The organism is Devosia sp. 2618, from assembly GCF_040546815.1.
Classification (GTDB): domain Bacteria; phylum Pseudomonadota; class Alphaproteobacteria; order Rhizobiales; family Devosiaceae; genus Devosia.
In genome coordinates, this window is record NZ_JBEPOO010000001.1 from 1 (window position 1) to 113,699 (window position 113,699).

Annotated in this window: 104 protein-coding genes, 3 tRNA genes and 4 pseudogenes (1 of these 111 running past the window's edge); 55 read left to right on the forward strand and 56 right to left on the reverse strand. The window is 60.1% G+C overall.

The window, feature by feature from the left end; all coding sequences use genetic code 11:
* The first annotated feature begins 402 nt into the window (after positions 1-402).
* The 3 genes from ABIE28_RS00005 (at position 403) to ABIE28_RS00015 (ending at position 5,165) form a co-directional block, all read left to right on the forward strand.
* Positions 403-2,547, forward strand: a complete 2,145-nt coding sequence (locus ABIE28_RS00005; protein WP_354058964.1) for a mechanosensitive ion channel domain-containing protein — start codon at positions 403-405, stop codon at positions 2,545-2,547.
* Positions 2,548-2,709: 162 nt separating this feature from the next.
* On the forward strand, positions 2,710-3,927 hold the full coding sequence (locus tag ABIE28_RS00010; RefSeq protein ID WP_354058966.1) for a lytic murein transglycosylase: 1,218 nt from the start codon (positions 2,710-2,712) through the stop codon (positions 3,925-3,927).
* A 239-nt stretch (positions 3,928-4,166) separates the two neighbouring features.
* Positions 4,167-5,165: an alpha/beta hydrolase gene (locus ABIE28_RS00015; RefSeq protein ID WP_354058968.1), complete on the forward strand. Its 999-nt coding sequence runs from the start codon at positions 4,167-4,169 to the stop codon at positions 5,163-5,165.
* Positions 5,166-5,230: 65 nt separating this feature from the next.
* On the opposite strand, the gene bfr is transcribed toward ABIE28_RS00015, so the two are convergent.
* The 3 genes from bfr to ABIE28_RS00030 all read right to left on the reverse strand — a co-directional run bounded on the left by bfr (position 5,231) and on the right by ABIE28_RS00030 (position 7,477).
* Entirely contained in the window at positions 5,231-5,716 is a 486-nt protein-coding gene (gene bfr, locus ABIE28_RS00020) for a bacterioferritin (protein WP_354058970.1), read from the reverse strand.
* Complete coding sequence (locus tag ABIE28_RS00025; protein WP_354058972.1) at positions 5,682-5,993, reverse strand: (2Fe-2S)-binding protein; 312 nt, start codon at positions 5,991-5,993, stop codon at positions 5,682-5,684. Before ABIE28_RS00025 ends, bfr begins: the two co-directional genes overlap by 35 nt.
* A 98-nt stretch (positions 5,994-6,091) precedes the next feature.
* A complete protein-coding gene (locus tag ABIE28_RS00030) occupies positions 6,092-7,477 on the reverse strand; it encodes a putative bifunctional diguanylate cyclase/phosphodiesterase (RefSeq protein ID WP_354058974.1) in 1,386 nt (461 codons plus the stop codon).
* 147 nt (positions 7,478-7,624) lie between these two features.
* Here ABIE28_RS00030 and ABIE28_RS00035 point away from each other — a divergent pair, with 147 nt between their 5' ends.
* A complete protein-coding gene (locus ABIE28_RS00035; protein ID WP_354058976.1) occupies positions 7,625-8,479 on the forward strand; it encodes an alpha/beta hydrolase in 855 nt (284 codons plus the stop codon).
* A gap of 54 nt (positions 8,480-8,533) precedes the next feature.
* On the opposite strand, the gene ABIE28_RS00040 is transcribed toward ABIE28_RS00035, so the two are convergent.
* The 3 genes from ABIE28_RS00040 to ABIE28_RS00050 form a co-directional block, all read right to left on the reverse strand.
* Positions 8,534-10,141: a CAP domain-containing protein gene (locus ABIE28_RS00040; protein WP_354058978.1), complete on the reverse strand. Its 1,608-nt coding sequence runs from the start codon at positions 10,139-10,141 to the stop codon at positions 8,534-8,536.
* 109 nt (positions 10,142-10,250) lie between these two features.
* Positions 10,251-10,958, reverse strand: coding sequence for a DUF599 domain-containing protein (locus ABIE28_RS00045; RefSeq protein ID WP_354058980.1), 708 nt, complete (start codon positions 10,956-10,958; stop codon positions 10,251-10,253).
* 62 nt (positions 10,959-11,020) lie between these two features.
* Positions 11,021-12,058 (reverse strand): aldo/keto reductase, encoded by a 1,038-nt coding sequence (locus tag ABIE28_RS00050; protein ID WP_354058982.1) that lies wholly within the window; start codon positions 12,056-12,058, stop codon positions 11,021-11,023.
* Between the two features lie 213 nt (positions 12,059-12,271).
* On the opposite strand from ABIE28_RS00050, the gene ABIE28_RS00055 reads away from it, so the two are divergent.
* Together ABIE28_RS00055 and ABIE28_RS00060 are read left to right on the forward strand one after the other, a co-directional pair.
* A tRNA-Met gene (locus ABIE28_RS00055) sits at positions 12,272-12,348 on the forward strand.
* Positions 12,349-12,418: 70 nt separating this feature from the next.
* Positions 12,419-12,673 carry a hypothetical protein gene (locus tag ABIE28_RS00060; RefSeq protein ID WP_354058984.1) on the forward strand — a complete coding sequence of 85 codons (255 nt, stop codon included), beginning with the start codon at positions 12,419-12,421 and terminating at the stop codon, positions 12,671-12,673.
* Between the two features lie 255 nt (positions 12,674-12,928).
* Here ABIE28_RS00060 and ABIE28_RS00065 read toward each other — a convergent pair.
* The 5 genes and pseudogenes from ABIE28_RS00065 to ABIE28_RS00085 all read right to left on the reverse strand — a co-directional run.
* Positions 12,929-13,000, reverse strand: a pseudogene (locus tag ABIE28_RS00065) (hypothetical protein); the annotation flags it as partial.
* Positions 12,973-13,506 carry a recombinase family protein gene (locus tag ABIE28_RS00070; protein WP_354058986.1) on the reverse strand — a complete coding sequence of 178 codons (534 nt, stop codon included), beginning with the start codon at positions 13,504-13,506 and terminating at the stop codon, positions 12,973-12,975. The gene ABIE28_RS00070 and the pseudogene ABIE28_RS00065, both read right to left, overlap by 28 nt.
* 27 nt (positions 13,507-13,533) lie before the next feature.
* Positions 13,534-13,926 (reverse strand): recombinase family protein, encoded by a 393-nt coding sequence (locus ABIE28_RS00075; protein WP_354058988.1) that lies wholly within the window; start codon positions 13,924-13,926, stop codon positions 13,534-13,536.
* A gap of 1,019 nt (positions 13,927-14,945) precedes the next feature.
* Positions 14,946-15,305, reverse strand: coding sequence for an NUDIX hydrolase (locus ABIE28_RS00080; protein ID WP_354058990.1), 360 nt, complete (start codon positions 15,303-15,305; stop codon positions 14,946-14,948).
* A 49-nt stretch (positions 15,306-15,354) separates the two neighbouring features.
* On the reverse strand, positions 15,355-16,554 hold the full coding sequence (locus ABIE28_RS00085; RefSeq protein WP_354058992.1) for a Bug family tripartite tricarboxylate transporter substrate binding protein: 1,200 nt from the start codon (positions 16,552-16,554) through the stop codon (positions 15,355-15,357).
* An 84-nt stretch (positions 16,555-16,638) separates the two neighbouring features.
* On the opposite strand from ABIE28_RS00085, the gene ABIE28_RS00090 reads away from it, so the two are divergent.
* From ABIE28_RS00090 to ABIE28_RS00125, 8 genes are all read left to right on the forward strand, one after another.
* The gene (locus tag ABIE28_RS00090; RefSeq protein ID WP_354058993.1) at positions 16,639-17,313 is read left to right on the forward strand and encodes a response regulator transcription factor; all 675 of its coding nucleotides are present in this window, start codon (positions 16,639-16,641) and stop codon (positions 17,311-17,313) included.
* The gene (locus tag ABIE28_RS00095; protein WP_354058995.1) at positions 17,310-18,746 is read left to right on the forward strand and encodes a sensor histidine kinase; all 1,437 of its coding nucleotides are present in this window, start codon (positions 17,310-17,312) and stop codon (positions 18,744-18,746) included. Before ABIE28_RS00090 ends, ABIE28_RS00095 begins: the two co-directional genes overlap by 4 nt.
* Positions 18,747-18,933: 187 nt before the next feature.
* Positions 18,934-20,034 carry a tripartite tricarboxylate transporter substrate-binding protein gene (locus ABIE28_RS00100; RefSeq protein ID WP_354058997.1) on the forward strand — a complete coding sequence of 367 codons (1,101 nt, stop codon included), beginning with the start codon at positions 18,934-18,936 and terminating at the stop codon, positions 20,032-20,034.
* Positions 20,035-20,215: 181 nt separating this feature from the next.
* Positions 20,216-22,213, forward strand: a complete 1,998-nt coding sequence (locus tag ABIE28_RS00105; RefSeq protein ID WP_354058999.1) for a tripartite tricarboxylate transporter permease — start codon at positions 20,216-20,218, stop codon at positions 22,211-22,213.
* Between the two features lie 82 nt (positions 22,214-22,295).
* Positions 22,296-23,384, forward strand: a complete 1,089-nt coding sequence (locus ABIE28_RS00110) for a 4-oxalomesaconate tautomerase (RefSeq protein WP_354059001.1) — start codon at positions 22,296-22,298, stop codon at positions 23,382-23,384.
* A 12-nt stretch (positions 23,385-23,396) separates the two neighbouring features.
* On the forward strand, positions 23,397-24,458 hold the full coding sequence (locus tag ABIE28_RS00115; protein ID WP_354059003.1) for an isocitrate/isopropylmalate dehydrogenase family protein: 1,062 nt from the start codon (positions 23,397-23,399) through the stop codon (positions 24,456-24,458).
* A gap of 104 nt (positions 24,459-24,562) precedes the next feature.
* Positions 24,563-25,693: a 2-methylaconitate cis-trans isomerase PrpF family protein gene (locus ABIE28_RS00120; protein ID WP_354059005.1), complete on the forward strand. Its 1,131-nt coding sequence runs from the start codon at positions 24,563-24,565 to the stop codon at positions 25,691-25,693.
* Positions 25,690-27,081, forward strand: coding sequence for a CoA transferase (locus tag ABIE28_RS00125; RefSeq protein WP_354059007.1), 1,392 nt, complete (start codon positions 25,690-25,692; stop codon positions 27,079-27,081). Before ABIE28_RS00120 ends, ABIE28_RS00125 begins: the two co-directional genes overlap by 4 nt.
* Positions 27,082-27,117: 36 nt before the next feature.
* On the opposite strand, the gene rraA is transcribed toward ABIE28_RS00125, so the two are convergent.
* The 4 genes from rraA to ABIE28_RS00145 all read right to left on the reverse strand — a co-directional run bounded on the left by rraA (position 27,118) and on the right by ABIE28_RS00145 (position 30,773).
* Positions 27,118-27,603: a ribonuclease E activity regulator RraA gene (gene rraA, locus ABIE28_RS00130; RefSeq protein WP_354059009.1), complete on the reverse strand. Its 486-nt coding sequence runs from the start codon at positions 27,601-27,603 to the stop codon at positions 27,118-27,120.
* A 10-nt stretch (positions 27,604-27,613) separates the two neighbouring features.
* A complete protein-coding gene (locus ABIE28_RS00135) occupies positions 27,614-28,591 on the reverse strand; it encodes a D-2-hydroxyacid dehydrogenase family protein (RefSeq protein ID WP_354059011.1) in 978 nt (325 codons plus the stop codon).
* On the reverse strand, positions 28,588-29,658 hold the full coding sequence (locus tag ABIE28_RS00140; RefSeq protein ID WP_354059013.1) for an Ldh family oxidoreductase: 1,071 nt from the start codon (positions 29,656-29,658) through the stop codon (positions 28,588-28,590). Before ABIE28_RS00140 ends, ABIE28_RS00135 begins: the two co-directional genes overlap by 4 nt.
* Positions 29,659-29,750: 92 nt before the next feature.
* Positions 29,751-30,773 carry an AbrB family transcriptional regulator gene (locus tag ABIE28_RS00145; protein ID WP_354059015.1) on the reverse strand — a complete coding sequence of 341 codons (1,023 nt, stop codon included), beginning with the start codon at positions 30,771-30,773 and terminating at the stop codon, positions 29,751-29,753.
* A gap of 261 nt (positions 30,774-31,034) precedes the next feature.
* Here ABIE28_RS00145 and ABIE28_RS00150 point away from each other — a divergent pair, with 261 nt between their 5' ends.
* The 7 genes from ABIE28_RS00150 to ABIE28_RS00180 all read left to right on the forward strand — a co-directional run bounded on the left by ABIE28_RS00150 (position 31,035) and on the right by ABIE28_RS00180 (position 38,240).
* Positions 31,035-31,691, forward strand: a complete 657-nt coding sequence (locus ABIE28_RS00150; RefSeq protein ID WP_354059016.1) for a GntR family transcriptional regulator — start codon at positions 31,035-31,037, stop codon at positions 31,689-31,691.
* A gap of 133 nt (positions 31,692-31,824) precedes the next feature.
* Complete coding sequence (gene tcuA, locus ABIE28_RS00155; protein ID WP_354059018.1) at positions 31,825-33,321, forward strand: FAD-dependent tricarballylate dehydrogenase TcuA; 1,497 nt, start codon at positions 31,825-31,827, stop codon at positions 33,319-33,321.
* A 223-nt stretch (positions 33,322-33,544) separates the two neighbouring features.
* The gene (locus ABIE28_RS00160; RefSeq protein ID WP_354059020.1) at positions 33,545-34,624 is read left to right on the forward strand and encodes an Ldh family oxidoreductase; all 1,080 of its coding nucleotides are present in this window, start codon (positions 33,545-33,547) and stop codon (positions 34,622-34,624) included.
* Positions 34,621-35,445: a hydroxypyruvate isomerase family protein gene (locus ABIE28_RS00165; RefSeq protein ID WP_354059022.1), complete on the forward strand. Its 825-nt coding sequence runs from the start codon at positions 34,621-34,623 to the stop codon at positions 35,443-35,445. Before ABIE28_RS00160 ends, ABIE28_RS00165 begins: the two co-directional genes overlap by 4 nt.
* Before the next feature lie 17 nt (positions 35,446-35,462).
* The gene (locus ABIE28_RS00170) at positions 35,463-36,848 is read left to right on the forward strand and encodes an NAD-dependent succinate-semialdehyde dehydrogenase (RefSeq protein ID WP_354059024.1); all 1,386 of its coding nucleotides are present in this window, start codon (positions 35,463-35,465) and stop codon (positions 36,846-36,848) included.
* A gap of 4 nt (positions 36,849-36,852) precedes the next feature.
* Positions 36,853-37,257, forward strand: coding sequence for a cupin domain-containing protein (locus tag ABIE28_RS00175; RefSeq protein ID WP_354059026.1), 405 nt, complete (start codon positions 36,853-36,855; stop codon positions 37,255-37,257).
* A 101-nt stretch (positions 37,258-37,358) separates the two neighbouring features.
* A complete protein-coding gene (locus ABIE28_RS00180; protein WP_354059028.1) occupies positions 37,359-38,240 on the forward strand; it encodes a GntR family transcriptional regulator in 882 nt (293 codons plus the stop codon).
* A 193-nt stretch (positions 38,241-38,433) separates the two neighbouring features.
* On the opposite strand, the pseudogene ABIE28_RS00185 reads toward ABIE28_RS00180, so the two are convergent.
* Both ABIE28_RS00185 and ABIE28_RS00190 read right to left on the reverse strand, forming a co-directional pair.
* Positions 38,434-38,823 (reverse strand): annotated as a pseudogene (locus ABIE28_RS00185) (TraM recognition domain-containing protein); the annotation flags it as partial.
* 72 nt (positions 38,824-38,895) lie between these two features.
* Positions 38,896-39,402: a hypothetical protein gene (locus ABIE28_RS00190; protein ID WP_354059030.1), complete on the reverse strand. Its 507-nt coding sequence runs from the start codon at positions 39,400-39,402 to the stop codon at positions 38,896-38,898.
* A 312-nt stretch (positions 39,403-39,714) separates the two neighbouring features.
* Here ABIE28_RS00190 and ABIE28_RS21110 point away from each other — a divergent pair, with 312 nt between their 5' ends.
* From ABIE28_RS21110 to ABIE28_RS21120, 3 genes are all read left to right on the forward strand, one after another.
* Positions 39,715-40,083, forward strand: a complete 369-nt coding sequence (locus ABIE28_RS21110) for a hypothetical protein (RefSeq protein ID WP_502913342.1) — start codon at positions 39,715-39,717, stop codon at positions 40,081-40,083.
* 481 nt (positions 40,084-40,564) lie between these two features.
* Positions 40,565-40,969, forward strand: coding sequence for a hypothetical protein (locus tag ABIE28_RS21115; RefSeq protein WP_502913343.1), 405 nt, complete (start codon positions 40,565-40,567; stop codon positions 40,967-40,969).
* A gap of 5 nt (positions 40,970-40,974) precedes the next feature.
* Positions 40,975-41,265: a pseudomurein-binding repeat-containing protein gene (locus ABIE28_RS21120; protein WP_502913344.1), complete on the forward strand. Its 291-nt coding sequence runs from the start codon at positions 40,975-40,977 to the stop codon at positions 41,263-41,265.
* Positions 41,266-41,288: 23 nt separating this feature from the next.
* Here ABIE28_RS21120 and ABIE28_RS00200 read toward each other — a convergent pair whose 3' ends face one another.
* Together ABIE28_RS00200 and ABIE28_RS00210 are read right to left on the reverse strand one after the other, a co-directional pair.
* On the reverse strand, positions 41,289-41,516 hold the full coding sequence (locus ABIE28_RS00200) for a hypothetical protein (protein ID WP_354059031.1): 228 nt from the start codon (positions 41,514-41,516) through the stop codon (positions 41,289-41,291).
* A gap of 449 nt (positions 41,517-41,965) precedes the next feature.
* Positions 41,966-42,225, reverse strand: a pseudogene (locus ABIE28_RS00210) (transposase); the annotation flags it as partial.
* A gap of 322 nt (positions 42,226-42,547) precedes the next feature.
* Here ABIE28_RS00210 and ABIE28_RS00215 point away from each other — a divergent pair.
* Both ABIE28_RS00215 and ABIE28_RS00220 read left to right on the forward strand, forming a co-directional pair.
* Complete coding sequence (locus ABIE28_RS00215; protein ID WP_354066363.1) at positions 42,548-42,835, forward strand: MBL fold metallo-hydrolase; 288 nt, start codon at positions 42,548-42,550, stop codon at positions 42,833-42,835.
* Positions 42,748-42,948, forward strand: a pseudogene (locus ABIE28_RS00220) (IS3 family transposase); the annotation flags it as partial. The gene ABIE28_RS00215 and the pseudogene ABIE28_RS00220, both read left to right, overlap by 88 nt.
* A 155-nt stretch (positions 42,949-43,103) precedes the next feature.
* Here the strand turns inward: ABIE28_RS00220 and ABIE28_RS00225 are convergent.
* From ABIE28_RS00225 to ABIE28_RS00265, 9 genes are all read right to left on the reverse strand, one after another.
* Positions 43,104-44,150: an Ldh family oxidoreductase gene (locus ABIE28_RS00225; protein ID WP_354059033.1), complete on the reverse strand. Its 1,047-nt coding sequence runs from the start codon at positions 44,148-44,150 to the stop codon at positions 43,104-43,106.
* 87 nt (positions 44,151-44,237) lie between these two features.
* Positions 44,238-45,650 carry an amidase gene (locus tag ABIE28_RS00230; RefSeq protein ID WP_354059034.1) on the reverse strand — a complete coding sequence of 471 codons (1,413 nt, stop codon included), beginning with the start codon at positions 45,648-45,650 and terminating at the stop codon, positions 44,238-44,240.
* A complete protein-coding gene (locus ABIE28_RS00235) occupies positions 45,647-45,850 on the reverse strand; it encodes a hypothetical protein (protein ID WP_354059036.1) in 204 nt (67 codons plus the stop codon). Before ABIE28_RS00235 ends, ABIE28_RS00230 begins: the two co-directional genes overlap by 4 nt.
* A complete protein-coding gene (locus ABIE28_RS00240; RefSeq protein WP_354059038.1) occupies positions 45,847-46,884 on the reverse strand; it encodes an ABC transporter permease in 1,038 nt (345 codons plus the stop codon). The genes ABIE28_RS00235 and ABIE28_RS00240 overlap by 4 nt, the downstream gene beginning before the upstream one ends.
* Positions 46,885-46,916: 32 nt before the next feature.
* Complete coding sequence (locus ABIE28_RS00245; protein ID WP_354059040.1) at positions 46,917-47,915, reverse strand: ABC transporter permease; 999 nt, start codon at positions 47,913-47,915, stop codon at positions 46,917-46,919.
* The gene (locus ABIE28_RS00250; protein WP_354059041.1) at positions 47,912-49,462 is read right to left on the reverse strand and encodes a sugar ABC transporter ATP-binding protein; all 1,551 of its coding nucleotides are present in this window, start codon (positions 49,460-49,462) and stop codon (positions 47,912-47,914) included. Before ABIE28_RS00250 ends, ABIE28_RS00245 begins: the two co-directional genes overlap by 4 nt.
* 71 nt (positions 49,463-49,533) lie before the next feature.
* On the reverse strand, positions 49,534-50,553 hold the full coding sequence (locus tag ABIE28_RS00255) for a substrate-binding domain-containing protein (protein ID WP_354059043.1): 1,020 nt from the start codon (positions 50,551-50,553) through the stop codon (positions 49,534-49,536).
* A 130-nt stretch (positions 50,554-50,683) separates the two neighbouring features.
* A complete protein-coding gene (locus tag ABIE28_RS00260; RefSeq protein WP_354059045.1) occupies positions 50,684-51,406 on the reverse strand; it encodes a hypothetical protein in 723 nt (240 codons plus the stop codon).
* A gap of 263 nt (positions 51,407-51,669) precedes the next feature.
* Positions 51,670-52,707 (reverse strand): LacI family DNA-binding transcriptional regulator, encoded by a 1,038-nt coding sequence (locus ABIE28_RS00265; RefSeq protein ID WP_354059047.1) that lies wholly within the window; start codon positions 52,705-52,707, stop codon positions 51,670-51,672.
* Positions 52,708-53,930: 1,223 nt separating this feature from the next.
* Here ABIE28_RS00265 and ABIE28_RS00270 point away from each other — a divergent pair.
* The 3 genes from ABIE28_RS00270 to ABIE28_RS00280 all read left to right on the forward strand — a co-directional run bounded on the left by ABIE28_RS00270 (position 53,931) and on the right by ABIE28_RS00280 (position 56,848).
* Positions 53,931-54,698 carry a class I SAM-dependent methyltransferase gene (locus ABIE28_RS00270; protein WP_354059049.1) on the forward strand — a complete coding sequence of 256 codons (768 nt, stop codon included), beginning with the start codon at positions 53,931-53,933 and terminating at the stop codon, positions 54,696-54,698.
* 150 nt (positions 54,699-54,848) lie between these two features.
* Positions 54,849-55,520, forward strand: a complete 672-nt coding sequence (locus ABIE28_RS00275) for a GntR family transcriptional regulator (protein WP_354059051.1) — start codon at positions 54,849-54,851, stop codon at positions 55,518-55,520.
* A 119-nt stretch (positions 55,521-55,639) separates the two neighbouring features.
* Positions 55,640-56,848 (forward strand): O-antigen ligase family protein, encoded by a 1,209-nt coding sequence (locus ABIE28_RS00280; RefSeq protein WP_354059053.1) that lies wholly within the window; start codon positions 55,640-55,642, stop codon positions 56,846-56,848.
* Positions 56,849-56,858: 10 nt separating this feature from the next.
* On the opposite strand, the gene ABIE28_RS00285 is transcribed toward ABIE28_RS00280, so the two are convergent.
* Positions 56,859-58,253 (reverse strand): L-serine ammonia-lyase, encoded by a 1,395-nt coding sequence (locus ABIE28_RS00285; protein ID WP_354066364.1) that lies wholly within the window; start codon positions 58,251-58,253, stop codon positions 56,859-56,861.
* 164 nt (positions 58,254-58,417) lie between these two features.
* Between ABIE28_RS00285 and ABIE28_RS00290 the strand changes: the two genes are divergently transcribed.
* The 3 genes from ABIE28_RS00290 (at position 58,418) to ABIE28_RS00300 (ending at position 62,053) form a co-directional block, all read left to right on the forward strand.
* Positions 58,418-59,035 (forward strand): alpha/beta hydrolase, encoded by a 618-nt coding sequence (locus ABIE28_RS00290; protein WP_354059054.1) that lies wholly within the window; start codon positions 58,418-58,420, stop codon positions 59,033-59,035.
* 165 nt (positions 59,036-59,200) lie between these two features.
* Entirely contained in the window at positions 59,201-60,901 is a 1,701-nt protein-coding gene (locus tag ABIE28_RS00295; RefSeq protein ID WP_354059055.1) for a sensor domain-containing diguanylate cyclase, read from the forward strand.
* Between the two features lie 111 nt (positions 60,902-61,012).
* Positions 61,013-62,053, forward strand: coding sequence for a DUF3298 domain-containing protein (locus ABIE28_RS00300; protein WP_354059057.1), 1,041 nt, complete (start codon positions 61,013-61,015; stop codon positions 62,051-62,053).
* Here the strand turns inward: ABIE28_RS00300 and ABIE28_RS00305 are convergent, their stop codons facing one another.
* Complete coding sequence (locus ABIE28_RS00305; RefSeq protein WP_354059059.1) at positions 62,054-62,350, reverse strand: GNAT family N-acetyltransferase; 297 nt, start codon at positions 62,348-62,350, stop codon at positions 62,054-62,056.
* A gap of 60 nt (positions 62,351-62,410) precedes the next feature.
* Complete coding sequence (locus ABIE28_RS00310) at positions 62,411-63,112, reverse strand: DedA family protein (protein ID WP_354059061.1); 702 nt, start codon at positions 63,110-63,112, stop codon at positions 62,411-62,413.
* Between the two features lie 103 nt (positions 63,113-63,215).
* On the opposite strand from ABIE28_RS00310, the gene ABIE28_RS00315 reads away from it, so the two are divergent.
* Positions 63,216-63,611, forward strand: a complete 396-nt coding sequence (locus ABIE28_RS00315) for a RidA family protein (protein WP_354059063.1) — start codon at positions 63,216-63,218, stop codon at positions 63,609-63,611.
* A gap of 142 nt (positions 63,612-63,753) precedes the next feature.
* Here ABIE28_RS00315 and ABIE28_RS00320 read toward each other — a convergent pair whose 3' ends face one another.
* The 3 genes from ABIE28_RS00320 to ABIE28_RS00330 all read right to left on the reverse strand — a co-directional run bounded on the left by ABIE28_RS00320 (position 63,754) and on the right by ABIE28_RS00330 (position 65,889).
* The gene (locus tag ABIE28_RS00320; RefSeq protein WP_354059065.1) at positions 63,754-64,605 is read right to left on the reverse strand and encodes a fumarylacetoacetate hydrolase family protein; all 852 of its coding nucleotides are present in this window, start codon (positions 64,603-64,605) and stop codon (positions 63,754-63,756) included.
* Positions 64,606-64,692: 87 nt separating this feature from the next.
* Positions 64,693-65,127 (reverse strand): RbsD/FucU family protein, encoded by a 435-nt coding sequence (locus tag ABIE28_RS00325; RefSeq protein WP_354059067.1) that lies wholly within the window; start codon positions 65,125-65,127, stop codon positions 64,693-64,695.
* Positions 65,128-65,139: 12 nt separating this feature from the next.
* Entirely contained in the window at positions 65,140-65,889 is a 750-nt protein-coding gene (locus ABIE28_RS00330; protein ID WP_354059069.1) for a GntR family transcriptional regulator, read from the reverse strand.
* Between the two features lie 125 nt (positions 65,890-66,014).
* On the opposite strand from ABIE28_RS00330, the gene ABIE28_RS00335 reads away from it, so the two are divergent.
* Both ABIE28_RS00335 and ABIE28_RS00340 read left to right on the forward strand, forming a co-directional pair.
* Positions 66,015-67,565 (forward strand): UxaA family hydrolase, encoded by a 1,551-nt coding sequence (locus ABIE28_RS00335; RefSeq protein WP_502913345.1) that lies wholly within the window; start codon positions 66,015-66,017, stop codon positions 67,563-67,565.
* A complete protein-coding gene (locus tag ABIE28_RS00340; protein ID WP_354059071.1) occupies positions 67,565-67,885 on the forward strand; it encodes a TfoX/Sxy family protein in 321 nt (106 codons plus the stop codon). Before ABIE28_RS00335 ends, ABIE28_RS00340 begins: the two co-directional genes overlap by 1 nt.
* A gap of 28 nt (positions 67,886-67,913) precedes the next feature.
* Here ABIE28_RS00340 and ABIE28_RS00345 read toward each other — a convergent pair whose 3' ends face one another.
* The 3 genes from ABIE28_RS00345 to ABIE28_RS00355 form a co-directional block, all read right to left on the reverse strand.
* Positions 67,914-68,546 carry a class I SAM-dependent methyltransferase gene (locus ABIE28_RS00345; protein WP_354059073.1) on the reverse strand — a complete coding sequence of 211 codons (633 nt, stop codon included), beginning with the start codon at positions 68,544-68,546 and terminating at the stop codon, positions 67,914-67,916.
* Positions 68,547-68,553: 7 nt separating this feature from the next.
* Positions 68,554-69,642, reverse strand: a complete 1,089-nt coding sequence (locus ABIE28_RS00350) for a sensor histidine kinase (protein WP_354059075.1) — start codon at positions 69,640-69,642, stop codon at positions 68,554-68,556.
* A 69-nt stretch (positions 69,643-69,711) separates the two neighbouring features.
* Positions 69,712-70,626, reverse strand: coding sequence for an SMP-30/gluconolactonase/LRE family protein (locus ABIE28_RS00355; RefSeq protein ID WP_354059077.1), 915 nt, complete (start codon positions 70,624-70,626; stop codon positions 69,712-69,714).
* Positions 70,627-71,041: 415 nt separating this feature from the next.
* Here ABIE28_RS00355 and ABIE28_RS00360 point away from each other — a divergent pair, with 415 nt between their 5' ends.
* Positions 71,042-72,232: an alpha-hydroxy acid oxidase gene (locus ABIE28_RS00360; protein WP_354059079.1), complete on the forward strand. Its 1,191-nt coding sequence runs from the start codon at positions 71,042-71,044 to the stop codon at positions 72,230-72,232.
* A gap of 154 nt (positions 72,233-72,386) precedes the next feature.
* Here ABIE28_RS00360 and ABIE28_RS00365 read toward each other — a convergent pair whose 3' ends face one another.
* From ABIE28_RS00365 to ABIE28_RS00375, 3 genes are read right to left on the reverse strand one after another with little or no spacing between them, the layout of a single operon-like run.
* The gene (locus ABIE28_RS00365) at positions 72,387-73,187 is read right to left on the reverse strand and encodes an anti-sigma factor family protein (protein ID WP_354059081.1); all 801 of its coding nucleotides are present in this window, start codon (positions 73,185-73,187) and stop codon (positions 72,387-72,389) included.
* Positions 73,184-73,690, reverse strand: coding sequence for a sigma-70 family RNA polymerase sigma factor (locus ABIE28_RS00370; RefSeq protein WP_354059083.1), 507 nt, complete (start codon positions 73,688-73,690; stop codon positions 73,184-73,186). Before ABIE28_RS00370 ends, ABIE28_RS00365 begins: the two co-directional genes overlap by 4 nt.
* Positions 73,691-73,705: 15 nt before the next feature.
* Complete coding sequence (locus ABIE28_RS00375; RefSeq protein WP_354059085.1) at positions 73,706-74,098, reverse strand: COG4315 family predicted lipoprotein; 393 nt, start codon at positions 74,096-74,098, stop codon at positions 73,706-73,708.
* Between the two features lie 163 nt (positions 74,099-74,261).
* On the opposite strand from ABIE28_RS00375, the gene ABIE28_RS00380 reads away from it, so the two are divergent.
* A complete protein-coding gene (locus ABIE28_RS00380) occupies positions 74,262-75,290 on the forward strand; it encodes a carbohydrate kinase family protein (RefSeq protein ID WP_354059087.1) in 1,029 nt (342 codons plus the stop codon).
* On the opposite strand, the gene ABIE28_RS00385 is transcribed toward ABIE28_RS00380, so the two are convergent.
* Entirely contained in the window at positions 75,287-76,876 is a 1,590-nt protein-coding gene (locus ABIE28_RS00385) for an L-aspartate oxidase (RefSeq protein WP_354059089.1), read from the reverse strand. The genes ABIE28_RS00380 and ABIE28_RS00385 overlap by 4 nt on opposite strands.
* A gap of 89 nt (positions 76,877-76,965) precedes the next feature.
* On the opposite strand from ABIE28_RS00385, the gene ABIE28_RS00390 reads away from it, so the two are divergent.
* Entirely contained in the window at positions 76,966-77,457 is a 492-nt protein-coding gene (locus ABIE28_RS00390) for a hypothetical protein (protein ID WP_354059091.1), read from the forward strand.
* A 124-nt stretch (positions 77,458-77,581) separates the two neighbouring features.
* On the opposite strand, the gene nadA is transcribed toward ABIE28_RS00390, so the two are convergent.
* Entirely contained in the window at positions 77,582-78,649 is a 1,068-nt protein-coding gene (nadA, locus tag ABIE28_RS00395; protein WP_354059093.1) for a quinolinate synthase NadA, read from the reverse strand.
* A gap of 121 nt (positions 78,650-78,770) precedes the next feature.
* Here nadA and eda point away from each other — a divergent pair, with 121 nt between their 5' ends.
* The 4 genes from eda to modB all read left to right on the forward strand — a co-directional run bounded on the left by eda (position 78,771) and on the right by modB (position 81,454).
* Positions 78,771-79,406 (forward strand): bifunctional 4-hydroxy-2-oxoglutarate aldolase/2-dehydro-3-deoxy-phosphogluconate aldolase, encoded by a 636-nt coding sequence (eda, locus tag ABIE28_RS00400; protein ID WP_354059095.1) that lies wholly within the window; start codon positions 78,771-78,773, stop codon positions 79,404-79,406.
* A gap of 129 nt (positions 79,407-79,535) precedes the next feature.
* A complete protein-coding gene (locus ABIE28_RS00405; RefSeq protein ID WP_354059097.1) occupies positions 79,536-79,907 on the forward strand; it encodes a winged helix-turn-helix domain-containing protein in 372 nt (123 codons plus the stop codon).
* A gap of 68 nt (positions 79,908-79,975) precedes the next feature.
* Entirely contained in the window at positions 79,976-80,713 is a 738-nt protein-coding gene (gene modA, locus ABIE28_RS00410) for a molybdate ABC transporter substrate-binding protein (protein ID WP_354059098.1), read from the forward strand.
* 60 nt (positions 80,714-80,773) lie between these two features.
* Complete coding sequence (modB, locus tag ABIE28_RS00415) at positions 80,774-81,454, forward strand: molybdate ABC transporter permease subunit (protein ID WP_502913346.1); 681 nt, start codon at positions 80,774-80,776, stop codon at positions 81,452-81,454.
* Here the strand turns inward: modB and ligD are convergent.
* Positions 81,451-84,021, reverse strand: a complete 2,571-nt coding sequence (gene ligD, locus ABIE28_RS00420) for a DNA ligase D (protein WP_354059100.1) — start codon at positions 84,019-84,021, stop codon at positions 81,451-81,453. The genes modB and ligD overlap by 4 nt on opposite strands.
* Positions 84,022-84,024: 3 nt before the next feature.
* Positions 84,025-84,876, reverse strand: coding sequence for a non-homologous end joining protein Ku (gene ku / locus ABIE28_RS00425; RefSeq protein WP_354059101.1), 852 nt, complete (start codon positions 84,874-84,876; stop codon positions 84,025-84,027).
* A gap of 134 nt (positions 84,877-85,010) precedes the next feature.
* On the opposite strand from ku, the gene ABIE28_RS00430 reads away from it, so the two are divergent.
* The 3 genes from ABIE28_RS00430 to ABIE28_RS00440 all read left to right on the forward strand — a co-directional run bounded on the left by ABIE28_RS00430 (position 85,011) and on the right by ABIE28_RS00440 (position 87,860).
* Positions 85,011-86,000, forward strand: a complete 990-nt coding sequence (locus tag ABIE28_RS00430; protein ID WP_354059103.1) for an SPFH domain-containing protein — start codon at positions 85,011-85,013, stop codon at positions 85,998-86,000.
* 10 nt (positions 86,001-86,010) lie between these two features.
* Complete coding sequence (locus ABIE28_RS00435; RefSeq protein ID WP_354059105.1) at positions 86,011-86,463, forward strand: NfeD family protein; 453 nt, start codon at positions 86,011-86,013, stop codon at positions 86,461-86,463.
* A gap of 107 nt (positions 86,464-86,570) precedes the next feature.
* The gene (locus ABIE28_RS00440; RefSeq protein ID WP_354059107.1) at positions 86,571-87,860 is read left to right on the forward strand and encodes an outer membrane beta-barrel protein; all 1,290 of its coding nucleotides are present in this window, start codon (positions 86,571-86,573) and stop codon (positions 87,858-87,860) included.
* On the opposite strand, the gene galU is transcribed toward ABIE28_RS00440, so the two are convergent.
* Positions 87,857-88,741: a UTP--glucose-1-phosphate uridylyltransferase GalU gene (gene galU, locus ABIE28_RS00445; RefSeq protein ID WP_354059109.1), complete on the reverse strand. Its 885-nt coding sequence runs from the start codon at positions 88,739-88,741 to the stop codon at positions 87,857-87,859. The genes ABIE28_RS00440 and galU overlap by 4 nt on opposite strands.
* A gap of 97 nt (positions 88,742-88,838) precedes the next feature.
* On the opposite strand from galU, the gene galE reads away from it, so the two are divergent.
* The 3 genes from galE (at position 88,839) to ABIE28_RS00460 (ending at position 92,288) form a co-directional block, all read left to right on the forward strand.
* Entirely contained in the window at positions 88,839-89,825 is a 987-nt protein-coding gene (gene galE / locus ABIE28_RS00450; protein ID WP_354059111.1) for a UDP-glucose 4-epimerase GalE, read from the forward strand.
* A gap of 16 nt (positions 89,826-89,841) precedes the next feature.
* Complete coding sequence (locus ABIE28_RS00455) at positions 89,842-91,044, forward strand: lytic murein transglycosylase (protein ID WP_354059112.1); 1,203 nt, start codon at positions 89,842-89,844, stop codon at positions 91,042-91,044.
* A 71-nt stretch (positions 91,045-91,115) separates the two neighbouring features.
* Positions 91,116-92,288, forward strand: coding sequence for an SGNH/GDSL hydrolase family protein (locus tag ABIE28_RS00460; protein WP_354059114.1), 1,173 nt, complete (start codon positions 91,116-91,118; stop codon positions 92,286-92,288).
* 6 nt (positions 92,289-92,294) lie between these two features.
* Here the strand turns inward: ABIE28_RS00460 and hpt are convergent, their stop codons facing one another.
* Positions 92,295-92,840 (reverse strand): hypoxanthine phosphoribosyltransferase, encoded by a 546-nt coding sequence (hpt, locus tag ABIE28_RS00465; RefSeq protein WP_354059116.1) that lies wholly within the window; start codon positions 92,838-92,840, stop codon positions 92,295-92,297.
* 138 nt (positions 92,841-92,978) lie between these two features.
* On the opposite strand from hpt, the gene ABIE28_RS00470 reads away from it, so the two are divergent.
* Positions 92,979-93,914 (forward strand): ABC transporter substrate-binding protein, encoded by a 936-nt coding sequence (locus ABIE28_RS00470; protein ID WP_354059117.1) that lies wholly within the window; start codon positions 92,979-92,981, stop codon positions 93,912-93,914.
* A gap of 51 nt (positions 93,915-93,965) precedes the next feature.
* Here the strand turns inward: ABIE28_RS00470 and ABIE28_RS00475 are convergent, their stop codons facing one another.
* The 5 genes from ABIE28_RS00475 to ABIE28_RS00495 all read right to left on the reverse strand — a co-directional run bounded on the left by ABIE28_RS00475 (position 93,966) and on the right by ABIE28_RS00495 (position 102,534).
* Entirely contained in the window at positions 93,966-95,393 is a 1,428-nt protein-coding gene (locus ABIE28_RS00475; RefSeq protein WP_354059119.1) for a glutamate synthase subunit beta, read from the reverse strand.
* Positions 95,394-95,402: 9 nt separating this feature from the next.
* The gene (locus ABIE28_RS00480) at positions 95,403-96,005 is read right to left on the reverse strand and encodes a glutathione S-transferase family protein (protein ID WP_354059121.1); all 603 of its coding nucleotides are present in this window, start codon (positions 96,003-96,005) and stop codon (positions 95,403-95,405) included.
* Positions 96,005-100,795, reverse strand: a complete 4,791-nt coding sequence (gene gltB, locus ABIE28_RS00485; RefSeq protein ID WP_502913347.1) for a glutamate synthase large subunit — start codon at positions 100,793-100,795, stop codon at positions 96,005-96,007. The genes ABIE28_RS00480 and gltB overlap by 1 nt, the downstream gene beginning before the upstream one ends.
* A 601-nt stretch (positions 100,796-101,396) precedes the next feature.
* Positions 101,397-101,870, reverse strand: a complete 474-nt coding sequence (dps, locus tag ABIE28_RS00490) for a DNA starvation/stationary phase protection protein Dps (RefSeq protein WP_354059123.1) — start codon at positions 101,868-101,870, stop codon at positions 101,397-101,399.
* Positions 101,871-102,078: 208 nt separating this feature from the next.
* Positions 102,079-102,534, reverse strand: coding sequence for an Hsp20 family protein (locus ABIE28_RS00495; protein WP_354059125.1), 456 nt, complete (start codon positions 102,532-102,534; stop codon positions 102,079-102,081).
* Between the two features lie 387 nt (positions 102,535-102,921).
* Here ABIE28_RS00495 and ABIE28_RS00500 point away from each other — a divergent pair, with 387 nt between their 5' ends.
* Positions 102,922-103,893, forward strand: coding sequence for an alpha/beta hydrolase (locus ABIE28_RS00500; protein ID WP_354059127.1), 972 nt, complete (start codon positions 102,922-102,924; stop codon positions 103,891-103,893).
* 129 nt (positions 103,894-104,022) lie between these two features.
* Here ABIE28_RS00500 and hisN read toward each other — a convergent pair whose 3' ends face one another.
* Positions 104,023-104,811 carry a histidinol-phosphatase gene (gene hisN, locus ABIE28_RS00505; protein WP_354059129.1) on the reverse strand — a complete coding sequence of 263 codons (789 nt, stop codon included), beginning with the start codon at positions 104,809-104,811 and terminating at the stop codon, positions 104,023-104,025.
* A gap of 126 nt (positions 104,812-104,937) precedes the next feature.
* A complete protein-coding gene (locus ABIE28_RS00510) occupies positions 104,938-105,834 on the reverse strand; it encodes an N-formylglutamate amidohydrolase (protein WP_354059131.1) in 897 nt (298 codons plus the stop codon).
* Positions 105,835-106,027: 193 nt separating this feature from the next.
* On the opposite strand from ABIE28_RS00510, the gene cpdR reads away from it, so the two are divergent.
* From cpdR to ABIE28_RS00525, 3 genes are all read left to right on the forward strand, one after another.
* On the forward strand, positions 106,028-106,387 hold the full coding sequence (gene cpdR / locus ABIE28_RS00515; protein ID WP_046105558.1) for a cell cycle two-component system response regulator CpdR: 360 nt from the start codon (positions 106,028-106,030) through the stop codon (positions 106,385-106,387).
* A gap of 222 nt (positions 106,388-106,609) precedes the next feature.
* Positions 106,610-106,684: transfer RNA gene (locus ABIE28_RS00520), tRNA-Val, on the forward strand.
* Between the two features lie 28 nt (positions 106,685-106,712).
* Positions 106,713-106,787, forward strand: a tRNA-Val gene (locus tag ABIE28_RS00525).
* 289 nt (positions 106,788-107,076) lie between these two features.
* Here the strand turns inward: ABIE28_RS00525 and ABIE28_RS00530 are convergent.
* Entirely contained in the window at positions 107,077-108,228 is a 1,152-nt protein-coding gene (locus tag ABIE28_RS00530; RefSeq protein ID WP_354059134.1) for a GGDEF domain-containing protein, read from the reverse strand.
* 244 nt (positions 108,229-108,472) lie between these two features.
* On the opposite strand from ABIE28_RS00530, the gene msrB reads away from it, so the two are divergent.
* A complete protein-coding gene (gene msrB / locus ABIE28_RS00535) occupies positions 108,473-108,877 on the forward strand; it encodes a peptide-methionine (R)-S-oxide reductase MsrB (protein ID WP_354066368.1) in 405 nt (134 codons plus the stop codon).
* Between the two features lie 252 nt (positions 108,878-109,129).
* On the opposite strand, the gene hrpB is transcribed toward msrB, so the two are convergent.
* Positions 109,130-111,580, reverse strand: coding sequence for an ATP-dependent helicase HrpB (gene hrpB, locus ABIE28_RS00540; protein WP_354066369.1), 2,451 nt, complete (start codon positions 111,578-111,580; stop codon positions 109,130-109,132).
* A 58-nt stretch (positions 111,581-111,638) separates the two neighbouring features.
* Between hrpB and ABIE28_RS00545 the strand changes: the two genes are divergently transcribed.
* On the forward strand, positions 111,639-112,502 hold the full coding sequence (locus ABIE28_RS00545; RefSeq protein ID WP_354059135.1) for an aldose 1-epimerase family protein: 864 nt from the start codon (positions 111,639-111,641) through the stop codon (positions 112,500-112,502).
* A gap of 140 nt (positions 112,503-112,642) precedes the next feature.
* Here the strand turns inward: ABIE28_RS00545 and ABIE28_RS00550 are convergent, their stop codons facing one another.
* Positions 112,643-113,699: the 3' portion of a helicase HerA domain-containing protein gene (locus ABIE28_RS00550; protein WP_354059137.1), read on the reverse strand. The gene runs 455 nt beyond the window's last position; 1,057 of the gene's 1,512 nt are visible here — the last part of the coding sequence; its start codon lies beyond the right edge, outside the window — the gene reads right to left on this strand; the stop codon is at positions 112,643-112,645.

Sequence of the window (113,699 nt, forward strand, 5' to 3'; positions counted from 1 at the left end):
GCAAGGTCTGCAAAAAACATACGGTTCTCAATACAATGTCGAAATAAATTCAAAACCCCCGTTGGCGAAAGCCAGCGGGGGTTTTGCGTTTGAGCCATGTGTTGGAAGCTTAGGGCAGGCTCGAAGGGACATTGCTGGTGATCCCTGTATCCATCGACGTCGTACACAGCACAGAATGCAGGCGTTCGTCGCGAATGGCGACGGGCCAGATAATGGCTCGATACCCAGCATTGGCGCACACCTCCCAAGCCCAGCAGGCCTTCCAGCATATCCACCCCACCGAAACGGACCTGGCCCCGCCAACAGCTCTCCCCCCCCCAAAAAAAACCAAACAGCCAAAACTAAAAGTTCATAGTCTCGCCATCCAATCAAAGGCATATGGAATAAAAACAGGATCAAAATATGCGCGCACTGATCGTTCTCATCTTCCTGATGTTCACGCCGCTTGCTGCGTTTGCCCAAACGACAGCACCCAGTGCGGATGCCAGCATCGATGAGTTGATCAGCATCATTGAGAATGACGACACGCGCGCTGTCCTGATCGAGCGTCTACGGCAGACGGAAGCCGGCGTGCCTACTGCCCCCGTCGAAGCGCCGCAGGATCTCAGCATTGCGCGGCAGTTGGCTGAATATACCCGTGCCGTGGCAGAGGGAGCGTCCGCGACGTTTCGGTCCTTGGGGCAGGTGGTGTCTGATCTGCAGCAGGGGCTCAGCGGTACCCAGAACGCCGACATCACAGCTTTGGCCAATATCGGCTTTGGCCTGTTAATTGTTGGTGCGGCGCTGTTTGGCAGTTTTCTCATTCTGCGCATCACCGTGTCTTGGCTTGAGGGCTATATCGGGTCGCGCATTGTCGGTCGTGGTTGGTTGTTGCGCATAGCCGGGGCCATTGGTGGCGTGGTGCTCGATCTGGGTGCTGTGTTGCTGGCCTGGGGCATTGGCTATTTCGTTGCCTTGGCGTTTGTGGGCGATAGCCCGGGGCGGATGGGGATCAACCAGTCGCTGCTGCTCAATGCCTTCATGCTGGTCGAGCTGACCAAGATGGTGGTGCGGGCTATTCTGGCGCCAAGGCATGAGCCGCTTCGGCTTATCCCGGTCAGCGACAGTAATGCCGCCTATTGGCAGTTCTGGGCCGCGCGGATCATCTCGCTGGTGGGCTATACCTTCCTGTTCATCGCGCCGGTCGTTTCGGCAAATCTGTCGCCCGGCATCGCTGCAGCGATCCAGGTTTTGGTGATGGCAACGGCCGTGACGATTGGCATCATCATCGTGCTGCAGAACCGCGATGACGTCCGCAACTGGCTGACCGAGATGGCGCAGACGCGGGGCAATAATGGCTATGGGCAGGCGTTGATCCTGCTTGGTCGATACTGGCACCTGGTGGCCATCGGCTATCTGCTGGCCTTGCTTGTTGTCTGGTTTGCCAATCCGGAGCAAGCCTTGCCGTTCATGCTCGGTGCGACGCTGCAGTCGCTGATCGCCATTGTTGTGGGCGTTATCATTGTTGGTTTCATCGCGCGCTTTGTTGGCATCGGCCTCCGTGTGCCCGACGATATCAAGCAGCGCCTGCCGCTGCTGGAGACGCGCCTGCAGGCGTTTGTCCCGACTGTGATGCAGGTCGTTCGCTGGGTGGTCATTGTTGGGGTGGTGGTGGCCATTGCGCAGGCCTGGGCGCTGTTCGATTTCGTGGGTTGGATCAGCAGCGATGATGGGCAGGCGGTTGCCGGTTCGGTGATCTCGGCCATCCTTATCATTCTGGTCTGCTTTGCGATCCATATCGCGATGTCGTCGTGGATCGAGTACCGGCTCAATCCAAATTTCGGTACGGCACCGACGCCGCGCGAGAAGACGCTGCTTGGCCTGTTCCGCAACGCGGCGACCATCGCCCTTGTGGTGTTTGGTGTGATGCTGGCACTGGCGCAGATCGGCGTGAATATCGCGCCGCTGCTCGCCGGTGCCGGTGTGATCGGTCTGGCGATCGGCTTTGGCGCGCAGAAGCTGGTGCAGGACATCATCACCGGCATCTTCATCCAGTTCGAGAACGTGATGAACGAGGGTGACGTGGTGGCCGTCGGTGATAAGTCGGGCGTCGTCGAGAAACTGACGATCCGCTCGGTGACCATCCGCGACATGAGCGGCACCGTTCACCTGATCCCGTTCTCTTCGGTCGATCAGGTGTCCAACATGGTGCGCGGTTTCTCGTTCTACGTGGCCGAGTTCGACGTGGCCTATGACAGCGATATCGAGCAGGTGAAGCAGGTGATGCGCGATGCCTTTGAGGTCGTGATGGCCAGCGAGCACCGGGATGTCATCATCGACGTGCTCGATCCGCCAGCGCTGGTGTCGATGACGGCCAATCAGATGAAGCTGCGGTCGCGCATCAAGACGTTGGCTGGCAAGCAGTGGGGGCCGGGGCGTCTCTATAGCGAGACGGTCAAGCGCCTGCTGGCCGAGCGAGGTATCATGGCGCCGAGCCAGACGATTACCTATCGCAGTGTCGATGGCCGCCGTCTGCCGCCGCCAGATGACATGTCTGAATCGGAATGATGGGGATGTTGGGGGCTTTAAGGGCGCGTTGACCGCTTTGTGATCGGGGAACCGGTTAGCCTTAAGCCGGTCTTAATCTGATCGGTTAAAATTGTGATACGCGCCAGTTGCGGCACAGCCGGCGCAATCGTGACTTTTTACACGCGTATCACGAGGCCCGCCATGAACCCTCCCGCCGGCAAGACCGTTGCCCGATTTTCCCGCTTTTCTGCGCTGGCCCTGGCTGCAGCGCTGAGCCTGACCACTATTGCGCCGGCCTTCGCCAATAGCGCCGATTTCGTGCGGGGCCTTTGGCCCGCTGCGGAAGCGCGCGGCGTTAGCCGCTCCGCCTACGAAGCGGCCTTTGCGGGTTATAACTATTTGCCCAAGGTCATGGATTTAACCAAGAGGCAGCCCGAGTTCAGCCAGACCGTGCAGCAGTATATCGACCGTCGCGTGACCAATGCGCAGGCCCAGAAGGGGCAGGCAATGCGTTCGGAATGGAACCAGACGCTGACCGGCGCGCAGCAACGCTGGGGTGTGCAGCCGGAAATCGTTTTGGCGATCTGGGGCATGGAAACCAATTTTGGTGGCTTCATGGGCGGTGAAAACACCATCCACGCGCTGGCGACGCTGACCGAAGGCGGCTACCGCACGGACTTCTTCCGCGAGGAACTGTTGACCGCGCTGCGCATCATTTCCGATGGGCATGTGCAGCCGCGCAATATGGTTGGCTCCTGGGCGGGCGCCATGGGTCACACCCAGTTCATGCCATCGAGCTTTATGCGCTATGCGGTCGACTACAATGGCGACGGCAGGAAAGACATCTGGAACTCGGTGCCGGATGCGCTGGGCTCGACGGCAAACTATCTCAAGAGTTTCGGCTGGCGGCCGGGTGAGACCTGGGGATATGAGGTCAAGCTCCCCAATGGCTTTGACTTTGCGAGGGCTCGCCAGCTCGAGCGTGCGCCGCTCAGCCAGTGGCAGAGCATGGGTATTCAGCGTGTCTCCGGGCGGGCGTTCCCGCGCGGCGGCGATGTTGGCCGGCTCTATATGCCGGCGGGCGCCAATGGGCCGGTTTTCTTGCTGCTGCATAACTTTGATGTGATCAAGCGTTACAATAATTCGGACAGCTACGCGCTGGCGGTTGGTCATCTGGCGGACCGTATTCTGGGTGGTGGCAGCTTTGCACAGGCCTGGCCTTCGGGCGATTATGCGCTGACCAAAACCCAGCGCGCGGAGGTGCAAACCCTGCTCAATCGAGCTGGTTATGATGTCGGGTCGCCAGATGGTGTGATCGGTCCCAAGACCCGCGCGGCCGCCATGGCGTACCAGGCACGGGCCGGTTTACCTGCTGACGGACACATCTCCGGACGCTTGCTGGATGCGCTGAAACGTTAACCTTTGGTTAACCCTTTGGGATCAACCTGTGGGGGCTTAAGTAGAGGGCAGGCAGTCTCCGTTATTCGAGGCGCCTGCCCTCGCCCATTGCGGGCCGCCGCTTCCAATACTGCTAACCACAAATGCCGAGTGCCCCGGCTCGTCTATTCCGGGGGGAGGGCTGTTGGCCCGTCACCACAAAATCCCCCGCTTTGGCTGATAGCCAGGCTTTTCAGATGCTTTTCGGTCCCTTGAGTCCAATGTCCCCATTGTCCGCCCTACGTCTTTTCATCGCTGCCGCCGCCCTCGCGCTTCTGCCGGTGCAGGCCTTTGCGCTTTCCATCATGGATCCGTTCAACATTCCCGCGGCCATGGATGGCGGCACGGTCAAGGTTGGCGACGGCATCGCCTATGCCGATGGTCCGCGCCACAAGCTCGACGTCTATGCGCCTGAAGCGCGCGGCGCTGCGGCGCCGGTCGTGTTCTTCATCTATGGTGGCGGCTGGAACCGCGGGGAGCGCTTTGAATATGAGTTCGTCGGGCGCGCTCTGGCGGCACGCGGCTTTGTCACGGTCATCGCCGACTATCGCCTCGTGCCCGAGGTCAAATATCCCGAATTCCTCGAAGACAGCGCCAATGCGCTGCGTTGGGTGCAGAACAATATCGCCAACTATGGTGGCGACCCCAATCGCCTGTTCCTCGCGGGCCACTCGGCGGGCGCATACAATGCGACCATGCTGGCGCTCGACCCGTCCTTCTTGCGCGACTATGGCGTCACCATGCCGATCTTGGGCGTTGCCGCGCTGTCCGGACCTTATGACTTCTACCCATTTGAATATGGCGAAGTGCGCAATGCTTTTGGGTCGGCGGCCAGCCCTGAAGGCACGCAGCCGATCAACCTGGTGACCAGCGCGACCCCGCCCATGTATCTGGCGACCGGGACGACCGATCCGATCGTGCGGATGCAGAACACCGAACGGTTTGCCCAAAAGCTCAAGGATAGCGGCGTCTGGGTGACGACGCGCTATTATGAGGGCTTTGGCCATATGGAGCCGGTGCTGGCGATGGGCGCGATGTGGCGTTGGCGCATGCCGGTGCTCGACGACATGGTGGCGTTCTTCCAGATGTTTGGCGCCTTCCCGAGCGGCGTGCCCTATGTGGCGGTCGCGCCGAATCCGCCAGAACAATTGCCGGAGTCCATCGCGCCGATGGATCAGATCATCCAGCAGATGAACGCCATGTTCCAGCCCATCGAGTAGTTGGATCGAGACAAAGAAAAACCGCCCGGAACGTGTTCCGGGCGGTTTTTTTGTATCTGGCTGACTTAGTCGGCTTCGTCGGCCGAAACGGAATTGAGCTGGCCGTACTTTTCGACACCGATCTTGTCAAGCAGTTCGAGCTGAGTCTCGAGGAAGTCGATGTGACCTTCTTCGTCGGTCAGCAGGGCTTCGAACAGGTTCTTGGAAACGTAGTCGCCAAGCTGCTCGCACAGTTCGCGGCTGGCCTTATAGGCAGCGCGGGCGTCGTATTCGCCGGCGAGGTCGGCTTCCAACACTTCCTTGATGGTCTGGCCGATTCGCAAAGGCGCAACGCGCTGCAGATTCGGATGGCCTTCGAGGAAAATAATGCGCTCGATCAAACGATCGGCGTGGTGCATTTCTTCAATAGACTCTGCGCGTTCCTTCGAAGCCAGCTTCTTGTAGCCCCAGTCGTCCAGAAGACGAAAGTGCACCCAATACTGATTTACCGCGCCGAGTTCGAGAAAGAGGGCCTCGTTAAGCCGCTCGATGACTTGTGCTTCGCCTTTCACGACGTACTCCACTCTGTTGCTTTTTAAGCTTGTCTAAGCCAGAGGGAAGCGACACTACGTCGCCAGTCTCCAAGGCTTGCTGCGAGTGGTAGTTTTCGGTGACGCGGACGATAATGTCCACCACATTCGGCACGCAACCGCTGCATTTGGCACGACGGTTGAGTTCGCTATAGACCTTGGCAGGCACCACCAGCTGCCAGGGGTCGGCCCTGAGTAGGTCGAGAACAATGTCCTCGATCTCTTTGCTGGTAATCATATTGCACTGGCAGACGAGCATGGTGGCTAGACGGGGTCATGTGGGCTTGCTGGCCCGCATAAAGCGTCCGTATTAGGTGAATGTCAATGTCAGATATTGTCGCGTACCCAGCCGGGCGTTCAAATTGCGGGCTGCGCGTCCAGCCATTGCGTCAGCAGATCTGCCGGCATGGGGCGGGCCATGTGATATCCTTGGCCCTCGTCGCAGCCCAGTTCGCGCAGGTGCTCGTAGGCGTGTAGCGTTTCGATGCCCTCGGCGCAGACGCGAAAACCAAGGCCGCTGGCGATCATGATGATGTGGCGCAACAGGAAGTCATCGTCGCCGGCTTCCTTGAGCGGGCGGACGAAGGACTGGTCGATCTTGAGCACGTCGGCCGGAATGCGGGCGAGGTAGCTTAGGTTGGAATAGCCCGAGCCGAAGTCGTCCAGCGCGACGTCGATGCCGGCCGAGCGCAGGCGCTTGAGTTGCTGGACGGTGCGCGCCGAGTTGGTGGCCAATGTGCCTTCGGTGAATTCGAGTTCGACATTGCGCGGGGCGAGGCCCACGGCATTGCAGCGGCGCAGCAATTGCTCGTCGAAACCATCTTCAGACAGGTTTACCGGCGACGCGTTGATCGAGATGCGGAGGTCGTGTCCCGCGTCGAGCAGTTCACGGTTTTGCTGCAGCGCCGTGGTGATAACCCAATCGGTCAGCGGACCAATGAGTGCGGTCTGTTCGGCCAGCGGAATGAACTCGGCCGGCGAAATGGCGCCGAGCTCGGGATGGTTCCAGCGGATCAGTGCTTCAGCGCCGTGGCAACGGCCGCTCTTGAGTTGCACGCGCGGCTGATAGTGGAGGCTCAACTGATTTGGGCCCGACAAAGCATGCGGCAGATCGGCAAGAATGCGGAAGGCTCGCAGGTGCGCCGCGTCGGAGCGATGATCGTAAAACGACAGGCCGGCATCGGTGCGGCGACTGTCCTGCGCCGCCACGAGCGCGGCGCGGAGGGATTCGGCGGCAGGGCGGATGGCTTCGATGGGCAGAAGGCCGACACCGACATGGGTCTTGATCGGAATCTCGTTGACCGAAATGGCGCCAGCAAAGGCGGCCGCAATCCGTGCGGTCACGCCGGGTATTTCTGCAATGTCATCGACCGGTAGCACAAAGGCGAAGCTGAGGACGCTGACGTGGTAGACGGCGACATCATCGTCGAGCAGCGAGCCCAGTAGCGCAGCGCCGGCGCGGACAAAGTCTTCGGCGAAGGCCATGCCCAGGGCGCGCAGAATTTCGTTGTAGTGCTTGGCTTCAGCCAGAGTGACCAGCACGAGCATGGCGGGGGCATCGTCGTGCACGAAATTTTCGAACTGTTCGAGAAACTGCAGCCGATTGGGTAGGCGGGTCACATGGTCGTAGCGGCCGAGGCGAACTTGGAGTTCGGATTCGAGGTAGGCGCGATCAGCCATAGGCAGATCTGCCAGCGCTGCAGCCGTCAGTCCTTCTGCCATCAACATTGCTGGCTGCGCCAAGCGATCGCTCCCACGACCGGTCCGGCCATGCCACTACTGTGGTCGAGAGGCCTTAAATAGGGATGAATCCGTACGTGTAAGTCTTTCGATGCGAAACATTTTTAGCCGTTAAGCCGTATATTACTGACAGGCTTCTACGGGGCAGTCATGGCTATTTCTATTCTCAGCATTATCAACTTCCTCAGCCCCAAAGATCGTGGCTCGCGCAGAATTGCCCATAATGTCCCTTACGGAGCCGAGGCGCGGCAGCAGTTGGACATTTACGCCCCGCGCGAAAGCGGCGGGCCGAGGCCCGTGGTGTTCTTTATTTATGGTGGGTCGTGGAGCGACGGCGACCGCAGCAACTACACGTTTGCTGGACGGGCGCTGGCTGCCTTGGGCTATGTGACGGTGATTGCCGATTACCGACTGTTGCCGGAGGTGGAATATCCCGGCTTCGTTGATGACTGTTCAGCGGCCTTCGCGTGGGTGTGTGAGAACATTTCCAGATATGGCGGTGACGCCAACCGCATTGCATTGATGGGCCATTCGGCGGGCGCCTATAACGCCACCATGCTGGCGTTGGACCCATCTCAACTGGCGCGCCGGGGACTGCTGTCGCGGGTGAAATGCCTGGTGGGGCTATCGGGGCCCTATGACTTTTTCCCGTTTGATGGCCCGATCACGTTGCGCACCTTTGGTGCGGTAAGGGAGCCGCTGGCGACGCAGCCTATCAACCACGTCGGCGCCGCCACGCCGCCGATGTTTCTGGCGACAGGCGACAAGGACACGCTGGTCTATCCGCGCAATACGGTGGCACTGGCAGCCAAAATCCGTGCGGCGGGTGGCGACGTTGTAGAGCAACACTACCCTGCGCTCGGCCATCCCGGTCCGCTCATGGCGCTTGGACGACCCGGGCGACGCATGGCGCCGGTTTTGGCGGATGTCGCAGACTATCTCGCGGCGTATTTAGGACAGCAGCCGGCACCGGCAAGCGCCCAAAAAGAAAGCCTCACGCAATAGCGTGAGGCTCGTAATGAAGTTCGACAGCAGGGACCCGTTGTCGGGTCCCTTTTTCTAGAGCAGGAAGTCTGACGCGATCAGGCTTTTGACGTCGAGCAGCTGGATCGAGAAATCGGCCACGCCGTCGCCGTTCACGTCGCCATAGACGACAACGCCATCGGCCGATTTGACGTAGCGCAGTTCACCGGCGGTGAAGCTGAAGCTCGAGGTGCCAACGAACTTGAACGCCTGGTTGCCGGCGGCAAACTCGTTCGCGTCCAGCGCGCGCAGGTCGATGACATCGCCCTGAGCGCGGCTGAAATCTTCGATCGTGTCGCGGGTTTTGCTGGTGACGCCCGAGTCGGAGAGCTTTTGATAGATGAAGGTGTCTGCGCCGCTACCGCCATTGAGGAAGTCGGAACCGGCGCCGCCGATCAGTTCATCATGCCCAGCGCCGCCGAGCAGGATGTCATTGCCAGCGCCGCCGTCGAGATAGTCGTTGCCGCTGCCACCATCGAGCGTGTCGGCGCCGGCACCACCATAGAGGCGGTCTTCGCCGACGCCGCCGTAAAGCTTGTCGTTCCCGGCGTCGCCATAGAGCTTGTCGTTACCCGCATCGCCGTAAAGAGTGTCGTTGCCGGCCTCTCCGCGCAGGGTGTCATTGCCAGCCCCGCCATAGATAAAGTCGTTGCCGTTGCCGCCCCAGATGCTGTCATTGCCGGCATCGCCATAGAGCTTGTCATGGCCATCCATGCCCCAGATCTTGTCGTTACCGAGACCGCCATTGATGACGTTCTTGCCCTTGTTGCCCACGAGGGTATCGCTGGCATCGGAGCCCTTGAGCGACAGGTCGTCGAGGCCGATCAGGCGGGCGGATGTAATGTTGGCGCGCAGCTCGATCGAGACCGACGATTGCACGTGTGAGCCATCGACGAAATCGATCTTGGCATTCTCGTTGAGAATTTCGGCCCGGACGCGAGCGGCCTTGCTGCCTTCACCAAAAGTGATGTTCTGGAAGCCAGCGGTGGTCTGGATCTGGTATCCGCCCGAGGTGGAGGTGTAGGTCCAGGTATTGCCGACAGCGACCTTCACACCCTTCTCGCCTTCGCCGACCGAATAGAAATTGTCATCGATGACGAAGTCCGAATAGACGACGCCGGTGATGAAAATCTTGTTGCCCGACTTGCCGAAGTTCTGCGTGATCATCGACGTGTTGTAGCCGCCGAACAGGCCGGTGGCTTGGCCAATGCCGATCTCGACGAAATTGTCGGACAGCAGATTCAGCCGATGGCCAGCACTTCTGAACAGCGCTTCGTGCGAGCCGATCACGGCGGTGGTTGCGGTGACTGAACCGCCAAGGTTTTGGTAGACGATGTTCTCGCCCAACGCCCACGAGCCAGAAAGGGTGTATTTTGCTGCAACGCTGCGGCTTGTAATCGTGCCGTCGCCGATCCCCTCATGCGCGAACTTGTTTGTGGCAAGCATCCAGCTCGAATGGCCGCGTGCGGCGTCCACCAGATAGTAGTTGGTGGCGAGTGGCGCCTTGGTCGTGTTGGAAATCTGGCCGCCGCTTATGCCCTGGTTGAGGGAAATGCCGAGGCGTGCCGCTTCGGCGCCCGGGTCCATGCGAGCATTGTTGATGAGTTCGAGCATCAGTTGTTCGCGTGCGGATGGCTCAGCCATGGTCTTTACCTGTGAGATCGGAATAGACCTTGAGGATGGCAGAGTTGATGGCCTTTACAAAGGCGAAATCTACTCAGGATGCCAAGTTGAGCAGGGTTTCGTTCATCCTCTATTCAGCCTTGATCTGTTCGGCTGCCTTATGGCGGCGGGCTGCGATGATCGCTGCCGAAGCGGCCGTGCGGTGGGACGAGGAAAAGAACTCGCGGTGGGCGAGGATCATGATGGTCAAGAGACACGTGACGATCGGCAACCACTCGGCAACAAACCACGCAACGGTGGCGACGGAGAAATAATAGGCGCGGATGCCGCTGTTGAAGTTGCGGGCCCCCAGCGCGTTCATTGCGGTAATAGCGTCGATTTCTTCGGGGGAAGTCGGGCTCGCATGGTCGAGTGCGCCGAGCATGATGCAGAAGTGGTTGAACTGGCGCAGCGACAGCGTGAAGGCGAAAAATGCCAGCACGAACATGGTCAGCATGACGACCAGATGCAGTTGCACGTCGAGCACGGTGTAGGTGCGCTCAAGCGACAGCGAATCCAGCGCTGCCATCAGGGCAGGGACCTGACCGAAGACGGCGAAAATCGCCAGAATCAGCAGCACTGCGGTCGAGGCCAGAAAACTCACCGAACCCATGATGTTGCCCGACAGGATCGCATCGAACGGCGACTCGCGCAGCGCCGCATTGGCGACCCAGCGGCGGCGCTGCATGTTCATGATCACCGACAGCGACGGGCGCAGCTTCTCGATCTGCGGCACAATGATGTTGTACGCAAAATAACAGATCAGCGGAAACAGGGTGGAGATCAGAATGGTCGACACGGGAGGCCCCCACAATTGCGTGTGGCCTCCCTTATAGCCGCCAAAAGGTAAAGGCAGCGTCGTCAAATAGGGCGGGGATGGCGGCGGTGGATCGCCTCGATTTCGCCCAAGAGCTCGGTCGACAGGTTCAGGTCCTTGGCGCCAATGGCGGTGGCGAGCTGCTCGGTGCTGGTTGCGCCGATGATCACCGAGGTCATGAATGGCCGAGTGAGTGCGAAGGCGATGCCCAGCTGTGCCACATCGATGTCATGACGCTTTGCCAGGGCGAGGTATTCCTTGCCGGCCGTTTCGGAATGCTCGTTCAGCCGCCAGAAGCCTTTCTGGTAATCCCCACGGCTGCCTTTGGGCATTTGACCATCGAAATATTTGCCGGTGAGCAGGCCACCAGCAAGGGTCGAATAGGCGAGCAGCCCGACATCTTCGTGATGGCTTATTTCGGCCAGGTCGTGGTCGAAGTGTCGGCGCAGCAGGCTATATTCGTTCTGGACCGAGGCAAGGCGCGGCAGGCCCTTGGCTTCGGCGATGCGCAGCCATTGGGCAATGCCCCAAGTGGTTTCGTTGGAAACACCGGCGTGGCCGAGTTTGCCTTCCTTGACCAGATCGCCCAACGTTTCGAGCATGTCTTCGATATTGTCGAGGACATCGGCGGTGTTTTGCGAATGCGGCGCGAAGGTCCAGTAGCCTTCAAAATTGTAGCTGCCGCGGCCCGCCCAATGGATCTGGTAGAGATCGATATAGTCGGTCTGCAAGCGGCGCAGGCTGTCCTCGAAAGCGCGGCGGAGGGTCTTGCCATCGGTACGCGTGCCGTCGCGGATAAAGTCGACCGGGCCACCGGCAACTTTGGAGGCCAAAATCCATTTGTCGCGCTTGCCGGTCTTTTTGAACCAGTTGCCGATGATTTCTTCGGTGCGCCCAGACGTTTCGGGGCTGCGCGGCACGGCGTAGATTTCGGCGGTGTCCATAAAATTGATGCCGGCGTCGAGCGCCATGTCGATCTGGGCGTGGCCTTCGGCCTCGGTGTTCTGGCTGCCCCAGGTCATGGTGCCCAGGCAAAGTTCGGTAACCCGCAGGTCAGTGCGGCCAAGCGGCTTCAATTTCATAAGATTTCTCGGTAGGCGGAAGGGAGGAGCGCCATACTACTCAACGCGCCCGAAAATGACATGTTTGGTGCGGCAAAAATTTATCGTCAAAAAAGCGTCACGTAGAACCGCTTTTGGGGTTGAGCTATCCGGCGGTTGCCCCTATATACCCCTCACGTCGCGGCCACGGTCGCAGTGATGATAGCCCAACCGGTACTGTTATCAACTATTTGACGCGGGATGGAGCAGCCCGGTAGCTCGTCAGGCTCATAACCTGAAGGTCGCAGGTTCAAATCCTGCTCCCGCAACCAACGCACCCCTAAATGCTCCGGCGTTTAGGGGTGTTTCCTTTTTGTCGACCGGCAATTTGGCAAGCAGGCCATGAGCTTGGATGTTCACCGGCTGGCGCGGACCTATGGGCGTGAGGACGACTTTGTCGATCATGCCACGAAGCGTTTCGAAAAGGGCGTCGCGGGGATGGCCTTCTCGGATGCCATCCAAATGCACACGCAGTTCCTTGATAGTGCGGCTATACCTCTCCGCCGACGAAGGGTGAACGGTAAGCGGCTCCATTTGCGGCGTCAGCGCTTCGAGCTGCTCGAGCAGATCAGCGCGCTCGGCCTCAAGCTTTCGTAAGCGGTCTAAGACAGCGTCAGGGGCATGGCCTTCCACAATCAGGTCGACCAGCTTTTCAATGGTCTGCTTAAGCTCATTGCTGCGATGCTCGATACTGCCGCGCTGGTCGCGCTTGGTGGCCAGCAACTCACGGCGTGTCTCATGGTATTGAGCGACATATGCCGCGATAATTTCTGGGTCGGCCAGATAGCTATCGAGCGCCGCGAGCACCCGATCCTCGACATGTGCCCGTGTCACGGTGCGGTTGTTGTCGCAGTCGCCACGCTCGCGATTGCCGCTGCAGCCAATGCGGCCTGCGCCTATGACAGTGTAGCTGGCGCCACAAATGCCGCATTTGGTGAGCCAGACAGGATATGCTTTGCCTTTGCGGCGACCGGGCCACGATCGGCGCTGCGTTCGCTTTTGCGGGCGATCGAAAGGCCAAACACGGTGCGATCAACGATGGCCAAGTGCGGCGCTTCGCTGTGTTGCCATTCCGATTCTGGATTGAGGCGGGAAACACGCTTGCCGGTTGACGGGTCTTTGATAAAGCGCTGCCGGTTCCAGACGATCTCGCCGATATAGAGTCGGTTCTGCAGGACGCCGTTGGCGCGGGACTTGCTGCCGTTGAGCGTCGAGGAATTCCACTTGCCGCCGCGCGGCCCCGGCACACCTTCGGCATTGAGCGCGGTCGCGATCTCGCGCGGCGTCCGGCCGCCAACATAGTCGGCGAAGATGCGACGTACGATCTGCGCCTCTCGCTCGTTAATTTCGTGTTCGCCTGGGCGCCTAGGAATGGCGCGATAGCCATACGATAGGCCGCCACCCGAGGCGCCGGCCGAGACACGAGCCATGAGGCCGCGGCGGGTCTTGTTGCCGAGCTAGATTAGGAACATTTCGGACATGAGACCCTTGAGGCCCGCATGCATGGCGGTAACCGTGCCGTCACTGACGGTCATGATGCGGACACCAGCGAAGGTCAGCTCGTCGCGGATGCTGTGCAGGTCGGCTTGTTTTCGAGCAAGGCGATCAAGGTCTTCGCAGACTAGGACGTCAAAACGCTTTTCCTTGGCCATGCGCAGCATACCGGCAAGGCGTGGGCGATTATGGACGCTGGCGCCGGACACGGCTTCATCGGAGAAGGCTGCGACGACATAAAGGCCCTGGCGCTCGGCCCAAGCTTCGCACCAAGCGACTTGGTCTTCGCAGGAGCGTTCGTTCTGGAGGTCAGAGCTAAAGCGGGCGTAGATCGCGGCGCGGGCCGTAGATTTCATCTTGGCTGGTATCCCGCAAATGGTCCTCAATGGCCTGTTGGCGCGCTAAGGCTTTCACGAACTCGAGCATTGCAGCATTGGTGTTCATACGCTGACCCTCATGCTGGGCTTCTGTCAACGGTGGGTGCCTGTTGGTTGCGGGTCTCATCGTGGATCTCGCCAAACACGGTCCGCGAGCTGAAGGCTGGCATACCGCTGCATGGGCGACGCAAGCGTCACCATGACCTCCAGTTTGTGTTCCATCTAAGCAACCCGCCGTCTTGCCGTCGCGCCACAATAAAATATCGGGAAAGCAGCAATTCTGCAGAAATTTGGGTTGAGAATTCTGCCCTTGTGGATTTTTCACAAATTGAGGCAAGTTATTGTTATAGCGTCGATATTTTATCTACAAGTTTGGAAAAGTATTTCCTTGCGTGTTGATCTCAGTATTTCTTCCGCCCTCGGTCTAGCACAGCCTCCCGCCGCTGCGCTGTGCGCACATTTAGGGAAGAAATCTCGACGGCGATTAATATACGGCCTGTTCTTGCGCTACCGGTGGGCATGTTTTGTCTGCAAGAGCGTCCGGGCTCTGCCGGAAGGTACCCGATCTCTAGTTCTTGCAGTCGACGAAAATGGTCGCCTCACTAGCGGCTTCATCACCGACGGTTACCCGAACCTTCCGCTCGGGGCTGGGTGAAGTAGCTGGCTGTCGGCGTGGATAGAACTTCGCTTGATGCATCCACACTCTCTCGGGAGGCATGCTTTGGATGGCGAAATGCTTAAAACATCAGGCAGGTAACGACCGTAACCGGATCCGTTACCTTGGCGTAATCAGTATTTCACCAATTATTTCAATGAACTAAGTTTGGGTATATTTATATGTTACAGATTTACAGTAATAGATGTATATACATACACACATACACATACCGATCGTCACAACCTCGAGCTGCTGGTGCACGACTTTATCGCCAGCTTTGTAGACTAGCCTCCATCCGCCACCAGGAGAGTGCGGTAAAGCGGCAGCACGCAGTCGTGCGTCAATGGTGCCAGTTCAATGTCGACAACAGCGTTGGGATTGACCCAGGTGATTTATCAATCTCTGCGCCTGCCCTCGGTTCCTGCACAATCGCAACCTGGAACAACTCCGCTTCGATAGTCGCGTCGGCTTCATGCGCGGCGGCGGCCGAAAACCGGCCTAGGTAAGCTGGCGCACTGCGGGTTATCGTCAGCCCCAACTCTTCCCGCAGCTCCCGAATGAACGCATTGATCGGCTGCTCTCCGATATCGATCTTACCGCCGAGCTGCATGAAAGCGCTGGTGCCTGTCTTGCGCACCAACAACATCCGTCCACATCCCCCAGTCACCAGACCCGCCGCTACTCGGATGGTTGTCGGCATCGTCAGTTCTGGAAGATCTGCACGTCAGCGGTGCAGTCAGTTTTAGCCATCACTTCTTCAGGCGCACCGCGTATTCCCGTGATAACATATCGAGAACCAGATGCCGCACTTTTGGCTCGATGGTTGTGCCTGCCGTAAAGAGCGTTTGAGCGCCGCGATCAGTCACCTGCTCATATTCGCCCAGAATCGACTTCACGCTATCGATGTACTCTGGGTCCTCAAAGGTGTCGCGCCAAGCCTGACGCCAGACCTCGATGATCTCTTCAGGGGTATCGTTGCGAAGAACGACCATCTTCTGCGCTGCGAAACCCGCAATGTTGAATGCGCGGTAAGATTCGTAAGCAGGGCCTGCAGGGACGCGCCCATGCAGCGCTTGGTAGACTTCTTCGACAATTGGCAGGTCTGGAAATGTAGGGTCGCGCTGCATCTGGCCATGCTCGTCCAGAATACCCCATGTCATCAGGGGAATCGCTTCGCCTGCATCCACCGTCGGGGCGACATTGCGCAGAAAAGAAGCCGTAGTTTGGTAGTCGATGTTCACCTCGCCACGGTCCATGGCAACCAGGCCATCACCGCGCCCGGTGTACCCAAATACATAGTGGACATCGAACCCTAGAAGTCGAAACGCCAACATCGGCACGAGGTCCAGTGATGTTGGGCCCTGGCTGGCAAACACAAGGCGTTGATCGCCCAGTTTGGCAACGTCTTCGAACGAACTGATGCCTGTTTCAGCCGAGACGTAAACTACCCCCCCCGTGGGAGCGACCATGACCGGTTCCCAGTCGCTGTAGTCGTACCTGACGCGCAGGTCCCCTAAAAGGTAGGGAAACTGGGTCGAGCCCGAAGTCCCCAAGATGGTCAGTCCATCCGCGCGCGTTCGGCCCGCGAAGATGTTTGGGCCGCGTGTCCCCCCACCGCCCGACTCGTTGATCACCCGTATTTCCGGGTTTCCCGGCAAGTGGCGGGCGAGAAATGGCGCGTTGAATCGCGCCCATGTGTCAGATCCTCCCGTTTCTGCAAATGGGATAATCCAGTCGATTGTTTCGCCAGAAAAGCTGATGTCCGCGCGTGCGTTCCCGGCTAACCCAAGTGCAAATATTGCACCGGCAACAAGCCGCGTCGCGTAGCGCCGCAAGCTTGTCATCCGGGCTCCTCCGATGATCGCTGCAGTCAAACGCATTGTCTTCAACGACCATGTGTAGCCATTGCGACTTGCCTCGGCCACCCCTTTAGGATTGAATTTGGCCATAAGTGAGAGGTCCAAGGTGACCAAATCACGGAGGAGGGGGCCGGTAACAAGCGCGCCCGAACGACATATGAGGGGCTGGGCAGTGTGCGGATCGTACTGATCGAAGACAACATCATGCTGGCGCGGGCGGTGATTCAAGCGCTGCAGGATGAGGGCCATGCAGTGGACTGGATGGCCAATGGTGAGGAGGGTTCCAGCTTTCTAACCACACAGGGTGCCGATCTGGCGATCGTGGATATCAACCTGCCAAAGCGTAGCGGTCTGGAGGTGATCCGGGATGTTGGCTCTTCGCAGGCCGACATACCCGTATTGGTTTTGACCGCGCGCGACAGCCTGGACGATCGGATAGAGGGGCTCGACGCTGGCGCCGACGACTACATGACCAAGCCGTTTGAGATGGCAGAGCTCAAGGCGCGTTTGCGTGCGCTGGGCCGCAGACGGGGCAAACGACTGCACAATGTCGAGCAGTTTGGGGCACTGACTTTTGATCGGTTGGCGCGACAAGTCGTTGGCCCTGAAGGCTCGCTTGGCCTGCCGCGCCGTGAGTTGGCCCTTTGGGAGCTGCTCGTCGACAACGTGGACCGCGTTGTCCCGAAAGATGCCCTTTGCGACTCCATTTATGGAACGGGGAGCGATATCGATCTCAACGCTGTAGAGCTGCTGGTCTCTAGGCTTCGTCGCAAGATTGAGCCCCACGGTGTGACAATCAAGGCCATCCGCGGACTTGGCTACGTCCTGCAGGTTGAGGCGGCCCAGTGAGACGATCCAAGCGGGTCTTCAGTCTTCGCTCCCGCCTGTTTGTCCTCATTGTTGTACCGCTGATTTTCGTCGCCCTAGCATCAAGCGTGGTGCTGTATTGGAACGCCCGGAACATGTCGGGCACGCTCTATGATGACACCCTGAAGGTCGTGGCTCACGCCGTCTCGCGCGAGGTGGTGCTGACCAAGGGGGATCTCGTCGCGCAGGATTTGCTGGACTCCCTGGTGGGAGCACTTGGTGACCCTATCTATTATCAGGTCAGGGCGGCAGACGGCCACTTCGTGACGGGCCATTCCGATGCCCCGGTCCCGGCCAACGAGGTCGAGGTACCGGGTGGCACTCCGGTGTTTTTTGACGCCGAGTATCACGACCGGCCGGTGCGCGTAGTGGTGTTACGCGAATTCATCGCCGATCTGGATTTTGATGGTTGGACCACTGTGACGATCTGGCAGACGGTCTACCAGCGCCAGGCGTTGAGCATGTCCTTGCTTGGGCAATCGATGGCAAACCTTTTGCTGATGGTGGCGGCGGCGGCGGCGCTGGTCTGGTTCGGCATCAATCGGGGCCTCGCGCCGCTGACCGATTTGCGCTCCGCAGTGGCCCTCCGAAGCGCAACGGAACTGCACCCGATACGACGCCCTGTACCGCCAGAGGTCGCGCCTTTGGTTCAGACCATCAATAGTCTTTTCGAACGCCTCGGATATGAGCTGGATCGGCGCAACGCGTTTATCTCCAACGCCGCACATCAGTTGCGCAATCCGGTTGCGGCGATTCAGGCACAGGCCGAATCCGCGATTACGGCCTCGTCTCAGGATGCGCATATGGAGCGCCTCCACGATTTGTCTGAGTCGGCTCGCCGCCTGTCGCGCATGAGCCACCAATTGCTCAACTTTGATGTCGCGGCCGAAACCAAGTGCGCCAATCTGACGATGTCCTCTGACCTGCGTGATCTTGTGGCCGCTGTGGCACGGCGGCATGTGCCGAGAGCGCTCAAGGGTCACGTCGATATCGAACTTGAGGCCGGAGATGATCCGCTACCCGTCCAGGGTAACCGGATCATGCTCGAAGAGGCTGTCGATAATCTGATCGACAACGCGCTTAAGTACGGCTGCTCAGCCGGGCAGAAGCTTCGCATTAGTGTGCAGTGTGATGGTGACGATGCGGTGCTGACAGTTACCGATAGCGGACCGGGTATCCCACTAGAAGACATTGAGCGCGTGTTTGGGCGGTTTGTGCGTCTGCGTGAGGATGGCGATGGATGCGGGCTGGGCTTGTCCATCGTCCGGGCCATTGCCTCCAGTGCTGGGGGGCAGGTCGGCTTCCTACCAAGCGCGGTGGGCTGCACTGTGAGGCTGGCACTGCCTATGGCACTCGATACCAGATCTCCGACGGGTGCTGATTCAGCCAGCCGAGATCTCTACCATTCAAGTTGATCGACTTTGTCCACCGACGACAGCGTCCCGACAGTTTCGTGTGCCAACTTTCCCGAAGGCGTTTGGCGCAACTGTCAATTCGCCCCAGTCGCGAATGCGCTGCTGGCATGCTGCGGGTCTCGATAACTCCAGTTTGCAGGCAGGCGAACACGAAACGGGCACAAGACCCGTTTACGGGAGGATTTTGATGAAGAATGTACTTCGCCTAGTGCGAGGCATGAGCGCAGCTGTCGCCGCGGTTGCGGCTCTGTCGCTAGCGGTTCCTGCAAATGCCCAAGACGTGAACTTCTCGGGCCGGACCGTGGAGTTCTGGATTCCGTTTTCTGAAGGCGGTGGTTCGGACGTGTGGGCGCGCTTCTTTGCGCCTTATCTGTCCAAGCACCTACCCGGGCAGCCCAATGTGATCGTACGTAACGTACCTGGCGGCGGCTCGATCACGGGTACCAATGAATTTGTGGCGCGGGCGCGGCCCGATGGCCTCGCAGTGCTCGGAACCTCTGCTTCCACGCAGTTCCCCTATCTGCTCGGCGACACCCGCGTGCGCTACGAGTACGCCGACCTGGAGCCTGTCCTCGTGTCTCCAACGGGTGGCGTTGTCTATATTCCGTCGCGGTTTGGCGTAAATGATGCCTCTGAGCTTGGTCAGCTGGCCGATCAGGAGTTGGTCTATGGCAGTCAGGGCGCAACGTCGCTCGATCTGGTGCCGCTTCTCGCCTTTGAGGTTCTGGGGCTCAATGTTCGTCATGTCTTTGGTATGACGGGGCGTGGTGATGGACGTCTAGCCTTTGAGCGCGGCGAGGCCTCCATCGATTACCAGACGTCTTCGGCCTATCTCACCAATGTCCTGCCGCTGGTGGAAGCTGGTGACGCTGTTCCCCTTTTCGCCTGGGGCGTTCTAGATGCCGAGGGCAATGTTCAACGCGATCCCACATTCCCTGACATTCCTCACTTCGTCGAAGCCTATGAAATGATGCATGGCAGTGCGCCGTCGGGCGCAGCTTTCGATGCCTATATGTCGTTCTTCGGGTCGGGCTTTGCTGCGCAGAAGCCTGCCATGCTGCCCAAGGGCACACCGCCTGAGATTGTTGCGGCCTATCGTGAAGCCTTCGCTGCCGCGTCCGCTGATCCTGCGCTGCAGGCTGCAGCAGGCGAAATCCTGGGTGACTATCAGCAGGCCGTCGGTGATGACGTTGAGGGGCTCTACAGGGTCGCTACCACCATCGACGCCGATGCCCGCACTTGGGTTCGCTCCTTCCTGAGCGAAAACTATCAGGTCATGCTCGACTAAAACTTTTGGTGCCGCGCCTGTCGTCGGGCGCGGCCCTTGCTCGCTGAACAACCATGAGAGCCGCGCTTTAGTGCGGCGTCCGGTGCGTTCGGTATCCTCCATTCAATCAACAAAACAGATGGCTGCGCCAACTTGATGGGTTTGGCGCGTGCGTCCTCTTGGCCGACACGGGAAGTGATCGATGGTCGTTGATGCTCTATTTGAAGCCTTGGGCAATGTCCTGACGCTCCAACATTTTATGTATCTCATGGTCGGGGTGCTCGTTGGCCTCGTCGTGGGTGTTTTGCCGGGCCTCGGCGGTATTGTGGGCATGTCCCTGCTGCTGCCGTTCGTCTATGGCATGGATCCAACATCGGCCTTGGCCATGCTGATCGGCATGCTGCCTGTGCTTGCCATTGCCGACACCTTCGCCTCGGTTCTAATGGGTATTCCAGGGTCTAGCGCCTCGCAGGCGACCATTCTCGACGGTTTCCCGATGGCCAAGAAGGGCCAGGCGGCGCGGGCGCTCAGTGCGGCGTTTTCGGCCTCGCTGATCGGGGGGCTGTTTGGCGCCGTCGTGCTGACGCTGTGCGTGCTGGCGGCGCGGCCACTCATTCTGTCGTTCGGTGCCGCCGAGCTGTTCATGCTGACGCTGTTTGGCCTGTCGATGGTGGGCGTGCTGTCCGGGCAAAGCCTTGCCAAGGGCGTTGCCGCCTGTGCGGCCGGGCTGGCGCTCGGCTCGGTGGGCGCGGCGCCGGCCACCGGCGAATACCGCATGGATTTCGGCACGCTCTATCTGATGGATGGCGTGCCGCTGGTCGTGGTGGGGCTGGCGCTGTTTGCTATTCCCGAAATCGGCGACCTGCTGCGCAAGAACAGCACCATTGCCGAGAAGAGCTCGGGTCTGGGTACGGGCTGGCGTCAAGGCATCAAGGATACCTGGATTTATCGCTGGCTGACACTGCGCTGCGCCGGGCTTGGCGCGATTCTGGGCATGATTCCGGGCCTTGGCGGCTCGGTTGTCGATTGGATCGCCTATGGCCATGTGGTGCAGACGTCCAAGGATCGCGCCGAATTCGGCAAGGGCGACGTCCGTGGCGTTATAGCCCCTGAATCAACGACCAGCGCGAAGGAAGGCGGCGGACTGGTTCCCACGCTTCTGTTCGGCATTCCCGGCTCCGGGTCGATGGCGATCTTCCTTGCCGGCATGGTGCTGATTGGTCTGCAGCCTGGGCCTGCGATGGTCGGGCAGAACCTTGGCATGACCTACACCATTGTGTGGTCTCTCGCGATTGCCAACGTTCTCGGCACCATCCTGTGCCTGTTCCTTGCCCCAGGCATTGCACGCATCACCACGATCCGCTTCGCGCTGATCGCACCGTTCATGCTGATGGTGATTTCGTTTGCGGCCTTCCAGCCCAGCCGCTCGCTGCTCGACCTCGTCGCGCTGCTGGTGATTGGCGTGTTCGGCATTCTGCTTCGCCGCTTTGGCTGGCCCCGTCCCGCGTTCCTGATCGGTTTTGTTCTGGCAACGCAGGGTGAACGCTATCTCTATCAGGCCGTTCAGTTCTCGGGTTGGAGCTTCTTTGGTCGTCCCATCGTCATCATCATCGCCCTGATCATCATCGTATCGGTGTTCCTGGGTGCCCGGTCCAACAAGAATGGCGGCGCCATCCAGACCGAAGGCGCTGGTGCGGTCACGGAGAACACGCAGATATGGCCGCAGTTGGCCTTCACTGCGCTGCTCGTCGGTTTGTTCCTGTTCACCGGATATGAAGCGTTGGGCCTCTCATTCCTTGCTCAGGTCTTCCCGGCCGGTATCGCGATAATCGGGCTTGGTGCCACGGCCTTTGTGCTCTGGCCTCAGATCCGGGGCAACCGTAGCAGTCGCGAAGTCTTCGACGGCGAGGTTGAGCGCAAACAGACCGATGACGGTCCCGTGGGTCCCCTCAAGTACATCCTCTGGCTTTCAGCATTTGTCGGTCTGATCGCTTTGGTGGGGTATTTCCTGGCGCTGGTTCTGTTCTTCATCGCCTTCTTGAGGATCGTCGGGAAACTCAATTGGTGGCGCACTGCGGCTTTGACAGCTGTCGCTGCGGCGGTGGTTCTGACACTCGCATCCGCGCTGAACATGATCATGCCCGAGGGGCTGCTGCAGGACTATTTCTACCAGTACCTGCCCTGGCCACTGCGTTCCTGACGCCACTGACGTCGACTTCACCCATCTCTCTCAAATACCCACCTGACCCGCGCGTCAGGTGGGTCCTCAAGCGAAGATAGCCATGACCAAGCAAGTTTCCATACCATGCATCCTCATGCGCGGCGGCACCTCCAAGGGCCCCTATTTTGTGACAACTGATTTGCCTGATGACCCGGCAAAGCGCGACCAAGCCCTACTGGCGATCATGGGATCGCCAGATGCTCGACAGATCGACGGCATCGGCGGTGCGGATAGCCTAACGTCCAAGGTGGCGATGGTGTCACCATCATCTCGGGAAGGCGTCGACGTCGACTACCTCTTCGCCCAGGTGTCCGTCACCGAAGCAATTGTCGATACGGCGCCGTCATGCGGCAACATTCTGTCGGGCGTTGGCCCGTTTGCTATCGAGCGCGGTATGGTCCCCGTCACGGGCGCCGAAACCTCCGTCACCATCTTCAACCTCAACACCAACAGCCGCATCGAAGCGATTGTGCAGACCGATGAGGAGGGCGTCGTCTATGACGGTGAGGCCTCCATCGATGGTGTGCCCGGCACAGCTGCGGCCATTCGATTGAACTTTATGGATATTGTCGGCTCCAAGACAGGGAGCCTTTTGCCGACCGGCCATGTAACCGAGCAAATCGACGGCGTTGATGTGACGTTGATCGACGTTGCCGTTCCGATGATGATTTTCCGCGCCGCGGACTTGGGCAAAACGGGATACGAGACGCCTGCCGAACTCGATGCCGATGCAGCATTCTTTGCCCGAATGGAAGCCATGCGAAAGGTCGCTGGAGAGCGGATGGGCCTGGGAAATGTGACGGGCAAGGTGATCCCCAAGGTCGCCATGTTGGCCCAACCGCAAGATCAGGGGCATATCGCGGCCCGCTATTTTGTCCCGCAGAAAACTCATGCTGCGTTTGCGGTGACAGGGGGGCTGTGCGTCGCAACCTGCGCGATGCTGGCTGGTTCGGTCTCGGATGGGTTGGCCGTCCGTCCCGAGGGCGATGATCGCTTGGTGCTCATCGAGCATCCATCCGGACTATTGGATATCGCCCTCAAAACTGCGGGGACTGGCGCCAATAGCCAGGTGATCAGTGGGGGGGCAATTCGCACGGCGCGAAAGCTGATGGAAGGCGACGTTCTCGTGCCGGCAGGACTGCTCGACTAGATGGGGGACACAATGAAACTTCTCGTCCTCAAAGGCGACGGCATCGGTCCCGAGATCATGGGTGCCAGCCTTGCTGTTTTGGAGGCCGTCGGGCGTCGATTTGAGCTGACGTTTGATTGCATCGAGCGCGATGTTGGGCTCGACGCACTCAAGACCCATGGTACCACTCTGCCGGATGACATCCTTCCGCTGGCGCGCACAGTGGACGGCGTTTTGCTCGGCCCGATGTCCAACCTGCAATATCCTCCTAGAGACAAGGGCGGCGTCAACTTCTCGGCTGCGTTTCGTATTGGTCTAGATCTCTATGCCAACATTCGCCCGGCAAAGACGCGTCCTGATCTGCCGCATCGCGGCACGGAGATGGATCTGGTCATCATGCGCGAGAACACCGAGGGGATGTATCCCGATCGGAACATGTTCTCGGGCCCTGGAGAATTCATGCCCGTTGAGGGTGTTGCTATCTCCATGCGCAAGGTAACCGCCTTCGCCATCGAGCGTATCGCGCGGCGATCTTTTGAGCTGGCTCGAAAGCGCCGGAGCAAGGTCACCGCGGTTCACAAGGCCAATGCGTTTCAAGTGACAGATGGGTTGTTTCTCAAGGTCGTCAGAGATGTCGCGGCGGAGTATCCCGATGTGGGGCTCGACGATGTACTTATCGATGCAATGGCTGCCCTGCTCGTGCGGGACGCGACCCGGTACGATGTGATCTGCACAACCAATTTCTATGGCGATACCCTGTCTGACCTTGCTTCCGAACTTTCGGGCAGTTTGGGTCTGGCTGGTTCGCTCAACGCTGGAGATGATTACGCCGTCGCTCAGGCTCAACATGGCTCGGCGCCGGACATTGTGGGCCAAGACAAAGCCAATCCCACCTCGATGATCCTCTCCTCCGCCATGCTGCTCGACTGGTTTGGCCAGCGCCATGGCGAGGCTATCTATCTCGACGCGGCTAAAGCCATTGAGGCAGCGATTGATCGCTCCCTTTCTCATCCTGACACACGAACCTCTGACCTCGGCGGCAGTCTTGGAACCAAAGCATTTGCTGACGCGGTGGTGTCGCAGATCCAGGCCTGATCAATGGCCACGTCTTCAATGTGGAGGGGGGCATGCCGCCTTCGCATTGGGCAGTCTGGTGCTCCGGGCGTAGCGTCCCGGCAGTTGAAGCCAAGGAAAACAAAATGTCTCAAACCTGGATACCAGCCTATTTCTATCGCGGCGGCAGCTCCAAGGGTGTGTTTTTCAAGGCCTCCGATTTGCCATCAGATCGGGATGCCATCGAGAGGATACTCTTGAGTGTCATGGGGAGCCCTGATCCCTATGGACGACAACTCAATGGCATGGGTGGCGGGCTGTCTTCCCTCTCCAAGGCGGTCATATTGTCCCCGTCAGGCCGCGATGACTGCGATGTGGATTATCTCTTTGCGCAGGTCTCGGTTGATCGGGGCATCGTGGAATGGGGCGCCAATTGCGGAAATCTGTCCTCCGCCGTTGGTCCATGCGCGATTGAGATGGCGTTGATCGCCGCTGTAGACGACGAGGCACATGTCCGGATCTACCAGGTCAACACCGACAAGATCATTCATGCCCGGTTTAAGGTGAGGCACGGTGCGCCCGTCACTGCAGGTGATTTCGTCATCGCTGGCGTTGCCGGTAGCGGCGCCAGAATAGCGCTGGATTTCATCCAGCCAGGAGGCACGCGTACTTCCGGTCTGCTGCCGACTGGGCGGGTGGTTGATCTCATCACCATCGCGGACGCTCAGACTTTCAACGTTTCGCTGGTTGATGCCACCAACCCGGTTGTTTTCGTGGACGCAGATGAACTCGGTTTGGTTGGGACTGAGATGCCTGATCAGCTTGAAGGAGACCCGCAAGTCATGGCCAAGCTAGACAGCATCCGACGCGCGGGCGGCGTCTTGATGGGGCTGGCCAAGACCCCAGAAGACGTAGGACTTGCCGCTCCAAAAATTGCGATGGTGTCAGCGCCAAAAGCGTTTGATGCCCTCGATGGCCGGGTGGTGACAGTGGATGCCCAGGACATCTGTGTCAGAATGATTTCGATGCAGCGCGCGCACCGCGCTGTGCCACTGACCACCGCCATGTGCGTCGGCACTGCAAGCAACATCACGGGCACTGTGGTCAATGTTCTTTCGCGAGCATCAGGGGCCGATGTTCGTGTGGGAAATCCTTCCGGCGTCCTGCCTGTTACGGTGGACGTTCACAAGGCTGATCAATGGCACGTGGACCGGACGACAGCCTATCGCACGGCCCGCTGCCTCATGCGCGGGGAAGTCGCGTACCAACAGCCATGAGCGTTCTTGTCGACAATTGCCAGGTGGTGCTCAGCCGCCTATTGGCAGACATGGGTTTCGAGGATGCGCCCTTGGAGCTTTTGGAGATCACAGATGATGGCGTGGCGCTGCCTACACACTGGCCAATCACGGCTAACGCTGTAGCTGTTCTCGCGGCGGTGGGTTTGGCCGCCGCGCGACTTTCACAGCTACGGTTGGGTGTTGCAAATCCAGTCAAGGTCGGCACTCACCATGCTGGTCTGACGATGGCAAATTCGAGTTATCTGCTCGTCGATGGTCGGCCCGCCAAGTTCCGCGATCCATTCACCGGCTTCTATGCCGCTGCCAATGATCGTTGGGTATTTCTGCATGGCAACTTCTCACATCTCCGCGATGGAGTGCTTGCCCTTCTGGGCGTGACATCCGTCGAAGACGTTGCCGCTGCTGTCCGAAAACATGATGCATTTGATCTTGAGGCCAAAGGCGTAGCGGCCGGACTTTGTATCGCTGCCGTGCGGACTAGAAGTGAATGGCAGGCGGAGGCACAATGCGCAGCCCTGTCGTCCTTGCCCCTGATCGAGATGGCGAGAGCAGCTGGTGGGGAGGCGCGTCAGTCGACACCGCGCGATAAACCACTATCGGGTTTACGGATGCTCGATATCTCGCGGGTTATTGCTGGCCCCATGTGTGGCCGTACCTTTGCCGAGTTTGGTGGAGAAACTCTGTTGATCTCGGGTCCGGGCCTGCCTTCAATTGAGTCTCTGGTCATCGATACCGGCTTCGCCAAGCGCTCTGCCAGCCTCGACCTGTCGAAGCATGAGGACCGCAAAAGGTTCGAGGCATTGATCCGGGATGGGGATGTGTTTTTGGATGCGTATCGACCAGGTTCATTGGCCCGCCGGGGATATGGCATTGCAGAACTGACAGCGCTCCGACCCGGCCTCGTTCACGTCGAGCTGGATGCCTTCTCCCGCCTCGGGCCTTGGGCTCATCGCCGTGGCTATGACAGTCTGGTGCAGGCTACAGTGGGCATGTGTTGGGATGGAACCAAAGCGCCCGAGAACCTGCCATGCCAGCCGCTTGATTATCTTACCGGATATCTTTGTGCTCTTGCGGCGATTCTGAGCATCATCCGGCGGATCGAACACGGCGGTAGTTGGAGTTCCCGCCTTTCTCTGGTGCGTACTGCTGAATGGATGTGGCAGACATATGATGGGTTGGGAGCCCAAGAGAGCTTTCCCAACGAGCGTATGCGTATTGAAGATGCCCGAGATGGCGGGTTGCTCCATACCTATGCCACGGACTTTGGCACGGTAGAGGCCCTCCGGTCGGCGTTGCAGCCATCAGAGTGGCGATGGCCAGCTCCACCGCTGCCGCTCGGTGCGGATGCCGCGGTCTGGTTGACGTAGTCTGGACCAGCTCTAGCTGGCCCAGACTACGAATGTTCAGCCGTGCACCGCGGCCGGTGCGACCAAAATCCCATCGCCGTCTGCATACAGGTAGTGGCCATCAACGAAGGTGGCATCGCCGAAGTTGATCGGCTGGGCCAGGGTGCCCATGCCTGTCTTGCTGCTCTTTTTTGGGGACGTGGCTAGAGCGAAGATGGCGAACTCCATATCGCCAATGATTTCAGAATCGCGGATCGAGCCGTTGATGACGATGCCGGCCCAGCCGTTGTCTTTGGCCAGCTGCGCGATCTGATCGCCGACCAGCGCACACCGAGTGGAGCCGCCGCCATCAACCACGAGGACCCGGCCGTCGCCTGCCTGCTCCAAAGTCGAGCGCACCAAGCTGTTGTCCTCGAAACATTTCAATGTTGCGATTGGCCCGTGGAAGCCTTCTTGGCGACCGAACCGCGTCAGCGGGTAGTCGCAAAAGGTCAGGTGCTCATCGTGGGTGTCCACAAGGTCGGCGGTGTTGAGTATCGGCATGTTCATCTCCTCATTTGCCGGCAATTGTTGGGGCAGCCAGCACCCGGACTGGCGCTTGGGCGCGCCACGCCAAGATGTTGTCCACGGTGTCGGCATAGAACTTGGTGTAGGCTTCCTGGGTGACGTAGCCCAAGTGCGGGCTGAGCACGCAATTCGGGGCGTTCCTCAAGGGATGCCCAGTGGGTAGCGGCTCCACATCAAACACATCCAGACCCGCGCGAATTCTGCTTTGGTGCAGAGCAGACAACAGCGCTCCCTCGTCGATCAACGGTCCGCGAGAGGTGTTGATCAGGATCGCCTGAGATTTCATCTGGTTGATTTCTGGACCCGCAACGATATGCCGTGTCCTGTCGGACAGAATCAGGTGCAGCGAAACCACGTCGGCCTCTGCAAAAAGGGTGTGTTTGTCGACCAGCCGAGCGCCATGTTCGGCCGCCCGCTCTGCCGTCAGGTTCTGGCTCCAGGCAATGACATTCATCTCGAACGCTTGGGCAATTCTGGCCATCCGACTGCCCAGCTTGCCAAGACCCACAATTCCAATGGTCTTGCCACCCAGTTTGGTGCCAATTGTTTCCTGCCAGCCACCATGTTGCACTCGCCCGTGCTCCTGGGGGATGAATCGTGCACAAGCGAGGATGAGGCCCCAAGCGATCTCGGGCGTTGCGTGCGCGGAGTCGCCAGCGTAAGTGTGGCAGATCGTAATGCCCTTGCTCGTGGCGTGGTTCAGATCAATCACGCGCACTCGAGCACCGGTGACGCTAACCAACTTGAGATTGGGCAGCCTGTCGATCAGCGCCGCGGGTAATGCCATACGCTCCCGCATCATGCACAACACATCGAATTCGCGCAGCGTATCGGCGGCCTCGTCCTCGGTGCCGAAATTGGTATTGAACACGGTCACGGTGACGTCGTGCCCTAGCTTACCCCAGTCGGCGAGCGTCATTGCGACATTCTGATAGTCGTCCAGAATAGCGATTTTGAGGGTCATATAAGTGTCTCCAGAACCTTCGCTTCAGATAGACCGTTCGCCTTGGCCTGCGTGACCAACATGTCGATATCGCTGATGCTCAGTGGAATGCCATTGAGCCGTCGATCTGCCTCGCGCATCGCCTCGGGCTCGCCGGGCATCAATATGGGCTGCGCTGGATCTACCGGTGTGGACGCCTTGGCCCGGGCAACGAGTTCGGCAATGCGCAGGGCGTAGTCATTGCCAACGAAAACGCCTGGCTTTAGCGCAATCATTGTGTGCCCCACGTCTGGCTCGCCCTCAAAACTGTCGTATTGATTGCGCACCTGACCGCCGAAGGCTGCGCCGGTCATGACACCAGCGATAATTTCCATCATCAGCGAAAGGCCAGAGCCTTTTGGGCCTCCTAGCGGGAGAATGGTGCCGTCGTAACCTGCCTGTGCGTCCGTCGTAGGGTTGCCGTCAGCATCGAGCGCCCAACCTTGGGGAATCGGCTCGCCTTTGGCCGCTGCAACGCGAATTTTTCCGCGCGCTACGACCGAGGTAGCCATATCCAGCACGATGGGTGGATTGCCGGGCGCGCCAAATGCGAAGGGGCTAGTTCCCAAGAACGGTTCTCGTCCGCCCCACACTGGCATTGTAGCTGACGCATTGGTCAGCACCAAGGCAACGTAACCGGCGTCAATCGCCTGCAAGAGATAGCAAGCGGCCATCCCAAAGTGATTGGAGCGTTTGACCCCAACCATGCCAATGCCAAACTGATCTGCCCGTGCAATTGCCTGGTCCATCGCTCGTGTCGCAGCGATGAAACCAAAGCCATTGTCACCATCTAGAAGTGCGCAGACAGCACTCGGCTCGGAGAGCTCTAGCTCGGAGGCGGCATTGATGAGCCCTCGTTTGAGACGCTCAAGATAGATGGGTAGCCGGGAAATCCCGTGCGTTCCCACACCACGCAAGTCTGCTCGTATAAGACAGCGCGCAATGATATTTGCGTCCGCTTCTGCCAATCCGTGCCGCGCGAAAAGACTAGCCGTTAGCTTTTCCAGACGTTCGTGATCGGCGCGGCGCAGTTCTGCCGCAGGGGTCATGGGCTCCTCCTCAATTTGTGTCGGTCAAAGCGTCCTGCAGCGTCGTATGCGCTGCGTTGAAGCGGCGACTTGTTCGCCTTGTCATCGAGACGCTAGTTCGTGGTCGGTCCTTTCGTCGGTTTTGCGTCTGCCCAAAGCGGGATCAGGATGGGGAGCAGCACCAGCACCAGCACGACCCGGAACAGGTGGTGCAGGCTGACAAATGCGGGGTCGAGTTCCAGTGCGATGGCGATCAGGCTCATTTCAGGCAGCCCGCCGGGCACCAAGGCAATGAGGCCTGAGGAAAAGGGAACCTGAAGCCAGGTTTGGAACCCCAAGGCAAACAGCACAGCGATAATCAGATTGATCAGAGTAATGCCACCGCCGATGGCCAGCCCGGCCGCTATCTGTCGCAGGCTAACATTGGCGAAAAACTGCGCGACCGAGGTCCCGATCACGATCTGTGCGAAAATCAGTGCCAGTTGCGGCGGATTAGCCTGGGTCAGACCGAAGTAGTGAACGATAGCTGATAGCAGCAAGGGGCCAGTGAGAGGCGCTGCCGGAAGGCCAATTCTTCTGCCGCCAACCACACCAATGGCAAGGCAGGCTGCTAGTATGGCCATATCCAGAGGAGACAGGTCAAAAGTGAAGTCAATGGTGCGATTGGGTGGAGACGCCCCGAGGGAACCATTGGCCGCCCAAACGATAAAAAGCGGCACGGCGACGACGATGACTGCAACGCGCATGCCATGGACGAGAGAAAGCCAGCGGACGTCAGCCCCGTAACTCGGGCCAAGGACAAGTATCTCGGACAGCCCGCCCGGCGCTGCCGAAAACGCAGCTGTGGTTCGATCAAGCTTCCCGAGCTTGAGACAAACAAACAGTCCCAGGGCCGTGGTGATCGCGCAGTATACCGCTACGCCGGCCAGGGAAAAAATCCAGTTGCCGGCCTGATTGACGGTCTCGGGGACGAAGGCCCCGCCGGCCACCAGGCCAATCACTCCGATCATGACCGAGCGAAGTGGCCACGAGATCGGAACTCGTATTCCCGCCATTGCACAGGGGATGGTTGCCACCATTGCTCCGACCAACCAACCAAGTGGAAAATCGAGCAGGTAGCCGATCAGTCCGCCCAAGGCGCCGATCATTAGGGTCCGTAGATAGAATAGCGGTTTTGCCATGACCCCTGAGTGCTGTGGCCCGGCGCGCCGGCGGCCAAGTTCGGTTGAAGGCTTCTCATTGCCTAACAGCCTTAGATCATTTGACCATTGCCCACTGGGCACCTGCCCATCGCGAGACCGGATGGAGCAGCTTGATAGAAGTGTGCGCGGAAAGAGACAGAACTGCCCAAGTTGTGTACATCTGCATGCGAGAAGGACCCCTAAGCGAGTATCACTATGGCGGGCAGCGACACCGTGCAGTCCACGCGCGGACAAAGCACATATCGAGCGATCCTCGCCGCCATTCGGGAGGGTGTTTACAAGCCGGGAGACCGGTTGCGGGAGGAAGAGGTTGCCCAGCGGCTTGAAGTCAGCCGAACACCGGTGCGTGAAGCATTCGGGCGCTTGCAGGAGAAGGGACTTCTTGAGCCCGCGTCCGGAAGAGGGTTGGCCGTCGCGGTTCTTAGTATGCAAGAGATTTTCGAGCTGTACGCCCTACGTCAGGAGCTTGAAGGGTTGATTGCTCGCTTTGCCGCCCAACATGCCACAGACATTGAGGTTGCCCACCTTGAGCGGATCAATGCCGAGTTTGCTGTGGCGGACACGGCCATTGCCGCTGCGAAACTGAACCGAGCCTTTCATGCACGGCTCTATGATTGTGCTCGAAATCGCTATCTGCGCACCGCAGTCGAGGACTTGCAGGAAACCATATCGCTGCTGCCCAACACCACGTTCATGCAACGCGGTCGAACACGTTTGGCTGCGGCGGAGCATGCCGCCATCATAGACGCGATCAAGGAACGCGATGCTGAGCGGGCAGGGCGCGCCGGGCTCACTCACATTCAGCAGGCGTTGCAGGCTCGCTTGGCATTGACCGAGTCAGACGGGGCCTAATTCTCTTCCATCAACACGATTGAAATGCGCTGAGGCGCTTCGGATTAATGTCGCCAAATCCAAGCGGCAAGCCTCGGTTGACCTTTCTGCGCTCAATTGTATACAATAGGATGCAATTAACTGGAGGGTTAGCATGAGCTACGATGTGATCGTTGTTGGGTCGGGAAACGCGGCGCTTTGCGCGGGTATTGCGGCCTGCGAGCAGGGCAAGCGGGTACTGATGATCGAGAAGGCTATGCCGGATATGGCCGGTGGCAATTCAAAGTACACGGCGGGGGCGATGCGATTTGCCTATGATGGTGCCGAAGACCTGTTGCCCTTGCTTGAGGATGCCAACGATCCCCGCCTCTCACAGACAGATTTTGGCCGCTACACGCAGCAGAGCTTTACCGATGACCTGCTCAAATTCAATGATGGCCGCCCGCTCAGCCCCGAACAATCTGCATTGGTGGAGGAGGGCTATTCCGTTGTCCGATGGCTTGCTTCGCACGAGGTTAAGTTTGAGCCGATTTACTCCCGTCAGTCCTTCGAAAAGAATGGCCGCCACGTGTTTTGGGGCGGGCTGACCCTGGCGGCACAAAATGAAGGTGTTGGCCTCGTCGATATGGAACTCGCAGCATTCCAGAAGCTGGGCGGTGAAATCCGCTACGATTGTGAGGCCGTTGATCTGCAAGTCGCTGATGGCGTCGTCTGCGGTGTCCATGTTCGCAACGCTTTGGGGCAGGTGGACCTGATCGAAGGTCGCAGCGTGGTGCTGGCGTGTGGTGGTTTCGAGGCTAACGAGAGCATGCGCGCCGAACTGATGGGCGGGCATTGGGCCAAAGCAAAGGTCCGCGGTACGCCACATAATACCGGTCGTGGACTGGAAATGGCATTCAAGCTTGGTGGGCAACGCTACGGCATCTACTCTGGCTGCCACGCAACCCCGATGGACCTGATGATGCCGGAGTACGGCAACCTTGAGATCCCGCACGGTGAGCGGAAGAACTACCGAAAAATCTGCTACTTCCTCGGCATCATGCTGAACGCCAGAGGCGATCGTTTTGTCGATGAGGGCAAGGATTTCCGCAACTACACCTATGCGCAGTTCGGCAAGGCGGTGCTTGAGCAGCCAGGACATTTTGCATGGCAGATCTTTGATAGCAGTGTCGATCATCTGCTTTATGGTGAATACCGCTTCGAAGACGCGCATTTTGTCGAAGCCGACACACTTGAGGCGTTGGTCGAGAAGCTCGATGGCATTGACGACAAGCATCACGCTCTTGCGACCATTCAGAACTACAACGTGTCGGTCGACGAACACACCGTCTTTGATCCAACGATCAAGGATGGCAAGGCTACGCGCGGTCTTGAACTGCCTAAGTCAAACTGGGCACAGCGGATCGAGAAGGGGCCTTTCAAAGCCTATCCTGTGACCGGAGGCATTACCTTCACCTACGGCGGCTTGAAAGTTGATGGTATTGGTCGGGTCTTGCGCGAAGATGAGAGCCCGATTGAAGGACTGTTTGCCTGTGGCGAGCTGGTCGGTGGTGTTTTCTACAACGGCTATCCAGGTGGCTCCGGTCTGACCTCTGGTGCCGTCTTTGGTCGACGTGCGGGTTTGGGCGCCACCGGCGTTTCCGAGCCCTGATCTACCCTAAGCTTGGTGGCGAATTCTCTGGCAGGGGCGTTTCACCGAACGCCCCTGCCAGCTCATCCCAGTCTCTGCTTCTCGTTAAAGTCTGGAGGTCAAGAGCGCGCTTCATCGCCGAAGTCGTCCGGCTGGCCGTAAATCTGCTTTATTGTCTTATAGAATCATGTAAGACAAAATGTGCGGGCTGGAACATGGGTGACTAGGCTGCATTGGAGGCGATATGGAAACGGGGAAATACTACGCCGCAGGCGAGTTGATCGCCTTCGGCGCTGCAATTTTCATGGCAACCGGAATGTCCGCTGCTCACGCTGCGCCAATCGCCAATGGGCTCGTCAAAGCCAATTTGAGGGGAATAGATTCGCATGGCGTTTCGCGCATCCCCATGTACGTCGAGCGACTGCAGAAGGGGCTGGTGAATGCCCGGCCGGACGTGAAGGTGGTCGAGGTCTCCGGTGCGGTTTCGTCCGTCGATGGTGACAACGGGATGGGCTTCGTCGCCTCGCAGATTGCAATGGGGGAGGCCGTTCGTCTTGCTGCCAAAAATGGCATTGGTCTTGTTGGCGTGCATCGCTCGACGCACTTTGGCATGGGAGCGCTATACGCTCTTCAGGCGATCGAGGCGGGATATGTCTCGATGGTATTTACAAACTCCTCCCCGGCGATCCCTATGTGGGGCGGAAGAACGGTCTTTCTTGGTGCCAGCCCGATCGCAGCGGGTATTCCTGGGGGCAAATACGCACCCTATGTAATGGACATGGCGATGACCGTCATCGCTCGCGGCAAAATACGCCTTGCCGCCATGCGTGGTGAACCAATACCCGCCGGATTGGCGCTTGATAGTGACGGCAATCCAACCACCGACGCGGCAAAGGCGTTTGAGGGAGTGTGCCTGCCATTCGGTGGCGTCAAAGGGTCGGTGCTCGGGACGCTGATGGATCTGATGTCCGGCGTATTGACCGGCGCCGGTTTTGGCGGCGACGTAAAGAGCCTTTATTTTGATCACACGCAGGCCCAGAACGTTGGGCATCTGTTTTTCGCGATCAAGCCGGATCTGTTTATGAGCCTGACCGACTTCAATGGTCGGATGGATACCTTCTATGAGCGTATGAAGGCCTTGCCGCGCGCCGCAGGGGTTGATGAGATCATGTTGCCGGGGGAGCCTGAGCAGCGGCGAGAAGAGGAGCGCCTTAGACAGGGTATCCCCATCACCGACAATGTCGTCGCTGATCTGGCCTCAGAGGGAAACCGCCTAGGCGTTGCGTTTCCCGCGGGGCGCGACAAACGGCTGGATGCCGCATGACGACACGGTTGCCCTTCGGCCTTTCGGCTCACCTCGGCTATCTTTTTCTTGAGTTGCCACTGCGGGATCGCATTCGGGCAGCCAGGAGCGTCGGTTTCGACGCCGTGGAGCATCCTCATCCGTTTGCCATACCGGCGTCGGAGATGATGCGTTTTCTGACAGATAACGGCCTCTATTTCGCACAAATGGCTGGCGGCGTTGGCGACCCTTCCAAAGGAGAAAAAGGTCTAGCCGCCCTTCCTGGGCGCGAACGTGATTTTGTCGCAAGCTTCGAGCGCTCGGTGGACTATGCCGAGGCGATCGGGTGTTCGCTCATACACCCCATGGCGGGAATCCCTCCTTCGAGCGCTTCCCCAGAGTCGGTGGCAGAAACCTATCATGCCAATATCGATGCAGCGCTTGCCATGCTGACCAACAGGCCCTTGGGCTTGTTGATTGAGCCGATCAGCCATGCCGCAGTGCCCGGCTACTACATGCACGGTCTTGCGCAAGCGATCGCACTCTCTCGCCGTTTTCCTGACGGGCAGATTCTGCTGATGCTCGACACTTTTCACGCCTGTGCCAACCAGGATGATGTCGGCGCCTTTGTTGCCAGCAATGTTGACCGCATCGGCCACGTTCACATTGCCGATCACCCGGGCCGACATGAACCCGGGAGCGGCGACTTTGCTTTTGAAGCATTTGTCGCCCAGCTCAAACAGAGCGGGTATTCCGGACTTCTTGGGTTTGAATACACACCAAGAGACACTACCGCCCCAGGGCTCCATTGGGTTCCTGCTTGGCGGAAGCACGCAGACCGAGCCGATTTCCACCCACGCTGAATGAGACAGGACTTTCCATGATCGCTTCCGTCAATCCCACCACCGGCGCCCAAATACGCAGCTATGAGTTGCACGGTGCTGATGAGGTCGACGCCGCCCTGTCGGCGGCCGTTGCTGCACAACAGATATGGCGGGCCGAGCCAATTTCTGAACGCGTCAAGTTACTCACGGAAATCGCCAAAACATTGCGTGCAGGTAAGACAGAATACGCAGCTCTCATCACCGAAGAGATGGGCAAGCCTATCGTTGAGGCCGAAGCGGAAATTGAGAAGTGTGCCGTAACATGTGATTTCTATGCGGAAGCCGCTCCCCGTTTTCTTGCCGATGAAAACGTCGCATCAAATGCAACCGAGAGCGCTATCATCTTCGATCCCCTTGGGGTCGTGCTTGCCATAATGCCCTGGAACTACCCGTTTTGGCAGTTCTTTCGCTTCGCCGCGCCGGCATTTGCGGCTGGCAATGGCGCAATTCTCAAGCATGCTAACAATGTTCCTGGCGCCGCGCTCGCTGTTGAAGAGATCATGCGCAAGGCCGGCTGCCCCGAAGGTCTGTTCAAGACCGTGTTGGTGGAGGCCTCCGAGGTTGCCAGCCTAATTGCCGACGATCGTATCGCTGCGGTCACGCTAACGGGGTCTACGCAGGTCGGCGCCCTTGTTGCGTCGCAGGCTGGCAAAGCTTTGAAAAAGCAGGTTCTCGAACTGGGAGGATCTGACCCGTTCATCGTTCTGGCCGATGCTGATCTGGAAGCTGCCGCACAGGTGGCGGTCAAGGCGCGGTACATCAACGTTGGGCAAAGCTGCGTCAACGCCAAGCGTTTTATCGTCGTTGACAGCGTCGCGGACGCGTTTGTCGAGAAGTTCGTTGCCAACGTAAGAAAGCTGGTCGTGGGTGATCCGACTGAGCGTGATACCGATATAGGTCCAATGGCCCGCGCCAATCTCCGTGATGATCTCCATCGCCAGGTCGAGCATTCGGTCAGGCAGGGGGCTAGGCTCCTGGTGGGCGGGTTTCCCCTAGACGGCGATGGATTTTTTTACCCACCGACCGTGTTAGACTTGGTGCAGCCCGAGCATGCGGTGTTCTGCGAAGAAACCTTTGGGCCGGTCGCGGCGATTGTCCGGGTGGGCTCCGACGACGAGGCCATTTTGCTGGCTAATCAGACGGAGTTTGGTCTCGGTGCAGCGCTCTGGACGCAAGACATAGGGAAGGCCCGCAGGCTCGCGCGAAGAATCGATGCGGGTGCCGTGTTTGTCAATGGAATGGTTGCGTCGGATGCCCGACTTCCGTTTGGCGGGATCAAGCGCTCGGGCTATGGCCGAGAACTTGGCAGTTACGGCATCAAGGAATTTGTGAATATCAAGACGGTGTGGATTGGTCCTGCGGTCGCAGAGAAACGGGGGTAGCAAGATGGCTCTGCAGGCGACGGTTCTTCGGCTCGCAACGATGCAAACCAACGAGCGCGGCGGCGGCGCCCGCACCACGCCTCTCGTTACGCGGGCTTGTGGAGCGACCAGCATGATCAACGGCATAACAGCTTTCGATGGAGGCGCTTCGATTGGCCTTCATCACCACAATTGCGAAGAGAGCGTAATGGTCCTTGAGGGGCATGCGATTGCCGAGATTGATGGTGTTCGCCACGAGTTGGGCCCAAATGACACCACGTGGATTCCCGCCAATGTTCCTCACCGCTTCCTAAATGCCTCGTCGGCCGAGCCAATGCGCATATTCTGGACTTACGCCTCAGTAGACGCGACACGCACGATGGATGCGACGGGAGAAACGCGCACGATTGATGCTGAACACGCAAAGTAGGCCAATGCCGAAATTGAACAGAGCTTGATGGTGCTTGTCGCGTAACCCCTGAGGGGTCGCAAAGACCGCGAAAGCGGTCCAGCTTGGAGATTGTATCGATCATGCCGAACGAACTACACAGACAGCTCGCCGCGCGAATACTGCTGCATATTCGTTCGAATGGTATCGCGGAAGGCGAGCACATCACGGAGAGCGCTCTGCAGGATTTTCTGGGCACCTCTCGTGCCCCTATTCGCGGAGCCCTGACGCATCTTGCTGACACCGGTGTGCTAAGAAGTGAACGCAATCGGGGCTATTTCGTGAATGACCCGACAGCGACTGAGCACTCCGCACCGGAGGAAACTGGTGACGATCGAGCACTCTATTTTCGCATCGCTGACGACAGGCTGACTGGCGTGCTCACGCAAACTGTCAGCGAGAACGACCTTATGCGCCGATACGGCGCTACGCGCTCGGTTTTGAAGCGGGCGCTGGTCAGGATAGCGCACGAAGGGTGGATAGAGCGCCGAGAAGGTCGGGGTTGGTCGTTCACTTCGCTCATCGACTCTGTTGAAGCCTACCGTGAAAGCTACGAACTACGGAGGATGATAGAGCCTGCAGGTCTGGTGTCAGCCACATTTAAGAGCAACTCTGATCTGCTCGGTCGCCTCCGCCGTCAGCAGGAGATGGTTCGTGATGGTGGCTGGCAATCCCTTTCGCAGTTGGAACTGTTTGATACCAATTCGGCCTTTCACGAAGGGCTCGCTCAAATGTCAAATAATCGCTTCCTGTTTGGCGTTGTCGCCCAACAGAACCAGCTAAGGCGCCTGGTAGAGTATCGCCAAATTCTCAATCGCGAACAGGTTCAAGGGCAGAACCGCGAGCATATTGAGATACTTGACCTTCTTGATCAACACGATGTTGATGCAGCGTCTGCCCTTCTTTCAAAGCACTTGGATACAGCGAAGAACCGCAAAGCCCGAGCGGGAATTTTTGATGACTAGAGGGACCACCACTTTGGATTGACAGGGTGAAGGCGGTATTGAGCAACGCATCACTCCGGATCGATGAGCATATCAGAAAGTAGATACCTTGCCTGTCGGTCTTCCCTTGAAGCGGCGCACCCTCCAACGGATTGTTTCCAACCATCTGATTCCACGGAAACACATGGCCGTAGTGCTTGAGCTTCACTTTGAAGGGGCGAATGCCTTTCACGAAGACCCAGGCCTGATCGCGTGGCATGGCCATGATCACGTCAGCCGTGATCAGGCGACGCCTCATCCTCTTGGTGCTGACATTCACCTCGTCTGGCGCTGCGCGATATGAATAGTCTTGGCGCACGATGGTGCCCTCTGAAAGCATATCTGAAACATATTTCGCGCGTTCCAGCGAGTTGAGACCGGCATAGACCTCCACATCGCAATAGTCGTTGATCGACGCGGCCGCCTCTTGCCCATACTTCCGGACGAGGCCGCTGAAGATCTGGATGAAGAAGTCCGCTGTGATGCCAAGGCCGCGCATGACTTCGAGATCGCTGCCGACATTGGCAAAGCGGTAATTCAAGAATTCATGGCAGCACAGGTGAATGCGCTATTGGCGCGGATTCCGCTTTGCCGCAGAAAGCAGGTTTGCATTGAGAATCGAGGTGAAGCTCTCGAACTACGTGACATGACTGAATGGCAGCATGGGCATCGCCACGATGGGGCGCTGGCACATTTCCTTGATGTTGTTGGTTGGTGCGCGGCCATAGTCGGAGAGATATCCAGCCTGGTTATAGGGACTGAGGACTTGCGTCGCCCATTCCAAGAATGATCCAAAATTCTCTTCATTCTTCTCAGCACGCGAGAGCAGGTTACGTGCATCGCTTTTCAGGAACTCGACGATGCGATCATCCTCGACCATCGGTTCTAGCTTCTTGTCGATGGTTTGCAGAACCTCGGTGAAAAGCTTCGGATCGTTGAGCATCGCGAACGCGGCGCCCGGCGTGCATTTGCCGTCCTGCTTGTCGGGCAGCAACAGCTGGACAATTTCCTTGACAATGCCCACCGCATCTTTGCGGCCATTGGCCGTCTCCGAGTAAACGGCGTCGACAATGGCTGGAACAGCCCGAGCTCGACATTGCCGCAGGTCGCCATATGAGCCTTGGTCGGATTGATCCCCCAGCACTCAACACCTGCGGCCTTGAGACCCGGCAGCAACATGGGCGCAAGCTCAAGTTTCACATCCGGCGCAAAAACGGAATATCCCATCATGGCGCGGTGAAGGATGTCGCCCACCACGAAATAGATGTCCTTGCCGGAACCTGGTGGTGCCTCGTAAAGCCCGAACGGCGCGTCCTTCGGTGTGAATACGGCGCGACCAATTTGAATCCAAGAAATGTGCCCGAGCCTGCATCGAACATGCCCCGTGCTTCGAGCTCTGCCTCCGTTGCTTCCCGCGCGCTGCCGTGATCGATGCCTGCATCGCGACTATCGAGCAGTGTCTTTCGATGCTTCACGTCGTGGATCAACCGCGCACCGCCGGTCAGGCCGTAAATGCCAGCCACGCCTGCGCCTAGAGAGGCTAGACCTTGCTGGTAGAAGGAAGCTGAGGCATCGCGCCAGTTTTCGCGGGGATGCCGAGGCTGTGTTGATGCCTGAAGATGAGGCGCGCTTCGACACCGTCACCTATACCTACTACCAGCAGCTCAATGGGTACAAGTACCTGAAATCGCTGCATATCGGCTACCATTTTTACGCAAACTCCTACGTCGATGACATCTTGAAAGCGCTCAACCCCGCCGAGAAAACCATTGGGCACATTCCGAATGTGAACTCGCGTGAAAGCACCAAAGACAAGTTTAAGTAAGTCGAACACATCATTCATGAGCTCGGCACCTGGCAAGGCACCGATCCGCAGACCGGATTCCAACTTGTCGAGACCAAGGATGGCCGCACGCTAAAAATCGCGGACCTCGTTGACCCTGAGCAGCAAGCTCGCGTTCAGGCGAGCTTGCCTGCCCCTGAAATGAAGACAGATCGAGACTATTTCGACATCATCATTGCGCTCGGCATGGCCAAGGGAGGTTTCGACTGGATTTGTTGTGAGCATGCGCTAACGGTCGGCTACCGGTCAAGGCTGACTGAAATCGTTCAGATCATAGGTCGCGCCACAAGAGATGCGCCTGGGAAAACAAGTGCGCGCTTCACAAACCTCATTGCGGAGCCAGATGCCTCTGAAGAGGCGGTGACAGAGGCAATAAACGATACCCTCAAGGCCATAGCCGCCAGCCTCTTGATGGAACAGGTCTTGGCCCCGCGGTTCACCTTCACTCCCAAGAAGCCTACGAATGAGGCAGTTCCTGGTTTTCAATACGGGAATGACGGCTACGATCCTGCTAGATGCAACAGGGCAATTCCAAGTGGAAATTCTCGGTCTCGTTGAGCCAAAATCAAAAGAGGCGAACCGCATATGCCAAGAGGACCTAAATGAGGTGATCACCGCTTTCGTGGAAGACAAACAGGCATTAGAATGCGGACTTTTCGACGGTGAACATGTTGGCGGAGATACTCTGCCCGAAGAGCTAACTCAGCTCCGCATGGGAAAAATCATTCGAGGTCGCTATCCCGAGCTTGATGAAGAGGATCAGGAGGCCGTGCGTCAGCACGCTGTGGCCGCACTCAACTTGGTAAAAAAGCGAAGGAACGCGTGCTTTCTTCTGGCGTGTCAGATAGGGCGAATACCGCGTTGCTAGATGGTGTGCGTAAGTACGTCACCGACGTCCGTGATCTTGATATCGGTTTGATCGATAGCATCAATTCGTTCAGCGAGGCCTACGCGATCCTCGCAAAGACAATGAGCGAAAATAGCCTAAAGCAAGTTGCTGCAATCATCTCGACTCGGAAAGTCTCGATGAGCCCTGAAGAGGCACGCGATCTCGCGAAGCGCGCATTGAAGTTCAAGCATGAGCGCGGTCGGCTTCCCTCCATCACAAGTGCTGATCCTTGGGAGAAGCGTATGGCCGAAGGGCGAGGAAATTGCAAACCGTGAACACTGCGAAGACTTCGAGCTGTTCAGCGCGGCTGGCCGGACAGGCCGAGCTTTTCCTCGATTGCTTCTATGGCATCGTCGAACACATCGACAGGGGCGTTCTCGGCCTCCGGCGGGCTTAGGCTTAGCGAGAACAGAAACTGCTTGCAGCGCGTGCCCCGGCTGATGGCAAACGCCTCTTTGAAGGCACCTGATAGGTTATCAGCAACGAAGCCGCGGATGTCATGCAACGTGACATGGTCGTTGGTCACGCGTATTCATCAGGTGGATGGCGAGCTGCATTCCGCCTGCGCGCTGGTTGCCCTTGAGGATCATCGTGCCCTCTCCTCCGGCAGTCCGAGGGCCGCGACAAGCTGGTCGCGCAGCGCGCTCACACGCGCATAGGATTCTTCCAGCTTTTCAATGGTGGTCTCATCCACGGCCAGTGATCCGGAGTTGGCGTGTATGGCAAGCTGGTTGAGGTTGTTCGCGATCCGCGACTGCCCAAGCAGGCGAGGGCACGGGCAAGCGCCTCGTGATCTTTGACGGGCATCCGGGTTTTAGTTTTACGTTTGGCCTCTCCGTCCGCAAAAATGCAGGCTCGGGAGTGGAGCGAGCCCCCGCAACCATCCTAGACGCACCCTTTTCCTCGAAGGAAAGGGCAAGCGGTGAGCGAGCTCCCGCAACAACGCCCCCCTAAATGCTCTGGCGTTTAGGGGTGTTTCCTTTTTTCGCTGGTGGCTGCGCGGGCAGTGTCACCGGCCGGCGCTTTCCCGCCTCCATGAACTCCTTGGACCAGGTGTAGTAAAGGCTCTGTGAATACCCTCGCGCCGGCACACCTCGGCTGTGCTGTCTTCGGCGCGAAAGCCATCCAGAACGATCCGGATCTTGTTTTCAGCTGAAAAGTGCCCACGGGTCGCTCGGCGGATGTCCTTGTACCTGCTCCACAGGCTTCTTCGTCTTCGTGGTTTTCGTCGTCATTCTGGTGTCTTTCGTCTTTCAGACGAGACCAGAACTCCGCCTAACGATCAAACCCAACTATGAGACATAGGTGTTGACGCCGGACACTGTCGCACAGCCGCGCTGTCATCGGGTGTTGGGCGCGCTGTGCGCGACCGAAGGCGCCAAGAAAAGCATTGCAGCATTCGTTGAATAACGTCCACCACCATTTTCAGCCCGTTAAGTAGAGTCAAGAAATGCAAGAAAAAATCTGCAATCAGCTTTCGTCGTGGCCTTCGCTACAGTCGACATGGGTCTTCCAGAAGACCACGAGGGGCAAACCGCAGTTCGCTTCTTTTTCGTTATGGGCAGGGATCGCACCGCTCTGATCGACAGCGGACTTTATGCTGGCTATCCATCGCTTGAGCGTGGCTCCGAGGAACTTGGGCTAAAGCTTGTCGATCTTGATATGCTGCTACTCACGCATGAGCATATGGATCATGTTGGCAACAATGGCGCGATTAAGCGAGCAAGTGGTTGCACGATTGTTGGCCACAAGGCCCCTTCCTGCCCGGCGAAAACGAGGGCCAGATCACAGCCTTCATCGCGAATTACAATCACCGGCGTTACCATGAGAGGATGGACAACGTGACGCCCGCAGACGCCTACTTCGGCGGGGCTGCAGCCATCATCAGACAACGCGAAAGGATCAAACGACTGACCATCCAGCATAGGCTCTTACAGCACCGCAAGTTAGCCATATAGTATCAGCCCAAGACCAGGCCAGTGCTCAGCTAATCCGCGATCCAATCTGAGCCAGATGATCTGACAACGGATAAGATAATGCTCAACACTTCAGAGCGCACAGTGGCACTAGACACGACAAGGTCTGTCCGTGAGCATGCCTATTTCTTCGATAGCTACACGCCGGACAGTTTGAGGTTTTCCCGAATGGCCATCTTAGTCAGCGCATCGACGACGCTTGGCACGAGCGGGACACCGTCCTTGAGGGCATCACGCTTACAGGCCAGCGCCTTCTGTCCGGGCAGCCGAACCGCGGCCATACCCGCATGGGGACGTGAGCCCAAGCACAGCTTGACGAGGGCAGAGGTGCGCTCTTGATAAGCGCCGACACCGGCGAAAAACTCGGGATCGAAAACCTGGATAAAGGTGGCGGCGCCCCAGCGTTTTTCGGCGATACCGCGGCCATAGCCACTCAGGCCCTGCGACAGTGCCTCAACCATCAGGGCCATTCCATAGCCCTTGTGGCCGTGATCGTGGCCGCCGGCTGGCAGCAACGTCCCCGGCGGCGTCTGATTGAGCACGGTGGGATCGTCGGTAGCGTTACCATTGCTGTCTTGCAGCCACAGGCCGGCCGTCCGCTCGCCGCTGCGACCGAGCCGTCCTGTCATGCCGTTGGTGGTGATTGAGGAGGACATATCTATCAATATCGGCTCATTCTCGGTGGGAATGCCGACAGCGATGGGGTCGGGGGTGAACACGGGGTCGAGGCCGCCGTAAGGGGCGACCGACGCGATGGAGGGGTCGGAGCAGGTGATGATGGCCATCAGTCCCTGCTCTGTGAGGCGGGGCAAATAGGCCTGCAGGCAGCCGATGTGATGACTGCGGCCAATGGCGACGGCACCGATGCCAAAGGTGCGAGCCTTGGTGGCGGCGTTTTCCATCCCCTGCAAGGTCAGCCAGACCCCGCTCAGCCACTCGCCATCCCAGACCGCGACCGCGCCGCGGTCACTGACAATGGTCGGCTCGCCAGCGGCGGTCATGCCGCCGGAGATAAGGTCGTCAACATAGGCTGGCAATAGCTGCAGGCCGTGGGTGTCATGTCCCATCATGTCTGCTTCGACCAGAATCTCCGCCACACTCTGTGCCCGATCAGCTGGCATACCGTGGCGGGCAAGCAGGGTTGCGCCAAAGGCCGTCAGTGCACCGGCGTCATAACGAGTCATCAGTATCAACTCCAAATTCAATAAGCGAGAGGCTCCGGGCGAAGCCCAGGTCTCAAAGGGTTGGAACGGCGAGTACTGCGAAGATGGCTAGGCCCCCGGCGGGGTCCGCTGGTGCCAGTCTGTATATTTCTGCAGCTGCACGCCGAGACGCAGTAATGTGGCTTCGTCGAAATTGCGACCGATCAACTGCAGGCTGATCGGCAGCCTCGAGCCCGAGAAGCCGTTAGGTAGGCACAGAGTGGGCGAGCCGCTTAGATTTGTGGGGAACACATTGCGCCAGAGCGCATCCAGCGCCTGAACCTTCACGCCGTTGATCGTCACAGTGCTCTCGCCTATGCCGGGGGCAACGATGGGTACAGTAGGGGTCACCAGCATGTCGACCTTGGTGAAAACCTCGGCGAAATCCTTGCAGATCAGCCGGCGTACGCGCTGGCCGAGCAGATAATCCGTCGCCAGAACGCTCATGCCAGCATCGAGTTCACGCCGCACGTTCGATGAGAAATCATCGGCCCGCGCGCGCATGCGGTCGCGGTGATAGGCGGAAGCCTCGGCGGCCAGGATCGCCAGCTCAGCACCGAGCGCGTATTTTAGGTGTGGCAGCACCATGGTCTCGATGGAGTGGCCCAGCGCGCGGAGCAGATCGAGCGAGGACTCGAACGCCGCGCGAACCTCCTCATCTACGCCCTCCAGATAGTAATGAGCCGGAACGCCAATGCGCAGCCGCTCGGGAGATTGGCTGACCACCTCACTATAGCGGGGCAGCGTCACCTTCACGGACCCCGGATCTTCGGCATCGAAACCGGCCATGGCCTCGAGCAGGAAGGCCAGATCATCGACGCTGCGGGACATTGGCCCGGCAGTGTCGAGCGACCACGCTAGCGACAGGGCACCTCGTTTGCTGACCAGCCCATAGGTGGGCTTGAGGCCGGAAATGCCGCACAACGCGCTGGGGGTGCGGATCGAGCCACCGGTATCACTGCCGGTTGCGCCCATGCAGATGCCGGTGGCAATGGCGATGGCCGAACCGCCGCTGGAGCCGCCGGGCACATGGTTTGGATTCCAGGGATTGCGCGAGGGGCCGGCATAGTCGTTGTTGGTGGTAGGGCCATAGGCGAACTCGTGGGTTTGGGACTTGCCCATCACCACGCCACCGGCGCTCCGCAGGCGTGACACGGCCACGGCATCGACTCCGGTCTGGTGGCCGGCGAGGACTTTAGAACTCGCGGTGGTGGGCAGGTCGTGGGTGCCGAAGATGTCCTTGATAGTGAGCGGAATGCCCGCCAGTGGGCCAACCTCATCGCCGGCGTCGAGCCGGCGATCGATCTGCCCCGTGATCTCGAGCAGGCGGGTACTGTCGGTACGCGCCGCAAACACGTTGAGCTCTCGATCTAGCCGGTCGGCGGTTGCGATGGCCTGAGTAACCAATTGGGTGGCACTCAGGCTGCGCGCGCGCAGCTGCTCACCGGCCTTGCGGATGCTCAGGGGGACAATCGTACTCATGGCTTCACTCGGAACGCGAAGGCGGGTTCAACCTCGCTGACGTCCACCTCATCCATGGTGCGGATGGCAGCGACGATGCTGCGGATCACGCCCGATGCATCCTCAAGACGGGCTGGCGTCAACGGCATATTGCCGACTTCGCGCAGCATGGCGTCACAGGCCAGGAGGACGGCATCGTCCTTATTGTCGATCTGGGTCATGCCTCCGTTCCTCCTTTCAGTCGGTCATCGGCCTTTTGGCCAAGGCGAAGCAAGTTAGTAAAATGGCTGGACTTCAGCGCGCCAAAGGCCAACACGGCTATCAGCGTCACTCCCCAGGCAAAGTCCTTGAGGAAGTTGCTGCCGCTTGACTGGAACACTAAGTTGAGGCCGGTAGACAGCAATTGCAGGATGAGCACCGAAAAGATCACGCCAACGATCTTGCCGACGCCGCCCAAGGGCGAAATGCCGCCGAGCACGGCCACTAGGATGGCCATCAACACATAGGACGAGCCGAAGTCGACGTTCGCCGAATTGGTCACGCCCAGATTGATCATGCCGGCAAGGCCCGCCAGCGCGCCACTGAGGGCATAAACCGCTAGCAGCAGCCGTCTGGTGTTGATGCCGGAATAGCGCGCGGCCACCGGATTGGCGCCGTAGAGGTAGATGTTGAAGCCAATTCGACGTCCATGCATCATGAACGCCAAAGCGATTGCCGCCACGAGGAAGATCAGCGCCGGGATCGGCAGGCCGAATAGTGTGCCGCGTCCGATAGTGGCGAAGGTGCTGATGCCGAACAGGGTGCTGCCGCCGGTGATGACGGTGCCGATGCCGGTGAACAGGGTCATCGTGCCCAGCGTCGCCAGAATGGGCGAATAGCCCAGCACTGCGACCAGCATGCCATTGAGCAGGCCGCACAGCATGCCCACGCCCACGCCGACCGCGACACCAACAAGCGCCACCAGTTCAGGGGGCAGGCCGAGCTGGCCGGCGACCATGCCTGCCATGATATTGGCGGTCACGATTGAGCCGAGATTGGCGGTGGCATTAACCGACAGATCGATGCCGCCGGTGAGCAGGGTCAGCGCCACTGCTAGCGCTAGCAGGCCGATGACGCTGGTCTGCAGCAACATAGATTGCAGGTTCTGGACGCTGAGGAAAATGTCGGGCCGCGCCACACCAAGCCCGGCCATAATCAGGATGGCGACGACAAACAGCACTACAACATGCGTGTTCAGATATTCGGGCAGTTTCATTGAGGTCTTCCCCTTGCCTTGTGCGCTCGCGGTCATGGCTCGGTACCTCGCTGGCGCTGGCTGAACTGGCCGAACAGCGGCAGGCCGATGGCCAGCAGCAGCAGCGCTCCAATGGCCACTTTTTGCCACACGGTGGAAACGCCCAGCACGATCAGGCTGTTATTGGTAGTGACGATCAGCAAGGTGCCGAGCAGCACACCGATGACGCTGCCACGCCCGCCGGTGATCGCCGCGCCGCCGATGACGACGGCGGCAATGACATCGAGTTCACCGCCGACTAAGGTTTGCGGATTGGCCAACCGGATCACGCCCGCGGCGGTCAGGCCCGCAATGCCAGCCAGCAGACCCGCGGTGGTATAGGCGAGGATTTCGATGCGTTGGACATTGATGCCCATGCGCGCCGCCGCCACCCGATTGCCACCGATGGCATAAAGGCTGCGTCCGACAGTGGTGTAGCGCATGACGAAAAACACCAGCGCCGCGATCAGTAGGAACATCAGCACCGAGACATGCAAGCCCACCTTGGCGCCGTTATCTGCGGTCAACGTCAGAATATTGGTGCGCGAGAATTCGACCATGCCGGACGGCACTTTGCGGATAGTATCGGTGCCGACGAAATACAGCAGGAAGCCGCGAAACAGGCTGGTGGTGCCCAGTGTGATGATCAGTGATGGCGCTTTGAGCCAGGTGACCAGCAGGCCGTTGATAGCCCCCAGCCCTGCCCCCATCAGCGCGGCAATGCCAAACAGCAACCAGATCGACAGATCGGGGAACAACGCATTCGCCAGCGTCACCGTGCCGTACATCGCCACCACGGCAATGGCGGCGAAGGAGACGTCGAGCCCACCAATGATCAGCACGATGAAAAAGCCGATGGCGAACAGCCCGACCACCGTGCTGCTTTTGAGCATGGAGAACAGGTTGAAGTAGGTCAGAAAGCTTGGATTGATGATGCCGACGATGGCGACCAGCAGGACCAGCACCAGGAGCAGCATGGTTTCCTGTCGTAGCTGAAGTCGTGGAAAGGTCATAACTTGCTCTCGTTGATAATGGCCATGATTTCGGTGGTCGAACTTTGCGCAACCACTCGTTCGGCTGCGATCCGCCCATTGCGCAAGATCAGCACCCGGTCGCAAACCTGCATCAATTCGGGTAGATCATCGGAAATGACGATGATGCCAACGCCCTGATTGGCCAGATCGACGATGACATCGTGAATGCCGGCCTTCGAGCCGACATCTACACCCACGGAGGGGCGATTGAGGATGAGCACGGCGGGATGGCTCGCCATCCATTTTGCCAGGACCACGCGCTGCTGGTTGCCGCCCGATAGGCTGGTGACCGGTGCCTGGTCCGACGATGCCTTGATTGACAGCTTGTCGATCCACTGCTTGGCTTCGGCGGATTTGCGCTGCCCGGTGAGCCAGCCGAAACGGTCGGTCAACCGGCTGGCGGCGCGGACGACGATATTGTCGCGGATGCTGAAATCGAGGAACAGGCCTTCGCTCAGCCGATCCTCGGGCACATAGGCGATGCCGGTGCGCAGCGCGTCAGCCACGCTGCGCACGGTGACATCACGCCCGTCGATGCGCAACTGACCCTTGGCCGCCGGCGCAATGCCGTAAATGGCTTTCGCAAGCGCCGTGCGGCCAGCGCCCATAAGCCCACCAAGGCCGAGGATTTCGCCGGGCGCCAGATCAAAGCTGACATCCTGAAACTGGTCGCCATCCGACAGGCTGGTCAGCGAGAGCCGCGGCTGGGCGGCTGCCGGAAGCGCCGGACGCTCATAGCGATCTGATGAAATTTCCCGGCCGGTCATGGCGCGCTGGATATCGGCTTCGGTCAGCTCGTTGAGCGGCGCCGACAGCACCACATGGCCACTGCGCAGCACCACCGCCCGCTCGGCGATATCGGCAACTTCCTGCAACTTGTGGCTGACAAAAATGAAACCCATGCCCTCGCCGGCCAGCCGACGAATGAGGGTGAACAGCTGATCGACCTCGCGGTGGGTCAGGGCGGTGGTTGGCTCGTCCATGATCAGCAGGCGCGCGTCATGGGCCAGAGCCCGCGCAATCGCCACGAGCTGCTTGTGCGATACCGGCAGCTCGCTCAAATCTTTGTCAAGGTCGATGGTGACCTTCATGTCGTCCAGAACTGACTTAGCCAGCGCGCGGCCTTTGATGCGGTTGATCAGATGGCGGCCCTGGCTGATCTGGCGCGGGAGCCAGATATTTTCAGCCGCCGACAGATTGGGGAACGGGGCAAAATCCTGATAGATAATCTGCACGCCAGCATGGATGCGCGCTGATGGCGGCTGTGCCGACCAATCGACGCCATCGATAAATATCTTCCCGGAATCGGGGCGTTCGACGCCAGCAATCGAGCGGATCAAGGTCGATTTGCCCGACCCGTTCTCGCCGGCCAGCGAAATGACTTCGCCCCCGGCAACCTCGAGGCTGACGCCCGACAGCGCCCTCACCCCGCCGTAAGATTTGGCAATATCGACAATGCGCAGCAGGGGCGCAGTGCCGGCGGTTGGGTGCGGTTTTGCCCGCGCATTGTCCGCGATATCAGCCATGAAACAACCTCAATCTAAAGATGATGCCGGGTCCGCAGACCCGGCATCGCTATTGATCAGTAACTGCGCAACTAGAAGTTGTGCTGTTCCATGTTCTCGACGGTCACGTCGACCCAGGCCGCGCCATAAACTATGTCGCCCTTGACGATGACATTGTTGTAGCCGGGCACGCCGAGATCGTCGCCGGTCACGATCGGCTCGTGGTTCATTGCGCGGATAGCCGCCGACATCATCGCCTGGCCAGCCATCTTCGGATCCCAGAAGCTAATAAGATCGACAGCGCCGGTTTCCAGCAGGTCCTGCGTCAACGAGACGAGGCTGGTGCTGACCACAGAGGTGCGTTCTTCGAGGCCAGCTTCTTCAATCGCCTGGCCGATGCCGATGGGATCGTTGGAGGACGAGCCCTGGAAGCCCTTTATATTGGGATAGGCCACCAGCAGTTCGAGCGTCTTGCGGTACGCGGTTGCCGCGTCCTCATTGGTCTCGATCCGGTCGCCGACCAGGGTCATCTTGGGATAGGTCGCCACCTGATGGGCGACTGCGGCATCCACCCAGGCGGTGTGCGCTGCGTTGGTAAGCTTGCCGACGAAGACTGCGTATTCGCCCTCTTCACCCATCTGGGCGGCGAGATGATCCATCAGATGCACGCCATATTCGGCGTTGTCGAAGGCTTCAACGTCAAAGTTCTTGGTCGGCTGAGTTTCGCCCTCATGGGTCACCACGACAACACCCTGCGCGCGGGCTTTGGCCAGCACTGGCTCCAGCGTCTGGGGCGAGATCGGTACGATGCCGATGGCATCCACGCCCTGCGCTACCAGATCTTCGATCAGCTGCGCCTGCAAAGCTGCGTCCGAGTGGGAAACGCCCTGCATGAACACCTTGATGCCAGGGTTTGCTGCAGCATATTCGACCAGGCCCTCTTCCATGCGCAGCCACCACGGATCACCGGCCACCTTGACCACGACGGCCATTGACTTTTCGTCCTGTGCGACGACGGACGAGACGGTTACGAGTGCGGTTGCGCCGAGCAGGCTGGCCAGCACCACGGCGCGAACGCCGTTTGCGGAAAAAATTGCTGTATGCTTGATCATTGGTAGTTCTCCCTGTTTTCCAATTTTCTTTGTTTGTCGGCCACCCACTCTGGCCTATGACGGCACTCTTGCAGTGACTGCGCTGCATGCTCAACGTAAACATCTCAGTCCACCAGCCCTTGGGCTGGAATTAGGCAGTAGCTTTGAAAGCGCTTCCAGCCAATATATCAAGAGAGTGGGATGACCGCCTTGTATGGAATAGAGGCAGCTGCGTCTGCCGAAGGCAGGCGACCATTCCGCCACCACTCACAAGGCCGATTAGTCCTATTGAGGCAGCCCGATAGACTACTGCCGATACACGCCGCAGGACGGCGGTCGCACCGGATAGTGCCTCCTCCACACGCGCGCACTCACCCTGTGCCAGCGAGCGCTCGTATTCACTAGCGATACCCTCCGCCATCAGCGCCGTGTCGCGTTGTTCAGTCACTGCAAATCCAACGTGAACCGGCGTCTGGACATTGTCGCTGACCCCCTCCTGACTGAACACGGCTTGCCCCAGCAGGTCGCGTCCTGAAGGGCTCGCACGGGGCCCGCCGGGGGCAGGACCTGAGGTAAAGTAATCGTCGATCTCGGCTGTGTGCCTAAACAGTGCATCATGGACAAAGTTAACAGTATCCAACTCGTCCAGCCGATAGCTCGCTGCTATAAAATGCTTCTGGTCGATCAGACGACCAAGGACGACCACGACGCCGGCGGGCTTGATGTCCATGGGCAAGGTGCGCGCGCTAAACTTGCGGCACAAATAGACCGTGCGGGCGTCGTCACTGAATCCCCCTGCCCAATGGCACCCAAAGTCATGCATTGACAGGTCGATGTTATTCACATCGACGCGCAGGTCGGCCAGATATTGCATCGCGGTCGCCCACTGAAGGCAGTGGCGGAAACTAATAACCTTCAGGCTACCCGGAACCAATTAGGCAATCCCCCTTGGCTTCGGCATCTTTGCCTGAAACCGCTTTCATCTCTATATCTACTCATCCCGCACCCACTGTCAACTGGCATCTCGCGATGACGATAACTGCCAAACTATATAGAGCATGAAGCTTCACTTGGACGATTAGTCAGCATGCATATTGGTATTAAGAGGCGGCCGAGGTCAGCCCGAACCTGATGAAACTATGTTTCGGTATTGCGCGGTGGTGCGGAGGAGCCGCGGAGCATGATTTGGGTTGGCAGCTTTGTAGTGGCGGGCGGTACCCAGCCATTGAGCGCCGCCACAATGTGATCCGCGGCCAACCGCCCGATCATGGCTGCGGGCACGTTGACCGTGGTAAGCGGCGGATCGGTATGCGACGACATGTCCACATCGTCATATCCAGTCACCGAAACATCGCGGGGCACGCTGAGACCCAATACTCGGCTCTCGGCCAAGGCGCCAATGGCGAAGGCGTCGGAGCTGCAGATCACGGCAGTGATCTCCGGCTCCATGGTCATCAACTTGCGGAAGGCTGTCCGTCCATTTGTCACCGAATATGGGACTTCTGCGATCCGGGTCGGCGCTAGCGCTATGCCCGCAATGTCAAACGCTGTCAGTAGTCCCTGCCGTCGCGCCCGCTGGCGGTCATTGTGCGGGGCTACATCGGTTATGATACCGAATTCGCGGTGTCCCAGATCGAGTAGCATTTGCAGCACTCTGTTCATCGCCTCGGCGTTGTCTATACCGACGGCCGGCACCGCAAATTGTGATTCGTTGACATACGTGGTGATGACGGGCACGTCATATTGACCTGCCAGAGAGACGGCGGCCGAGCTGACCATGTCACCGACCAGCACCAGGCCATCGACCCCGCGTTCAAGCAGCACCTTTATCTCTTCTAGCTCACGGTCCGAATCATATTCGGAATTGGCAATCAACAGTGTGTATCCATGCTCGCGCAAGCGCTGTTGCAACGCTGCGGTGCCATTGGCGAAAACTGTCATGCCTAGTGTGGGTATTACTGCGCCGATGGTGCTGCTGCGTCCCAGGCTGAGCGCTCGAGCCACCGCATCTGGCGCGTAGCCGAGCTTGGTGATGGCTTTGCGTACCTTGGCCTGCAAATCGGGGCGAACGATTCCCGGATGGTTCAGCACCCTCGACACGGTTGCCGGAGACACCCCGGCGGCGCGGGCAACATCGCTGAGTTTGGGTCGTTTATGGCTAGCGTTGTCCGTCATGGCGCTCCACCCTCCTAAAGAGGAACCCATAGTGTTGCGACAAAGCACGGTCTAGATAGCATCTCTATCTTGGTCTGTTCGGCCCCGCTATTTTCTGCTCTGCTGCAACTGACGCCTACTTCGGAAGAGCTGCCTTCTTCATCAAGCGCCCGGTTGACGAAATCCCAGCGGAGGAGGTGTTCGCTACCAACACCAACACCAACACCAACAAGGTGAGGTAAACCCGTAACCATAAGTCACTGTTGCCTAACTTTCGACGTGCGGTGGCGACTTTGGGGCTCTTAGCTAATGACCCGTCACCGCCCGAGCGAGTATGACCGTGGTCGATTATCCATCCCGCCAAATGGGGCAGAGGGTAAGATCCCCTTTTCGCGAAACCGGTAGCAATGGATGGCCGCATCACCGCCTGCCAACGCGGATCACTGCGTCTTGGCACAGGTGGTGCCCGAGAGCGCAATAGTGGCCTAACGGCTCAGCCGCCGTCGTCAGCTGCATTGGCGCACCCGATGATAGCGCTCTCTGGGCCATCGCCATTTGTGGGGTGCCGTAACATCGCACAATAAACGCGGGCTGGATGGCGTCCAGATGCATATGACCAACACGCCCATTCTGCCGGTCGAGGCGTTAGTCGAATACTGCGCTGGAGCGCCGTGGAAGGTCATGGGCTCGCCGCGGGCCTTGCGTCTCTGCGGCCACAATGGCGTTGGGAAAGTGCAAATGACCGCATTCCGATAAATGACGAAACGAGTGCTTTTAAAACGGCAGGGCAGAGTGAGCCCAGGATAAATATCGGAAGTGGTTACTGTTGGAGTGGGTGAATATCGCGCAGAGTCAAATTCTAAGTAAACTGGTTTTATTAACCCAGAAACAACTCGGAATTTTGATTCCGCAGCGGTGGAGAATTGTAATTTATTGATAGTTCATATTTTAGTCATTGCGGTGCACTAAATTGATAGGATTGGCTATTTTCTGTTGAGGGGGCGTTGTCTGAAAATTCCTAGTCGCGGCCGACTTTTTCTGAACGGCCAATCAAAGTTTGCTCTATATTATCAGATTGCGCCGAGCACTGACCGAAAGGCTTAGCGTGTAGGCCGGACGACGACGTGGCGGCTGCTTAGTCAGATGCTAGCCTTTGTGGGTCGGGACATCCTGTTCTGGCCATGCGAGGTAATGCGATGGATCTTCGCCCAATGCTCAGAGATTTGAGGCGCGCGGGGCAGACCGTGACCCGCAACCTGTTTCAGCGCCCCAATCTCTACGATTTGTCCACGGGCGAGCGCATCGGCGCGGCGTTCATGCATCCAAGCGATATGTGCGCAACTGACCGCATCATGCTCTACGCGCTCGTGCGTGGCCTGAGGCCGGAGCGTGTGCTGGAGATTGGGGTTCGATGGGGCGGCGGCGCGCGTATTATCGCAAGCGCGCTCGAGGACAACAGTTTTGGTGTGGCGGTGGGACTCGATCCGGATGGTGAGCCTTTCAGCATACCCGACCGCCATCTGCATGGCCGTTATCGCAGGCTCAGTGGGTACTCGCCCCAGGATACCGGTGCGGCGATCGACCTGCTCGGTGGCGCCCCCGATTTCGTCCTGATCGATGCGCTGCATACCCATGATGCGGCGCAGGCCGATTTTATGGGTGTGCTGACCTATATCGGCAACGACGCGCATATCCTCTTTCACGACGCCTACCATCAGGGCATCGCGTCGGCCGTGCAGGGCGTGCTCGATGTAGATGATACACTCGTGGACATGGGTTTCATTACCCGCAATCCCGAGGTGGGATCGCCGGTGTCGTATCAGGGGCTAAGGCTTGTGCGTCGCGGTGGCGTCGATTTTCGCGCCCATATCAACCAGGCCTATTCGGACGCCGGGCAGGTGCCGCCCCCCATTCATCCCGCCCTCCGAAACTATGACAGCTTCGCCAACCGAATTGGGATGGGCGCCGACCTCGCCGAGGTCGAGAAAGTGATGGCGGAAAGCGCAGAATAGGGGCGATAGCGACGTGGTGATCCGGATGCGGCTTGCGCGCCGTTGACTTTGGGAGGTGGCGGCGGCAAAAGCCCTGCTCTCTTCCGTTCTCACCAAAATGCAGGCCGACATGTCGCGCTTTGACGCCATAGATCTGATGGGCGCTCGCTAATGGCCGTTCCAAGCGCGGTCGCGGGCCTGCTGCGGCGGCCGGCGCGGATTGGCGACGAGGTCTATAGCGCGATGTTTGCGCGGATCATGTCGCTTGATATTCCGCCGGGCGCGCGGATATCGGTCGATGCCGAGGCGCGTCAATTAGGCGTGTCACAGACGCCGATCCGCGAGGCGCTGATGCGGCTCGAAAGCGAAGGGCTGGTGCGCAAGACGCATCTGGTCGGCTATAGCGCCGCGCCCCAGCTCACGGCGGTGCAGTTTGCCGAGCTTTACGAATTTCGCATGCACCTTGAGCCGTTTGCGGCGCGCAAATGCGCTGAGCTGATGCCCGAAGCCATCATCGAACAGCTTCGAACGCTGTGCGGCGAGATGGAAGATCTGCTGGAGCAGGACGGGCCGGATGCCTATGCCCAATTTGCTCGGCTCGACATGGTGTTTCATGACCAGATCGCGGCGAGCGCTGGCAATGGGCTGCTGATGGATGCCTTGGCGCGCCTGCACACCCATGTGCATCTGTTTCGCCTTGTGTCCGAGCCCAAGGTGAACCGGGCGGCGCTGGATGAACATATGCGATTGATCGCGGCGATCAGCGCGCGCGATGCGGATGGTGCCGAGGCGGCCATGCGGGCCCATATCGGGCAATCGCAGGGACGATTTGCCGTGCGCTGACCCTCCGCATCTCGGATTTTAGCGATTGCGAGAAGTAGACCACAGGCCATTTGCGGCCCTCGGTTGACGCGGGCAGGGCCCCGGTCCATTGAAGTATGGAAGCAATTCCGGGGTGGCCTTTGGCTCGTATTCTTTTTCTGTTGGCATGGCTGGCCCTGGTTGTTGGGCTGGTGCTGCCACCGATATTGCCGGAAGTCACCAATACGATCAGCGTCGTGTTGATGGTTCTGTCACTGGGGCTGCTGGCCGTCGCCGCATGGCGTAAGGAACCACTCGGTCAGACGGCCTATTGGGTGTCGCTGGTGGCCGGCCTGCTGCTGATGCTGGCGCTGATCCCGACGGCAAGATCACCTCTCGATGTGGTGCTGGTTCTAACGCTGGCGCCGCTCTGGCTGATATGGCCCTATTCGGTGCTGCTGCATCGCCTTGGCAATCGGCTGACGCCTCATCTGATTGGCCTGCTCGCTCTGGGGGGGACAGCGATCAGCACGGCTGTTTGCGCCTATGACTTTTTTGTCTTGGGCGCGCGCCGGGGCGGTGGGATTGTCCTTAACCCTGTCCATATGGGCGACGTTGCGCTCAGTCTTGGGTTTGTAGCGCTCGTGGGGTGCTTTGGTACGCTGCGGCTCCGCCCGCTGTACCTGCTCGGACCCGTGCTGGCACTGGTTTCGATCTGGCTGACTGGATCGCGCGGTCCGCTTATGGCTTACGGAGCGCTGATCATCGTTGCGTTGACCTCGGTGGCGCTGACAATGTTACCGCTCCGCCACGCGCTATTTGTGGCACTTGGCGCTGCATTGATTTGCGTGACTGCGGCGGTGGTCGGGTTCTCTCTGGGCTGGTTCAACGAATTTCGTGGTATTGACCAGATTGGTACGTTTCTCGCCACTGGCAGGTTTACAGAAAGCTCGATTAATCGACGTCTGGGTATGTACATTTCTTCCTGGAATGCCTTTCTGGCTTCGCCGATCTATGGGCACGGATTCTTCGACTTCGTAGGTGCGGCTATCCGGTACGCACCTGAAGGCGTGAAATTTCCGCACTATGACCACCTCCATGCCGACCTCGCCAACTTCATGGCGATCGGTGGGCTGATGGGCTTGGCCTGCTACGGGTTGATGCTGGCAGCGCCGATTGTTGGAGCGCTTTCTGTGCGGGGGCCGCATCGTTCGGCTGCACTCTATCTGGCGGCAACTGTTTCAGTTGGCTATGCGGTTGCGGGGCTGACCAATGCGACGTTCGGCATTTTGGTGCTGACGGTGCTTTATGCGGTGGTGACGGCGCTGATCCTGGCGCTGGACCAACGCCCGGTGACTGACCGTACTTAGTCTTTCTCTCTCAGCAGGCGACGACGTTGACGGCGAGGCCCGCAAGGCTGGTTTCCTTGTAGCGGTGGCTCATGTCCATGCCGGTCTGGCGCATGGTTTCGATACAGGCGTCGAGCGGAACCGCGTGGGTACCGTCACCCTTTAGGGCGAGCGAGGCCGCGGTGACGGCTTTGACCGCGCCAAAGGCGTTGCGTTCGATGCAAGGGATTTGGACGAGGCCGGCAACGGGGTCACAGGTCATGCCGAGATGGTGTTCCAGCGCGATTTCTGCGGCGTTTTCGACTTGGGCCGGTGTGCCGCCCATGATGGCGCAGAGGCCTGCGGCGGCCATGGCCGAGGCCGAGCCGACTTCGCCCTGACAACCCACTTCGGCACCAGAGATCGAGGCATTGTGCTTGATGATGCCGCCGACAGCGGCGGCGGTCAGCAGATAGTCGCGTACCGCTTGCGGGCCGGCAGCGGCGTTGAATTTGAGGAAATAGCGCATCACTGATGGGATGACGCCGGCCGCGCCATTGGTTGGCGCGGTGACGACGCGGCCGCCGCCAGCGTTTTCTTCGTTGACGGCCATGGCGTAAAGGCTCAGCCAATCATTGGCCATCAGCGGCGTCATCTCGTTGCGCTGCCATTGCGCGTCGAGTTGGCGGTGGATGTCGTGGGCGCGACGTTTGACGTTGAGGCCGCCGGGCATGATGCCATCCTGGCTGATGCCGCGATCGATGCAGGTCGTCATGACACCCCAGATTTCGTCGATGCCGCGATCGAGCGCAACGCGATTGCGCGTGGCTTCTTCGTTGGCGCGCTTCATTCCAGCAATGGAAAGGCCCGATGCTGTGGCCATGGCAAGCATGTCCTTGGCGTTGGCGAAGGGATAGGGCACGTCGGCCTGGCTGGGTGAGGCGGTCTTGAGCGCCTCAAGTTCTTCGGCGCTGACGACGAAGCCACCGCCGATGGAATAGTAGGCGCGGCGCAACAGCAATTGCCCATCGGTGTCGTAGACGGCGAACTGCAGACCATTGGGATGGCCGGGCAGGGCGTTGCGTTTGTCAAACACCAGATCGACCGCCGGGCGGAAGCGATAGACGGGGTGGCCGGGCGGATGAACCTGACCGCTGGCCTCGACGGCTGCGACCATGGCGTCCATCGCATCGGGATCAATGGTCTTGGGGTCTTCGCCGCACAGGCCGAGGATGACGGCGCGGCCGCTGCCGTGGCCGATGCCGGTAAAGGCGAGCGAACCGTGCAGGCTGGCCGTAATAGCGGCCGGGCGAGCGCTCGCGGCGCGCGGCCAGTGATCGGCGCGCAACTCATCGAGAAAGCGTTTGGCAGCGGTCATCGGCCCCATTGTGTGGGAGCTGGATGGCCCGATGCCGATCTTGAACACATCGAAAATGGACAGAAACATAAGGCCATTGTGCATGAATGCGGCGCGAACGCAAAGCTGGGTGTGTTCACGGGTCGCGGAGCCCGATCGTTTCGTTTTGTGTAACAGTGCGTGGCGGCGTTGGTGGTTGCGTTGAACGAGGTGTCGGCCGATATGTCGGCCAGGATCGAGTCTGGGAGACAGGAATGACAGATTATCACTACCGCGAAGGACTGGGTACGGATGCGACTTCGCCGCTGTTTGTGGTGTTTCACGGCACGGGTGGTGATGAAAACCAATTCTTTGATCTGGCGTCGCAGGTTTTGCCGGGTGCCCGGGTCGTGGCGCCGCGCGGCAATGTGAGCGAAGGCGGGGCGCTGCGCTATTTCCGGCGTACGGCTGAAGGCGTCTATGACATGGACGATCTGCGGCTGCGCACCGGGCAGATGATCGATTTCGTGCGCGCCCGCAAAGCTGAGGGTGAGGCCGATCAGGTGGTTGGGCTTGGCTATTCCAACGGCGCAAATATCCTGGCGGCGGTGCAATTTGCGGCGCCCGAGTTGTTCGACGCCACGGTCTTGATGCATCCCCTGATCCCGTTCACGCCGCCAAAGCTTGATCTGACGGGCAAGCGTGTGTTGATCACCGCGGGGCAGCGCGATCCGATCTGCCCGCCAGCCACGACGCAGGCGTTGAATGATTTCTATGCAGCCAATGGCGCGGACACCTCGCTATTCTGGCACCCCGGTGGGCATGAGCTGCGGCAGGAAGAGTTGCTCGAAGTGCAGCTGTTTCTGGCGCGTGGTACGCTGGCACTCGGCTAGGTTTCTCGGTCCAAGCCGAAGCAATCTGTTAACCAATCATAGAGGGGTGGTGGTCAACACTGCGCGCGCAAAGGCCTTCACGGGCCAAGTGGTGTTGGGGGCACGCGCAAAATCACAGGGCTCGGTACAAAAATCGCCGGTAGCCTGCGGCTGCGTGTGCTCATAATGGTGCTGCTGGGCTTTGTTGCCGTGGCGATACCGGCCTATGCCGCTTTCAACTGGATCGTCGCTTCGACAGTGGTGCAACTAGGCACGCTGTTTGCCGAAAAACAAATCCTCTATGACCGCTATCGTGGGCTCGAAGCATTGATGCGCGAGGTCTCGTTGGCGGAAACGCTGGCGGGTTCGCAGTCGATCCGCGACTGGGCGCGGGATGAGACCGATCCGTCTGCCAAGGCGCGGGGCGTGGCCGAGCTTGAGCATTTCAGGCGCTCATTTGCCGATCACAGCTATTTCTTCGTGATCGGCGCCTCGGGGAATTACTATTTCAACGACGCCGCCAACTCCTATGCCGGCAACCAGTTTCGCTACACGGTGAGTGCGGATAACCCGCGCGACGCCTGGTATTATTCGACCGTGGGGCTTGGCTCGGGCTGTCATCTTAACGTCGACAATGACGCCAATCTGCGGGTGACCAAAGTCTGGATGAACTGTGTCATCCGCGAGGGCCGACAGGTTCTGGGCGTGTTGGGCACCGGTATCGACCTGACCAATTTCATTCAGGAAGTGGTCAATGTCCCACAGGTCGGCGTGACGTCGATGTTCGTCGACCGGCAGGGCGCCGTGCAGGCGCATCGCGATCCGGATATGGTGGATCTGCGCAGCCTGACCAAGGAGATGAGCGCCAAGCGCACGGTGTTTTCGATGGTCGACAAGCCGGTGGATCAGGCAGCTTTGCGCCAATTGATGGAGCAGGTGTCGTCCGGCCAAGCCAATGCGATGTCTAAGTTCATGACGATTGGCGGCAAGGAAACGCTGGTCGGCGTCGGGTATCTGGACAAGCTCGGTTGGTACAATGTCACGCTGATGGATATTGACGCCATCATCGATAAGCGCCTGTTCGTGCCCATCGGGCTGCTGCTGGCGGCGGTGATGGGGATGGTGGCGACTGTGTTGGTGCTGGGGTTCAAGCGGCAGGTGCTGGATCGCCTGAACCGGCTGGAGCGGGTGGTCGACAGTGCGCGGCGCGGCGATTTTGCTCCGGCGCTGTCACTCGATAGTCGTCGTGGCGATGAGGTTGATCGGCTGTCGGTGGCTTTCACCGAAATGGCCGCGACTGTGAGTGACAATACCAGATTGCTGGAAGATCGGGTGCGCGAGCGCACCGAAGAGCTTGAGCGGCTGGCATTTCGCGATGGGCAGACCGGAATTGCCAACCGGCGCGGGTTTATCGCGGCCTTCGAGGCGGCGCGGCCGGAGCAGCAGCATGGGCTGTTGCTGGTCGATATCGATCACTTCAAGGCCATCAACGATACGTTCGGCCATGCCGGTGGCGATGCGGTGATCATCGAGGTGGCTCGACGGATAGGTGAGGTCGTCGATGGCAAAAGTGTGTGCGCACGGTGGGGTGGCGACGAGTTCATCGTGCTGCTGAGCGATAGCTCGCCGCATCTGTTGCGGGCGGCGGCCTATGGGGTGATCGCGGCGGTGAGCGGGCAGCCGGTGACCATGCCGGACGGTCGGAAGGCCACGGTGACAGTCAGTGCCGGCGCGTGCCTGATCGAGCATGGTGATAGTATCGAAATGGCCACAGAAATGGCCGATGCAGCGCTCTATATGGCCAAGGATGATGGGCGCAATCGGGTCCATATTCTTGATCCGGTGCTATCGCCGAAGCCGCCGGGCCGTGTTGCATCAAGGGCTTAAGGCCAAAATACTTGCGTTTGCCGAAATGTCGCCATCTCGCCTGACTAGGCGGTGTTGACGCTGCCGTTTTGAACTGCCAGCGTTCTGTTTTCATATTCCAGGGACGACCTAATGCTTGTGTCGCGCATTCTTGCACCGGCTTTTCTGCTCGGGCTTTTCATCGTTCCGGCTTCGGCTGCCAGTTTTGATTGCAGCAAGGCCGGCACGCCGTTCGAGCATGCCATCTGCGATTTTGGTGACTTGTCCCTCGCCGATGGTGTGCTGGCCAAGACGTTCGCGACGGCCATTGGGGGGCTGTCCAAGGATGCCGAGGCTGCCATGCGCACGGATCAGCGCAACTGGCTGAGCTATGTGCAGCGTGTTTGCACCGATGATGCCAAGCCCATGACCACGCGCCGCTATGACGAGAAGGGCGGCGTGTGCCTCGTTGAAAAATTCGAAGCGCGCAGCAAGGCGCTTGAGGCCAGCCGGATGCTGGGTGGGCATCGGTTCTTTGTGCAGTCGGCTTACAATGCCTTGCCCGATCCCAATGAAGTCGATGATCCGCAATCCTATTGGAAAGTGGCGGGACGCGAAGCGATCTTTCCCCAGCTCGATGGCGACGATCCGCTGGCCAAGGATTTCAACGCCTTTGTTCTGGCCAATGCTGGCCAGCAGATGCTCGACGCCGTCGCGGCCGAGCCAGATGAGTTCAATGCATCGAGCGACAGCCAATCGACGGTGTTTGTCAAAGACGTTGCCGGGGCGAACCGCATTTCGCTGCAGTACAACTCATTCGCCTATTTCCACGGTGCGGCGCATGGCGAGTGGGGCATCAGCTACCTGCACTATCTCGTGCCCGAGAATCGCGAAGTGGTCGCAAGCGACGTGTTTGCTGGTGACGCCTGGGAAAAGACGCTGACCGACTTCGCCTGGGAGCAACTGCAAGCCGATCATGCCGACTGGCTGCAGGTCGATGACTCCAAGGACATTGCCAACATCGTGGTCGATCCGAGCCGCTGGAGCTTTGACAATGATTATGGGCTGACCATCCAGTTCCAGCCCTATGAAGTGGCGCCCTATGCCTATGGCGCCCCGACCATCATCGTGCCCTGGGAAAAGCTCGATGACGTCGCTGCCAAGGGACGGGATCAGGTGCGCTACGGCTTCTGATCAGGCGCGCAGATCTGACCATTCGGGGTGGCGCCGAAACTGCGCCACCACATAGGAGCACACCGGCGTAATCTTGAAGCCCTGTTCGCGGGCCTCGGTGATGGCCTTGTTGACCAGTTTGGCGGCAATGCCCTGGCCTTCATATTCGCGCGGCACGCCGGTGTGATCGATGGTGATGGTGCCGTCAGCGGCCGTGCTGAAGGTCATTTCCGCATCAAAGCCAGGCGCCAAATGGATCACGTAGCGGCCACGGCTGGCGCCATCTTCGCGGATAACGGTGTGTTCGGTATCGGACATCGAATGCTCTCTCCTTGTCCACTCAATGTGGGCAAGGCCGAGCGTCGCCGCAAGCCGTGATCAGTGGGCGGCGTCCTGTTTGCCCCAACGCGCCTGAATGGAGCGGCCAAAGCCACCCAGCCAGGGTGCGAAAAACAGCAGGATGCGGCGGTGGTAGTGCAGCAGCATGAACAATGCGACCAGCACCAGCGTACCCACGACAATCACCAGCTCCAGCGACAGGCCAATAGATTTCAGCCACGCTGTCAGCAACATGCCGGGCAGGATGTGCGCGGCAGCCCAAACGAAGGCCGAGCTGACATTGATGATGGTGAAGTGGCTGTATTTCATGCCCATGATGCCGGCGACGCCGGGAATGACGGCCTTCACGCCAGGAATGAAGCGGCCAATGAACACGGCCTTGCCGCCATGGCGGGCGAAGAACTGTTCGCCGCGATCAATCAGGTCCTTATGATTGCGAAACGGCCAGACCTCCTTGATGGAGTCCTTGAGGAAGTGGCCGATGGTGTAGGACAGCGCGTCGCCGATAATGGCGCCGATCACGGCTGCGAAATAGACCTCCCAGAACGGCAGGCGCCCTTCGGCGATGATGCCGCCGGCCAGCAGAAGCACGGGGGTCGAGGGGATGAACAGGCCGACGATGAACACGGCTTCGCCGATGGCGACGGCAAAGATGAACCAGAAGGTCAGCCAGAAATTGCCCGAAATCGTGTTGAGAAAATGTTCGAGATAGGCAGAAACAGTATGGAAGATGTCGAACATGACTGGCGTTCTCGTAGCGCAACAGGGCTCAATGCGTGTTGGGCCGTTGACTTATGGCTGTGCGCGCGTTGAGGCTCAAGCACTATCACGAGAGAGTATGACTATGAGTGAGTTACTTTATCACATGATCGCGTCCGGCCCCCGCCCCGTTGCGCCGTTCTCGCACGCGGTGGAAGCCGATGGCTGGGTGTTTCTCACCGGCCAGATGCCGACCGACCCGCAGGCCCCCGATGCGCCACTGCCCGAAGGCGTCGAGGAGCAGACGGTGCGGGTGATGGAGAATTTAAAGGTCGTATTGGGCGGGATCGGGCTGGGGCTCGAGCATGTCACGATGGCGCGGATTTATCTGACGCAGTTCGAGCGCGACTATGCGGCGCTCAATGCGTTGTGGCCGAGTTTTTTCGAAGCGGGGAAACTGCCGGCGCGGACGACGATCGGGGTGACGGCGCTGGCGGTGGGGGCGCTGGTCGAGATCGATCTGGTGGCGCGGCGGGGGTAAGATTTTCTTACCTCTCCCTTTGGGGGAGAGGTCGGAGCGTAGCGACGGGTGAGGGGGCCTTTTCCAACTGAGTATCTTGGGAACCCCCTCGCCCGCCCCTAAGAGGGGACGACCTCTCCCCCAAGGGAGAGGTGAAGGCAGATCAGGCCGAGTAGGCCTTCACGTTCTGGGTCTGCTCGCCGAGGCCTTCGATGCCGAGGCGCATGACGTTGCCGGGCTTGAGCCAGACTGGATTTGGCTTGATGCCCATGCCGACGCCGGGAGGGGTGCCGGTGGAGATGATGTCGCCGGGCTGCAGGCTCATGAACTGGCTGACATAGGAGACGACAGTGGCGACGCTGAAGATCATCGTCTTGGTCGAGCCGTTCTGGTAGCGGTGACCGTCCACTTCGAGCCACATGGCCAGGTTCTGCGGGTCGGCAACTTCGTCCTTGGTGACAACCCATGGGCCGATCGGGCCAAACGTGTCGCTGCCTTTGCCCTTGTCCCAGGTGCCGCCGCGCTCGGTCTGGAAGTGGCGCTCGGACACGTCGTTGATCAGGCAATAGCCGGCAACGTGGTTGAGAGCGTCGGCTTCGTCGACGTAACGGGCTTCGGTGCCGATCACGATGCCAAGTTCGACTTCCCAGTCCGGCTTGATCGAGTTCTTTGGAATGATCACGTCGTCATTGGGGCCGATGATGGCGCTGGTGGCCTTCATGAAGATGATGGGCTCTTCAGGGATTGGCGAACCGGTTTCGGCAGCGTGGTCGGCATAGTTGAGGCCGATGCAGATGAACTTGCCCACATTGGCAACGCAGGGGCCGATACGCTGGCCGGCGTCGAGCTTTGGCAGCACGCCGATATCGGTGGCGCGGATTTTGGCCAGGCCTTCTGGGGTCAGCGTGTGGCCGCCGATATCGCCGACAATGCCGGAAAGATCACGGATCGAGCCGTCTTCAGCCAGGATAGCAGGCTTTTCTGCGCCCTTGGCGCCAATGCGGAGCAATTTCATATGCGTTCAGTCCCTTTTGCCGTTGAGCATGGCAATAGCCGCTAACATGTTAGTCTGTCGAGGGCGACCTTGGTTCAATCGGTTCGGTTACGCGTCGGGGCGGATGACACCCTTTTTGAGCAGGATGTTGCCATAGAGACGACGCTCGCCGGTCTGAATGATGGCATAGCCAGTCTTGACGCGGTCGTAGAAGGCAAAGCGTTCCATCGAGGTCAGGGCCTGCTTTGGCTCGTGACGGGTGATGATCTTTTCGAACTCATCCATGATCGGCTCGCGCTTGCCGGCATTGCCGACGACCTGCATGCAGATCGCAGCTTCATCGACGAAATCGTCGAGCGGCATAAGCATCAAAATGGCGTCGAGCACATCTGTGGCGCTGATGCCATCGAGCCGGACGAGTGCCGGGCCGGCCGCGTCCGCTGGGTAGTTGGCATCAACGATGGTGATTTCATCGCCATGGCCCATGGCGCGCAGAATGCCGAGCAGGTCGGGTCCGAGAATTGGGGGGATATTCTTGAGCATGGATCGGCCTCCTTAGCCGAACGGGAAACTGTCGCTGTCGGGGCCCAGTTGGGCGCCATCGGCAAACATGGTGGGGTGCTCGCGGGCAAAGGCAAAGAGTTCGACCATGACCGCGTCGATATGGGCGCGAATGGCACGGTTCGCCTTGCCTTGGTCCTGCGCCAGAATGCCGTCGAAAATCTGCTGATGTTCGGCGATGGTCAGGGCCAGGCGGCGCGGCGTGATGATCAGGCGACGGGCCCGGTCGAGATTGGAGCGCGCCGAATCGATGATGTTCTTGATCTTGCTGAACCGCATCGAGCGATAGATGATGTCATGAAACTCGATGTCGATCTGGTGGAAGGTTTCGGCATCGTCGCGTTCGGCCGCTTCGCGCTGGGCGGCCATATTGGCGTGCAGCGCCTCGATCAGGCTGGCATCGTGGCTGCCAATCAAAACGCGCAGGGCCTCTGACTCGAGGCCTTTGCGGATCAGCATATATTCGCGGACGTCGGCAATGCGCACCAGCGAGACGGTTGAGCCGCGCTGCGGCGCGATGTCTACAAGGCCTTCGATCTGCAGGCGCGCCAGGGCTTCGCTGACTGGAAAGCGCGACACGCCGAGCTGTTCGCAGATGGCGGATTTGTCGATGATGCTGCCCGGCGGCAGGGCAAGCGAGACGATGGCATTGCGGATCGCGGTGGTCACTTCGGCGGTGACGCTGCCACGGGCAAGCGTCGTTGGTCTCACCAGAAAAGAGTAGGGACTTTCTATCGCTGTCATGCTAACATGTTAGTTAGTGCCGTGGTGCTTTACAACGCCCATCGCTGCCAGTTGCGGGCGCAATCTGGCGGCAAATGGAGCGGGCGTAAAGCGAAGTTGAGACCATACCCCCCGAAAGTCACCCAATGTCTGAAACTATGACCCGCCCACAGGGCCGTACGCTTGTGCTGAATGCCGCCGACAACATCGCTGTGGCGCTGGCAAATCTGGAAGTGGGGAGCGAAACCCCGCAAGGCGTCAACATCGTGCGCCGTGTTCCCAAGGGCCACAAGTTTGCCATCCGCCCGATTGGCGCGGGTGAGGCGGTGCTCAAATTTGGGCAGATCATCGGGTTCGCCAAGGAAAACATCGTGCCGGGCGACTGGGTGCACGAGCACAATTGCGGCATGGGTGGCGCTGATGGCACGCTCAAGCACGACTATGCCTTTGCCGAAGGCGCGATTGCCCCTGAAATGGTGCCGCTGGACCAGCGCGCCACGTTCCAGGGCTATCGCCGGGCCAATGGCAAGGTCGGCACGCGCAACTATATCGGCATCCTGACCTCGGTGAACTGTTCAGCGACTGTCGCTAAATTCGTCGCCGAGGCGATCAATCGTTCGGGCCTGCTCTATGACTATCCAGAGATCGACGGCGTGGTGCCTTTCGTGCACGGCACGGGCTGCGGCATGGAAAGCCGGGGCGAGGGCTTTGATATCCTCAAGCGCACGCAGTGGGGCTATACGTCCAACCCCAATCTGGGCGCGGCACTACTGGTCGGCCTCGGTTGCGAAGTGTTCCAGATCGGCCGCATGAAGGAAATGTATGGCATTGAGGAAGGCGAGACCTTCCAGACCATGACCATCCAGGAGCGTGGCGGCACCAAGAAAATGATCGAATGGGGTGTCGAGAAGGTCAAGGAAATGCTGCCCATTGCTGCTGCCGCACGGCGCGAGACGGTGGATGCATCGCACCTGACGCTGGCGCTGCAATGCGGTGGTTCGGACGGCTATTCGGGCATTACGGCCAACCCGGCGCTGGGTTATGCGGCCGACATTCTCGTGCGCAATGGCGGCACCGCCATCCTTAGCGAAACGCCGGAAATCTATGGTGCGGAACATCTGCTGACGCGCCGCGCTGTGAGCCGTGAAGTGGGCGAGAAGCTGATCAGCCGCATCCACTGGTGGGAAGACTATACCCAGCGCAACCATGGCGAGATGAACAACAATCCATCTCCCGGCAACAAGCTGGGTGGTCTCACCACCATTTTGGAAAAGTCGCTGGGTGCAGCGGCCAAGGGCGGCACAACGCCGCTGACGGCCGTCTATGAATATGCAGAGCCGGTCACCGAAAAGGGCTTTGTGTTCATGGACACGCCCGGTTTTGATCCAGTGTCGGCAACGGGGCAGGTCGCCGGTGGCGCCAACCTGCTGGCGTTCACGACCGGCCGTGGCTCGGCCTATGGCTGCAAGCCAGTGCCGTCGATGAAGCTGGCGACGAACTCGGACATGTATGCCCGCATGACCGACGACATGGACATCAATTGCGGTGACATCGTCGAGGGCGTTTCGATCGAGGACAAGGGTCAACAGATTTTCGACATGCTGATCGAGATCGCTTCGGGCAAGCACACCAAGTCGGAAGACCTCGGCTATGGCGACAATGAATTTGTGCCATGGCAGGTCGGGGCGACGATGTAGTGAGCTCTCAAAGGAGCACCATCGACTATATTATCGAACAGGTCGAGGCGGCAGGTCGACTGTCGTCTCGGCTGATGTTTGGCGAATATGCGCTCTATTGCGATGGCAAGATCGTCGCCTATGTGTGCGACGATCAGTTCTATATCAAGCCGACCGATGCTGGCCGCGCCTATCTTGGCGAAATCACCGAGGGGCATCCCTATCCGGGGTCGAAACCCTATTTTCTGATTGAGGGTGACCGCTGGGACGACAGCGATTGGCTGACGGAACTGGTGCGGGTGACGGCGGCGGAACTGCCGGTTCCCAAGGCGAAGAAGTAGAGTTTGTTCGGGGGTATCCAAGCAAAATCTACTTCAGCCGATACACATTGCCGACCCTCGAAACGTCGGACTCCCCCACGTCCCCCACGGCATAACTTGCCACAAGCTCCAATCGGTCGACGGGCAAATCCCGCCTGTCCGGGTCGCCGATCAGCACATCAATTCCGGCGGCGCGGCAGCTCGTGAGGAAGGGCAGCATCAGCGTCGCGATTTCGGGATTGTAGAAAACGTCTCCGGCCAGGATCAGGTCGATGTCGGTTGGCGGCAGGCCTATGATATCCAAATCCAATAGGCTGACTTCAACGCCATTCGCCGCCGCGTTGAGTGCGATGGCAGCGCGGCCGTGTGGGTCGCGTTCTGCGGCAGACGCTATTGCGCCAGACCGGGCGGCCGCTATGGCGACAAGGCCCGAACCTGCGCCGAGATCGAGAACGCGTCTACCAGCGACCAGTTCGGAGTGACCCATAATATACTGCGCCAGTGCCAACCCGCCGGCCCAGGTGAAGGCCCAATAGGGCGGTGGTGGGTCAGCGTCTTTTGGATCGGCCAGCCGCGATAGGCGGCTGCGCTCATGGGCCAGATAGAGGCTGATCGTCGGCAGGGTGAGTAGCGGCCTGAGTTCCAGATTCTGCGTGATGAAGGCAGATATGTCCTGGGTCATGGTCGCGTCAGGCGACGCCCGGCTCGGCATTGGCGCGGGCGAACAGGATTGAGACCTTGACGCCATCACCGGGCGTTGAATCGACGCTGATCTTGGCCTTGGCGTTCTGCTCGAGCGAGTGCACGATCAGCGCGCTGAGCTTGCCCGGCTTGGGCCAGGTCGCGCCATTGCTCAGACCCACACCGTCATCGGAAATGATGACGCGGCATCCGGTTTCATCCACCAGCGAGCGGACGGTGATGGTGCCGCCGTCGCGGCCAACGAAGGCGTATTTGAGCGCATTGGTCAGCAGTTCGTTGACCACGAGGCCCGCCGGCATGGCGACGTTGACCGACACCGGCCAGGTATCGACCTGCATGTTGAGGCGGATGCCTTCTGTGGCGTGAGCAGCCATGACGGCGGATGCCACCTGGCTGATATAGATGCCCAGATCAACGCTTTCGCTGGCGCCATCCTCTGACAGCGATTGATAAAGCAAAGCCAGCGAGCTGATGCGCCCGGCAAGTCGCTGGAAGGCCTGCGAATGAATATCGTCGGTGACATTGCGCGCTTCGAGGCGGATCAGCGCGGTGATCATCTGCAGGTTGTTTTTGACGCGGTGCTGCAGCTCGCGCAGCAGCGTGTCCTTTTCCTGCACCTGGGTCTTGAGATCTGCGTCGTCTTCATCGCCGCGGGATGTAGTCGCGGCCAAGGCCACCAGCCGGAAAGTCGGTTTTCCGTCTTCATCTTCGATGACATTGGACCAGGCATCGACGGTGATTTCGCCCTCTTCGCGCTGAATGAGGAAGGTGCCGATATAGTCATCTCGCAGGGCAACTGCCTGGCTCAGAAGCTCTCCGTCTTCCTTGGCAACCGCGTTCGGCGGCAGTACAGCCCATGGCTTACCCTGCAACTGGGCTGCAGGCTTGCCGATCAGGCGCTCGAACTCGAAATTGGCATAGGCCAGCCGTTCCTGTGGCGCGAGTTCGGCTACAGCGATCCCGAAGGGCACATGATCCAGAAACTGCTTGAAGCGATCACTCTCGAGAGCGTCGGCAAGGTTTGGGGTATCTAGCAGCTCCTCAACGGGAGCCGCCTCGCTGTCATTGGTGGTCAAAACGCGATGTCCGGTCGTTAAGTCTTTGCGGTAACCTTATCAGGTTTGCCACTTGTGACCTAACGATTGCTAGGGGCGCTGCAGGCCCCGGGCGCTGACATAGGTCGCCATCACGTATTGGCTGCAGGTGATGAACAACCGATTGCGGCGTGGGCCGCCGAAGACGACGTTCGAGGTTTTAGCGCCCGTCTTGATGCGGCCGAGCAGGGCGCCGGCTGGATTGTAGACGTTCACGCCCAGCCCGGCGCTGGTCCAGACATTGCCTTCGGTATCGAGGCGGAAGCCATCGGGCAGGCCGGAATCGACGTCGGTGAAGAGGCGCGGATTGCCGAGGCGGTCATTGTTGACGCTGAACTGACGGATATGGGCAGGCCAATCGGGATCGTGGCTTTGGCCGGTGTCGGAGACGTAGAGGATGGATTCATCGGGCGAGAAGGCCAGGCCATTGGGCTTGGCGAAATCATCGGCGACGACGGTCAGCGAGCCATCGGCGGGATCGAAGCGATAAACGTAGCATCCAGCCTGTTCCGGCTCGGACTTATAGCCTTCGTAATCGGTCAGGATGCCGTAGGTGGGGTCGGTGAACCAGATCGTGCCGTCGGATTTGACCACGATATCGTTGGGGGAATTGAGGCGCTTGCCCTGATAGCTGTCGACCAGCGTCGTGACACTGCCATCCCATTCGGTGCGCAACACGGCGCGGGCACCATGCGAGCATGACAGCAGACGACCTTGCAGGTCGCGGGTGTTGCCGTTGACGTAGTTGGACGGTGTGCGGAAGGTGGTGACGCCCAGATCGGGAACCCATTTGAGCATGCGATTGTTGGGAATATCGCTCCAGACCAGGAAATTGCCATCCCCAAACCAGACCGGGCCTTCTGCCCAGCGGCAGCCATCGTAAAGCACTTCAAGAGGCGCTATGCCGATGGCAAGATCGTAAAATTTCTTGTCGATGTATTCGAGCGCTTCGCCGCCGATGGTCATTGTTGTTCCTCCCGGTCTTTCAGGCATATGACGAGAACGCCAGAGCAGTGACAAGGGGCCAGTCCGTGCGGTTGTTCGCCTTATCCCCACTGAATGGTGGGGTTGTATGATGCTCCCATTGCCCACGCCAGAGCGCGATCATGACGAGTGGTTGGCGTGGGGACTGCCGGGGGTGGAGGGTCGCCTTCACCGCGCGGGTGAAATGTGTGCTGCCACGGTCTGCGATATGGCCTGCCATGCCCGACCCGCGAAAAACCCCGGTGTGATGGCGAGGCCCTGTCTCTCTCATTCACTTCTACATTCGAGACATCGGCCTCGCCATCACAGCTCATTGCCCGGGATCCGGAGGGCTTTCGCACGTCGCATTGACGACTAACATGTTAGTTGCTAGGGCAAGGCGAACTGGAGCGCAATCATGGCCGCACTCGATAAGATCCTGACCGTCGACGAGATGAAGACCAAGGCGCGGCGCAGCGTGCCCAAGATGTTCTTCGAATATGCGGATTCGGGCAGCTATACCGAAGGCACCTATCGCGAGAACGAGAGTGACTTCAACAAGATCAAGCTCAAGCAAAAGGTTGCGGTGAACCTTGAGGGACGCAACCTCAAGACCACCATGCTGGGCAAGGAAATCTCGATGCCCATCGCTATCGCCCCGGCAGCGACAGGCGGCATGCAGGTTGCGGACGGTGAGATCAAGGCGGCCAAGGCAGCCGAGAAATTCGGGATTCCCTTCACGCTCTCAACCATGGCCGTGTGTTCCATCGAGGACATCGCCGAAAACACCACGGCGCCGTTCTGGTTTCAGCTCTATGTGATGCGCGACCGCGATTTCATCGAGCGGTTGATCGACCGCGCCAAGGCAGCCAAATGCTCGGCTTTGGTGCTGACGATGGATCTGCAAATCCTGGGGCAGCGGCACAAGGACATCCATAACGGGCTTTCCACCCCGCCCAAGTTCAATGCCTATTCGGTATGGCAGATGATGCAGCACCCGCTGTGGTGCGCGCGCATGCTGGGCACCAAGCGGCACACATTCCGCAATATCGTGGGCCATGTAAGCGGTGATCACGATCTGGCATCGCTGTCGGCCTGGACGGCGAGCCAGTTCGATCCGACGCTGAACTGGGCCGATATTGCCTGGGTCAAGAAGCGCTTTGGCGGTCCAGTCATCGTCAAGGGCGTGCTCGACGCCGATGATGCGCGGTCGGCGGTGCAGCATGGGGCCGATGCCATTGTTGTGTCCAACCATGGTGGGCGTCAGCTCGATGGCGCGCCATCGACGATCCGCGTGCTGCCCGAAATCGTCGACGCGGTGGGCAAACAGACCGAGGTCTATCTCGATAGCGGCATTCGCTCGGGGCAGGACTTGATCAAGGCGCTGGCCTATGGCGCCAAGAGCACGTTTATCGGCCGTCCGATGTTGTACGGGCTGGGCGCCGGTGGCGAGGCCGGGGTGACCCGCGTGCTCGACATCATGCGCAAGGAACTCGATACGACGATGGCCCTGTGCGGCGAACGCGACATTCTCAATGTCGGACCGCACAATATCTATTCGAACGACATTCCGGTGCGGAACGCGCCGGTTTCTTCACCTCGCCCCTGAGGGGAGAGGTCGACCCGAAGGGTCGGGTGAGGGGTTAGGTGTTTGGCTAACACACAATGCGTCAGCCGACGTCTGAACCCCTCACCCTAACCCTCTCCCCTTAGGGGAGAGGGGACTGGATCGTGTGCGCACGGATCAGGTGGCACACGTCAAACTACCCCCGATAGCGGCTGGCCGTCACATCGCCTTCGGTCAGTTGTGAATAGACCGCCTGCGACACCGCCTTCATCCGCTCCGCGGGCAGAGTGCCGACCACGGTGCAGGTGATGCGGGCATTGGCCCAGTAGAAGGCCTCGGCGCCATCGTAATTGGCCAGCTGGTAGGCTGGCTGTCGATCGGGCAAAGCGGCGGTCACGTAGATGGTGACGCGCTCTTTTTCGGCATTTTCATACATCAGCTGTGCGGCGCGGCCACCAGCATTTTCGCTGCCCGGCAGCAGCCGCCCACCGACCAGGGTGAAGCCTTCGGCGTTGAGGTCGGGCATCCCCAGATTGGTATCGAGGCGGTTGGAGAGCCAGGTGCTCAAGTGCTCGCTGTCGTCGCCACCGACTTCGACGGCATGGCGATTTTCGGCGACATAGACCTGATGGGCATTGACCGCGTCGGCAATCAGCGTTGCGCTGGCGGGGCGGCTGTCGAACAGCGTGCGGGCAAACCATCCACCGCCAAGGCCAAGCCCGATCAGCAGCACCGCAGCGACAGCCCAACCCCTCGAACGTGTGCGGCGGCGGCCCAGTTCGGCAGCAATGCGGGTGGCGCGCAGGCGGGCAGGGACAGGCTCAGCGCCCGCGGGAGCAAACAGGGTGCGCATGGCGTCGTTCTGGCGCTGCATCAGCGCGACGTCATCAGCGGCGTCTGCATTGTTGGCGAGGTGGGCCTCGATGGCCGTGCGTTCAGCGTCGGACAATTGACCATCAGCATAGGTCATCAGCATGTCGCGGGTAATCTCGCTCATTTGACGGTCCTTAGATGCGGTTCGGCCGGAGCGCCGGTGAGGAGGCGCAGGGTGGCGCGGGCGCGCCCCAAACGGCTCATCAGCGTGCCGATGGGAACTTTGAGAATATCGGCGGCCTCCTGATAGGGCAGGCCTTCGAGGGCAACAAGCAACAAGGCTTCCTTCTGTTCGGGCGGCAATGCGTCGATGGCGCGGGCCATTTCCGCAAGGGCGAGATGGCCGTGCTGGGGCGCGGGTATTGCGAGTTCGGGAACATGGTCGAGGTCGACAACCGTGCCGCGCCGTTGCGAGGCGCGCAGCGCGTTGCGATAGAGGTTGAGCAGAATGGTGAAAAGCCAGGCGCGGACCGGCCCAGTGGGGCGAAACAGTCCGCGTCTGGCAATGGCGCGTTCTAGGCAATCCTGCACCAGATCATCGGCGAGATCGACATTGCGCGTCAGCGCCCGGGCATAACGCCTGAGGGCCGGCACGCAGGCTTCAACCTCGCCCAGGAAATCGCTCAAGATAGGGCCTTTGGCTTATTCGACAGCAAGATGCCAGACGCCGCCAACGCCGTCACCGGTGATGTCGCCGGGAGCCTTGTCGTTTTTCCAGAGATAGAGTGGCCAGCCCTTATAGGCCCACATTTTGGTGCCATCGGTGCGGTCGACGAGGGTGAATTCACCGTCGGGCTTGGCCGACGCATCGGCAATGGCGGGCGGCCAGTTGACGGCGCATTGCTCGTAGCAATTGGTGACGCCCGGCGCGTCCTTGTCATAGATGTAGAGCGTCATGTCCGTAGCGTCGGTCAGCACGGACTTGCCGCCGATTTCGGTCGATTTGACCGCGCCGCCGACATAGTCTTCGGCAAAGGCGGGCATGGCCAGAAATGCCAGCGCGGCAGCACCAGCAAGAATTGAGCGATATTTCATGGAAACTATCCTCCGGATTGTCGGGCCGTCGATGCGGTCCGCAACAGGGTCAACGCTGGCTGCGTCGGTTTAATCCCGCACCAAGCAAATATTGTTTGCACTAGGCATGCCCAAGCGGTGGGCATTTGCTCGGTAGACTGGTGACTCGGTTCGGAAAAATGCTATGTCGCTAGCTGCTGCACGCAAGGGGCAGCGCGAGCCGGGAGGACGCTGCATGTTCGTGGTTGGTGGGGAAAGTCTGATCGATCTCAAGGCCGAGGTCGTGCTGCCCGATGGTGGTGTGATCGGCCGGGATGGCGAAGGCCAGATCGTCATGACGGCCCATCCGGGCGGCTCCCCCTATAACTGCGCCATCGCGCTGGCAAAGCTTGGCAATGATACCGGCTTCATGTGCCCGATTTCGGCTGATGCGTTTGGCGACTACCTGCTCGGGCCGCTGCATGAGGCAGGTGTAACGCCGCTGCTGGGCGAACGGGTCAAGGAATTCACAACTCTGGCGGTGGTCAATTTCGACGCCAACCACAATGCGCGGTATGGCTTCTATCGGCAGGCCGATGGAGCCATCGAAGCCGCCAAGGCGATCGCTGCCCTGCCGGAGAAGCTTGATCTTTATCAGATTGGCGGCTTCTGCCCGATCAAGCCGGATGAAGCGGCGATCTGGCTGGAAATCGTTCAGGCGGCTGTGGCGCGCGGCGCGACGATTTCGATCGACCCCAATGTGCGGCCAAGCCTCGTTGATGACTTCGAAGGCTTCAAGGCGCGGTTATCGAGCTTCCTCGATCTGGCCCATGTGGTGAAGGTTTCCGAGGAAGATCTGGCCTCGCTTGATGACAGCAAAAGCATTGAGCAGCACGCGGCTGATCTTCTGGCGCGGCCACATTGCGAACTGGTCATCGTAACGCTGGGCGACAAGGGCTCGCGCGCCTTTACGGCGGCGGGCAAGGCACTGGCGACGATCTATGCGCCGCCGGTGTTTGGCGACACGGTGGGCGCAGGCGATAGCCTGATGGCAGGCGTGCTGTCCTGGCTGCATGAGCGCGGCCTGCTGGTCGCGGGCAAACTGACCGGCCTCGGCGAAGGCGCGCTCAACGACATGCTGCGCTTTGGCGCCGTCGTCGCCGGCATCAATTGCGGCCGCAAAGGCTGCAAGCCACCGACGCGTGCGGAAGTCGACGCGGTGTTGGGCGCCTAGGCGCTGGCCCGAATCGCCAAAGCTTCGTCCAGCGTCATCGTGGTGTGGTGTTCCCAGCTTTCGTCGGTGTGCGGGTAGTCGGTGCGGAAATGGCCGCCGCGGCTTTCGGTGCGTTTGAGGGCGGCAGCTGCGACGAGAGTGGCCGAAGTGGTCATGTTGAGATAGGCGCTAGTGACGTGCTCGGCCTTGTTTTCGAGCGCGGCGATCTCACGCAAAGCGCGTTTGAGGCCGTTGGCGTCGCGTTCGACGCCAACAAGGTCGGTCATGATGCGACGCAGGTTTTGCACGGCTGGCAGATCGCGCAGCACCTGTTCGGCCTTGGCGCCTTCGGCTTCGTCCCATTCGATGCCCTTGAAGGGTGGCAGGTTGTTGCGCACCGGCTCGAGGCCGCCAATGTCTTCGGCAATACGGGCGCCATAGACGGTGGCTTCGAGCAGGGAGTTGGAGGCGAGCCGATTGGCACCATGAAGCCCTGTGCAGCTGGCTTCGCCACAGACCCAGAGGCCGGGCAGCGATGAGCGGCCGCGCTCGTCGACCTTGACGCCCCCCATGTGGAAATGCGCTGCCGGGGTAACCGGGATCATGTCGGCCACCGGGTCGATTCCGGCATCGAGGCAGTATTGGGCGACCGTGGGGAAGCGCGTGAGGATCGACGCGCCGAGCACCTGACGCGTATCGAGAAGCACTTTTCGACCCGACTGGATCTGGCGGAAATTGGCGCGGGCGACAATGTCGCGCGGGGCCAGTTCGGCATCGGGGTGAATGGCGGGCATGAAGCGCTCACCCAGATCATTGACCAAAGTAGCGCCTTCGCCGCGCAGGGCCTCGGTAGCGAGCGGCGCCGGGTCGGCGCCGGTGGCGATGGCGGTGGGGTGGAATTGCACGAATTCTGCGTCGGCTATGAGCGCACCAGCACGCGCTGCCATGCCCATGGCGTGGCCACGCACGCCGGGCGGATTGGTCGTGACGGCGTACAGCCCGCCCAGGCCACCGGCTGCGAGCACGGTGGCACGGGCGCGGATGAAAACGGGTTCGGAATAGCGGTCGCCGAGGCGGCGGCAAAACACGCCGACGATGCGGCCATTGTCGCGGGCGAGGCTAAGCGCAGTGATGCCCTCGACGATCCGGATCGAGGGGGTGCGGCGCACTTCGGCGATGATGGCCTGCATGATGGCCCAGCCAGCGCGGTCGCCCTCGACCTTGACGATACGGTTGGCAGAGTGGGCGGCTTCCTTGCCCAGTTCGTAATTTCCGAAGTCGTCGCGATCAAACGGCGTGCCCCAGCGGGCAAGGTCCTCGATGCGGGCGGCCGCCTCGGCGGTGACACTTTCGGCGGTGCCGTGATCGACAATGCCAGCGCCAGCCATTTCGGTATCGACGGCATGGGCATGGCTGCTATCGCCTGCGCCGACGGCGGCCGCAACGCCGCCCTGCGCCCAGGCGGAGGAGGCGCCGGTGCCCAGTGGCTTGGGTGACAGGACTGTCACCGGGCGCGGCGCCAGCTTGAGGGCGGTGAACAGGCCTGCCAACCCCGCCCCGACAATGAGCGCGCCATCGGCATTGAGGGTGTTGTCGAAGGCGGTCATGGCAACCTCAAAATTCTTCGTAATTTGACTTAAGGAAATACACGCATAGATAGTGGAGGCATACCCGAAACGACGCAGATGGAGGCATCGTGGACGACCCACAAGACGATGACCCCGGCCACCCGCGTTATTGGCAGAACCTGTTCGGCGAGGCGAGCACGCCATTCGAGGCAGAGCCTGATCAACCCGTAGCGCTCGATACGCTGCGGGCGCTCTATTCGGCAGTACTGAGCAATTATGACTTTACTTGCGCCATGACGGGGGCGCGCTTTGCGCCGCCGTCGGAATTTTTGCACGACGAACTGGCGATTGCCGCCATCCGGCCTCTGACCGCAGGCGGCATGCTGCATGTGAGTAACTTTTTGTGCCTCGAACGCCATGCCGCCGAGGCATTTCGCGATGGGTATATTTCCGTGGGGCCGGGGCTCGAATTGATCGTCGACCTCAGCCAGCTTGACCCCGAACTGCTCGAGCGCCTCAATCCGCTCGGCAAGCTCACCTTGCCGCAGGTGGAGATAGCGCACCCCGACCGCACCGCCATCGCCTTCCACCGCGAGCACGTTTTCCTCGGGCATCTTTAGGGCGCGGCGCGCTTACGCTGCTCAGGCAGTAGACACCATGGTGAAGCTAAGCAGGCTCCACTCGCCCGAGCTTGTCCTTCGACAAGCTCGGGATGAGATCTCCCACTAGGTGCCCTAGACAGCGCTAGTCGCCCTTGCGGCTCATTTCGATCATGCGTTCGACGGCGAGCCGGGCCGGGGGGATGATTTCGGCGGGGACGGTGACTTCTTCGGTCATGGTGTGGAGGCTCCACAGCACGTTTTCGAGATTGATACGCTTCATGTGCGGGCAGATGTTGCAGCCGCGCAGAAAATCGACGCCGGTGGTTTCGCTCGCGACATTGTCGGACATCGAGCATTCCGTGACCATCACCACGCGCGGTGGCTTGGTGGATTTGACCCAGTCGATCATGGCAGCCGTAGAGCCGGCGAAATCGACCGCGTCGATCACCTCGGGCGGGCATTCGGGATGGGCGATGATCTTGGCGGTGGGATAGGCATGGCGCAGTTCGGAGATGTCTTCGGCGGTAAAGGTTTCGTGCACTTCGCAGGCGCCGGCCCAGGTGATGATCTTCTTGCCGGTCTTTTTGGCGGTGTTGCGGGCCAGATATTGATCCGGGATCATGATGACCGTATCGCCTTCGACGCGGTTGACAATGTCGAGCGCGTTGGACGAGGTGCAGCACACATCCGTGACGGCCTTCACGGCTGCCGAGGTGTTGACGTAGGTCACCACCGGCACGCCGGGATACATCGCCTTCATGGCGATGACGTCTTCTGCGGTGATCGAGGAGGCTAGCGAACAGCCGGCGCGGCTATCGGGGATCAGCACCGTCTTGTCGGGGTTCAGCAGCTTTGAGGTTTCGGCCATGAAGTGCACGCCGCACTGGACGATCACCTGCTGGCGCACTTTGGTGGCTTCGATAGCCAGTTGCAGGCTGTCGCCGACAATATCGGCAACGCCGTGGTAAATCTGCGGCGTCTGGTAATTGTGAGCCAGGATGACCGCGTCCTTTTCCTTCTTGAGCCGGTTGATCTCGAAAATCAGCGGCGCATAGAAGGACCATTCGATCTCGGGGATCTTGTCGCGAACGCGGTCGAACACCTTTTCGGTGGCGCGCTGGACGGACTTGGAAAACTTCAGGTCGAAATGCTGGGACAGAATTGCCCGGGCCTCGTCCAGCGGTGTAATTGCGTTGATAGTCTGCACCATGGACAGATCCTCCGGAGTTCGCCGGAACCTAGGGATTTATTGTCCGCATTTCAATGAACGGGGTTGCGAGATTTTCGCCAAACTCCTAACCGTTCATCAACAAATCTGCAGAGGACTGATTATGCCGCAAGACGCAGCCGCCATTCGCTCCATCCTCTCGCTCGCGCCCGTCGTCCCGGTGATCATTCTCGATGACGTGTCGCAGGCGCGGCCACTGGCCGAAGCGCTCGTGGCAGGTGGCCTGCCAATCCTTGAAGTGACGCTGCGCACGCCCAACGCCCTCAAGGTGATGGAAGAGATGGGCAAAGTGACCGGCGCCATTGTTGGCTCGGGCACCGTGCGCAATGCGCTGCACATGAAGCAGTCGGTCGATGCCGGGTGCCGGTTTATGGTGTCGCCAGGCATTTCGCCGCGCATTCTCGATGCTGCCGACGATATCGGTATTCCGCTGCTGCCCGGTATTGCGACGCCGAGCGAAGCGATGACGGCTTCCGAGCGCGGATATTCGTTCCTCAAGTTTTTCCCGGCCGAAGCCAATGGCGGTGCGCCGGTGCTCAAGGCCTTTGCCTCGCCGCTGTCCGACATCACGTTCTGCCCAACGGGCGGCATCGATGCGGAGAAGGCCAAGGTTTATCTCGGCCTGTCGAACGTCATCTGCGTGGGTGGGTCATGGATCATGCCAGCGGACGCGATTGCTTCGGGCGATTGGAAGCGGATCGAAACGCTGGCGCGTGAAGCGAGCCAGTTGCGGGGATAGACCGTCCCATCAGTAGACCTCGTCCTGAGCATGTCGAAGGAGGAGGTCGTGGCAGGATTGGTGAGCCGACCTCGTGGTTCGACAAGCTCACCATGAGGTCTCAAAACAACAGTTTAGTCTGGAGCCGTCATGAGCGCAGTGGTTCCCCCAGACGGCCTCTCGCACCTGCGGGTGACGTTTAGCGACACCGCCTATATCGGGCCGGGGCGGGCTGACCTAATGGAACTGATCGGATCGACAGGGTCGATTTCGGCGGCCGGCAAGGCGATGGGGATGAGTTACAAGCGCGCCTGGAGCCTGGTGCAGGCACTCAATTCCGGTTTTGGCACTGTGCTGGTGGAATCGAGCCGGGGCGGAGCGGCGCAGGGCGGGGCGCAATTGACCGAGGCAGGGCAGACGGTGCTCGCCCACTATCGTTCCATGCAGGACAAGACGCGGGTCGCCATCGCCGATGATGTTGCGGCCCTGCGAGAACGCTTCGATATGGCTGGTCGGAAATAACGCTTGCGCTGCCGCACGGGCTTTGCAAACTTCACCGATATGAAATTCAAAACATATCGGAGCGTCTAATGAACCGCATCTTGATGAGCACGCTGGTGGGTGCCCTGTTGTTGTCGACGGCTGCCGCACAGGCTGACACCGTCAATGTGGCGGTGGCCGCCAACTTCACCAAGGTCGCCGAGGAGCTAGCGCCGCTGTTCAAGGCCGAGACGGGCCATGACGTGGTCTATAGCTTTGGCGCGACCGGCCAGCTTTACACCCAGATCAGCCAGGGCGCGCCGTTCGAGGTATTTCTGGCGGCCGACGATACCCGTCCGACCAAGGCGGTGACGGATGGGCTTGGCGTCGAAGGCACGGTGTTCACCTATGCCATTGGGGCGCTGGCGCTTTACAGCACATCGCTGGACCTGACCGACGGGCAGGCCATTCTGGAGGGCGGCAAGTTCGACAAACTCGCCATCGCCGATCCGGAAGCTGCGCCCTACGGTCGTGCGGCGGTCGAAACCATCGAAAAGCTAGGTCTGACCGAGGCGATTACGCCAAAGCTGGTGACCGGGGAAAATATCAGCCAGACGCTGCAGTTCATCGAAAGCGGCAATGCTGAAATCGGTTTTGTGGCAGCCAGCCAGATCGTGGGTAAGTCGAGCGTGTGGATTGTTCCTGCCGCCGACTACGAGCCGATCCGTCAGGATGCCGTGCTGCTGACCACCGGCAAAGACAGCGAGGCTGCCAAGGCCTATGTCGAGTTCCTCAAGAGCGACAAGGCCGTGGACGTGATCAAGGCGGCCGGTTACGTCGTCGAATAATATCTGCCACCACGTCATTCCCGCATATGCGGGGATGACGCCGCCGGTGAGGAAACGATCGTGAACCTGGGTGATATCTGGACACCGGTCAGCCTGACGCTGACGCTGGCTGCGATCAATACCGTCATCCTGTTGGTGGTGGGTACGCCCATCGCGTGGTGGCTCGCGCGGAGCAAGAGCCGGTATCGCGAAATGGTCGGCGCGGTGGTGTCGATGCCGCTGGTGCTGCCGCCGACGGTGCTCGGATTTTACCTGCTGATTGTGCTTGGGCCAAATGGGCCGGGCGGATGGGTGGCTGGCCTGTGGGGCGGGCGGACGTTGGCCTTTTCGTTTACCGGCCTCATCATCGGGTCCTTCTTTTATTCGCTGCCCTTCATGGTGCAGCCACTGCGCAATGGGTTTGCCGCGATCGGCAATGATGCGCTCGAGGTGGCGTCGAGCCTTGGTGCGTCGAACTGGCAGCGGTTTTGGCGTGTGGCGCTGCCCTTGGCACGGCCGGGCTATATCACCGGCGCGGTGATGACCTTTGCTCATACCGTGGGTGAGTTCGGCGTGGTGCTGATGATCGGCGGCAATATTCCGGGCCAGACCAAGGTCATTGCCATTGCGCTCTACGATTATGTCGAGCGGCTGCAATGGGGCGAGGCGCATGTGATCGCACTGGGCATGGTGATCTTTGCCTTCGTCGTAATCGCCATCACACTGACCATCGACCGCCGCGTCAATGTGCCGATGCCCTAGTCGGCCGCAACGGCCTTGAGCATGGTTTTGGTGATTGTCTGTTTGGTGTCGAAATAGCCCCTCCACGGGTCGGGCTGTTTGGCGCGTTCGGCGGCTTCGGCGAGGCTGAACTGGTTCCCGGCTTTGACGTTTTCCAACTCGTCCCATGTGACCGGCACGGCCGCGGGCGCGCCCTCGCGGGAGCGGCTGGACCAGGGAGCGATGGCGGTGGAGCCGCGTTCATTACGCAGATAGTCGATGAAGAGCTTGCCCATGCGGGTGGCCTTGCGCGAATTGGCGGTGAAGCGGTCGGGATATTTGTCGGCCAGTTGCTGAGCTACGGCCTTGCAGAAGGCTTTGACCTCCGGCCATTCGGTGCTTGGCTTGAGCGGGGCGATGACGTGGATACCCTTGCCGCCGCTGACCAGGGGGTAGGTCTTTAGGCCGAGTTCCTGCAGATCGTCGCGGATGGTGATGGCGGCTTTGCGCACATCGCCGAAATCGAGGCCTTCATCGGGGTCAATGTCGAAAATGATGCGCTCGGGCTTCTCGATGTCCTTGGTGCGCGATCCCCACAGATGCCACTCGAGCACGTTCATCTGCGTGCCGGCGATGAGGCCCGCCAGATTGTCGATGTAGAAATAATCTTCCTTGCTGCCGTCCTTTTCGGTGATCAGCAGCGACTTCATCGCGTCTGGAAAACCGCCTGTGTCGTGCTTCTGGAAGAAGCAATATTTGGTGCGGCCCTGCGGGCAGCGCAGGAGGCTCAGCGGGCGGTTTTCGATATAGGGCAGCATTCGGTTGGCGACGGCGGCGTAGTAGGCGACAAGGTCAGCCTTGGTGACACCCTGGCCGGGATAGATAACGCGATCGGGACTGGTCAGTTTTACGCCAGCGGCTTCGGCGGCCTTGATCCCAGCGGCGGTGGTCAGAGGCGTGGCTGCTGATTTGGGTGTCTCAGCAGCGACCGATTTGGCCGGCTTGTCCTCGCGCAATCCGATAAAGGATGGGTGGCGCAGCACCCCGTCGGGGGTGAATTCGGTATAGCCGATCTCGGCCACAAGTTCGGGCGTAACCCACTGCGCAGTGCGGGCGATGGCGGCGGGAACCGAATCAAATGGGCTGTCCTTGCGAGTCCGGCTGTCGAGTTGCTGCTGGATGGCGTCGGCGGTCTCGACGTTAAAGCCCGTGCCGACGCGGCCGCGATAGACCAGTTTGCCGTCTTCCCAGGTGCCGATGAGCAGCGAAGCAAAGCTTTTCTTTTTGGTCGAGGGGGACCAGCCGGCAATGACGAATTCCTGGCGCTTGCTGGCCTTGATCTTGAGCCAGCTTTTGGTGCGCTCGCCGCGATAGGGGGCCGAAGTTTCCTTGGCGATGATACCTTCAAGGCCCTCGCGCGCGATGGCGTCGAACACCTTTTGCCCATTGCCGGTGACATGGGGCGAAAATTGCACAAGCGAGGATGACTCGATCTTGCCGAGCAGCTTTTCGAGCTTTGCCTTGCGCTCGACCAGGGGCAGTTTGGTCAGGTCGTCCCCATCGAGTTCGAGCAGATCAAAGGCGAAATAGGTCAGCGGACCGCCATTGGAGAGATGATCCTTGAGGGTCGAAAAATCGGTGCGGCCCTTGGCATCGAAGGCGCAGAGTTCGCCATCGATCAGGGCCGTGCCCTTGGTGATGCGGGTCAGTGGCGGCACGATGGCGGCGAATTGCTCGGTCCAGTCCTTGCCGGTGCGCGTATAGAGACGCACCTGATCGCCCGCGATGGCGGCGAGGCAACGGTAGCCATCGTATTTCATTTCGAACAGCCAATCTGTGCCGGTCGGAACGTCGCTGACCAGTGTGGCCAGCTGCGGTGGACGGAAAGCGGGCATGCCCGCAATCTTGGTTTTGCGGGTAGATTGGGCGGGCACGGGATTGTCGACGGCCTTGTCGGCGTCGGAATGCCAGACGGCTTTTGCGGCAGTCTCGGATTTCTTCTTGGGCTTGAGTCCCTTGGCTATGCCGTCGAAATCGCGGCCTGTCGAGATGGAGTTGGTAAAGCGCGTGACCAGCGTTTCCTCGTCCTTGGCGTAGACGTCCTTGTGCTTGATCAGCAGCCAGTTTTCGCGCGCGGGCCCAGATTTGCGCTGAGTATCACGGCCTTTCATATGGACGAGGACCCATTCGCCCTTCATGCGCTGGCCATTGAGCCGCATCTTGAGGTCGCCGCCTTCAAGGCCCTCGTGGGGATCGTTGATGGGCTCCCAGGTGCCTTCGTCCCACAGCATGACGGTGCCGCCGCCATATTCTTTTTCGGGGATGGTGCCTTCGAATGTGCCGTAGTCGACGGGGTGATCTTCGACCCGCACGGCGAGACGCTTGTCTGCCGGATTGTCGGAGGGGCCTTTGGTGACGGCCCAACTTTTGAGCACGCCATCGAGTTCGATGCGGAAATCGTAGTGCAAGCGGGTAGCGTCGTGCTTTTGCACGACGAAGCGCAGCGGGCCGGACGTGCCGCGTTCCTCAGAGCCTGAGGGTTCCTGTGTCTTGGTGAAGTCGCGTTTGGACTGATATTCCTTGAGCAGGGTCTCGGCTTTGCTGGCCATGGGTCAGCTCGCCTTCTTGCGCGGCGCTGGCTTTTTGGCGGCTGGTTTGTCGCCACCCTTGTCGCCTTCAAGACTGGATTTGAGTGCAGCCATCAGGTCGACGACATTGGCTCCGGTCGGGCGGCTTTCGGCGGGCTCTTCCTTGGTCGAAATCTTGTTGCCCTTGGATTTGAGCTTGCGGGCAATCAGCTCGCGCAGGGCGGACTGGTAGTGATCCTTGAAGACGCCTGCGTCGAATTTGGCGGTCTTTTTGTCGATCAGTGCCGTGGCGACTTCGAGAAGGTCGGCGTCTGCCTTTTTAGCTGAGATTGAGGCGAAGAACGGATCGGCTTTGCGGATTTCGTCTTCGTAATGGAGCGTTTCCATCAGCAGACCAGTGCCCGTCGGCTGCACGGCCACCAGATATTCCTTGCCGCGTAGGGCCAGCTGGCCCAACCCGACTTTCTTGCTGGAGCGGAGCGCATCGCGGATCACGCGGAACGCGTCTTCGGCCAGTTCATCGGCGGGGACAACGAAATAGGGTTTGTCGAAATAGATCGGGTCGATCTCATAGGCGCCGACAAATTGGGTGAGTTCAAGGGTCTTGCGCGTTTCCAGTTTTACCGCGTCGATCTCGTCATCGGTGAGCAGAACATAGTCGCCCTTCTCGTATTCGAAGCCCTTCATGATCTCATCCTTGTCGACGGGACCAATGCCGGCAACCACTTTTTCGTAATTGATCGGTTTGCCGCTCGGTTCGTGGATCTGTCGAAAGCTCGGTTTTGCGTTCGGCTTGGTGGCCGAATAAAGCTCAACGGCGATCGAGACGAGAGAAAGACGCAATTGGCCTTTCCAGATGGGGCGGGACGCTGGCATGCTGGTACTCGCGGAACATGTTGATCCGCGATTTAAACGTGTTCAGTCCGTGCTTCGTTCCGCGAGGGAGCGTGTTGCACCATTGACCAAGCAGCAATAGTGTCGCGCGCATGAAGACCAAAGGAGAATCATGGATGGATATTTTGCAGGGCTTCGGCCTCGATGGGCTGAGTATTACGCTTATCGCCCTCGGTATTCTGGCTCTTCTGGTCTTGTTTGCAGGCGCCAAGACGGTGCCACAGGGCTATAATTACACCATCGAACGTTTCGGCAAGTACACGCGCACGCTCAAGCCCGGTCTGAACCTGATCGTGCCGTTCATCGACAGCATCGGCAAGAAGATCAACGTGATGGAGCAGGTGCTCGACGTTCCCCACCAGGAAGTCATCACCCGCGACAACGCTTCGATCACTGCGAACGGCGTGACGTTCTATCAAATTCTGGATGCCGCTGCCGCAGCCTACGAAATCTCGGGCCTCGAGAACGCTATCCTCAACCTGACCATGACCAATATCCGTACGGTGATGGGCTCGATGGACCTCGATGAGCTGCTGAGCCATCGTGACGAAATCAACGAGCGCCTGCTGCGCGTGGTCGATACGGCGGTGTCACCATGGGGCATCAAGATCACCCGTATCGAGATCAAGGACATCGATCCGCCAAAGGATCTGGTGGATTCGATGGGTCGCCAGATGAAGGCCGAGCGCGAGAAGCGGGCCGCCATTCTGGAAGCCGAAGGCCGTCGTCAGTCGGCCATTCTGCAGGCCGAAGGCGCCAAGCAGGCGCAGGTTCTGGAAGCTGAAGGCCGCCGTGAAGCAGCGTTCCGCGACGCCGAGGCGCGCGAGCGGTCGGCAGAAGCTGAAGCTAAGGCAACCCAGGTAGTGTCTGACGCTATCGCCAGCGGTAACGTTCAGGCCATCAACTACTTCGTGGCCAACAATTACATCAAGGCTCTCGAAGCCATCGCAACCTCGCCAAACCAGAAGCTGCTGATGCTGCCGGTTGAAGCCTCCAGCATCATTGGCGCCATCGGCGGTATCGCCGAAATCGCCAAGGAAACCTTTGGTGGTTCGGCGCCCACGCCAGCGCGTCCAAGCCGTCCGCCGTCGTCCGGACAGCAGTAAAGGCTAAACCATGCAGGTCATCGACTTTATCGCGAGCAACGGCCCCTGGTCGTGGATTGTGGCCGGGTTGATCCTGCTGGCACTCGAACTGGTTTTGCCTGGCGGCTTCATGCTGTGGATGGGGATCGCCGGGCTGATAACAGGGGCGATATCCCTGTTTCAGCCCATCGGCTGGCCCTGGCAGTGGCTGATTTTTGGTGTGCTGTCACTCGTCAGCATCGCCATCTGGGTGCGCTTCAATCGGGGGCGCTCCACCAATACCGACCGGCCCTATCTCAATAGTCGTGCCGACGGTTATGTCGGCAAAGAAGCGGTGTTGGAACACGCGATCCAGCAGGGCTTTGGACGCATTGCGCTGGGCGATTCCGTGTGGCGCGTTTCCGGGCCCGATCTGGCCGCCGGTCGTCGGGTGCGGATCATTGGGCATGATGGTGCGGTGCTCAAGGTGGAACCGTTAGATTAGCCGGCTCATTCCAAGCAATCGCAAGGTTTCATTAACCATAAGATGGAAGGATCGCCGCAGCCCGAAGCAGCTTGCTGCGGGCTGTTTCCAGTTTGGCGGAGCAGATCTTGCGCTTGCGACGGCGGCAGACAATAGGACGGGCAGGGGTCACGGCTCTCTGCGCGCTTTGCCTTGCCGTACCGGCGCTGGCTGGTTCTGATCTTTCGACGGGCGACGGCTCGCAGAGCGATAATGACCGCCTGCTGCCCGGTGTCTATCCGCAAGAGCCCGTACTGACCGACAACACATGGCTGCGCGAGCCATATGATCCGTTTTTCGATGTCGACTGGTCGGTGGCGCTGCGCGGCACCTATACCAAGCAGACCGATGGCGAGCGCTTCGATACGCGGCTGGTGCCCAGCGTCAGCCTCGAACACATCGGCAGTCGCTCTGCAGTCAATTTCGACGCTACCGCAGAAATCATCCGGCCCAACGATACCGGCACTATCGATATCAGCGCGCTGCGGCTGGGCCTCCAGACCGGCTATGCGCTCGATAGCGAAACGCGCTTGAGCGCGGGCGGCAATCTGTCGGTGACGCGGGCGACGCCCGGCACGCCCGGACTGGCCAGCGACATTGCCGAGGCCTCACAGACCATTTCGGGCGATGTCGATGTCGGCATTGCGCGCAGTTTCGGCAAGTTCAATGTAGCCGTGACCGGCGGCGTGGGCCGCAATATCTATGGGCCGACGACACTGGTCGATGGCACCGTGCGGCAAAACTACGATTCCAACTACACCTCGCTCGACGCGGGGCTGCGCGTTGGCTTCCAGGCGACGCCGATCCTTGAAGTGTTTGGACAAGCTGCGCTTGGGCGCGATATTTTCGATCACACGTCTTCGGTGTTGAACGTCAGCACCGATGCGAACGATGCGACATTGCGCGCTGGTGTCACCGGCCGCTGGAACGATACGCTCGAGGCGACAGCTTCAGCCGGTCTTGGGCTGCGCCGCTTCGACGAAGCAAGCCTGGGCGAAGTCGTGACCCAGCTTTACGACGCCAACCTCGTATTCACGCCCGATTCGACGTGGCGCATGGTCGCTGGTTTGACGACGACCGTGGCGCCGCCCGGTGCGGATAATGCCGGCACCACACGCGTTGAATATGGGGCCAATGCCCAAGTGGCCTATACGGTCAATTCCTGGCTCGCCTTGCGCGCGCTGGCCGATTGGCGCTCGGCGCGCTTTGAGGGCAGCAATGCCACCGAGACTGGATACGGGCTGGGCGCAGGCGCCGACTATCGCCTCAACAAGCACACCGCGATCAATGCCGATTATGGCTTTGATCATTCCGACAGTACGGCCGACGGTGCGCAGGATGCGCACCGCGTGACCCTGGGTGTAACAGTTTCCCGCTAGAGGCTGGCTTCAAGATCGAGCTTGCGCAGTTCCTTGAGGAAGCCCTCGCGGATATCGTCGCGGTCGAGCGCGTAAACGACATTGGCGGTCAAAAAGCCGATCTTTGAACCGCAATCGAAGCTCTTACCCTCGTATTTCACGCCGGTGAAATCTTGGCGCTTCATCAGGGTCTGCATGCCGTCGGTGAGCTGGATTTCGCCGCCTGCACCGCGTGGCTGATCTGCCAGCAGGTTGAAGATTTCGGGCTGTAGGATGTAGCGGCCAGAAATGATCAGGTTCGATGGCGCGTCTTCGCGCTTGGGCTTTTCGACCATGCCAGTGACGGCAAAGCCGTTGTCGGCGCCGGCGCCGCGCTTGACCACGCCGTAGGACGACACTTCTTCCTCGGGCACTTCCTCGACGGCGATGATATTGCCGCCGCGCTCTTCATAGGCGTCCATCATCTGCTTGAGCACCCCGGGCTCGCCCTTGAACAGCATGTCGGGCAGCAGCAAAGCGAATGGATTGTCGCCGACGATGTCGCGGGCGCACCAGACGGCGTGGCCAAGGCCAAGCGGCTCCTGCTGACGGGTGAAGCTGGTGCGGCCGGCCGATGGCAGGTCCTTGCGCAGTTCATCGAGCGCCTGGCTCTTGCCGCGGGTTTCGAGCGTCGTTTCCAGCTCGAACTGGCGGTCGAAATGGTCTTCGATGACACCCTTGTTGCGGCCGGTGACGAACACGAAGTGTTCTATGCCTGCTTCGCGCGCTTCGTCCACGGCGTATTGGATCAGCGGACGGTCGACGACGGTCAGCATTTCTTTGGGCAGAGCCTTGGTCGCCGGCAGGAAGCGGGTTCCGAGGCCGGCTACGGGGAATACGGCCGTTCTAACGCGTTTAGGCAAAACTCGATCTCCATCGCTGGGTTTTGGCGTAAAGCTATCTCAACGTATCTAAAATATCGTCAAGGCACATACGCTATTGAAGTAAGGGGCTGTTTGAATGGTTGTTCTCGTAACCGGTGGCGCTGGATATATCGGCAGCCATATGGTGCTCAACCTTGCTGATGCAGGCGAAAAGGTTGTCGTGCTCGACAATCTGGTGACCGGTTTTGATTGGGCCGTCGATGGCCGCGCGACGTTCGAAGCGGGTAACGCCGGGGACACCGACCTGGTTCGCCGTCTGATCGACAAACATGGCATTACCGAGATCGTGCACTTTGCCGGCTCTATCGTGGTGCCAGAATCGGTCATTGATCCCCTGAAATATTACGCCAACAACACGGCCACCTCGCGCAATCTGATCGAGGCTGCCGTCAAGAGCGGGGTGAAGCACTTCATCTTCTCCTCGACGGCGGCGGTTTACGGCATGACGGGACTAGCGCCGGTGGTGGAAACGACGCCGCTCAACCCGATGTCGCCTTATGGTCGCTCCAAACTGATGACCGAATGGATGTTGGCCGACGTCGCGGCGGCCCATCCGATGACCTTTGGTGTGCTGCGCTATTTCAACGTTGCGGGCGCCGATCCGGGCAAGCGCAGCGGGCAGTCGACACCACTGGCGACGCATCTGATCAAGGTCGCCTGCCAGACCGCGCTCGGCCAGCGCGAGAAGATGGACATTTTCGGCACCGACTATGAGACGCCGGATGGCACATGTGTGCGCGACTATATCCATGTCACCGACCTGATCGCAGCTCACGCGCTGCTGCTCAAGCATTTGCGCAATGGTGGCGACAGTACGACGCTCAATTGTGCCTATGGGCAGGGCTATTCTGTTCGTCAGGTGGTCGAGACGGTGCGCGGCGTGTCCGGCGTCAATTTCCGCGTCGATGAAGGTCCGCGCCGCGCTGGCGATCCGGCTTCGATCACGGCGACCGGTGAAAAGGTGCGCAAGCTTTTGGGTTGGGTGCCGCAGCATGATGACCTGACGGAAATCGTGCAATCGGCTTATGCCTGGGAACGCCATCTGATGACGCGAAACCGTTAGTCCAAGGAGCCACATCATGCGGCTGGCAGCTTTATTCTTGCTTTTATCGACGCTGCCGGCGCTGGCTCAACCTGTCGAAAGTTTTGACAGCTTTATCGCTGGCTTTCGCGCCAAGGCGCTTGCCGCCGGGGTGAGTGCCTCGGTTTACGATACCGCCATGAAGGGCATGAGGCCCGATCCGCGCGTCCCCAGTCTGGTTTCAACGCAGCCCGAGTTTACCACGCCGATGTGGGACTATATCGAGGGCCGCGTCACCAGCGGACGCATCTCGCGCGGCAAGGCGGCAATGACCCAGAACGCGGCATTGTTTACTTCGGTCGGGCAAGCCTATGGGGTCGACCCCTACATTCTGGGCGCCATCTGGGGCATGGAAACCGATTATGGCGCGGTGCTGGGTAATGCCAGCCTGATCCGCCCTGTGGTGCGTTCGCTGGCAACATTGGTCCACCAGCGGCGCACGCGCTTGGTCGAGGATGAGGCCGACCTGATCGGGGCGCTACAACTGGTGCAGCGCGGGCCCCTGACGGCCGAGACACTGGTCGGATCATGGGCCGGGGCCATCGGGCATTTGCAGGTCAATCCATCCAATGTGGTGGCGCATGGCACCGATGGCGATGGCGACGGGCGGATCGACCTGCACCATTCACTGGCCGACGCGCTGGCGACCAGTGCGCGCTTCCTGCGCTCGATGGGTTATCAGCCGGGGATCGATTGGGGCATGGAGGTCGTGGTGCCGGCGGGGTTTGACTACCTCCTCGCCTCGCGCACCGAGATGCGACCGATTTCGTTCTTTGCCCAGCGCGGCATTACCCGCGTTGCGGGGCGCCAATTCGCCGATCCGAACCTGCAGGTATTTCTTTACCTTCCGGCCGGCAAGGACGGTCCGAAGTTCTTGATGACCCAGAATTATCTGGTGCTCAAGGGCTACAATTTCTCCGACAGCTACGCGATGAGCGTGGCGCATATGACGGATCGGCTGAAGGGTGGTGGCGGCTTTGTGGATGATTGGCCGCGCAATACGGCTTTCCCAAATCTGAGCCAACGCAAGGCCATTCAGGAGGCGTTGATCCGGCTTGGGCTCTATCAGGGCGCGGTCGATGGGCGCATCGGGCCGATCAGCCAGGAGGCCTATGCGCGGTTCCAGGCGTCACGCGGCGAGGTGGCTGATGGCTTTATCACCAAGCAGTCCTATGAGGCTCTGGCGGCGGCCAGCCGGTAAAGTCGGCTTGAGGCTGGTGGCCTAACTGGCCCCATTTTGATAGGAAGAGGCATATTCTGCGCGGGACCGTGATGATCCGTTTTGTCGTTGCCATGCTGGTCGGCCTGCTCGTCTTTATCGACGTGGCGCCTGCGCTTGCCCAGAACCATGACACGATTGTCGTGGCGCAGGAACAGCGTCGGCGGACGCTGTTTGATCTGCTGTTTGGCGATGAGCCAGCTGCGCCGCCGCCCGTGCAACAGCCCCGTCGACCCAGGGAGCAACAGCAGGCCCCCGCGCCAACCGCTGCGTTGCCGCCGCCTGCGCCGACGGTCAACAAGGCCCCTGACGCGACACGGGTGGCGGTGTTCGGCGATTCTCTTGCAATCGACCTCAGCCGGGCGCTGGAACGCTTCTATGTCGATGATCCCAATCTGGTCGTGATCAATCAGAGCGTCAGTTCATCCGGCTTTGTGCGTTTCGATTTCTACGATTGGGACAAGGCGATCAGCGAGCAGATCGCCGCGGACAGTTTTGACGTCGCCATCGTCACGATCGGCGTCAACGATCGGCAGGAAATCGTCGTCGGCAATGCACGTTATGCGCCGCTGACTGAGCAATGGAATGCCATCTATCAGGGGCGTATTTCCGATTTTCTCGGCAAGCTACGGGCAGCGCGGAAGCCGGTGATCTGGGTCGGTCTGCCGCCGATGGCAAAGAGCGATTACTCGGCTGCGATCACCCACATCGGCAATATCCAACGGCTCGCCAGTTTTTCGGGCGGGGCGGAGTATCTCGATATTTATGAGCGCTTCTTGGGCGAGGACGGGAAATACTCGTCCTACGGGCCCGATGTCAGCGGCCAGAACGCTCTGATGCGAAAAGAAGACGGCATCCATTTCTCGGCGGCGGGTGCCGACAAGCTGGCATTCTATCTGAGCCAGACCATTCGCACATTCTATCGCGGTGGGGCCGTTTCGATTGCGGTGGTTGACCCTCTCAGCGGGACGGATGCTGCCGTGATGATGCGACCGCCATTTCAGGGGCTCGGCCAGACGCGGCTGTTGGAAGTTGCCGGCGCGGTCATCCCGATCAGCCGTGTGCCAGCGCGGGCGGGTGAATTGCTGATCTCGTCGGGCATGGTGCCATCGGCACCACCGTTTACGCTTGAGCAGTTGGTGCAGGCGCCGCTGGGACGCGCAGATGCGTTCGGCGTGGGGATTGATCCCAATGCCGACCCGCTGGACGCGCGCGGTGGGCCTTAGGCCACACTATTCCGAATCGGTGAAGCGGACGGCGCCGATATGGGGCAGATTGCGATTGCGCTGGGCGTAGTCGATGCCGTAGCCGACAACGAACTTGTCGGGAATGTCGAAGCCAACCCATTTCGCCTGCACATCGGTTTCGCGACGGCTGGGCTTGTTGAGCAGGGCGCAGACTTCCATACGGCGCGGGTGGCGTGTTTCAAGGATTTCGAGCACGTGCTTGAGTGTGTGGCCGGTGTCGATGATGTCTTCCACCACCAGCACGTCGCGGCCCGCTATTTCGCCGCGCAGATCCTTGAGGATGCGCACTTCGCGGCTCGATTGCATGGTGTTGCCATAGGACGAGGCTTCGAGGAAATCGACTTCGACCGGCAGGTCGAGTTCACGCACCAGATCGGCGATAAAGATGAACGAGCCGCGCAGCAGGCCGACGACCACCAGCTTGTCGGTGTCGGCGAAGTGAGTCGAAATCTCCTTGGCCAGCGCCTCGACGCGGGCGGCGATCGCCTTGGCGGAGATGAGTTCTTCGACGATATAGGGCTTGCCGGTCATGGGGCGCTGTTCCTGCCAGTTACGGTCGCCTTGTAGCTGGACGAGGGCGGGTCGACAACGGTCAGATTACTTGACTGTTATGATCATGTTATCTAGATCGAAGCGGACCGTCGCGCCGCTGCGATGGATGGGGACATCATGACCAAATCGCTCAATCGTCGTCAGTTCGGCCTGGGTGCCACAGCTCTTTTGGCCGGCGCCAGCCTGCCTGTCACGGCGTTTGCGCAGAGCGCGACGCGGACGGTGACGACGTTGCTCGGAACCTACGATATTCCCAAGAACCCCAAGCGGGTCGTGGCGATTGATCCGCGAACCGACTATGAGCCGGCTTTGGTGCTGGGCCTGCCAATTATTGCCGTTGGGCAAAGCGAATTCTGGGGCGACCTCAGCAATACGCCGCGCTCGCCCGAGCTGATTTCGATACCGCTGCCGACCACTGCAGAGGCAGTGCTGGCGCTGGAGCCAGACTTGATCATCTGTTCGGGCGAAGACCCGAGCGGCGACTGGTGGCCGGCGGCGCGCCTGCAGCAGATTGCGCCAGTACTGACCACGACCTTTACCCGCAAATGGCAGGACGACCTGCTCGAGCTGGCAGATTGGCTGGATCGTCGTGAGCCCGCCGACAAGGCTGTGGCCGACTACACGGCAGCCGCCGACGCGATCAAGGTGCGCTATGCCGACCAGCTGGCCAAGGACAAGGTCGCCATTCTGACCTTCAGCGCCGAGTTCCGCTCGTTCAACGTCTTCATTCCAGGCGGTGAGTATTCGGACCCCAAGGGGCAACTGCTTGCCGACGTCGGGGCCATCACTATTGATCCCAAGATACTGGGCGACGGCGAAAGCTTTGGCATGGAGAGCATTGTCGACGTGCTGGGCGACGTCGATGCGATCCTGCTCTGTAATATGGGCAATGGTTCGGTGAGCGATCTTGAAGGCGACGTGCTGTGGCAGCGGCTGCCGGCTGTGGTGGCCGGACGCGTCCACGAGTCGACGGGCTATATGTGGTACGGCTCGTATTTCACGGCGATGAAGGCCCTGGGTGAACTAGAAGCCACCCTGGCGCTCGGCGCATAAAACAAAAAGGCCAGCCGGTTAAGGCTGGCCTTTGAACTTGGCATGGACCGGTCAGCGCGGCAGGTCGGTCTTGCCCATCAGGTCGTAGTCGATGGAGCGAGCGGCCTGGCGGCCTTCGCGGATGGCCCAGACGACGAGCGACTGGCCACGGCGCATGTCGCCTGCGGCATATACCTTGGCAACGGTGGTCTTGTAGCTCAGCGTGTCGGCAAAGAGATTGCCGCGCTTGTCGAGCTGCGCGCCCAGTTCGGTCAGCATGCCTTCATGCACCGGCGACGCGAAGCCGATGGCCAAAAGCACCAAGTCCGCCTTGATGATGAACTCGGTGCCGGGGATGGGCTGGCGTGCGCGATCGACGCGCGCGCATTCAACGCCCGTGACCTGACCCTTGGCATTGCCAATGATCTTCATGGTGCCAGCCGCAAATTCGCGGATGGCGCCTTCGGCCTGCGATGAGGATGTGCGCATCTTGACCGCCCAGTTGGGCCAGTTGGTCATCTTGTTTTCTAGCTCTGGCGGCATTGGCCGCACGTCAAGCTGGGTCACGGCGATGGCGCCCTGGCGGAAGCTGGTGCCGACGCAGTCGGACGCAGTATCGCCGCCACCAACCACCACGACATGCTTGCCGGCGGCAGTCAGCTGGAGCTGTTCCGACACATCCTCGCCGCCGAGGCGACGGTTCTGCTGTACGAGGAATGGCATGGCGTAGTGGACACCATTGAGCTCAATGCCTTCGCTATCGACGTCGCGTGGCTTTTCCGAACCACCGGCCAGCAGCACGGCGTCGTGCTTGGCCTGGAGATCAGAGAGCGGGCGGGTGACGCCGATGTTTTCGCCATAGTGGAAGGTCACGCCTTCAGCTTCCATCTGCTCGACGCGGAAGTCGATGTGTTCCTTCTCCATCTTGAAGTCGGGAATGCCATAGCGCATCAGGCCGCCAGCCTTGGGTTCGCGCTCATAAAGATGCACGTCGTGACCGGCGCGGGCCAACTGCTGGGCAGCCGCCAGACCTGCGGGGCCGGAGCCGACAATGGCGACCGACTTGCCGGTCTTGGCCTTGGCGACCTGTGGCTTGATCCAGCCCGAGCGGATGGCTCGGTCGGCAATCGCCTGTTCCACCGTCTTGATGGCGACAGGCACGTCTTCAAGGTTGAGCGTGCAGGCTTCCTCGCAGGGAGCGGGGCAGATGCGGCCGGTAAATTCGGGGAAGTTGTTGGTCGAATGCAGGTTGCGCGCGGCTTCTTCCCAGTCGCCGTTGAACACCAGATCGTTCCAGTCGGGGATCTGGTTGTGCACCGGACAGCCCGTATCGCCGTGGCAGAACGGAACGCCGCAATCCATGCAGCGCGCCGCCTGATCGACGATGCGCCCTTCGGTCATCGGAATGGTGAACTCGCCGAAATGGCGGATACGATCGGAGGCCGGCTCATAGCGTGGCTCTTCGCGTTCGATCTCGAGAAAGCCTGTTACCTTACCCATGCCTTGCTCCTAATTCTCTGCCGTGAAGGCAGGTCGTCCGAGTTCGTGTTCGCAGGCGGCAATCCAGGCCAACAGCGCGGGCCGCCCGTTCAAATCAAATCCGCCCTGCGGTGCCTGGCGCGTATAGGCCAGCAGCGCAATGTCGGCGATGGTCATCGTCTCACCCACCAGCCAAGTCCGGCCGGTCAGCGCCTGTTCCATGAGGTCGAGCGCCTTGTTGCCGCGCAGCACCAAGGCTGGGTCGAGATCGGCAGGCGCCACGCCATCATAGACGACGCGGGCGCGAGCGACAGCGACGGTTGGCTCGTGGCTATACTGTTCCCAGAACAGCCACTCGTCGACCTTGGCCGCTTCGTAAGCGTCGGTCGGCAGGAAGCGCGTGCCCTGCGCCAGATAGCGCAGGATGGCGTTTGACTGGGCCAGCGTGCGGCCATCATCGAGAACGATGACGGGCATCTGGCCAGCCGGATTGAGCTTCAAGAATTCAGCCGAAGCGGTCTCGCCGGAGCGGGACCGAATTTCGTGCAGGACAAAGGGCGTGCCGGTGGCGTCGGCGATATACTTGACCTTGAGGACGTTGCCGGACCCAAGGTTGCCATAGAGCTGCAACATTATTCTGCAGCCGCCACGCCCATGCCGCCACTGGCCCGCTTTTTCTCCATCTCCTTGATGGCGCGTCGATATTCGACCGGCATCACCTTGACGAATTTCGGACGCATCTCGACCCAGTTGTCCAGAATGAACTTGGCGCGGGTCGAGCCGGTATAGTGCAGGTGGTTGGAGATGAGCTGGTGCAGGCGTTCATCGTCGTGCTTGGTCATGTCGCCGGAAATGTCGACGCGGCCATGCCATTCGAGATCACCACCGTGGTGGTGAATCTGCTGCATGAGCGCTTCTTCTTCCGGAACAGGCTCGAGTTCGACCATAGCGAGGTTGCAGCGCTCGCGGAAGGTTTCGTCTTCGTCGAGCACATAGGCCACGCCGCCCGACATGCCGGCAGCAAAGTTGCGGCCGGTCTGCCCGATGACGACGACAACGCCGCCGGTCATGTATTCGCAGCCGTGGTCGCCCGTGCCTTCGACAACCGCGATGGCGCCGGAGTTGCGGACGGCAAAGCGTTCGCCGGCTACGCCACGGAAATAGCATTCACCCGCGATGGCGCCGTAAAGCACCGTGTTGCCAACGATGATCGAGTTTTCGGGCTTGAACGTCACCTTGTCGGAGGGACGCACCACGATGCGACCACCAGAAAGGCCCTTGCCGACATAATCGTTGGCGTCGCCCACCATGTCGATGGAGATGCCGCGCGCGAGGAAGGCGCCGAAGGCCTGGCCGGCGGTGCCGGTCAGCTTGATCGAGATCGTGTCGTCCGGCAGGCCCTCATGGCCATACTTCTTAGCCAAGGCACCCGACAGCATGGCACCAGCCGAGCGGTCGCGGCTGCGGATGGGCAGCTCGATCTGGACGGCTTCGCCTCGGGCAAGTGCTGGCTCTGCCAGTTCGACCAGCTTGCGGTCGAGCACGGCTTCGAGGTGATGGTTCTGGCTCTCGGAGTGATACAGCGTGTCGCCACCGAGCGGCTCGGGCTTGTAGAACAGCTTACTGAAATCGACGCCTTCGCTCTTCCAGTAGTCGAGCATCTTGCGCTGATCGAGCAGGTCGGAACGACCGGTGAGTTCCTGAAGGGTGCGGGCACCCATACCAGCCATCAAGCCGCGCAGTTCTTCGGCGATGAAAAAGAAATAGTTGATGACGTGCTCGGGCGTGCCCTTGAAGCGCTTGCGCAGCACCGGGTCCTGGGTGGCAACGCCAACCGGGCAGGTGTTGAGGTGACACTTGCGCATCATGATGCAGCCAGCGGCGATCAGTGGAGCGGTCGAAAAGCCGAACTCGTCAGCGCCGAGCAGGGCGCCGATCAGCACGTCTCGACCGGTCTTGAGACCGCCATCGACCTGCAGCACGACGCGGCTGCGCAGGCGGTTGAGCACCAGCGTCTGATGGGTTTCGGCCAGGCCGATTTCCCATGGCCCGCCAGCATGCTTGAGCGAGGTCAGCGGCGATGCGCCGGTGCCGCCATCATAGCCGGAGACCGTGATGTGATCGGCGCGCGCCTTTGCAACGCCGGCCGCAACCGTGCCGACGCCGACTTCCGACACCAGCTTGACCGAGATATCGGCCTGCTCGTTGACGTTCTTGAGATCGTAAATGAGCTGGGCGAGATCTTCGATTGAGTAAATGTCGTGGTGCGGCGGTGGGCTGATGAGGCCGACGCCGGGCGTCGAGTGACGCGTCTTGGCGACAACCCAATCAACTTTGTGGCCGGGCAACTGACCGCCTTCGCCGGGCTTGGCACCCTGCGCGACCTTGATCTGGAGCTGGTCGGCATTGACCAGATATTCGGTGGTGACGCCAAAGCGACCTGAAGCGATCTGCTTGATGGCAGAGCGCATTGGGTTGCGCGAACCGTCGGGCAGGGGCTTGTAGCGGTCGGGCTCTTCGCCGCCTTCGCCGGTGTTGGACTTGCCACCAATGCGGTTCATCGCCTGGGCGAGGGTGGTATGGGCTTCGCGGCTGATCGAGCCAAAGCTCATCGCACCGGTGACGAAACGCTTGACGATATCGACGGCTGGCTCAACCTCATCGAGTGGTACGGCTTCGCCGAGTGGGCGGATTTCGAACAGGTTACGGATGGCCAAATAGCCATTTTCGCCCGAGTTCACGCGCTCGGCAAAGCTGTTGTAACGATCCTGCGCGGTTTCGGGACTTTCGTCCTTGGTGCGTACCGCATGCTGCAGATCCGAGACGACGTCCGGGCTCCAGGCGTGCTTTTCGCCGCGGATGCGGTAGGCATATTCGCCACCGACATCGAGCGACTTGCGCAGCACGGCGTCATCGCCGAAGGCCAGCGCGTGACGGCGGACGGTTTCCTGCGCGACTTCCTTGAGGCCAACGCCTTCAATGGAGGTTGCGGTGCCGAAGAAATACTTGCGAACAAATTCGGTCGAGAGGCCAACAGCGTCGAAAATCTGCGCGCCGCAATAGGACTGGTAGGTGGAAATGCCCATCTTGGACATGACCTTAAGCAGGCCCTTGCCGACCGACTTGATATAGCGGTGCACGACTTCGTCGGCGTCCACCTCGTCGGGGAATTCGCGCTCAGCATGCAGTGCCGAGAGCGCTTCGAAGGCAAGGTAGGGGTTGATGGCTTCGGCGCCGTAGCCAGCCAGCATGGCGAAGTGATGGATTTCGCGAGCTTCACCCGTTTCAACCACGAGACCCGTCGAGGTGCGCAGACCCTTGCGGATCAGGTGATGGTGCACGGCGGCAAGCGCCAGCAGGGTCGGGATATCGAGCCGGTCGGCGGCAATGCGGCGATCGGACAGGATGATGATGTTGTATTCGCCGCGCACGGCCTCTTCGGCCTGCAGGCACAGGGCATCGATAGCTGCTTCCATGCCGGAGGCGCCCATGTCGGCTGGATAGGTGATGTCCAGCGTGATGGTCTTGAACTGGTTGGTCTCGATGTCGCCAATGGCGCGGATCTTTTCGAGATCCTCATTGGTCAGGATCGGCTGGCGCACTTCGAGCCGCTTGACCTTGGAGAGACCTTCAAGATCGAACAGGTTTGGGCGCGGACCGATGAACGAGACTAGGCTCATCACCGATTCCTCGCGGATCGGATCGATCGGCGGGTTGGTGACCTGGGCGAAGTTCTGTTTGAAATAGGTGTAGAGCAGCTTTGGCTTGTTCGACAGCGCCGAGATCGGCGTATCGGTACCCATCGAGCCAACAGCTTCCTGACCGGTGGTCGCCATAGGCGCCATCAGCAGCTTGATGTCTTCCTGAGTATACGCAAAGGCCTGCAGACGATCGAGCAAAGCCTCGGTCGGCTCGGTTGCCTTGGGGGCAACGGCGGGCAGGTCCTCGAGCACGATCTGCGTGCGGGCGAGCCAATCGGCATAGGGGTTGGCGGTTGCCAGCGTGGACTTGATTTCGTCGTCAGAGATGATGCGACCCTGTTCGAGATCGATCAGCAACATGCGGCCCGGCTGCAGGCGCCAGCGTTCGACGATGTCCTCATCGGGAATGGTCAGCACGCCAGACTCGGAGGCCAGCACGACGTGGCCCTCCTTGGTCACGAGATAGCGGGCTGGGCGCAGACCGTTCCGGTCGAGCGTTGCCACAACATAGCGACCATCGCTGATCGACATGGCGGCAGGGCCGTCCCATGGTTCCATCAGCGAGGCGTGGTATTGATAGAAGTCGCGGCGCTTCTCGCTCATCAGCGGGTTGCCAGCCCAGGCTTCGGGGATCAGCATCATCGCGGCATGCGGCAGCGTGTAGCCACCGCGCACGAGGAATTCGAGCGCGTTGTCAAAGCAGGCCGTGTCGGACTGGCCTTCATACGAGATTGGCCAGATCTTGGTGATGTCATCGCCAAACAGGGGCGAAGACACCGACGCCTGGCGGGCCGCCATCCAGTTGACGTTGCCACGGATGGTGTTGATTTCACCATTGTGGGTGGTCATGCGGTAGGGGTGGGCCAGCTTCCAGCTTGGGAATGTGTTGGTCGAAAAGCGCTGGTGCACGAGGGCGATGGCGCTCTCGAAATCCTGGTCATGCAGATCGAGATAGAACGCCCCCAGCTGGTCGGCCAGGAACATGCCCTTATAGACAATGGTGCGGGCCGACATCGACACGACGTAAAAGCCGTTATCGCCGTCGCTCTCGGGCACTGCCGCATAGACCGTGTTGGAGATGACCTTGCGCACGATCAGGAGCTTGCGCTCGAACTCGTCGAGCGTCAGTCCTTCAGGGCGCGCAATCACCAGCTGCTCGATGACCGGCTGAGTAGCGATAACGCCCCTGCTGAGCTTTCCATTGTTGGTGGGAACAACGCGTTCGCCCAGAATGGTCAGGCCTTCGCGCAGGATGCAGCCATGCACCACCTCGGCCACGCGATCGCGCAGGCCTTCGATGTTGGGGTAAAACAACATGGCGACGGCGTAATGGTGCTTTTCCGGCAGGGCGAACGGCAGCACCTTCTTGAAAAAGTTGTGCGGCGTCTGCACCAGAATACCAGCGCCATCGCCCATGAGCGGGTCGGCGCCGACGGCGCCACGGTGTTCGAGGTTCTCGAGAATTTCGAGACCCTTCTCGACCACTTCGTGGCTGGAGATGTTCTTGATGTTGGCGATCATGCCGATGCCGCAGGCATCATGCTCGTTGGCTGGATCATAAAGGCCCTGTGCCTCGGGGCGACCGGCAAAGCCGACTGGGCGACCGTTCTCGATCAAGGTTTTGCGATTGGCTTTGCTCGTCGCTACGGGTGAAAGCTGTCCGTTACGCTCGTGTGCCATGTCGTTGTTCCTCGCTCGTTGATCGTGCCCGTTGCCGGGCATTGGTCGCTATGTCGTATGCATCCGTTGAAGGTGCCGCGTTGGCGGCGGGGTGGATGCGGTTCGTCCTCTTGTGGGCGCGTTGCTTATGCGGGTCGTACGCAGTACGGCTCGAATGAGCAAAGACGTCCATGCATGGGGAGTGGCGCTGCATCCAAATGGCCACTCAATTCGGGCTTAGCTTAGCCCCGCCTGTCCGTTTCCGCTATCGGATAGCGGGCCAGCCGGATCGGCGTGCGCGCTGGCCGCGGAGAGCGGGGCGACGCGTCAGATAGGACAGCCGTGCTGCCCTAACCTCTGCAGATTTGCATAATTCCAAACTACGAGCAAGCAACAAAGTTGGACTTTGTGACATTTTCATAGGAAAGCCTATATTTTACTATAGGACTTGTAGGGCTTTTTGAGGGTATTTGCACAAATTCTGCGCAGTCTGCGCAGAATTTGTGCGGAATTCCTATTTATGGGGGTATTTTCCCAGTGAAGTCCTACAGCGCGCTGCGCATGTGTAGGAGAATTGGGGCGGAAATGCCTTAAAGACGCCTCCGTCGACGGCCCGAATAGTATTTTGCGTCAGCGGTGCTGTGCGGAACCGCGTTATCTGACCCTATTCGAGGTGGGACTTTATGAACCAGAGGTTCTTGTCGAGGTCGCGCGAGAAGGCGGTCAGGATATCAGCCGCGTCGGCGTCACCGGCTTCATCTGTCGCGTCAATATCGTCGCGCACCTGATTGGCTAGCGCGGCATAGCGATCGGCGAGCGCCGCCAGATGATCGGACGTTTTGCGGATATCGGTTGGGTAGGGCGCGAGTTTGGTGGCCTTGGCAACGATCTGGCTGGTGCCGAGCGCAATGCCATCGAGCTGCGCGACGCGCTCGGCAATGGTGTCGGCATGATCATCAATAGTGGCGCGCATCGGATCGAGCATTTCGTGCACGGCGATGAAGTTCGGTCCCTTGAGGTTCCAATGTGCCTGCTTGGTGATCAGTGCGAGGTCGATGGCGTCGGCCAGGCGGGCGTTGAGGATGTCGATAACGGCCGATTTGGCATTGGCCTTGATGGCGATCGATGGGGTTTTCATGGCAAGTCCTTTGACGCTGCAAATTCTCACCAATCAACCAAACCGAAGGCAGGCGGTTCCCGATGGGGTGAAATTTGGCGGGGAGGTTGCTGAGAAGTTGGTGAACATCTGAAGTTCGCCCCGCGATGTGAGTAGCATCAGACTAAACAAAACAAAAAGGCGCAGTCCGTGCAGACTGCGCCTTTCATCGTAACTGCGAGAAAGTCGATTAGTTGACCGACTTGTCCTCGATGGTGGTGGTGCTGCCGGTGATTTGAATGCTGCGGGGCTTCTTGCTCTCAGGCAATTCGCGCTTCAGTTCGAGGTGGAGCAGGCCGTTTTCGAGCGAGGCGCCCTGAACTTCCACATAGTCGGCCAGTTGGAAGCGCAGCTCGAAAGCGCGCTCGGCAATGCCGCGGTGGAGGAATTCACGGGCCTTGTCGGTGCCTTCAGCGGACTTGGCGCCTTTAACGACCAGATTGTTCTCCTTGGTTTCGATGGCGATATCGCCATTGGAGAAACCGGCTACAGCGATCGAGATGCGGTAGGCGTCATCGCCAGTGCGCTCGATGTTGTAAGGAGGGTAGGTCTTGGCTTCCTGCCCGACCAAGTTGTCGAGGCGGTTAAAGACCCGGTCAAAACCGACTGTGGAGCGATAAAAGGGGGAAAAATCGATGGTCTGCATAGTCACATTCTCCTGTGAGCAACGTGGATGTCCCGATGGTCTCGACAGTGCCCCCAACATTAGGCGAGCAGCATGGTTTCGAGGTCGGGGTTCCCGGTAATTCCGGCGAACGATTGAAATATGGGAGGCCGTTTCGGCGGTTCAAGGGGCGTTTCCACAAGCGCAAACATGAACTGAATATGAACATGTGAGTCTGGGTGAGTTCATGCTCGAAGCCCTACAACCGGGTCATGCGCTGAGGAACACCAAGGCGCTAACCCAAAGCGGCCCATCACCCGCCCCCCGCATGGGCCGCACAAAAGGAAACCGGTATCTCCCTGGAGATGCCGGTTTTCCTTTTTCAATGGGTTTGCTCTAAGACCAAGGGACACGCTTGCGGAAGTGCCCATGATCACCGTCGACCCCAATGGACCCAGCCTGGTCAATATCCCGTCCAACCCGGTGCCCGAGGGTGCGCGGGTGGGTTTTTTCAAGACCAGCGATAATGTGCAGTTGCGTTATGCGCTGTGGCCCAAACTTGAGGGCGTGCATCGGGGCACGATCTGTCTGGTGCAGGGGCGCACCGAGTTTATCGAGAAGTACTTCGAGACCATCTCCGATTTCCGGCGGCGCGGCTTTTCGGTCGCGACCTTCGACTGGCGCGGGCAGGGCGGGTCGGATCGACTGATCGGCAATAAGAGCCTGGGTTATGTCGACCGGTTCGAGGATTACTGGCTCGACCTGAAAAGCTTTCACGGCGAAATCCTGCTGCCCGATTGCCCGCCACCATTCTATCTGGTGGGCCATTCTATGGGCGGCCTCGCTTCGCTCTATGCGGCGATCAATGACCGGCTGATGTTCGACCGGATATTTTTGTCTGCCCCGATGGTGTCGCTGGACCACCAGCCTCTCAGCATGAAGGGCATGGCGCGGGTCACCGAAACATTGAGTTTTCTGGGGTTGGGGCAAGTGCCGATTGGCCGAAAAGCCGACAAGCCAGTTTCCGAAACAACATTTCCCGGCAATCCACTCACCGGCGACCTGCTGCGCTACATGCGATCCGTCGATGTGCTGAAACAAAGACCGGATCTAACAATTGGAAAGCCCACGATCCGCTGGGCTGCGGCGGCCATGGGCGCCATGGCGGAAGCGGCACAGGTCGACTTTCCGGGACGTATCCGGATCCCGCTGCTGATGCTGGCGGCAGCGCGCGACACTGTAGTGTCGACCTCGGCCATTGAGCAGTTGGGCCTGCGTATGCGCACGGGCCGGCATCTGGTGATCGCCGGCGCGCGGCACGAGATGTTTATGGAAACGGACGCGGTGCGCGGCCAGGTATTTGCCGCGTTTGATGCGTTTATTACCGAGCAGAGTGTTTAGGCACGTCCTCGTGGTTCGAGGGTCGCTGCGCTTCCACCTCACCATGAGGACTACTGGAACATTGAGCTAAAAGTAGCCCTCATGGTGAGGTGCGAGTTTTTCACGAGCCTCGAACCACGAGGGCGTGGCTCAGTTCGCGTTGACCAGTTCCAGCGCCTTTTCCAACAGTTTCGACGTTGCCGCGGCCACGACATTGCCGCCGCCGGTGGGTTCGCTGCCGTCCCAGCAGGCGATGGCGCCGCCGGCTTCACGGATGATGGGGACCAGCGCGGCGATGTCATAGGTGTTGAGGAAAGGCTCAATGACGATGTCGGCGTGACCGGCGGCTAGCAGCGCATAGCCATAGCAATCCATACCGAAACGCTGCAGGCGGGTGGCAGATTCGACGGCTTTCCACTTGCTCAGCAGCTCCGGCGTCCGGAACAGCGAGGGTGTGGTGGTAAAAACGCGGGAGGGCGACAATTCGGTCTGGCCGCTGGTGCGGATTGGTGTGGTCAGGTCGCCACGGCGATAGGTGGCGCGGCCGGGCACGGCGAGGAAGGTCTCCCCCATAAAGGGTTGAGCCATGATGCCGGCAATGGCGACGCCCTTATGGGCAAAGCCGATCAGCGTGCCCCAGACCGGGGCGCCGGAGATGAAGGCGCGGGTGCCATCGACCGGGTCAATGATCCAGGAATAATCGCTGTCACCGGTCGTGCCCCATTCTTCGCCGATAATGGCGTGATCGGGGAAGTGTTCGGCGATGACGGCGCGAATGATGGTCTCGGCGCCTTTGTCGGCTTCGGTGACAGGATCAAAGCCTTCGCTAAGCTTGTTGTCGACCGGCAACGGGGTTCGAAACAGCGGCAGGGTGTGCTTGGCGGCGGCATCGGCTGCAGCAAGCAGGGTGGATTCGACTTTGGCGAGATCGAGGGTCATGGGCGGGGTCCGTGCCACGACCTCGTGGTTCGACAGGCTCACCATGAGGTCTACTGAGAGTGGCCTACATAACCACGCTGGGGCTGGTGGGGAAGAGGAGTCTTTGGTTGGGGTGCTCTTACTTTTCTATTCTGCCGCCAGCTTTTCAGCAGGCGCATTGCCAGCAGCCAATGAGATCAAATCGAGCCCGATCAGCGCAAAAATCAGCCGGTCGAGCAGAGCACGAACCGCTTCAAAACCCTCGTGCTTGATCAGCGTAACCTCGTTCATATAGAGGTGGCGGCTGATTTCGATCTGCAGGGCATGCACGCCATGTTGTGGGCGGCCATAGCTGCGTGTGGCAAAGCCCCCGGCATAGGGACGGTTGCGCGCGACCTTGAGGCCCGCACTGACGAAAATGGTTTCGACCAGATCGACCAGGCCCGGCGCGCAGGTGGTGCCGTAGCGGTCTCCCAGCACGATGTCGGGTGATGGCTTGTCGCCGGCGCGGGTGATGCGCGGCATGGAGTGGCAGTCGATCAGCAGTGCCACACCAAAGGCACTGATGGCTTCGCTCAGCAGTTTTTGCAGCGCTGCATGATAGGGGTGATAAATGCCCTCGATGCGCATTCGGGCGTCATCGAGCGTCAGGCGATCCTTGTAGATCGGCTTGTTCTCGGCAACCACGCGCGCCAACGTGCCTAGCCCCGCCGCAACGCGTGGTGAGGTGGTGTTGAACCGATCCGACAGCGGCTCGACGAACATGGTGGGATCGAGTTCCCATGGCTCGCGATTGACGTCGAGATAGGCGCGCGGAAAGTGGGCGCGCAGCATGGGGGCGCCGAGATGGGGCGCACGGCCAAATAGCTCATCAACCCAGGCGTCTTCTGATTGTCGGATCGACAAATGATCGAGCCGCGTCATGGCCAGAAAGCGTTCTGGATAGACACGGCCGGAATGGGCGGAATTGAACACAACCGGGGCAACCAACCGGCGTGGCCGGATGGTTTCAAATGCTGGCTGATCCCAATAGTCGGACCGCACGCTGCCTCCCCAAAGAACGCCGAATTTCAAGGCGCCATACTGATTTGCGTTTCAGTGTCGTCTTTTGCGCCACTCTTGTCCAGATTGTCGCGTTTTTGCGAGGGAATTCGGCTTGCTGTTGCAGAAGTTCAAACTTCGCTTAAACATCCGCCTATACAGTTCGACTCAACGCCAGAATGGCCGGAGAGGTTTGATGAAGCGAATTCTGCTCGCGGAAGACGACAATGATATGCGCCAGTTCCTGACGCGGGCGCTGAAGAACGCGGGTTATGAAGTGGTTTCGTTCGATAACGGCCTTTCCGCCTATGAGCGCCTGCGCGAAGAACCGTTTTCGCTGCTGCTCAGCGATATCGTGATGCCCGAAATGGACGGCATCGAGCTGGCGCGCCGCGCCACCGAGCTCGATCCGGACCTCAAGGTGATGTTCATCACCGGTTTTGCCGCCGTTGCACTGAACCCCGATAGCGACGCGCCAAAGGATGCTTCGGTGCTGAGCAAGCCGTTTCACCTCAAGGATCTGGTCAACGAGGTTGAGCGTCTGCTGGCTGCCTGATGGGCATTGGCTGACATCGACGCTGAGAACGTCCCCGCGAAAGCGGGGATTTTTGTTTGCGGGATGGCGTCGGGGAGGGAGTTTTCCACAAGCGGCGCACAAAAAGCTGTAGCGACGCATTTTGTCGCTTCGGGGCATGTCGAAGCCCCTTGACCCCCCACCGGGTTTTATGGTCTATCCGCGCCACTGGAAGGGTTTAGCGCCCTTCCTTCCCGGAGAGATGGGCGTATAGCTCAGCGGGAGAGCACCTCGTTGACATCGAGGGGGTCACAAGTTCGATCCTTGTTACGCCCACCATCTCTCTAAAGACTTTCGCCTCGGCGACGGGAGTATAGCTCAGCGGGAGAGCATTCGCTTCACACGCGAAGGGTCACAAGTTCAATCCTTGTTACTCCCACCATTCTTTCTTCAGCTGATGACGGTCTGCACCCGGCGTTCTTCTGCGCTCAGGTGCTCACGTACCAATATACGCTCCGCTTCGGCGCTTAAAGAGCCACCGGTTTCGACTTGTCCTGAGCTGAAGAAGCCGACTGCGGCGGCAAAGAAACGTCAAGACATCGTTCGATTGGCCGCAGTGCCACTGAAACCTCATCCTGAGCTTGTCGAAGGATGAGGTTGGGCTAACCCATGGTGCCACGACCTCGTGGTTCGACGGGCTCCCATGAGGTCTATACCTTCTGGCCACAGGCCTAGCCCGCGGCCAGTTTGGTCGCGCCCTGCATCAGTAATGCTTCGTCGAGATCACTCGGCTGATGCGGGACGTAGAGGCGGACGCTGTTGCGGCCGGCGTTCTTGGCGTCGTAGAGCGCCTTGTCGGCGCGTTGCAGCAGCGTGTCGAGGGCATCGCTCTTGGTCGCCGTGGCAACGCCGATGCTGACCGTGGTGTGGGGCGCGGCGGCCGGCATGGCGAACCGGGTTCGCAAGGCTTCGGCCAGCACCAGCGCCTGCCGCTCAGTGGTCTCTGGTAGCAGGATGGCAAATTCTTCGCCGCCGATCCTGCCATGCACAGCGCCGTCGGGCGCGTGCTGCTGCACGATCTGGCCGAAACGGCTGATGACGGCGTCGCCCGCAACGTGGCCAAAGTGATCGTTGATCTGTTTGAACAAATCGAGATCGGCGAGCAACAGCGCCGCCGGTGCGCCCGCGGCGACACTGCGGGCCAGGCTCGTTTCGCCATCTTCTTCAAAGCCACGTCGGTTCAGCAGACCCGAAAGCGTGTCGGTGCGGGCTTCGGACTGCAGTTTGTCGAGCAGTTGCATGGCAATTGCCACCATCAGCGACAATGCGAGGACAACCGAAATCAGCGCCTGGGTGAACTGGACGGTGCTCCAGTACAGCGACTGCTGGAAGCCAACATAATCGCTATATCCGCCATCGATCATGATGATGACGGTCGGTCGCAGTAGGAAATTGATGGCGGACAGCAGACAGGCCCAAAAGATCACATGATCGATTTTGTGCAACTGCCTGACCTTGCGCAGCTCCAAGACCGCCAGAAGTGCCATGGCAGACAGGGCAAAGCTGACGCAGATGATGCGCATGTTGAGGCTCGGCTGAACCAGCAGGAACCAGCACAGCGCTGCCATGCCGAAAGCGGAGATGATCGCAAAGCCGCGCCATGGAATATCGAGGCGATAGTGGCGGATCAACGAGCCCATGAGGAAGGCGGCGGCGAGCAGGAAAAACGCATTTGACGGGATGCGCTGCATCTCAAGTGGCAGCGGCGGCATCACGTCCTGGATCAGAAACCCAATGGCGGTGGCCAGATGGCCCGCACCGGCCAGCAGCACATAAAAATGGCCACGTCGCCCCTGCCAAAGCAGCAAAAATGCTACCGACAACAGAATGCTGATGCCTGGATTGAGCAGGGCTATGAACAGCGATCCGGCCAGAATTCCCTCCCCCAGCTTCCCGCTTTATAGGCGGGCAAAGATAAAAATGGGTTTAGGCGAACGCTGTGTTTTCTTCAGTCCTTTGTTTTATTGCGGCCTGTTTCAGCGCTTAGTGATGAGCGCTGCCCTATGGATGGGTGTGGGGCGTTCCTATATTGTGCGAACACAAAACGGGCGACGAAGGAGCGAAACCATGGACACCCATGCATTCAAGGTGACCCACACGGACGCCGAGTGGAGGGCCAAACTGACCCCTGAGCAGTATCAGGTGATGCGAAATCATGGCACTGAGCGGCCGGGCTCATGCGCGCTGCTGCATGAAACACGGCAGGGTGCTTTTTCCTGCGCCGGTTGCGACAGCCCGCTGTTTGAATCAACGCTGAAATTTGAAAGCGGCACGGGCTGGCCGAGCTTTAACAACCCGGTGCCCGGTTCGGTCGAGAACACCGAAGATCGCAGCTATGGCATGGTGCGTACCGAGTGCCATTGCGCGACTTGTGGCAGCCATTTGGGGCATGTGTTTCCCGATGGTCCGCCTCCGAGCGGCCTGCGCTATTGCATCAATGGCGTGGCGCTGAACTTTACGCCGGCTGAGTGAGTTATGGGCCCCGGAGTGATCCGGGGCTTTTTAATGTGCCGAAGGGGCGTTCTTGTTGGGATACCCCCATCCCGCCATTCGGCCACAGGCCTCATGGCCTTCTCACCTAAAATCACGCCACCGGCGTGATTCTGCCTGCGGCCGGTTCGAACTCCCCATGATAGGGGAGGAGTTTGGCGGGTGGGTGGGCAAGATCAAGCATCAAACTTGACGGGGTTCCTCCCCATTTCAGTTAGGTGGGGGTACTCTTTCTCAGGTTCCCCGCGGCTTGGCCCTCGCCGTGGCGGCTGCATTCACCGGATCATCGGGCCAGAAATGGCGTGGGTAGCGACCTTTCAAATCCTTGGCGACATCCTTCCAGCTGCCACGCCAGAAGCCGGGCAGGTCGCGGGTGGTCTGGATCGGGCGGTGCGCCGGCGAGAGTAGCACCAGCAAGAGTGGCACCTTGCCGCCTGCAACGGATGGATGGCGGTCGAGGCCGAACAGTTCCTGCACGCGCACCTCGAGCGCCGGGCCGTTTTCGGCTGCATAATCGATGGGCAGGTGGTTGCCGGACGGCGCGGAGAAGTGGCTGGGTAGCAGCTTGTCGATGTCCTGACGTTGCGCCCAAGGCTGCAGCGTATCGAGCGCGTTGCCGAGATGGGCGGCGGTTATGGCGCCGAGCCGGGTTTCGCCTAGAACGTGCGGCGTGAGCCAGTCGGGCTCCTCGGCTAGCGCCGTGTCGGACAGGTCGGGCCAATCGCTACCGAGGGTCTGGTGCAGATAGGTGGCGCGGGCGCGGAGGGCCTTTTGCTCCTTGCTCCAGGGCAATGCATCGACACGGCGGGCGGCTGCCTGGGCGAGGATCGTGGCGGCCTGCTGGAGGTCGGTGACGCTGACCGGATCGTCGGAGAGGCGCAGCGCGTCGAGCTGGCGGCTGCGACGGGCACGGACGCTGCCGGAGGCGATATCAAAGCTCAGCGTTTCGGTGTCGGTGATGCGGTGGGCAAAGAGCGTTTCGAGATCGGCGCGATCGAGGGTGGCTGCGGCGCGGATGCGGCTAATGGCGGCGGCGCCGGTAATGTCTGTGACGACGAGGAAGGGCGCGGCGGCCAGCGCGTCGGTTTGTTCGAGACTGGCCTGACGGCCGTTGGCGAGGCGGAATTTGCCGCGTAGACCGGCGGCCTGCGCGACGCGATCCGGAAAGGCGCGGGCGAGGTGGTGGCCTGCGGGCAGATTGCCGCCGGTGCCGCCACCGGCCAGTTTGGCCCAGCGGCGCGCCAACTGGCGGGCGTCGTCGGCGCGTTTGCTGCGCTCGGTGCGGAAGCGGTCGAGGCGATGGGCGAGGTCGGTGCCGTCGCCACCGAGGCCGCGTTCGCCGATTAACACGGCCAGTTCGGCGGCGGTCAGGACGTCGTCTTCGGCGGCAGCGGCGACGACCATATAGGCAAGGCGTGGATGCAGTGGGAGCCTGGCGAGGGCCTTGCCGCCGGCAGTGAGGCGGCCCGTGGCGTCGAGTGCGTCGAGGGATTTGAGGAGAGCAATGGCTTCGGCCCAGGCCGGGGCCGGTGGTGGATCAAGGAACGGCAGCCCTGCTGGGTCGGTGACGCCCCAGGAGGCGAGGTCGAGCGCAAAACCGGCCAGGTCTGCGGCGAGGATTTCGGGGGTATCGAAGGCTTCAAGTGCTGCGGTCTGGCCTTCGTTCCACAAACGGATGGCAACACCTGAGCTGGTGCGGCCGGCGCGGCCACGGCGTTGATCGGCCCCGGCGCGCGAAACGCGGGTGGTGGCGAGCGTCGTCAGGCCCGTATTGGGTTCATAGACCGGGACACGGCGGAAGCCGCTGTCGATGACGATGCGGACGGCGTCGATGGTCAGAGACGTTTCGGCGATGGAGGTGGCGAGCACGATCTTGCGGCGGCCCGGTTCGGCTGGACGGATGGCGCGGTCTTGTTCGGCTGGGGTGAGCTGGCCGTAAAGCGGGGCGATATCGATATCGGGCGATACGCGGCTGGCGAGGCGTTCGGCGACGCGGGTGATTTCGCCTTGGCCGGGCAGGAAGACCAGCGCCGAGCCTTCGTGTTCGCGCATCGCGGCAAGGACGGCCGAGGTGACCTGATCGTCGAGGCGCTGCAGCGGGTCGGGCTCGCGATGGATGGTTTGGACCGGGAAGGCACGGCCGAGGCTTTCGATGACCGGGGCGTCATCGAGCAATCGGGCGACACGGGCGCCGTCGATGGTGGCTGACATGACCAGCACGCGCAGGTCTGGACGAAGGGCGGCGGCGTCGAGTGTCAGGGCCAGTCCCAGATCGCCATCGAGGCTGCGTTCGTGGAATTCGTCGAACAGGACGGCGGCCACGCCGGTCAGTTCTGGATCGTCGAGCACCATGCGGGTGAAAACGCCTTCGGTGACGATTTCGATGCGGGTTCTGGCCGAGACCTTGCTGTCCATGCGAACGCGATAGCCGATGGTCTGGCCGACATCCTCGCCGATCAGGCGCGCCATTTGCGCGGCGGCGGCGCGGGCGGCGAGGCGGCGGGGTTCGAGCATGATGATGCGACTATCGCCGCGCCAGGATGCGTCGAGCAGCGCGAGGGGCACGCGGGTGGTCTTGCCGGCGCCGGGCGGTGCAACCAGCACGGCATAAGGCCCGGCCGCCAGTGCCGCCTGCAGGGCGGGCAATGCATCATTGATCGGCAGGGGTGGCATGGACGAGAGCATTGCCGGTTCATGGCGGATCAGCGAGGGTAGAGCAAGAGCCCAACCTCGGAGAGCCAGCATGACCCTGACCCGCATCGGCAATGAACACCTGACCGTGGAGGTCTCGTCGCTGGGATCGGAGATGCAGTCGGCGGTGACCAGCGATGGCGCGTCGTGGCTGTGGGATGGCGATCCGGCCTTTTGGGCGGGGCGCTCGCCGGTGCTGTTCCCGATTGTCGGCAAAGCGCCAGGCGATCATGTATCGATCGAGGGTATTCGCTATCCGATGGGCCAGCACGGCTTTGCGCGGCGGAGCGAATTCGAGCTGGTGGCCAGTGGGCCTGATTTCTGCCGCTACCAGCTCAAGTCCGGGCAGGCCAGCCATTTGATCTTTCCGTTCGAATTCCTGCTGACGCTGGAGCATCGCGTGGTGGGGCGCGCGGTGGTGGTGACGGCGGAGGTGACCAATGTCGATCACCGTCCCATGCCGTTCGGGATCGGCTTTCATCCGGCATTTGTCTGGCCGCTGCCGGGCAGTGCGGAGCTGGAACACACGATTGTGCTTGATAATGCGGCTGAGCCTGAGCTGGCTCGCCTGTCGGGTGGGTTGTTGCTGAGTGACACGCTGCCTTCGCCGTTTTCGGGCGGGAAGTTGACGCTGGATCATGGTCTGTTCGCGGCCGATGCGATGTTGTTTCCCGAAGGGGCGGGGGCCGGGCTACGCTATGCAGCGGGGCGCAAGGCGGTGCATTTTACCTGGGAGAACCTGCCCAATCTTGCGATCTGGTCCAAGGCCGGTGCGCCGTTTGTTTGCCTTGAGCCGTGGCATGGAACGGCGGCAGAAGTGGATGGCAGCGATGATCTGGCCGAGCGGCCCTATAGCGAGATATTGGGGCCGGGGGCTATTGGGCGGTATAGCTTCAAAGCGGAGTTTGTCGGGTAGATGCGGGGCACGCCCTCGTGGTTCGAGGCTTTGCAAGAGCAAAGCACCTCACCATGAGGGCTGTTGATATATCGAATCCGCAGCAGCCTCATGGTGAGGTGGGAGCGCAGCGACCCTCGAACCACGAGGGCGTGGCAGGATCACTCCGCGGCGCCGCGTTCTTCGGCCAGCATATCCGGGCCGTTGGGGTCTCCGGCTGCGGTCTCGGCGTTGAGGTCGGGGAAGGCCACGACGCGGTTGTTGCGGAAGTCGAGGCGCACGACCAGCAGGCCACGTTCTTCGAACCAGGTCAGCAGGCGCCGGGCGCGGCTGGCGGAATGGGTGCCGTAGAGGCGGGCGAGCGTTGCGTCGGAGGGGCAGGGGGCGCCGGTGAGGGCGGCTTGCGCCAGCACGAGGAAAACGCCCTGAACGTCGTCGGTCAGCGTTTCTGACAGGGTCAACGCCTGCTGCCAGCCGTCTGAGCTTGCGGTGGCGGTATCAGGCGCGACGCGAGCGACGGCCAGCTTGCGCTTGAAGGCGGGCAAAGCTGGTGGTTCGCCGGGAACGCGCCGGATGCGGCAGCGCACCAGAAAGTCCTGATAGAGCACGGCGACGGTGCGGAAGCTGGCGTCTGGATCGCCCAGCAGCTCGGCCATGATGTCGTCGATCTGCTTGTCGCGCTCTGCTTCGTCAATCTCGGGGAAGAGACTCTGTGGGGCTTCTTCGGCCTGCGGACGGGCGCGGGTGACCTGGGCCAACAGTTCATTGGTGGAAGGCGGTGGCGGCGGCGCGGGGCGGCGGACGATGGGGCGCGCGGCTTCTTCGGCGGTGCCGGTGAAAATCAGATCGGCCGCATCCATCGGCGCTTCGGGGAGCGGCGTCAGCTTGGGGCTGGTGGAGCGGGCGGAGGTTTCGACATCGCCGATGGTGATGGGCAGCGGGCGGCGCGAAATGGCAGGGCCGAGGGCGACGAAATGGCCACGGGCGAGGTCTCGGAACTGTTCGGCCTGGCGTCGATCCATGCCGAGCAGGTCGGCGGCGCGGGCCATGTCGATGTCGAGAAAAGTACGCCCCATCAAGAAGTTGGAGGCTTCTGCGGCGACGTTTTTTGCGAGCTTCGCCAAGCGCTGGGTGGCGATGACGCCAGCCAGACCGCGTTTGCGGCCACGGCACATGAGGTTGGTCATGGCGGCGAGCGAGAGTTTGCGGGCTTCGTCG

Coding starts and splice junctions, on each gene's coding strand:
- ABIE28_RS00470 (WP_354059117.1), top strand. CDS start 92,979: ATGACCAAATCGCTCAATCGTCGTCAGTTCGGCCTGGGTGCCACAGCT.
- ABIE28_RS00480 (WP_354059121.1), bottom strand. CDS start 96,005: ATGTTGCAGCTCTATGGCAACCTTGGGTCCGGCAACGTCCTCAAGGTC.
- ABIE28_RS00495 (WP_354059125.1), bottom strand. CDS start 102,534: ATGCAGACCATCGATTTTTCCCCCTTTTATCGCTCCACAGTCGGTTTT.
- ABIE28_RS00245 (WP_354059040.1), bottom strand. CDS start 47,915: ATGACCTTTCCACGACTTCAGCTACGACAGGAAACCATGCTGCTCCTG.
- ABIE28_RS00260 (WP_354059045.1), bottom strand. CDS start 51,406: ATGCAATATCTGGCCGACCTGCGCGTCGATGTGAATAACATCGACCTG.
- ABIE28_RS00125 (WP_354059007.1), top strand. CDS start 25,690: ATGAGCGTTCTTGTCGACAATTGCCAGGTGGTGCTCAGCCGCCTATTG.
- ABIE28_RS00025 (WP_354058972.1), bottom strand. CDS start 5,993: ATGCTCGTCTGCCAGTGCAATATGATTACCAGCAAAGAGATCGAGGAC.
- ABIE28_RS00110 (WP_354059001.1), top strand. CDS start 22,296: ATGACCAAGCAAGTTTCCATACCATGCATCCTCATGCGCGGCGGCACC.
- ABIE28_RS00300 (WP_354059057.1), top strand. CDS start 61,013: ATGCTTGTGTCGCGCATTCTTGCACCGGCTTTTCTGCTCGGGCTTTTC.
- tcuA (WP_354059018.1), top strand. CDS start 31,825: ATGAGCTACGATGTGATCGTTGTTGGGTCGGGAAACGCGGCGCTTTGC.
- ABIE28_RS00120 (WP_354059005.1), top strand. CDS start 24,563: ATGTCTCAAACCTGGATACCAGCCTATTTCTATCGCGGCGGCAGCTCC.
- ligD (WP_354059100.1), bottom strand. CDS start 84,021: ATGGCCAGCAAAGCCGAGACCCTGCTCAAGGAATATCAGTCCAAACGC.
- ABIE28_RS00310 (WP_354059061.1), bottom strand. CDS start 63,112: ATGTTCGACATCTTCCATACTGTTTCTGCCTATCTCGAACATTTTCTC.
- ABIE28_RS00325 (WP_354059067.1), bottom strand. CDS start 65,127: ATGCTCAAGAATATCCCCCCAATTCTCGGACCCGACCTGCTCGGCATT.
- ABIE28_RS00235 (WP_354059036.1), bottom strand. CDS start 45,850: ATGACCCAGATCGACAATAAGGACGATGCCGTCCTCCTGGCCTGTGAC.
- ABIE28_RS00015 (WP_354058968.1), top strand. CDS start 4,167: ATGTCCCCATTGTCCGCCCTACGTCTTTTCATCGCTGCCGCCGCCCTC.
- ABIE28_RS00075 (WP_354058988.1), bottom strand. CDS start 13,926: ATGAAATCTACGGCCCGCGCCGCGATCTACGCCCGCTTTAGCTCTGAC.
- ABIE28_RS00160 (WP_354059020.1), top strand. CDS start 33,545: ATGGAAACGGGGAAATACTACGCCGCAGGCGAGTTGATCGCCTTCGGC.
- ABIE28_RS00010 (WP_354058966.1), top strand. CDS start 2,710: ATGAACCCTCCCGCCGGCAAGACCGTTGCCCGATTTTCCCGCTTTTCT.
- ABIE28_RS00170 (WP_354059024.1), top strand. CDS start 35,463: ATGATCGCTTCCGTCAATCCCACCACCGGCGCCCAAATACGCAGCTAT.
- cpdR (WP_046105558.1), top strand. CDS start 106,028: ATGAAGCGAATTCTGCTCGCGGAAGACGACAATGATATGCGCCAGTTC.
- ABIE28_RS00070 (WP_354058986.1), bottom strand. CDS start 13,506: ATGGCTCGTGTCTCGGCCGGCGCCTCGGGTGGCGGCCTATCGTATGGC.
- ABIE28_RS00215 (WP_354066363.1), top strand. CDS start 42,548: ATGGGCAGGGATCGCACCGCTCTGATCGACAGCGGACTTTATGCTGGC.
- ABIE28_RS00455 (WP_354059112.1), top strand. CDS start 89,842: ATGCGGCTGGCAGCTTTATTCTTGCTTTTATCGACGCTGCCGGCGCTG.
- ABIE28_RS00500 (WP_354059127.1), top strand. CDS start 102,922: ATGATCACCGTCGACCCCAATGGACCCAGCCTGGTCAATATCCCGTCC.
- ABIE28_RS00250 (WP_354059041.1), bottom strand. CDS start 49,462: ATGGCTGATATCGCGGACAATGCGCGGGCAAAACCGCACCCAACCGCC.
- dps (WP_354059123.1), bottom strand. CDS start 101,870: ATGAAAACCCCATCGATCGCCATCAAGGCCAATGCCAAATCGGCCGTT.
- ABIE28_RS00150 (WP_354059016.1), top strand. CDS start 31,035: ATGGCGGGCAGCGACACCGTGCAGTCCACGCGCGGACAAAGCACATAT.
- ABIE28_RS00035 (WP_354058976.1), top strand. CDS start 7,625: ATGGCTATTTCTATTCTCAGCATTATCAACTTCCTCAGCCCCAAAGAT.
- ABIE28_RS00330 (WP_354059069.1), bottom strand. CDS start 65,889: ATGACAGCGATAGAAAGTCCCTACTCTTTTCTGGTGAGACCAACGACG.
- ABIE28_RS00135 (WP_354059011.1), bottom strand. CDS start 28,591: ATGACCCTCAAAATCGCTATTCTGGACGACTATCAGAATGTCGCAATG.
- ABIE28_RS00380 (WP_354059087.1), top strand. CDS start 74,262: ATGTCGCTAGCTGCTGCACGCAAGGGGCAGCGCGAGCCGGGAGGACGC.
- ABIE28_RS00105 (WP_354058999.1), top strand. CDS start 20,216: ATGGTCGTTGATGCTCTATTTGAAGCCTTGGGCAATGTCCTGACGCTC.
- ABIE28_RS00265 (WP_354059047.1), bottom strand. CDS start 52,707: ATGACGGACAACGCTAGCCATAAACGACCCAAACTCAGCGATGTTGCC.
- ABIE28_RS00375 (WP_354059085.1), bottom strand. CDS start 74,098: ATGAAATATCGCTCAATTCTTGCTGGTGCTGCCGCGCTGGCATTTCTG.
- ABIE28_RS00080 (WP_354058990.1), bottom strand. CDS start 15,305: ATGCCGACAACCATCCGAGTAGCGGCGGGTCTGGTGACTGGGGGATGT.
- ABIE28_RS00435 (WP_354059105.1), top strand. CDS start 86,011: ATGCAGGTCATCGACTTTATCGCGAGCAACGGCCCCTGGTCGTGGATT.
- ABIE28_RS00050 (WP_354058982.1), bottom strand. CDS start 12,058: ATGAAATTGAAGCCGCTTGGCCGCACTGACCTGCGGGTTACCGAACTT.
- ABIE28_RS00225 (WP_354059033.1), bottom strand. CDS start 44,150: ATGACTCGTTATGACGCCGGTGCACTGACGGCCTTTGGCGCAACCCTG.
- ABIE28_RS00285 (WP_354066364.1), bottom strand. CDS start 58,253: ATGTTTCTGTCCATTTTCGATGTGTTCAAGATCGGCATCGGGCCATCC.
- ABIE28_RS00005 (WP_354058964.1), top strand. CDS start 403: ATGCGCGCACTGATCGTTCTCATCTTCCTGATGTTCACGCCGCTTGCT.
- ABIE28_RS00175 (WP_354059026.1), top strand. CDS start 36,853: ATGGCTCTGCAGGCGACGGTTCTTCGGCTCGCAACGATGCAAACCAAC.
- msrB (WP_354066368.1), top strand. CDS start 108,473: ATGGACACCCATGCATTCAAGGTGACCCACACGGACGCCGAGTGGAGG.
- ABIE28_RS00115 (WP_354059003.1), top strand. CDS start 23,397: ATGAAACTTCTCGTCCTCAAAGGCGACGGCATCGGTCCCGAGATCATG.
- ABIE28_RS00335 (WP_502913345.1), top strand. CDS start 66,015: ATGTCTGAAACTATGACCCGCCCACAGGGCCGTACGCTTGTGCTGAAT.
- ABIE28_RS00140 (WP_354059013.1), bottom strand. CDS start 29,658: ATGACCCCTGCGGCAGAACTGCGCCGCGCCGATCACGAACGTCTGGAA.
- nadA (WP_354059093.1), bottom strand. CDS start 78,649: ATGGTGCAGACTATCAACGCAATTACACCGCTGGACGAGGCCCGGGCA.
- ABIE28_RS00085 (WP_354058992.1), bottom strand. CDS start 16,554: ATGGCCAAATTCAATCCTAAAGGGGTGGCCGAGGCAAGTCGCAATGGC.
- ABIE28_RS00460 (WP_354059114.1), top strand. CDS start 91,116: ATGATCCGTTTTGTCGTTGCCATGCTGGTCGGCCTGCTCGTCTTTATC.
- ABIE28_RS00255 (WP_354059043.1), bottom strand. CDS start 50,553: ATGATCAAGCATACAGCAATTTTTTCCGCAAACGGCGTTCGCGCCGTG.
- modA (WP_354059098.1), top strand. CDS start 79,976: ATGAACCGCATCTTGATGAGCACGCTGGTGGGTGCCCTGTTGTTGTCG.
- ABIE28_RS00405 (WP_354059097.1), top strand. CDS start 79,536: ATGAGCGCAGTGGTTCCCCCAGACGGCCTCTCGCACCTGCGGGTGACG.
- rraA (WP_354059009.1), bottom strand. CDS start 27,603: ATGCCGATACTCAACACCGCCGACCTTGTGGACACCCACGATGAGCAC.
- ABIE28_RS00365 (WP_354059081.1), bottom strand. CDS start 73,187: ATGAGCGAGATTACCCGCGACATGCTGATGACCTATGCTGATGGTCAA.
- ABIE28_RS00315 (WP_354059063.1), top strand. CDS start 63,216: ATGAGTGAGTTACTTTATCACATGATCGCGTCCGGCCCCCGCCCCGTT.
- ABIE28_RS00545 (WP_354059135.1), top strand. CDS start 111,639: ATGACCCTGACCCGCATCGGCAATGAACACCTGACCGTGGAGGTCTCG.
- ABIE28_RS00345 (WP_354059073.1), bottom strand. CDS start 68,546: ATGACCCAGGACATATCTGCCTTCATCACGCAGAATCTGGAACTCAGG.
- ABIE28_RS00430 (WP_354059103.1), top strand. CDS start 85,011: ATGGATATTTTGCAGGGCTTCGGCCTCGATGGGCTGAGTATTACGCTT.
- hrpB (WP_354066369.1), bottom strand. CDS start 111,580: ATGCTCTCGTCCATGCCACCCCTGCCGATCAATGATGCATTGCCCGCC.
- ABIE28_RS00165 (WP_354059022.1), top strand. CDS start 34,621: ATGACGACACGGTTGCCCTTCGGCCTTTCGGCTCACCTCGGCTATCTT.
- ABIE28_RS00230 (WP_354059034.1), bottom strand. CDS start 45,650: ATGAGTACGATTGTCCCCCTGAGCATCCGCAAGGCCGGTGAGCAGCTG.
- eda (WP_354059095.1), top strand. CDS start 78,771: ATGCCGCAAGACGCAGCCGCCATTCGCTCCATCCTCTCGCTCGCGCCC.
- ABIE28_RS00295 (WP_354059055.1), top strand. CDS start 59,201: ATGGTGCTGCTGGGCTTTGTTGCCGTGGCGATACCGGCCTATGCCGCT.
- galE (WP_354059111.1), top strand. CDS start 88,839: ATGGTTGTTCTCGTAACCGGTGGCGCTGGATATATCGGCAGCCATATG.
- ABIE28_RS00060 (WP_354058984.1), top strand. CDS start 12,419: ATGAGCTTGGATGTTCACCGGCTGGCGCGGACCTATGGGCGTGAGGAC.
- hpt (WP_354059116.1), bottom strand. CDS start 92,840: ATGACCGGCAAGCCCTATATCGTCGAAGAACTCATCTCCGCCAAGGCG.
- ABIE28_RS00475 (WP_354059119.1), bottom strand. CDS start 95,393: ATGGGTAAGGTAACAGGCTTTCTCGAGATCGAACGCGAAGAGCCACGC.
- ABIE28_RS00040 (WP_354058978.1), bottom strand. CDS start 10,141: ATGGCTGAGCCATCCGCACGCGAACAACTGATGCTCGAACTCATCAAC.
- ABIE28_RS00240 (WP_354059038.1), bottom strand. CDS start 46,884: ATGAAACTGCCCGAATATCTGAACACGCATGTTGTAGTGCTGTTTGTC.
- ABIE28_RS00305 (WP_354059059.1), bottom strand. CDS start 62,350: ATGTCCGATACCGAACACACCGTTATCCGCGAAGATGGCGCCAGCCGT.
- hisN (WP_354059129.1), bottom strand. CDS start 104,811: ATGACCCTCGATCTCGCCAAAGTCGAATCCACCCTGCTTGCTGCAGCC.
- ku (WP_354059101.1), bottom strand. CDS start 84,876: ATGCCAGCGTCCCGCCCCATCTGGAAAGGCCAATTGCGTCTTTCTCTC.
- gltB (WP_502913347.1), bottom strand. CDS start 100,795: ATGCCCGGCAACGGGCACGATCAACGAGCGAGGAACAACGACATGGCA.
- ABIE28_RS00320 (WP_354059065.1), bottom strand. CDS start 64,605: ATGAAATTGCTCCGCATTGGCGCCAAGGGCGCAGAAAAGCCTGCTATC.
- ABIE28_RS00385 (WP_354059089.1), bottom strand. CDS start 76,876: ATGACCGCCTTCGACAACACCCTCAATGCCGATGGCGCGCTCATTGTC.
- ABIE28_RS21115 (WP_502913343.1), top strand. CDS start 40,565: ATGAGGCAGTTCCTGGTTTTCAATACGGGAATGACGGCTACGATCCTG.
- ABIE28_RS00100 (WP_354058997.1), top strand. CDS start 18,934: ATGAAGAATGTACTTCGCCTAGTGCGAGGCATGAGCGCAGCTGTCGCC.
- ABIE28_RS00290 (WP_354059054.1), top strand. CDS start 58,418: ATGACAGATTATCACTACCGCGAAGGACTGGGTACGGATGCGACTTCG.
- ABIE28_RS00355 (WP_354059077.1), bottom strand. CDS start 70,626: ATGACCATCGGCGGCGAAGCGCTCGAATACATCGACAAGAAATTTTAC.
- ABIE28_RS00360 (WP_354059079.1), top strand. CDS start 71,042: ATGGCCGCACTCGATAAGATCCTGACCGTCGACGAGATGAAGACCAAG.
- ABIE28_RS00180 (WP_354059028.1), top strand. CDS start 37,359: ATGCCGAACGAACTACACAGACAGCTCGCCGCGCGAATACTGCTGCAT.
- ABIE28_RS00275 (WP_354059051.1), top strand. CDS start 54,849: ATGGCCGTTCCAAGCGCGGTCGCGGGCCTGCTGCGGCGGCCGGCGCGG.